Origin of the sequence: Brachyspira pilosicoli P43/6/78 (assembly GCF_000325665.1) — a bacterium.
In the GTDB taxonomy this organism is placed as follows: Bacteria; Spirochaetota; Brachyspiria; order Brachyspirales; family Brachyspiraceae; genus Brachyspira; species Brachyspira pilosicoli.
Genome location: NC_019908.1, coordinates 1,730,145 through 1,845,487, shown reverse-complemented (window position 1 = coordinate 1,845,487; position 115,343 = coordinate 1,730,145). Strand labels below are relative to the sequence as shown.

Here is a 115,343-nt window from a genome sequence, read left to right as displayed (position 1 = left end):
GAAACGCCAGCAAAAGCAGCAGCAAGTCCAGCAACAGGGTGTCTTCCAAAACTCATAAATATTATAGCTCCAAGCGGAACTAAAACTACATATCCTGTAGAAGAAGCTATATTTGACATTATTCCTAAAAATACTACTGAAGCTGTAACTAATTGTTTAGGAGTTACTTTTACAAGCTTTCTTAGTACTGCAGACATAAATCCTGTACCATCTGCCACTCCAACACCAAGCATTATAGCAAATACTACTCCTAGAGGAAAGAAGCTAGTAAAATTGCTTATAGCAGAAGTGTAAATATGTCTTATTCCTTCAGGTGTTAAAAGGCTTACTGCTTTAACTGTTTTTGTGATATATGAACTAGTTGCAGAATCAAAAACTTCATATTCAACAAAAATACCTAACTTAAAACATATATGAGATATAAATAGCATTAATAATGCAAATACTACAAATAATGTAGTGGGGTCTGGAAGAGAATTACCAACCTTCTCTATTTTGTCCAAGATTTTTAAAATTTTTCCTTCTTTTTTAATTTTTTCTGTTTCCATAAGAAAATCCTTTTTTATTAATATTTTTTAATTTTATTGTATTTGATTATTTTTTTAGTTAAAAAATTATTGAAGATTTATGTTTTTCTGGGGAAAATGATATTTGTATAAAAATATCATTAAGTGAAAAGAAGATACATTTTTTAAGCTATACATAATTATTATAACCTTATTGATATATAAAAATACTAACATTAAAGATTAATAAAGTCAATTAATAAATAATAAATTATTTAAAAAATAAAAAGGCTTAAGCATTAAAACTCAAGCCTTTCATATTATTTTATCAATTATTTACCAGGAGTACTCAAAGCATCATCAACATTTGGATTAGTTTCAATACTAGCCAAATCTTTAGCATCATAATCTTTAAGCGGTATTCTGTTTCTAATAGCAGCATAAACAGTAGGAACTATAACCAGTGTAAACAAAGTAGAAACACTTAATCCTCCAAGCACTGCCAAAGATAAAGGCTGATACATCTCATTACCTTCACCATTTGATAAAGCCATAGGAAGAAGTCCAAGTATTGTAGTAAGTGAAGTCATAAGTACAGGTCTTAATCTTCTAGGACCAGCTATTAAAGCAGCAGCATCTCCATTAATTTTTTTCTCATGCATAAGCTGATTCATATAGTCAATAAGTACAATACCATTATTAACTACAATACCAATAAGTACTATAACCCCAATTCCGCTGTATACACTTAAAGTCTGTCCTGTAATGAGAAGTAATAAAAGTGAACCAGCAAAACCAAATGGTATAGCAAGAGCAATAACGAAAGGAGCTATATAAGATTCAAATTGGCTAGCCATAATAGCATAAACTAATACTAAAGCTAGTATTAAAGCTTGTAATAATTGTCCGAATGCCTCTTGCATATCCTCATAATCACCAGAATAAACAATACTAAAACCAGCAGGCATAAATACTTTTTCATTAATAGCTTTTTGCACATCATTCATTATTTGGTTCATAGGTCTTCCATAACCTGCTGCGGTAATTGAAGTTATTCTGCTGTCATTTTTTCTTTCTATTTCTGTAGGTGCAAAATCTTTATTAACATTAGCAATTGCAGATACAGGAACCATTCCAGAAGCTGTAGGTATAAGCATTCTATTAACATCGTCTATATTTATTCTGTCTCTTTCATTAAGCTGTACTATAACATCAATATCAGTAACTTCAGAGTTTTCTGGAGTCATTCTTGTAGCAGTAGTACCGCCGAAGCTTGTTTTTATAGAGTTAGCAACAGTGTTAATATTAAGTCCCATTTTTGAAGCTAAGTCTCTGTTTATAGTTACATTAAGCTCAGGGCTAGAATCGCTTTTTTTCAAACGAACATCTCTAAGACCAGGTACATCTTGTAAAGCTGCTATTATATTATTAGCTAATTCTCTAGCTCTTGTTAAATCTTCACCAACTATATCAATATCTATACCGCTTGAACTACTGCTTCCGCCTCCACGCATACTGCTTACACTATCAACGTTAATTGTAGCAGGATATCCAGCTAATTTCTTTCTAACCATTTCAACATATTCTTCTGTTTCTACAGTTCTTCCATCAGATTTGTCTATTAATTTAGCTCTTATTTGTCCTTTATTTGCATCAGAACCAGACCTTGCTCTTGACTGTATTCTGCTTAAATCTTTTCCAATAACTTCTTCAACATCTTTTCTCATTCTGTCTATAAATGAGCCAGTTTGTTCTTTTCTTGTACCAATAGGCATTTGTATAGTTGCCATTAACTGACCTTCATCAGATTGAGGGAAACCTTCTTTACCTATAAATATTAACCCTACTATTATAACAGCAAATACTACGCTTATTACAGGTATTAATACTCTGTTTTTATGATTAACAGAATAAGTTAATATTTTTTCATATACATAATTAACTTTAGAGTGGAAATGTTTATCAAAAAATACTTCAAAACGATTGAAGAATTTAGACTTTTTAGTAGTTACTAATCTTGCACCAAGCATAGGTACTATAGTTAAAGCAACAGCCAAAGAAGCTATCATAGAAACTGTAACTGTAATACATAAGTCTCTAAACATCTGACCAGTTTGACCTTCTACAAATAAGAAAGGCAAGAATACTGCTATTGTTGTAAGAGTAGAAGCAGATATTGCAAGTGCCACAGTAGAGGTACCGTCTATTGCAGAAGAGTATTTACCATAACCATTGTTTCGGTAGTAGAATATATTTTCAAGTACAACAATGGAGTTATCTACCATCATACCAATACCAAGTACAAGTCCTGAAAGAGAGATAATATTTAATGTTGTACCAAAGAAATACATCAAAGTAAATGTTACTATTATAGACATAGGAATTGATATTGCTATTATAAGTACAGTTCTAACATTCCATAAATATATCATAAGAATAATAACAGCAAATAAACCGCCCTGCCAAGCAGTATCAAGTACGCCTTTTATAGCATTATTAACGTTATCAGCACTGTTGAATAATACTTCATATTTTATGTCGCCTGGTAAGTTTAAGCTGTCTAATCTTTTTTTAATAGCATCAGAAACCGCAACTGTATTAGCACCAGATTCTTTGTTTATAGAAACGTTAACAGCAGGAGTACCATTAACTTTTATAACGTCTCCGTCTTCATCATAACCCTCATAAACAGTAGCCAATTCTCTAAGTCTTATAGGAGTGTTATTATCTTTTAATGCCACTACAACATTACCAATATCATCAACGGTTTTAAACTCACCAGTAGTTCTTAAAGTATATTTGTAAACACCCTCATAAGTTTCACCGCCTGATATGTTTTGGTTTTCCATAGCTAAAGTGCTTACTATAGAGTTAATATCAAGACCATAAGCCTGAAGTCTGTTCATATCAACATCAACTTTAATTTGGCTTTTTAGTCCTCCTCTAATCTCAGCCATAGCAACACCGCCAACCTGCTCTATAGAAGTAAGTATCTGATTATCAACTAAATTGTATAATGCAGATAAGTTATCAGTACCGTAGAAAGATATTTCCATAACAGGAATATTATCAGTAGAAAATTTATAAACAGCAGGGCTTTCAGCATCATCTGGCAAAGATTTTCTTATTCTGTCTATAGCCTCTCTTATGTCGGCAGTAGCAGATGCCAAGTCGCTTCCCCAGTTAAACTCTATAAATACATTTGAATCCTCTTCCTCTGAAGTAGAACTTACCTCTTTAATGTTGTTTACAGAAGAAACAGCAGATTCTATAAGTCTTGAAACAGATTTTTCTACTTCTTCCGGACCAGCATTATCATAAGTAGTTCTAATACTAATAAAAGGAAGTTCCATATCCGGCAAGAAGTCTACAGGAAGCCTAGATAAACTTACAACACCAAGTATAACAACTGCCACTATTCCCATAAAAACGGAAACAGGTCTTTTTACTATTAATTCAATAAAACTTCTCATATATAAATAAACCTCTCTTAAAAATACAAATAATAATTTTTATTTACCAACAGAGTAAATATCACTATTATTTGTTTGCTCAGTGTTTTTAACTACATCTTCATTATCGGCTGTATCTTTTTCTACTGTGTTGTTTATAACATTATTATTAGTGTTTTGAGCAGCTGTGTTAGTTTGAACTTTTGTAACAGTATTAGTTTGCGGTTTTACAGCTGTGTTTTGCTGAGTAGCAGTTTTAGCAGCATTGGTATTGTTTGCTAATAATGATGATGTTTTTGGTTTTGTTTGATTTGTAGTAGTTTGTTTTACAGTATTATTTTCTTTTGCTTGATTTACTTGAGTTCTTTGATTTGTTTGTTGTTTTATAGTATTGTTAGTATTATTTACTATTTCATTTGTATTAACATTTTGCGGTGTAATATATTCTAATATTGTAGGGTCATTTTCTATTCTATTTACTAAAGAACCGTCTTTTAAGAACTCTCTACCAAACATTACAACTTCTTCACCATCTTCAAGTCCGCCGCTTAAAGCAACTTTGTCTTTGGATCTAAATAATATGTCTATTTCTCTTATATATGCTCTGTATTTTTTATTAGTATTGTCTGTAGCTACTTTTCCTTCTAGAGGAGGATTTTGAGAATTATCTTCTTTTACAACATAAATATAATTTTTTCCTAAGTCATCAGAGAATGTAGCACTATTTGGTATTACAAAAATATTATTAGCAGAGTTTAAGAGTATTGATACATCAGAAAACATGCCGGGTAAAAATAATCTGTCTTTATTGTCAATTAAAGCTTTTACCATTAATGTACGAGTAGAAGGATTAACAGCATAATCTTTTTTTGTAATTGTAGCTTCAACTTCTTTGTTTGGAGAAGAAGGAATTCTAATTAGTACTTTTTGACCAAGTTCCACACCTGTAATAGAACGTTCTGGAACTTGTATTTCTACTTCTAGCTTACTAATATCAGCAACATTTGCTATTGGTGTAGCTGCTGCTATAGAAGCACCAACTGCCATATATGTAGTAGTTACATAACCAGAAATAGGTGTTCTTGCAGGAGCATAAGCATAATTAGCACCTATTACAAATCTGTCAATTAATGCTATAGTATCTCCTTTGTTTACAAAACTTCCTTCATATTTTAGTATATTTGCAATTTTACCAGGTACATCTGATGAAATCTCAACTTCTTTTATTGCCTTAATTTCGGCAGAAAGTTCAAGATATTCTTCTAAAGATTGTCTTACTGGTGCTGCAACAAGTACACTTATTGGATTTTCTTTTTTGTTTAGATTCACTTGTCCTTTTTTACAAGAAGTAAAAAAGATAGATAAAATAATAAATAATATTGTTGTACTTCTTAACATCATAAAACTCCTCTTAAGCTCCTAAAAGTTTTAATACTTGTAATGTACTAGAAAAATATTCGTATATTGCCTGTAAATATGCAAGCTGTGCATTCAAATATGTAAGCTCTGCATCATTTAATTCTAATGTAGATATTGTACCGCCTCTATATTGTCTTTGTGCCATTTGTAAAGCATATGCAGCTGTTTTAGCGTTTTCTGCTTGCGATTGTAATGTTAACTCTTGAGATTTTGCTGTGGATATGAGGTTTCTGCTATTGATTTCTATATTATCTCTTAATTGGTCATAGCTTATTTCCATTTGTTCAATACTTAATTTAATCTCTTCTGCTGCTTTTGCTGTAGATGAGAATGGAAGTAATGAATCAAGAGCATAATTCAATGAAAATCCAACACCCCAGCTAAACTCTCCGCTTCTGTCTTTATAAAACTCTTTATTATTATCCAATTTTAATTTATCTATTGTAGTAACTCCTACATTAGCATTTGCTGAAAAAGTTGGCCATAAATAGCTTCTTGCAACTTTTCTGTTGTATTCAAGCATTTCTATATTATTAGCCATATTGTTTAATTCTATATTATTAGCCATTATCAAATCTAATATTACATTTATATCCAAATCTGGTAATGCTATTTTTGTGGCATCTAATATATTACCTATTAATTCAACATCGTCAGATACATTTGTTAAACCTATTTGTCTTATAAATGTTAATTTCAAACTTTCATAATTATTGCTAAGTGTAACAAGCTGAGGTTTTGTACTTTCATATTGTACTTTCGCATTCAAATATTCATATTCTGAAACTTGTCCGTTTCTGTATTTTATGTATGACTCTCTCATTCTATTACTATAATTAAGCTGCTGCTGATAGTATACTTTATAATTTTCTTGAGCTACAAATGTGTTATAAAAATTTAGCTGTGTGTTTATTGCTACATTCTTTCTCTCATCAAAATATATCTCTTTCATCATTTGTAAGTTTATTTCTCTGGCTTTATCAGTATTCCAGTTTCTAAACCCAGTGAATAGTGTTTTTGATAATGTTGCTTGAGCACTCCAAGTATCAGCACTTGAATATACTCCTGTGTTTAAGTTGTTATATTGATATTCTTTCGGCTCTGATAAGTTAAGTCCGCCGCTTACTGTTAATGAAGGTAAAAATAAATCAGAAAATGATGCATCTTTTTGAGTTTGAGCTATTCGCACATCATATTCTGCTTGTTTTAGGGTTTTATCGTTTTCAATTGCTAAATCTAATGCCTGCTCTAAATTTATGCTTATCTTAGAGTTTGTGGAGTTTTCATTACTCTGTGAATATAAAGAAATATTGAATACTATAATCAATATAAAAACGAAACTATTTTTCACAATACCGCTCCTAAGAAAGTCTACATCGTAAATTTAATAAAAATTTATTTTTTTACTAATAAATTATAAACTTCAAATAAAAAATATCAAGCTAATTTTACAATATATTTAATTAGACGAATAAATCATTAAAAAGTTCCCGTTATTAAATGCTTATCATATGTAATTAAATTAATATTTATAATAGGTAAATAAAAAAACAATTATTTACATACTTCAAGAAATATAGTAAATATTTTTTACTTTATCGATATAAAAAATATAGTTTTACCTAATGAATTTACTTTAAATTTACAAATAATATGTATTTTTTGATAAAATCACGTTAAAATAGCAAAAAAACTGCAAAATATATATATTTTTTGTAAAAAAATAGTAAAAAAATTTGACAAAACTCGCACCATATACTATAATTATAATTGTAAAGATAATTTACTTACATTCATCAAGGAGATATTAAATGAAAAAATTATTAAATGTTATTTTTATTATATCAATATTTTCAAGCTTGTTATTAGCACAAAATAATAATAATTCAGCAGATACTAACACTGCAAATGATATGACAATGTATAACCCTTATATGCAAACACCAGATAGTAATGTTCAATATGGATATGGAGTGCCATTATCATCTTTGCCTAAAAACACTCAAGATTTTATAGCTAAACATTTCAAAAATGTAGAAGTAAGCTATATAGAGAGAGATTGGGAAGATATAGAAGTATATTTAGCTAATGGAACACAAATTGACTTTTTCCCTAATGGTGAATGGAAAGAAGTAAAAACTTATGGAAATATGCCTACTACAATATTGCCTGCTAATGTTTTAGCTACTGTTAATAAAACTTATCCTCAGGCTGCTATTATAAAAATAGAAAAGCAATTCACTATATATGAAGTTAAATTAAACAATATGATGGAGCTTTATATAGATAATAATGGTAATTTATTAGGTCAGCAATTTGATGATTAATAATATTATAAATTAAAATAAAAGGAGTGAAATAATGAAAAAAATAATTTGTTTATTAATAGCTTTAAGTGTAATAGGTTCTTCAGCTTTATTTGCTGATTGGTATGTACCTCTTAATCAAGTTCCTCAAGCAGTATTAGCTACAGCAAGAGCAACTTATCCTCAAGCACAAATTTGGGCAGTAGAAATGGAGCATTATAATGTTTATAAAGTAAAAATGAACAATATGATGGAACTTTATATAGATAAAGCTGGTAATTTATTAGGTCAAGAATTTGATGATTAATAATAAACCAAAATAAAAGGAGTAAAATAATGAAAAAAATAATTTGTTTATTAATAGCTTTAAGTGTAATAGGTTCTTCAGCTTTATTTGCTGATTGGTATGTACCTCTTAATCAAGTTCCTCAGGCAGTATTAGCTACAGCAAGAGCAACTTATCCTCAAGCAGAGGTTTGGGCAGTAGAAATGGAAAATTACAATGTTTATAAAGTAAAAATGAATAATATGATGGAGCTTTATATAGATAAAGCTGGTAATTTGTTGGGTCAGGAGTTTGATGACTAATAAAAAAGACAATTGATAAAAAAAATAGTTATTCCTTATTATTGTAGAAGAGGCTTAAAAATATTTTTAGGTCTCTTCTTTTTATTTATATAATATTATTAAAATATTCTATTGCAATAATAATGAAAAGTATATATATTGTTTCTTTATTAAAAATTATTATAAGGATTATTTATGGAAAAGTTTTTCAAACTAAAGGAAAATGGTACTAATGTAAAAAGCGAAATCATAGCTGGTATTACTACATTTATGACTATGGCTTATATATTGGCTGTAAACCCTAGCATACTTAGTGCTACTGGTATGGATAAAGGGGCTGTATTTACTGCTACAGTGGTATCTTCTATAGTTGCTACTTTAATTATGGGACTATTAGCTAATTTACCTTTTGCTTTAGCTCCTGGTATGGGTCTTAATGCTTTCTTTGCTTATACTGTTGTACTTGGTATGGGCTATAGCTGGCAGACTGCTTTAACTGCTGTTTTTATTGAAGGTATTATATTTTTAGTTTTAACTATTTTCAATGTAAGAGAGGCTATTGTAAACAGTATACCTCTTAATATGAAAAGAGCTATATCTGTTGGTATAGGTTTATTTATTGCATTTATTGGTCTTCAAAACTCTAAAATTATAATTAATAATGATGCAACATTAATTTCATTAGGAGATATTACTTCAGGCTCTCCGCTTCTTGCTATAATAGGTTTATTAATAACATCTTTACTTCTTGCATACAATGTAAAAGGAGCTATATTGATTGGTATATTATTAACAACATTAATAGGAATACCTATGGGAATCACTCAGCTTTCTCCTTATGCAAGTTTTGCTCCTCCTTCTTTAGAGCCTGTTGCTTTCAAATTAGATTTTGCTAATATACTTCACCCTAATATGTTTATAGTATTATTTACTTTCCTTTTTGTGGATATGTTTGATACTGTTGGTACATTGGTTGGTGTTTGTACAAAAGCTAATATGCTTACAAAAGGCGGAGAAGTTCCTCGCTGTAAACAGGCTTTATTTGCAGATGCTGTTGGAACTATATTTGGTGCTTGTATGGGTACTTCTACTGTTACTACTTATGTTGAGAGTGCTTCTGGTGTTGCTGAGGGCGGAAAAACTGGACTTACTGCTGTTGTAGTAGCTATATTATTTACTATATCATTATTCTTATCACATATATTCTTATCAATACCTAGTGCTGCTACTGCTCCTGCTCTTATAATAGTTGGTTTATTTATGATGACTCCTATATTAGAAATTGACCTTACTGATTATACAGAAGCTATACCTTCTTTTGTTTGTATTATATTTATGCCTTTTGCTTATAGTATTGCTGAGGGTATCACTTTTGGTATATTAGCTTTCACTTTATTAAAATTATTAACAGGAAGAACAAAAGAGATTACATTATTCACTTGGATATTGGCAGCTCTTTTAGTAATAAAGATTTTAATGCCTGTTATTTCTAGATTTTTAGCATAAGAATTAAAATTATTACATTAAAAAAAACAAAGGTCTTGAATTAATTTCAAGGCTTTTGTTTTTTAACTTTTGTTGTGTAATTTTTTATTGTTCTTTTCCCGAAGCTATACGGTGTGGACTTCGTCAAAGAACCAAAAAGTGCAAATACTATAGCTTTGTATATTTTTAAATATTATAAACTATAGAATAATACCAACATTTCAAGCTAAAAAATGAAGTTCTTTTGGTTCTTTTATACCAATACCGAAAGGTACCTACTCGGTAAAAGAACTGGGGGTGTGGGTGCAAAGCCACCACAAACAATTAAAATAAAAAATAGATTTTTAACAAACTTAAAAATTTTTAGTATATATTAAAACAATAATTTTATATCAATTTTTTTCTTCAACTTTTTCCCGCCTTCGCGGTGCGGACTTCGTCAAAGTTGCAAAAAATGCGAACATTTTAACTCTATATTTTGGAATATATATAAAGTAATACCTATGTCTTAGTAAAAATTAATTTTTGTTGCTTATTTTATATTATTATAATGTTTCAATCCACTTAAAAACTTCGTCCATTATATTGTTGCTGTCCATAGTCTCAAAAAATATTCCATTAACCAAATTATTATGATAAATTTCTTTGTTTTCAAATACAATACATTTAGCCAAGCCATCATTAAAACTATTAACTTTATTAGAAAAATTGATTGAGTTTTGAACATCGCAAATAGGGTCTAATCCTGAATGTATGCATAACACTTTATTTTTTTCGCTTCCATCTATATAGTTATAAGGGTTTGCTAAATCTCTGTTATAATTCCATTCAAAAAGCTGATTAAGCATTGGAGTAATAATTTCATTGGTGCATACGTTTAAATCTGTTGGTCCTCCTAATGATATATATCCTTTAAAATTATTTATATCAACATTATATTTCTTTTGCATATCTTTATTATAAACAAGCAAAGCCCCCAAATGAGCACCTGCAGATGAGCCTACAACAACTATATCAGAATAGTCTATGTTTTTTTCTTTTAATATAGAAAGTGCTTTATTAAAACCATTAAATACATCTTCTATTTGAGCAGGGTATTTAGCTTTTTTGCTTAATCTATATCCTAATAGTATTGCATTAAAACCTTCTTTTGCAAATCTCCTTCCAACGAATCTATATAAATCAGCACTTCCCTCTCTCCAACCGCCTCCATGTATATATACTATTAATTGTTTTTTTGGCTTTTCATTTTCTTTTAATTGTGCTGGGAAATATAAAATATATTGTCTTTTGTTTTTGTTATATTTAAATTTAGTTGGCTTAATTTTTTTATCTGCTTTAATAAAGTTAATAGCCATTACAGGATAGCTTAAATATTCTTTTATTAAGTTTTTATTTTTTTTTGTTTTTTTTATTTTATTTATTTTATTATTCATGAAAAACTCCTAATATTTTTATATAATATTTTTTATGCATTAAAAATTTTTTTCAAAGATAAAATAAACTCATTTCTAAATAATATAATCATAGTAAGAATAACAATTATACCAGATCCAAAAGCAGCCAAACTACTCCAATAAAGAAAATTAAATAGCGGTAAAACAATCATTAATATAGATATAAAAGCAGCAGAAATTATATAAGAAACATATTCATTAAAATATTTATGGTCTATAATGCCTATTATAAGCATTGAAACATTTAATCCAAGCGATAAAAAAGGCATCACATAATTAAAAGACCATTTATAAAATCCGCTGAATATATCTATTATTATCACCAAAGGAAGAAGTATAAAAAACTCTATTAATAATTTTTGCCTTAAATAAAATATTGAAGCTGTAAAACATATATATGTAAAATATGCAGATGCAACAGACACAGCAGATATCATAGCCCAATTATATTTTGAAGAAGTTGATATATTAACAAGCATTATAATGATGATGGCACTTACAGCAACCAAGGAAACTATCTTTTTAGCATTAACTTTTTTTATTTTTTTATAATACCAATCATAAGAAGGATATTCTTCGCAATATGTATTATTTTTATTTTCTAATTCACTAAAACATAATGGGCATTTGTTTGCTTTTATTTCTAATTTACAATTATTGCAATAAGGCATTTTTTTTACACTCCAAAATCATTAGAATAAATTTCTGTCTTTGTAACTTTTGAAATATTTTGAAAGAAGTGTTTTATAATATCTGTTTCTATAATTGTTCTATTGAATGTAATAGATAATTTATCATCAAAACTGCATAAGCCTACATTTAATGGACTATTTATTGTATTATAAACCACCGCCTCAAAATGGTTAATATATTCTTTCATATCTTCTGGAAGAATAATATTTCCAAAGTTTGATAATGTGAGAGTTTTTAATTTATCTTCAAAGAGTTCAAAATCCAAATTGACTACAAAGTTTTTTATAAATAATGGAATAAATTTTGTTAATATATTATTTTCTAATTTTGTGTTTTGATAAATAAAGTTTTCTAATTTTTCTTTTTGAAGTTTTTCTTTCATTTCATTAGAAACTATTTTTATAATGTTTTCAAAGGTTAGTTCATTGGAAGTATTTATTTGTATATTAACCACACCAAAAAAGTTTTTTAAAGATATTGAAGGAAATATTGTTCTTAAATTAACAGGAATACATACTACCATATTTTTGCCATCTAATCTATTTTTTATTTTTGCTTCATATATAGAGTACGCTAAAAGTGAAGCAATATAGGCTGTGATAGTAACATTATATTTTTTGCTTTCTTTTTTAATATTTTCTACGCTAACAATTCCATGAACAACATTGTTTCCGTATATTTTTAATTGTTTACCTTTTATTAAATAAACATTTTTAATTTTCTTTTCTTTTGTTGTTGTTTTTTTATTTTGTGTATGCATTTTAAAGCTGTCATCATAGTCGCGAGTTGTATGTATGCTGTCTTTAAATACATCTTCATTGGGGTCATTAATTTGTTTTCCAGATAATGTGAGATAATGATAAAGCAGAGATTTTAAGAAACTTATTAAAGCAGTAGCATCTGCAAGAGAGTGAAAAATTTCTACAGATATTCTATATTTATAATAAACCACTCTAACTAAATAACCATTATTAAGTTTATAATTTATGTTGTAGGAAGGATAATATTTCTCTTCTTCAACTAAGAGCCTTCTATTATTTTCTTCAAAGTAGTTCCAGAACAATCCTTTTTTTATTGACAAAGCAAAAGTTGGAAACCTTTTCATTGTGATGTCTAGGGCATTTTGCAGTGTTGCTTCATTTACTTTATCTTTTAGCAGAGCTGATACTCTAAATATAGGAATGTTTTTTTTATTTTTTATAGATACAAAAAGTTTTGCGGCATTATCTAATTTGTATAATTCTTTCATTTTTGTACTCAATTATAGAATTGATAATTTTATAATATAATATTAAATTATTTATTCTATTTTGCAATAATTAAAAATAATTAAATTCATAAAAAATGAGTTGTTTTAAGTACTATAGTTCTTTTTATTTATTTGTGTGTACTAATATACTTATATTTTGTGATAAGCTTAAGAAAATATATTTGTACTAGTTCGTCAATTTTGTTGTTCTTTTTCCCGTGTACGAGCTGTACCACCTTGCCGCACGGTAATGCCATGTTTTAATTATAACTTCTTATACGTGCGGGGGAATACCTTTTAATATACAATTAAATTATAAAATTTATAATAAAATGCAGTTCTTTTGGTTCTTTTATACCAATACCGAAGGCACTTACTACGGTCGTACCGAGTAGGTGCCTATCGGCAAAAGAACTGGGGTGCTACCCTAAGGGCATGCTTCGCAGGGGGGCAAAGCCCTGCAAATAATAAAAATAAAAAAGTTAAAAATTTTCAGTATAAATCTAAACATTTAAATAGTTATTTTTAGATTTTAAATTTACTTTTAAAATTGACAATTAAATTTTTATTTTGTATTATAAATATACTAGAATAATTTTATTGAAATTGCAGTTCTTTTGCTTCTTTTATACCAATAAAAGAAGTGGGGTGTGGGGCAAAGCCCCGCAGATATTTAAAATTAAAAAATATAAATTTTAATAAAATAAAAATTTTTAGTATATAACAATTATTAATAGGGTATAAAAATATATGAGAGAAATTGATGTTAATGTTATAACAGAAAATGTTGCTAAACTTTGCATAGATTCTAATATTTATTTAAACGATGATATAAAAAAAGCATTAGAAAAATCTTTAGCACAAGAAAAAGAGAGTCTCCCAAAAAATATACTTGATGTACTTATAAAAAATTCAGATATAGCAAAAGAAGAATTAAAGCCAATATGTCAGGATACAGGAATGGCAATTATATATGTTGATGTTGGAATGGACGTTCATTTTAAGGGCGGTAGTTTAACAGAAGCTATTAATAAAGGTGTGGCATTAGGGTATAAAGAAGGGTATTTAAGAAAGTCTGTTGTAAATGACCCATTAGAGAGAAAAAACACAAATGATAATACTCCTGCTATTATTCATTATAATATAGTTGATGGTGATAAAGTTAAGATTGTAGTAGCCCCTAAAGGATTTGGAAGTGAGAATATGGGAAAGATTGCTATGCTTCCTCCTTCTGCTGGAATAGATGGAATAAAAAAGTTTGTTTATGATACAATAAAACTTGCAGGTGCTAATGCTTGTCCTCCTATGATTGTGGGTATTGGTATTGGAGGTAATATGGAGAAATGCGTTGATATTGCTAAGAGGGCTTTGCTTAGAGAGGTGGGTTCAAAAAATAGTGATGAGCGTTTACAAAATCTTGAAGAAGAGCTTCTTGAAGGAATCAATAAAATGAATATTGGACCTTCCGGATTTGGAGGGAAAACTACTGCTTTATGCGTGCATATAAATATGTATGCCACTCATATAACATCACTTCCTGTATGTGTGTGTACAGGCTGTCATGCTACAAGACACAGAGAAATTATTTTATAAATAGTTTAAATAGTTTAATAAAAATTTTTTAAGGTAATAATTTTATGGAAATAAAAAAGATAAACACTCCTCTCACAAAAGAAATATTATCAACATTAAAATCAGGCGATATGATAAGCTTAACAGGCAATATATATACTGCAAGAGATGCCGCACATAAAAGATTAATAGACATGATAAACAATGGAGAAAAATTGCCATTAGATTTAGAAAACAAAACAATATTTTATGCAGGCCCTTCACCAAATAAACCAAATGAAGTTATAGGAAGCGTTGGACCTACAACAAGCTATAGAATGGACGCATACACTCCAAAGCTAACAGAATTAGGAGTTTTATCTACAATAGGTAAAGGTGCTAGGTCTAAAGATGTTATTGACTCTATAAAAAAATATGGCGGAGTTTATTTTTGTGCTATAGGAGGAGCTGCTGCTTATATGGCTCATTGTGTAAAAAAATGCAAAGTAATAGCTTTTGAAGATTTAGGCACTGAGGCTATTAGAGAGCTTTATGTTGAAGACATGATGCTGATTGTAGCAATAGATTCTAACGGGGATAGTGCTTTAAAAGTGTGAAATCTTATTTTATAGAAAATTAAGTAAAATAATCTAAATAATATCAAAAAAATTTTTACTGCAAATAAAAAAACACCCGCTTTTTTAAGCGAGTGCTTTATTATTTTTTTATGTTATTTTTAGTCTTTCATAATTGTTGAAGAAGGATCTTTCAAATACTCTCTTGTTAGTTTAGCTACTTTTGGAGATAAAATTAAAAGACCTATTAAGTTTGGTATAGCCATAAGACCATTTAAAGTATCTGCTATAGACCATATTAAATCTAATTGAGCAACAGCACCTATTATACCAATAATTAAAAATATAATTCTATAACCATAAGAAGCTATTTTATTTCTTTTAGTGAGATAACCTAAAGCAACAACTCCATAATGTGACCAACCAACAAAAGTTGAGAAAGCAAATAATATTAATGATACAGTAAGTATTATAGAGCCGGCATGTCCTAAGTTAGCACCAAAAGAAGCAGATATTAATTCAGCACCGTTTAATTTAGTACCTTGATTAGCCTCTAAGAATATAATAGCCATAAGTCCAGTTAAAGTACAAACAAAGAAAGTATCAATAAGTACTTCAAATATACCCCATAAACCTTGCTCTATAGGGTTTTTAGAGTTACTAGCACCATGAGCCATAGGAGCAGTACCTAAACCAGCCTCGTTTGAAAATACACCTCTAGCAAAACCAAATTTCATTGCTATCATTATTGAATATCCCATGAAACCAGCACCTACTTGTTTCAAATTGAAAGCTTCAGAGAATATTCTTTGAAAAGCATGAGGAATCTTATCTAAATTTAAAGCTAAAATAATAATACCAGCAACTAAATATATAACACACATAACAGGAACAAGTTTCTCTGTAACAGTAGCAATTCTTCTAATTCCTCCGATTATTATAATTGCAGTTAAAGCAACAACAACAACCCCAGTAATAATTTTAGGTATACCAAAATTTTGATAAACAACAGCCGCCATAGCATTAGTTTGAGTCATGTTTCCAGCACCAAAACAAGCCAAAGCAGCAAAAGCAGCAAATATACTGCCAAGCCAAGGTAAATTAGCACCTTTAGATATATAATACATAGGTCCGCCATGGTGATGACCTTGATCATCTTTAACTCTGTAATGAACAGCTAATATAACCTCAGAATATTTTGTAACCATTCCAAAAAAAGCAGCAAACCACATCCAAAATAAAGCACCAGGTCCTCCTGCTACTATTGCAGTAGTAACCCCAGCAATGTTTCCAGTACCAACAGTACTTGCTAATGCTGTGCTCACCGCTTGAAAAGGGGTAATATTATCATCAGCATCTTGTTTTTTTGCTAAAGAACCAAAAGTATGTTTTACCCATAAAGGTATTTGTGTAATTTGTAAGAAACCAGTTCTAATACTTAAAAATATACCAGTTCCAACCAATAGGGTTAGCATTACAGGTCCCCACACAAAACCGTTAATAATGCCGTTGATTTTTGCTATCATATCAACCATAATAATCTCCTTTTTTTAATTAGTTTATTTAAATTTTGATGTACTCCTTAAAATTATTTTTTATTAAAATATTTATTTATAATTAATCTTTGTAAACTCTCTTAACTCTCTCACCAATACGAACCAATACCTCATGACTTATACTCTCTATTTTTTTTGCCATAGTATTAGCATTAAGTCTCTCATCATCACCAAATATTAAAACCTCATCTTCTTCTTTTATATTATCCTCATTTCCTATATCTGCCATTATAATATCCATGCATATCTTTCCTATTATAGGATAATATTTACCGTTTATTTTTACTTCCCAATTATTAGAAAGTTTTCTTGATAGTCCGTCAGCATATCCTATAGGTATTACAGCTATATTAGTATCTTTATCAGCTTTCCAAGTCATGCCGTAAGAAACTGTTTCATTCTTTTTTATTTTTCTAGTTAAAATAACTTTAGATTTTAAATTTAGTATAGGCTTAAATCCAAAGTCATAGAGCTTCTCTGTATATCCATAAACTACTATGCCTGCTCTAACCATATCGAAATAGGCATTTTTATAATAAAGCAATGCAGCAGAATTTGCAGTATGAGCATTATTTATTTTTATGCCGTTTGTTTTTAATTCATTTAAAACATCACTAAAAATTTTTATTTGATTTTCTGTAAACTCTTTAGATATATCATCAAATCCATCAGAAGCAGCATAATGAGTATTAATTCCTTCTATCTCTAAAGTGCCGTATGATAATATCTTATTAGCCAAGCTTAATACATCTTTAGGTTTTGCTCCCATTCTGTTTAGGCCAGTATCTACTTTGATATGCAGTTTTAACTTTTTATTATGATTCTTCAAAAATCTGTCATAATCATCTAAACATTCAGCATTACTTATAATAGGAGTTAAATCATATCGGCAAACATCTTCTGCTTCATTTTTAAAATGCTGAAACAAAACAATTATTGGTATTTTTACACCAGCCTCTCTTATCTTTACTCCCTCTTCTACAGTAGCAACTCCAAGAGCATCTACATTTAGATTTTCTAATTGCTTTGACATATCTACAATACCATGACCATATGCATTTGCTTTCACTATGGTGAGTAATTTAGTGTTTCCTGTCATAGAACGAATAATTTTTATATTGTTTTGTAATGCTTTTAGATCTATTTCTGCTATATTATATAAGGACATTCTATCTCCTAAGCATACTCAAATTTTAGTATATATTTTTAATTTATTATTGTCAATACATATAATGAGTATTATTGTGAAATATAATATTATTAATAATATAATTAATTTTCAGATAAAAAGTAAAATATAATATAATAATATAATGTTTTTGTGTATTAATAAAACATATCAGGATTTTTAAAGTCTTCTTTTAATATTTCAAGAACTTTATCCTCTTTAGAAAAACCATTTTGTTCAGTATTTGATAATTCTTCTTCTAATTCTTTTATTTCCACATCTATTTTGTTTTCAGTTTCATTTATTTTATTAATATCTATATCATTAGTATCAAATTCTTCTGTATCTAAATTTAATATTATATCATCAGATTTTTCTTCCACGTTATCAACATTTGTAATAAATCCAGACATAAGAGATTGGAATTTGTTAAAACTTTCGCTTAACTTACTAGTAACCATAAAGAACTCATGATTACTTTTAGCTGTTTTTACAGATAATTCATTTAAGAAAGCCATAGTGCTTACAACTTCAGTAGCTCCAACACTATTAGCCTCAATAATCTCAGCAACCTCTTTGTTAATTTGGTCTAGTAATGTAATTTGGCTGTCTACCACATCACCGCTGTTAATCTGCTCGCGTACATTTTCTTTAACACCCATAGTAATGTTATTTAAGTGTTTAATAGTTTCAAGTATATCTCTACCGCCTATTTCAAGCTCACTGTTTGCAGTATTAATTTCTGCAACAACCCTTGAAGTATTTTCAGACATATCAAGTATATTTTCAAGTGATTTTCCACTGTTGTTTGCAAGTTCTACTGTTTCATCTATTCTTTTAGTAATAGTTTTAATGATGTTTGTAATAGTTTTTGTGTTATCTGCGGTATGTTCTGCCAAGAGTCTAATTTCATCAGCAACTACAGAGAAACCTCTACCTTGTTCGCCGGCATGTGCTGCCTCAATAGCTGCGTTCATAGCCAAAAGGTTTGTTTGTTCGGCAATACCTTGAATAACGTTAACTATCTCTTTAATTTGGTCAGAGCTTTCCTCAATACCTCTAACAGCTTCTATCACCTCATCTACCATGTCTCCGCCGTCATGAGCATCTATAAGCAATTTTTTTGAGAATGAGTGTGCTTTACTAATACTTTTAGCTACACTTGTAATATTTGATATCATCTCTTCTATTGAAGAAGATGTTTGCTCTACAGCAGATGCTTGTTTTTCCATGTTATCGCTTATTTTATAAATTGTCTGTAATAATTCTTCTACGGCAATTGAAGCTGATGAGAATGCATGTTTCTGCTGCTCTGAAGAGTTGGTAACATTCTTAATAGAATTAATAATATTATTTACACTAGCTATATTTTCTGTAATACTAGCACTTTGGTCATTTACCATCTGAGCATTTGATTCTATTGCTCTGTCTATTAATTTTATTTCATTGAATACATTATTACTTTCTGTTTTTAAATTTCCTATAATGTCATCTAAACCATTAAGGAATAAATTGAAGTTGTATACTAATACTCCAATTTCATCATTATTTTTAGAGTATATTCTTTTTCTTAAATCTCCCTTACCGCCTATAAGGCCTTTAGCAGATTCTGTAGCTGAATCTATAGGCTTAAATAATTGTCTTATAATATACAAATAAGTAGCTGAAACAACTAAGAATATTATTATAACTATAGATAATATTATAGATATTTCTCTTTCTATAGCAGAACTTTTTATTATACTAGTAAGGTCTTTATAATATACAGCAGAAATATTTAAATCTTTCATGTAATACATTATAACCATAGTTCTATTGCCGTTTATATTAAGTATTGGAGTAACATAGAAAGATTTATTATCTAATTGAGATTCAAATTCATTTAGATATTTTATTAAATCAGCAGACTTTCTTCTTAATACAGTATTGGCATTTTCTAACATATTGCCTTGTTCTGAACTTAATAATACTTCTTTTGTATTAAAGTTATAGTATATATATGATAAATCAGATATAGAAGTATTTGTAATCATATTACTGTAATAATTATTTATATTAATATCTGATATTATATATCCTGCTTGAATGTCATTTAAAGTTATTGGGTAGTGTGCTGATATATTAATATTATTTCTATCATTAGCTATTATTGATATATAAAAATCTCTTCTTGTAGTATTGTTTTCTAATATAGGGTGTGTAGTTAAGCTGTCTGCTGTTCTTAGTGTGTAAGCATTATCATTAGATGATGCATTTTTAGTTATACTAATAGAATATGCTAAGTTTGAATCTAAAAACTCTCTATCTATATTTATATAAATTGCTTTATAATTATTTTTTAATACTCTGTCTATATAAGATAATCTATTTTCTATTTCTGTTTTTAAAATATCTCTATTTTGAGTATATCTATTTGAATAAACATTATTTATAACTCTATTATAAATATTTAAATCATTTTTTATACTATTGTTTAATGAATATATATTATCATCTATTTTTATTATTTCGTTTAATGTGTTATTAATATAATTATTGATATATAAATTTTCATTTACATTGATTGAATAGATTAAAAATACCAATACAACAGAAAAGAAAAAGAAATAAATAGTATAGAGGATTTTAGTTGTAATTGGGATATAGAAAGTATTAATATTAGTTTCTAAGTCTAATTTAAGTGTAGCTATTTTGAATGAAAGCAGAGTTAAAGAAACGGCACCTCCATTTACTAATAAACAGGCAATTACAGCTATTATAGATGTATATATAAAAACATCTTTATTTATTATATTATATAATGCTATTTCTAATACTGAAGAGATTATAGATGTTGCTGTAAAGAGTCTTATAGTTTTTCTAGCTATTTGTATATTTAGACCGTTTTTCCATATATCAAAATATTTTAGTATTGATATTACAGAAAATATAGTTGCTATTATTTTAATACCGAAGAAGGGAATTTTATGACTGTATATAAAAAAGTATAGTATAATATACCATATAGGCAGATTTACTATTATATATGTAAAAATAAGCTGCATTTTTAGAGAGAAAATAATTTTGTGTTGAAATTTATCTACAGCCATACAATAATCCATTCCTTTTAATTATATAATTTTAGATACTATTATACATTATCGTACAATTTTTATCAAAATATTAATTTATACTCTTCCAACCTCATTAACTACTCTTCCTATTAGAGTATCATGTGTTGATATAGTTTTTGAGTTTAATTCATAAGCACGTTGAACTTCTATCATTCTAACCATTTCATTTATAGGGTTTACGTTGCTCATTTCCAAGAATCTTGATAATACTTTAGGTCTGTCTACGCCTTTTTGAGCTATATAAGCAGGACCGCTGATATCTGTATCTACCCAGAATGATTCTCCTTCTTTTTTGAGGTATCTTTCATTTTCAAAGCGAACAATTTTTAAAGTATCAAGTATTTCTTCATCTTCCCATTCATTATCATTAAACTGAACAAAGTCTTCGTTGTCTTGATATCTTCTGTTAATGCTAATTCTTCCTTCTTCATCTATATTGAAGTTGTTAGATTTTATTTGTATATAACCATTTTCTCCCATTACTTTATATCCATGTTTTGTAACGAGATAATTATCTTTATCAATTAAAAAGCTTCCGTTTCTAGTGTATCTTTCTCCATGAGGTGTTTCTACTGCAAAAAATCCCTTATCGCCCAAAGCTATATCAAGCTGATTGCCAGTTTCTCTTAAAGAACCTTGCTCCCACTCTGTAAAAACTTCATTTACTTCTACACCAGTACCAAGTCTTCCAACATAAGGTCTTATATCTGTAGAACCAAGAGGAAATATTACAACTCCATCATCTTCAGTTCTAGCAGCCATCATTTCTGGAAAAGCTTTGAAAGTAGCAGTATCTCTTTTAAAACCAGGTTTATCAACATTAGCCAAATTATTAGCTACAACATCAAGTCTGTATTGTTCTGCTATCATTCCGCTAGCACCTGTATAAACTCCTCTAACCATTTATATATATCCCCCTTTATTTATAATATATCATCTTTTTCTTTTGTTGTTTTTATATTAATTTTGTTTAATTTATTTACAAAGTCTTCGTATCCTCTTTCTATGTGGTATATTCTGTGAAGGTCTGTAACACCGTCTGCTACAGCACCAGCAATAACCAATGCAGCACCGGCACGCAAATCACTAGCCTGTACATCAGCACCAGAAAGTTTGTTTCCGCCGTTTACAATAATGCTAGGTTCAAATAATTCTATATCAGCACCCATACGAATTAATTCTGGTACATTGCTGAATCTGTCTGGGTAAATAGTCTCTTTTATCTTGCTTGAACCTTTTATTGTGCATGCTAAAGTTGTAAATATTGCCTGCAAATCTGTTGGAAAGCCTGGATATGGAAGAGTTTCTATTTCAAAAGGCTTTAATTCTTTATTTGAAGCATCTATTTCTATAGTTGATTTTGTAGTTTTTATATCGCAGCCTATAGAAGAAAGCAAATCTAACACATAAGTTAAATGTTCTGGATTAGTATTTTCTAATTTTAATTTTCCTCTTCCAGCAGCAGCCATCGCCAAAAAAGTACCTGTTTCTATTCTGTCTGGTATCACCTCAAACTCTACGCCTTTTAAGTTTTCAACACCTTCTATTGTGAGAGTAGAAGTTCCTATGCCTTCAATTTTTGCCCCCATAGCTTTTAATAATTCTGCTAGGTTTGTACATTCCGGTTCTCTTGCGGCATTTCTTATAATAGTTGTACCTTTAGCCAAAGTAGCAGCCATCATAACATTATCAGTACCCAAAACAGTAGGGCCATTTTTTCCAGATAAGTTTATATCTGCACCTATTAGATTATCTTTTACAGTGGCGTCTATATAGCCGGCGGTGATATCAATCTTAGCACCTAATGCTTCCATTCCTTTCAGATGCAAATCTATTGGTCTTGGACCAAAAGCACAGCCGCCGGGGTATGAAACCTTACAATGCTTACGTTTTGCAAGTAATGGTCCAAGCACTATAATAGAGCCTCTCATTTTTTTTACTAGTTTATATGGAGCTTCATCGCTTTTGCCGTTTTGGGATATTATCACAGTGGTGTTGTTTTTAAAATCAACTTTCTTTCCCAATGGTTCTAATATATTTATTAATACCTGCACATCAACTAAATCTGGTACATTATGAAGTGTTACAGGTTCATCAGTAAGTATTGAAGCTACCAAAAGAGGAAGTGATGCATTTTTAGAACCAGAAATTTTCACAGTTCCATTAATATTTTTAGAGCCTTCTATAGTGTATTTATACATTCTTCCCCCTATTGTTTTATATTATACTATCTTAATTTTTCGGTATATTATAAAAATGCTTAATCAATTTAATGTTTAAAAAATATTAATTTTATTATTTATTTTTTATAATTTTCATATATAATTTTCATATATAATTTTAGGAGTATTTTATGAGCAGAACTATAGTAGATGATATAGTATGGTGGATACCTATAAAAAAAATTAGAGATAAGGCTAGAACAAAATTATATTCAAAATTTTTTCCAGATAATAATAATATTACTTATGAGCAGTTAAAAAGAGTGACACCTCAAGATTTTTTGTATCTTGTAGAAATTAATTTAGCAGAGCATTGTAATTTGCACTGCTTTAGTTGTAATCATTTCTCTCAGCTTGCTAAAGAAAGATATGTGTCTATAGAAAGTTTTGAAAATGATATAAAGCGTCTTTATGAAATTACTAATGGAAGAATATATCAGCTTATGTTGTTGGGTGGTGAGCCATTGCTTAATAAAAATATCAATGAGTATATTAAGATAATTAGGAAATACTTTAGTAATAATGCAATATCAATATATACCAATGGGATTATGCTTTTAAAAAAAGATGAAGAATTTTGGAATGTTTGTAAAGAGAATAAAATTCAAATTATAGTAACAGTTTATGATATAAATATAGATATAGATGCTATAGAGAAAAAAGCAAAAGAATATAATATAATATTTGTAACTAGTTGAAAATAAAAGTTTTAATGAGAAAGTTAGTTGGAAATTTGTTTTAGATTTAAATAAATCTCAAGATGCTTTCTATAGTTTTATAAATTGCTTTCATGCTAATCATTGTATTCATTTAAAAGATGGTAAGCTTTATACTTGCCCTATAATACCGAATATTGAACACTTTAATAAATATTTTAATAAAAACTTAGAGGTTACAGAGTTGGATTATATCGATATATATAAAGCTAAAGATTATAATGAAATATTACAATTTCTTGCAAAGCCTGTACCTTTTTGCCGATATTGTGATGTAAAAAAATGGAAAGTAGTAGGTAATTGGAGACGTTCTAACAGAGATATTTCTGAATATATTGATGAATAGTTATATAAATTAATTTTTGTTAAAATATAAAAAAACTATTGACATTTAATTAGAGTTATGTTATATTATTTCACAAGTCTAATGCGGGAATAACTCAGTTGGTAGAGTTTCTGCTTGCCATGCAGACTGTCGCGGGTTCGAGTCCCGTTTCCCGCTCATCAGATAACCCTCAATAGAAATTATTCTTTCTGTTGAGGGTTTTTTTAATTTTTTATATAAAGGTTGTATATCAATGGAAATTAAAGATTTTAACTTCGAAACTTCTACAGATGATAAGGATTTAGTTACTCTAAAGGTTGTTGTTTCTAAAGATGCTTATAATAAAGAATTAGAAAAACAAATTGAATATTATAAACCTAAAGTTAATATTAAAGGTTTTAGAATTGGTCATGCTCCTAATAATATTATACTTTCTAGATATAGAGAAGGTTTGGAATCTGCTACTAATGAAGTGATGATTGAAAATGTTTGGAATACTTATAGCGATGAAAAAAATGCTAAATGTATCGCTACTCCTAAATTATCATATATGGAAAATAAAGATGATGGTCTTCATCTTACTTATGAATACTATCCTCTTCCTGAGATTGCTTTGCCTGAACTTTCATCTATCTCTTTAGAGAAAAATAAATATAATATAGATGATGAGGCTATAGAAAAAGCATATAAATTATCTTTACAGAGATTTTCTCCTTTTGAAGAGAGCGAATTAAAATCTGAACTCGGCGATAAAGTATATGTAAAAATTGAGTTTGATGATGAAGAAAACAAAAAATATAATAAAGAATTAACTCTTATAGCTACAGATAATGAAAATGAAACTATATTTGCTAAAAATGCTGTAGATGTTAAAAAAGGTGATAAAAAACTTTTAACTACTTTTGTTAATGGCAGAGAAGCTACTTTAATCATGGAAGTTTTAAAAGTAGAAAAACCAAATATTAAAGATGATTCAAAAGAAGAAGAAGTAAAAAAAGTAAAAGAAGGATTAAAAGATCATTTAGCTAAAAGAGCTGAAGCTAGAGCGGATTCTGAGCTTATAAATGATTCTATATTTAATAAAATGTTAGAACTTGTAAAAGTAGATATACCTAAAGGCTATTATGAAATGGAATTAAATAGAGCTTTAGAAGACTTTGAAAGACAAGTTTCTGGAAACGGAATGACTAAAACAGACTTCCTAATTTCTGTTGGTAAAAAAGAAGATGATATTAAAAAAGAATATGAAGAGAATGTAAAAAAACAAATTAGTTTTGACTTGATTATGGCTAAACTTGCTGATGTTTATAAAGATTCTCTTAACATAAATGAAGATAAAGCTAAAGAATATGCTAACAGACTTTATCAATATCAAAGCTATTTAGGATTATCAAAAAGACCTAAAGAAGAGCAGCAAGACATTATTAATCATATAATGAAAGAGGCAGAAAACAGAGCTGTATCAGAAGCTATATTAGATTATATAAAAGAGCATATTAATATTACAGAAAAAGATGCTGGAAGATTTGTTGCTAATGAAAATGATCTTTGGGCTGGTTATTAATTTTTAGATAATTTAAAAAAGGGTTTATGATGTATAAATTTGATAGAGTTGATAAAAAATATATAGAAAAAAGTTATATGACTATACCTTATGTTATAGAACAAACAAGCAGAGGCGAACGTTCTTATGACATTTACTCAAGACTTTTAAAAGATAGAATTATATTCTTGGGCGGAGAGATTAATGATGATGTTGCCAATGTTGTAATAGCTCAGTTGTTATTTTTGGAATCTGCTGACCCTGAAAAAGACATTTCTTTATATATAAATAGCCCAGGAGGAGTTGTTACTGCTGCTTTGGGTATGTATGACACTATGCAATATGTAAAGCCTGATGTTGCTACTTTATGTGTTGGTCAGGCTGCTTCTGCAGGTGCTTTGCTTCTTGCAGGCGGTGCTAGCGGCAAAAGATTTGCTACTGTAAACTCAAGAATTATGATACACCAACCTTCAGGCGGTTCCAGAGGTATGGTTACTGATATGGAAATACAATTAAGAGAAACTATCAGACTAAAAGCTATATTAAATGATATATTTGTTAAGCATACTGGTCAGGAACTTAAAAAACTTGAAGCTGATATGGATAGAGACTATTTCATGAGTGCTGAAGAAGCTAAAGAATACGGCATTATAGATAAAGTTTTCTCAAGCAGAGAGTAATTAATATTAAGTTTTTTATAATATTAGAATTTTAAAATAATAATTTAAAACCTTTTATAATTATATATTCTCCATTAGTTCTAATATGATACCATCAGGGTCTCTAAAATATAAAGCTTTACTCTTACCAAATCCGTAATTTTCAAAGTCAAAATATTGAGGCTCTGATAAACATTCTACATTGTTTTTTATTAGATGTTTATACATTTCATCTATATTCTCAACTCTAAAACAAATCTCAGAAATAGATATTTTATTTAATTGAGAAGTATCTTTTTTAGCTTCTTCATTTATAAATTGCAAAAGCTCTATTGGAGGAGCTATTATATTATCGCTTCCATTAAGGTATGCTATTTTTACTTTTACTCCTTTCATATTAAATAATAAATCTGTTTCTTTGCCTTCCATCATAGCTTCGCCTTTAAAAGTTAGCCCTAATATATCTTTGTAAAAATGTATAGATTTTTCCATATTGCTTACTGTGATGCCTATATGCATTACTTCTCTAATCATTAATAATACTCCGTTTGTTATTTTCTAATATAAATTATAACAAATTTATTTATATATTCCATAATCTAAATTTTGATGTATGTAATATTGACAATAATTAATTTTTTTGTACTATATTATAATACAATAAAATTATAAGGATAATAATATAAATAAAAAAAGATTAGACAATAAAGTAAAGTTTAAAGATTATGAAGCATATATTTCCATTTGCGGTGCAGAGGATAAAAATCTTCAAGTTTTAGAGAATAAATTTAATGTTTCAATATATCCAAAGGGAAATGAATTAACTATAGAGGGTAACTATTCAAATATAGAAGACACTCTAAAAGTAATATATATACTTAAAGACATGTATATTTCTAATACCGAAATTTCTTTAGAAAAGGTTATTAATATATCTGATAATATATTTAAAGAGCGTGAGAGTTCTTTAATTAATATGCGTATAAAGCTGCCTTATCTTGGAAGAAACATAGAGATGAAAACCATTTCTCAGGGTGAATATTTAGAGAAGATGATTTTTAATGATATAGTTTTTTCTACAGGTGCTGCTGGTACGGGTAAAACATTTTTATCTGTTGCCTATGGTATAAGTTTGCTTGCAGAAAATAAGATTGAGCGTATGATAATAACAAGACCTGTTGTTGAGGCGGGTGAGAGTTTAGGATATTTACCTGGTGATTTTAAAGAAAAGATTTCTCCGTATATGAGACCTGTATATGACGCCTTGTATAGTCTTTTGTCTAGTGATATAATATTAAAATACACAGAAGAGAACAAAATAGAAGTAGCTCCTTTAGCTTATATGAGAGGAAGAACTTTAAGCAGGGCTTTTATAATACTTGATGAGGCACAGAACACTACAGTTGCTCAGATGAAGATGTTTTTAAGTAGGATTGGTGAAAAGTCTAAGGCTGTTATTACTGGGGATATTACTCAAAGTGATTTGCCTAAGAATGTAAAATCTGGTTTGGAGCATTCTATTAAAATATTAAAAAATATAGAAGGCATAGCTTTTCATCATTTTGATAAAAAAGATGTGATAAGGCATAGGTTAGTTTCTAAAATATTAGAAGCCTATGATAATGCTGATAATACAAATGTGTAAAATTAATGGATAAAAATTATTATGAACACGAATAAAAAATTATAAAATCTATAATTAATAAAACTCTTAATATGGAGAGGATATTTCAATTATTAATAGCATTGATTTTGTATATAATAACATTATTATTAGTGTTTCCAAATTATATGCAAAAAATTACAATACCGTCTATTGGCGAAACTGTAAAAGAACCATTGATTGCAAAAAACAATATAAAATATAAAAATATAGAAGAGACTCAAAGATTAATAGCATATTTGCAAGCGAATGTAAGACCTATATTTGAAATGCCTGAGAGCATAGAAAAAGAGTCTTTATCAAAAGTTAGCAATATGTTTAATTTTATTAAAAGCTTTGATACTAATAATGTTTCTTTTGATGAGATGTATGATGCTGTAATATCTGAATATAATCTCAATATTAATAAGACTATTTTTTCTAATGCTATTATTAATAGAGATACTGTTGGATATGAGGCTAAGGTTGTAGATACGCTTAAGAGTTTATTTGATGTTGGTATAATATCTAGAAGAAATTTAACACCTGAAACTTTAAGATTAATTCTTAATAATGGAATATTTATTTATAAGTATAATGATTATGTTGTTGAAGAGAGAATAGCTGCAAAAAACAGAATATTCTTTTTAGAGAATTTAAAAAATGAAATTAGCTCTATTTTGGGAAATAGATATAATGATTTAAATGTATTTCATATCAATACAATATCTTCCATAATCAATGTATTTTTAGTAGATAATTTAATTTATAACTCTGAAAAAACTCAAGAAGAGATAAACAAAATTCCATTATCTGTAGAGCCTATATATACAACAATAAAAGCAGGATTTCCTATTTTAGAAGAAGGTGAAAGGGTTACAGAGGATAAGGTTAATCTTTTAAAATATATATTAGATAATAGCAGTTTTCTTGAGTATAATATTAAAACTCTAATAGGTCAGGCTTTATTTATATTGATGTTATTTGCTTTTGTGGGATACATTATATTTAAATATAATATAGACTTTTATACTAACTTTAAGAATTTTATTTTATTCTCGCTTGAATATTTGCTTATTATGTCTATAGCATATTTTATAAGCAACTATGTATCGGATAAACTTATCAATATACCATTTTATATATACACTTTCATACCAATGTTTTCTATGCTTAATACTTTACTTGGGGCAAGAAGAGGAATTTCTGCTATTGTAACTGTATGTATTACTCTTTTAGCTGCCAATATGGTGCAGGCTGATGTATATGAGTTTTTCTCACTATTTGTAATATCAATGATAACTTCTGTTTCTACAAAGAAAATTAATAACAGAAATGGAGTTTTATGGCTAGGCATTCAGATAGGAGTATGTTTGAGCATAGTATCATTAGTTAATGTATTTATTAAAGATAATTTTGATTTTAACCATATGATTTTTGTATTTGCTTTTGCAAGCGGTTTAATACAGGCAATACTTGTTATGATTATTCTTCCTATTTGTGAGTATTTACTTGAGACTGCTACTATATTTAGGCTTCAGGAATTGGCAGACTTGAACAATCCTCTTTTAAGACAGCTTCAAATTAATGCTCCTGGTACTTATCACCATTCTATTAATATGGCTAATTTAGTAGAAACTATAGCTGATGAGATTGGAGAAGATGGAAGATTAGCCTGCGTATCTGCATACTATCATGATATAGGTAAAATAGAAAATCCATTATACTTTATAGAAAACACAAATAAAGATGATAACAGACATAATAAATTAAAACCTACTTTATCTGCTGCCATAGTAAAATCGCATGTTCGTTTTGGTGTGGAGATAGCAAGGAAATATAGGCTTCCAAAAGAGATAATAGCTGCCATAAAAGAACATCATGGAACAAGTTTAATAAAATATTTTTATGCAGATGCTCTAAAAGAAGACCCTGATATAGATGTAAGCTTGTTTACTTATGGAGGACCAAAACCTCAATCAAAAATTACAGCTATTTTAATGATATTAGACTCAATAGAAGCAGCAAGCAGAACAATAAATAACCCTACCAAAGAAAAATTATCTTCGCTTATAGATAATATAGTAAAAAGCAAAATGGCAGAAGGCGAATTAAATGACAGCGGACTTACATTACAAGATATTGAAACTATTAAAAGAATAAGCTTACAGAAGATTTTAATATCATTGCATGAGAGAATAAAATATCCAGAGCTTCCAAAAGATATAGGCAAAGAAAATAAAGATAAAAATGAAAATACTGAAAAAAATACAAAAATAGATACTAAAAAAGTTTCAAAAACAAAAGAAAGATTTATTAAAAATATCAATTCTAAAAAAGAAGCTCTTAATAAAGATAAAGTAAAGAAATAGTATGAAAAATGTTAATGTTTTTAACAATACTGATTATGATATTAATCTCAATATTTATAGATATTTTTTAAGTCATGCTGTAAAAGCTGCTAATATTGATGGTGAAGTAAATCTGGTTTTTTCTAATGATGATTATATAAGAGGATTAAACAAACAATTTAGAAATAAAGATAAAGCAACCGATGTATTAACTTTTCCTATGGGAGAAGCCAATGAAGGTGGGGACATTGTTATTTCTTATGAGTGGGTTTTGGATAGATATAGCGAAGATAAAATAAAGATGACTGTTATAAAATTAATAGTTCATTCTATACTTCATTTGCAAGGTATACATCATAATTATACAGAAAAATCTCTTAAAAAAAATTATAAAAGAATGAGAGAATTATATAAAAAAATACTTGAACATATAAAAGGGAATTATAATAATGCCAATAAAAAAGATATTAAAAAAGATAGTTAAAAAAAATAAAGATAATTATAACGATAAAAGTCATTATATTAATTTAAGTTTATTAACAGAAGAAGAAAGAGAGATTGTAATAAATACTATTGAGCTTAAAAGCAAAAATGTAAAAGATATAATGATACCGAGAGTTGATGTAAATATGCTTCATATAGATACAAGCTATGAGAAGGTAATTAAAGCTTTTAACAGAGATAGAAACTCTAGGATACCTGTTTATAAAGATGGTATAGATGATATTGTAGGTGTGCTTTATGTTAAAGATTTGGTTGATATAGATGAAAAAACTTTTAATCTAAAAAAGATAATACACAAGCCTTTTTTTGTCCCTATATCTATTTCGCTTATGGAGCTTTTGAAGAATTTTAGAACTAAGCAGATTCATATTGCTATGGTTGTCGATGAGTATGGCGGATTTTCTGGTATTGTGAGTATGGAAGATGTACTTGAGGAGATTGTTGGAGATATTAGAGATGAGTTTGATGAAGATGATGATGAGGAAGTGAAGAGTAATGATGACGGAAGTTTTTTAGTTGATGCTAGAATGAGAATAGAAGAGATTAATAAATATGGAATAATTCCTGATATACCAGATGATGATGCTGATACTGTGGGAGGATTTTTATTTTCTTATCTTGGAAGGCTTCCAAAGAGAAATGAGGCTATTAAATATAATGGTTATTCTTTTACTGTTGTTGGAAAGAGCGGAAATATTGTTACAAAGATTAGAATAGAAAAACTAAATAATACTAATGAAGAGGCAGAAGAAGAAAATAAAGAAGATGAAGATAATATAGAAAATGATGATATATAAAACAACATTTTTTAATAAATAAAAAACTATAACAAAAATATAGTATTAGTAATTATATTATTCAGATATTATTCTTTAGGTATTGATGTAGGATATTCTCCGTTAAAACAACCTATACAATAATTAGTTCCGCCTAAAGCTTTAAACATATCTTCTATAGATAAATATTCTAAAGTATCAGCATTAATTTCTTTGCGAATCTCTTCTACAGAGAGTTTTGCTCCTATAAGTTCTTTTTTGGAAGATATATCTACACCATAATAGCAAGGGTTTTTTATAACAGGTGAAGCTGACCTAAAATGCACTTCTTTAGCACCTGCTTTTCTCACTATATCAATAAGTATTTTACTTGTAGTACCTCTTACGAGTGAATCATCTATTAATATAACTTTTTTACCGTCTATTAAATGCTTTAGAGGATTGAATTTTAATTTAACAGTTTCTTCTCTGCTTGACTGCTCCGGCATAATAAATGTTCTTCCAATATATCTGTTTTTAACCAAACCAATGCTATAAGGAATACCGCTTTCTTTTGCAAATCCCAATGCGGCAATAGTTCCAGAGTCTTGTACACCTATTACAATATCAGCATCTACTGTATTTTTTTTGGCAAGTAAAACACCTGTTTGAAATCTTACATTATATACGTTAATTCCATCTATATTGCTTTCAGGTCTTGCAAAATATATATGCTCAAATGCACAAGGATAGTTTTTTAATTTAGTATTTTTATATTTTATAGATTGAATACCATTATCATCTATAATCACCATTTCGCCTGCTTCTATATCGCGTACAAATTTAGCTCCCACAGCATCTAAAGCACAAGATTCAGAAGCTAAAAAATAATCTCCATTAGAATTAGTTCCTAATGATAAAGGACGTATTCCATGAGGGTCTCTAACTCCAATTAACTTTCCGTCTACCACTATAACCAAAGCAAAAGCTCCCTCAATTATATTGATAGTCTCTTTTATTCCGTCTATAAAATTATTTACAGTTTTTCTTGCTATTAATTTTATTATAACTTCGCTGTCTGAAGTAGCATTAAATGTAGCACCTTCTTGTTCTAATTTATCTCTCAATTGATATGCATTAGTAAGGTTGCCGTTATGTGCTATAGCTATTTGACCTAATCTAAATAAGTTTTCAAGAGGCTGAGCATTTTCTATTTTGCTTGCTCCTGTAGTAGAATATCTTACATGACCTATAGCAATATTTCCTTCTGTTTCTTTAGGTATGTTACTAGAAAATAAATCTGAAACAAGTCCCATAGATTTATAAGTAAATAAATGTTTATAATTTGATACAGTTATTCCAGCACTTTCCTGACCTCTATGCTGAAGAGCGTATAGTGCATAGTTAAGAGTTTTTAATATGTCTTTTTTTATTTCTTTTGAGTATATTCCAAATACTCCGCATTCTTCTTTAGGTTTGTCGCATTTAAAAAATTCATTCATATATTTTAACCAATTTTTTATTTTTTTGATTTGTATATATTATAATTAATTAGTGTTTTACACAATAGAGTTATTGAAGAATTTTATTGTTATTTAATTAGTTTCAGTTTGTTTATTTATGGTGGTTTGAGGAACTTTTACTCTTTCTTCTCTTTCATTTAATGTTGTTATAGTTGTTCCTTCTATAGTAGCTTTGGTATTATCTTCAAATATAATCATATAATTAAATACTGTACTAGAGTTTTCTTGATAAGATGTGATGTATGATATTGTATAGTAGTGTACGTTGTTTTTTATATCTTTATATATATTTGATGCCGGTATTGAATCACTATCTATAGATATTGAGCCGTCTTCATTAATAGTTACGATTATATCTCTTTCGTTAGTGTTATCTTCTGTAGTTCCTTCTCCGCCAGGAGGAGGCTGTATTGGTATGTCTGGTATATTTGTATTATTATCTTCTTCTATAATTTTTCCAGTCCAAGTGCCTGCAAATCTATTATCTACACCAGTGCCGGTAATATTTTCTAATTTACAGCTAATTAGTATTGATGTAAGAATAATAAGTTTTAATATGTTTTTCATAATTTATATTAATATCGACTTTTTTATTTAATTTTTTATATTTACATAATTTTAATTGGTTCTTAATAATTAAAATATATAAAAAAATTGTTTAATATGTTAGATAATATTTTTAAAAGATGAAAAAAAATATTTCAAGCAATATCAGTTAGTATGAATTTATCTAAAAGTTATTGACATTTTTATGTTTTTGTCGTAAAATAGCTATGCATAAATTATTGATTTATTGGTATTTTTAAATGTTTGATAATTTAACAAAATCTATATCTAACGTGTTCTCCAAATTACGCGATAAAAAAGTATTATCTGAGAAAGATATAGAAGATACCCTCATAGGCATTAAAGAAGCTCTATTATCAGCAGACGTATCTCTAGAAGCAGCTGATAAATTTTTGGAAGAAGCAAAAAAAAGAGCTATAGGTAAAGAAAGATTAGAAAATGTAGACCCCGCTAATCAATTCGTAGCCGATGTACATGATACATTAGTTTCTATGATAGGCGAAGGTGAAAGCGGTCTTAAATTAGAACCAGTAGAAAAAACAACAGTTACACTTCTATTCGGTTTGCAAGGTTCTGGTAAAACAACAACTTCTGCTAAATTAGCAAAATACTATAAAGATAAAAGAAGAGTCTTTCTTGTTGGTCTTGACGTACACAGACCTGCAGCTATGGAGCAATTAGCAGTATTAGCTAAAGAGGTTGGTGTTCCTTGTCATATAGATACAAAAGAGAAAAAGCCTTATAAGATATTAAAAAGAGCTATGTCTATTGCTAAAAAAGAGCAGTACAATATGATTATTGTAGATACTGCAGGACGTTTAGAGATAGATGAAGAGATGATGCTTGAGCTTAGAAGAGTTGTTAATTCTGTTGATGTTACAGAAAAATTACTCGTTGTTGACTCTACAGCAGGTCAAAGTGTATTTGATGTTGCTAAAAGTTTTCAAAGCAATATTGGCATAAATGGTGTAATACTTACTAAATTCGATTCTGGTGTTAGAGGCGGTGCTGCTTTATCACTTCGTTATGCAACAGGTTCTTCAGTTAAATTTATAGGTACTGGTGAACATTTAGAAGATATAGATGTATTTGATGCCAAAAGAGTTGCAGGTCAAATACTTGGCATGGGTGATATAGTAAAACTTGTTGAGAAGGCTCGTGCTGCTATAAGTGAAAAAGAAGCTCAGGAAATGCTTCAAAAAGTTATAGAAAATAATTTCGATTATAATGACTTTTTGAAACAAATTGATGCTACAACTAAAATGGGCGGTATATCTAAAATGACTTCTATGATACCAGGAATGGCTAATGTAGATAATGAATTAATAAGCAGAGAAGAGCAGAAGTTTGTAAAATATAAAGCTATTATACAATCGATGACTAAAAAAGAGCGTTTGGCATTATTTCCTTTGAACAATTCAAGAAAGATGCGTATAGCTAATGGTAGTGGTCAGAGTATTTATGATGTAAATCAGTTGATAAAACAATTTACAATGATGAAAAATATGATGGGCAGTACTAAAAAAATGAATAAATTGGCAAAATCCCTAGAGGGCATAGGTATGTCTATAGAAGATTTAAATAAATTAATGTAATAATTTGGAGGAAAGAAAGGTGGTAAAATTAAGATTAAAACGTATAGGTCGCAAACATGAACCTCATTATCGTGTAGTGGCAACAGATTCTCGTTTTCCACGCGATGGTCGTTTTATAGAGGAGTTGGGTTGGTTTAATCCTAAGGCTAAAGATGTTTTATACAAATTAGATTTAGAGAACATAAAGAAATGGCTCTCTAATGGTGCACAGCCTACTTATGCAGTTAAAAGCATTCTTATAAAAGAAGGTCTAATGGAAAAAGATAAAGGCGCACCGCTTGACAGAAAGCAAAGAAGAGCATTAAAAAATCCTGAGAAAAGACGTAAGAATCGTACACAAGCTAAGCCGGAAGTAACAACAGAAGAAAGTAACACTGAGGCTTAATTATATATTATAATAAAAGGAGTGTGCTATGACGGAAGAAAAAGAGCTTATTGAGTACCTAGCTAAAAAGCTAGTTGATGAGCCTGATGGGGTTAGTGTTAAAGTAATCGAAGGTGAAAAAAGTACTATTCTCGAACTAAAGGTTAATCAAAGCGACATAGGTAAAATAATAGGTAAGAGAGGTCGTATAGCTCATGCTTTACGAACTATTCTTTTTGCTGCTTCTATGAAAAGCGGTAAACGTGTTATGCTTGAGATTATTGACAATTGAAGATTTTTTATTCAACTATCACTAGTGTGCATGGCTTAAATGGAGAGGTGGAGTGTACTTTTATTGATAAAAGTTATTTTGCCTCTCTTCCTATTTTAAATAATAATACTAATATATATATTGATAATCAAGAATATAAAATAATAAACATCAAGAAAAAAAATAAATCTTTTGTTTTCAAATTAGAAAAAATAGACAGTATCGATGATGCCAAAGCTCTAATAGGAAAAGATATTTATATTGACTATGAGAATCTTCCTTCTTTAGATGATAATAGTTTTTATGAGGCTGAAATTATAGGCTATAATGTAATAGATTCTAATGGTAAGCTTTATGGAAAGGTAGTAGATTTATATTCTTTGCCTTCTAATTATGTTTTTGTTATTTCTTTAGAAGATAGTAAAGAGGAAGTTTCTATACCGTTTGTTGGGGCTTATTTTGGTAAAATAGATAAGACTAATAGAGTTTTAGAGATTATAGAGAAACCTATAGTTGATGAAGAGTGAATTTTTAACTTTTTTATTTTTATTATTGCATGGCTTTGCCCCCTGCGAAGCGTTCCCGAAGGGTACACGACCCCAGTTCTTTTGCCGACGCTCTGCGTGCCGTAGGCAAGGCACCTACTCGGTATTGGTATAAAAGAACCTTATATCCTTCGGATACGCTTCGCGAAGAACTGCATTTTTATTATAAATTTTATAATTTAATTGTACGTTAAAATGCACTCCCCCGCACGACTAAGAAGTTATAATTAAAGCATAGCATTACCGTGCGGCAAGGTGGTACAGCTCGTACGTGGGAAAAAGTTGAATAAAAATTTATATAAAAATATAATTGTTTATCATACGCTAAAAAACTCACACATTTAGAAAAATACATAAATTGACAAAACTATTTCTTTGAGTATATTTATAATATAAGATTAATTATTGTTAGATTATTAAAAAAATTTGCATTAGAATAGAATATATATTAAAATATATAGTAATACTTTGTTTAAAGAGGATAGTATATGTTTAAAGGCACTACTATATGTGCGGTATGCAGAGATGGTGTTACTGCTATAGCTGGAGACGGACAGGTTACTTTAGGTGAGACTGTGATGAAGCCTAATGCTGTTAAATTAAGAAAATTATACGGTGGTAAGGTAATATCAGGTTTTGCTGGTTCTACTGCCGATGCTTTTACATTGTTTGAAAAGTTTGAAAAGAAGCTTCAGGAGTTTTCGGGTGATTTGACTCGTGCTGCTGTTGAGCTTGCCCGTGAGTGGAGAACTGATAAGATGCTTAGAAATTTACAGGCACTTATTATAGTGGCTAGCAAAGAGAAAATGCTTCTTTTGTCTGGTAATGGTGATGTGATAGAGAGTGAGAATAATATACTTGCTATTGGAAGCGGAGGTCAGTATGCTAAGGCTGCTGCTATGGCTTTGAGTGAAAACACTAATCTTTCTGCTAAAGAGATAGCTAGAAAGTCTTTGGAAATTGCTTCACAAATATGTATATATACCAATAGTAATATTTCTTTGGAGGTAATAGAATAAATTATGTCATTTGATGCGAAATTAGAAAGTGAGCTTACACCTAGAAGAATTGTTGAAGCTTTAGACCAATATATAATAGGTCAAACTGAGGCTAAACGTTCTGTGGCTATAGCTTTAAGAAATAGATATAGAAGACGTCATTTACCTGAGGAGTTAAAAGATGAAGTTGCTCCTAAAAATATTATATTAATAGGACCTACTGGGGTTGGTAAGACTGAGATTGCTAGGAGACTTGCTAAATTAGTTAATGCTCCTTTTATCAAAGTTGAGGCTACTAAATATACTGAAGTTGGATATGTGGGAAGAGATGTTGAGAGCATGGTTAGAGATTTAGTTAATGCGGCTATATTTGAGCTTAAAACTTCTATGATGAAAGAGGTTGAAAAAGAGGCTACTGATATTGCTTTGGATAAACTTGCTAAACTTTTACTTCCATCTGTAAAAAAAGAAGATAATGAAATAATATCTGATGAAGAGGCTGAAAAGAAAAAGAATGCCAAAGAACAAATAAAAAAACGCATAGCCAATGGGGACTTTGATGAGAGCTATGTTGAAATAAAAATATCATCTAATCAGGGCAGAATGTTTGGTATCATACCTGGAATGGGATTTGAAGAAAATGATATGATTCAGTCTATGGTTGGAAGCATTATGCCTCAAAAATAAAAAAAATAAAAAATTAAGAGTAAAAGAGGCTAAGAAATATCTTATAAATGAGGCATCTGAAAGTTTAATAGATATGGAGAAAGTTACTTCTGATGCTTTATCTTTAGCTGAAAATATGGGTATAATATTTTTAGATGAGATAGACAAAATTGCTAGCGGAAATAAAACAGACAGTGCAGATGTAGCACGTCATGGTGTACAGAGAGATTTGCTTCCTATAGTTGAAGGTACAACAGTTAATACTAAATATGGTCCTATAAAAACTGACCATATACTTTTTATAGCGGCTGGTGCTTTTCATGTTAATAAGCCTTCTGATTTGATACCGGAATTGCAGGGAAGATTTCCTATTAGAGTTGAATTAAAAGCTTTATCAAAAGAAGATTTTAAAGATATACTTATTAATCCTAAGAATGCTATTACTAAACAGTATCAGGAATTACTTAAAACTGAGGGTGTTACTATAGAGTTTGAAGATGAGGCTTTAGAGAAAATAGCTGATTTGGCTTATAATATTAATACTAATGTTGAAAATATTGGAGCTAGAAGACTTTATACTATTATGGAAAAAGTTTTTGAAGAGATTTCTTTTAGTGCAGATGAACATAGCGGAGAATTTATAAAAATAACTTCCGATAATGTTAAGGAGGCTGTAAAAGATATAGAAGAAAATAGGGATATTAGCAGATATATATTATAATAATTGTTGATTATATATATTATAATTAGGAGGGAATGAGATTTATGAACGATACTGAAAAAAATATTGATGTTGTAGAAGAAGAGAATGATTCTGAGTTGTTTATAAAATGGCGTCCTATATATGAGACTAAGCATAAAATCATAGATAGCCAGCATAAAGAACTTGTAAACATCATTAATGAACTTTATTTAAGTACTATTAATAATAGCAATGATACTAATGGTGCTTTTATTAAGGCAGTTAAGAAGTGTATTGATTATACGCAATATCATTTTAAGACAGAAGAAAAGATTATGGATTTAATCAATTATTCTGATGCTGAAAATCATAAAGCTATGCATAAAAACTTTTGTATGGAATTGGTTAATCAAATTAGAAAATACGAAGAGGGTCAGCCTTTTGTTGCTAATAAATTTTTAAAATATTTAAAAGATTGGCTGTTGGAGCATATTGCTTTTAGAGATAAGATTTTTGTAGATGAAGTAATAACTTATTTGAAAAAAAATAATATATAAAATACTTAATAATATTAAACTATTTAATTTAAAAATAGTTTAATATTTGAATTATTAGTTTAGATTAAATCTATACTGCAAAGCTTCTGTTATATGCGAGGTTTCTATTACTTCTTTATTTTCTATATCAGCTATAGTTCTTGAAACTTTAAGTATTTTGTTGTAGCTTCTTGCACTCATTGAAAACTTTTGCATGGCCATATTTAATATATTTTTAGCTTTGCTGTCTAATATACAAAACTTCTCAATGTCTTTTATTCCCATAGACGAGTTTGAAAATATTTTAAGTCCATTTTCTCTAAAGCGTTTTTCCTGTATTTTTCTTGCATCAGTAACTATTTTACGCATAGAAGAAGATGTCTCTCCGTCAGCTTTTGAAATCATTTTATCATAATCTATACCGCGTACTTCTATTGATATATCTATTCTATCTAGTATAGGACCTGATAATTTTGCAATATATTTTTTTCTTGCCATTTCAGAGCATCGGCATGTGTGTTTTTCATCTCCATAATAACCGCAAGGGCAAGGGTTCATAGCAGCAACCAAAGTAAAATTAGCAGGAAAAGAAATACTTCCGTTAGCCCTGCTTATTGTAATAGTTTTCTCTTCCATAGGTTCTCTTAATGTTTGAAGTGCTGAGCTTTGAAACTCCACAAACTCATCAAGAAACAATACTCCATTATGAGCCAAAGTAATCTCACCTGCTTTTATATTTCTGCCTCCTCCAACTAAACTTACATGAGAGGAAGTATGATGAGGTATTCTAAATGGGCGTTTTTTTACTATTGGCATATTTTTTGAAAGCAGTCCGTATGATGAATATATTTTTGTTACCTCAATAGCCTCTTCAAAAGTAAGCGGAGGTAGTATTGTGGGTATTCTTTTTGCTATCAAAGTTTTTCCGCAGCCGGGGGATCCTATCATTATAAAGTTGTGCCCGCCAGCAGCAGCTATCATTGCAGCACGTTTTGCATATTCCTGTCCCTTTACTTCAGAAAAATCCACAGCTTCATTATTGTCTGATGTAAAATTAAAATTACCTTTAGATATTATAGCTTCTTTTTTGCCTTCAGAAACTTCCATTGCTTCTTTAAGTGTTTTTACAGGGTATAAATTAAGTCCTTCAATAATATTAGCTTCTTCCATATTGTTAAAAGGTATAATGGCATTTTTTATTCCCAATTCTTTGGCATTTAAAAGCATAGAGAATATTCCTTTTACCTCTCTCACACTTCCGTCTAATGCTAATTCACCAAGTATTATAGTGTTATTCATAAAATCAGAAAAAAACAACTGAGCACTAGATGATAATATCCCCAAAGCAAAAGCTAAATCATACATGCTTCCTGATTTTTTTATATCTGCTGGTGCTAAATTTATGGTTATTCTCTTTGGCGGGAAAAATCTATCGCTGTTATTTATTGCAGCAATTACTCTCTCTTTTGCCTCATTAACTGCCTGGTCTGGAAGCCCCACAACATCAAACTTAGGCAAGCCTTCAGATATATTTACTTCTATGGTTATTGGTATGCCTTCTATACCGTAAAGAGCTTCTGAATATATTTTGGTATGCATAAAACATTACTCCAAATTAATATTTTATGCATATAGTTAAACAAAGTTTTTATAATTTTAAGCCTTAATTTTATATTATTTTTTTATTAATTTATTTCTTTGTCATAGTGCCTCTATAATATACAGGTGTTTGATTGTTATCATCTGTAAAACTAACCTCAACAACAACATTTGCAGTAAAATTATCAGCATTAAATGTAGATATTGTTTTATAAGAGATATAATCATCAATTACAGTGAACTCTAAAGTGTTTTCGTTTTGTATAATTATTTTGTCAAAAGATAAGCTAGGTTCAGGATAGCTAGAGCCTGATATATATACATCTATAGAAGCATCATTTTTTATTACAAATTTCCAAGGCAAGTATTCAATAGTGTTATCTGATTTTAGTTCTCCGCTCCAAGTGCCTTCATGTTTTATAATATCTTCTTTATTATTATTTATTTCTGTATTAGTTTCGTTATTATTTGTTTCATTAGATGATGAGGCAGAGCTGTATTCTACTCCTGTTGTTTTTTTATTGCTGCAGCTTAATAACAGTACTGATGCTGTCATAATAATTAACAGTAGTTTTTTGTTCATTTATATTATCCTTATTATGTATTTTACTAAAACAATATTATATATGTAAATATCTAATATAATATAAAAAAAATATATAAATAGTGTTGCAAAATTATTAGCTATAATAATTAAATAATATGTTAAACTATTTTTAATTTATTTCGTATATTATAGTATACTTTAATTTTTGGGATAAAAAATTATGACAAGAAATATTACATTAATTATATTATTTTTATTTGCTTTAAATCTCTATCCTATTGCTACATCAAAGCAATATGATAATTGGAAAGTAAAAACAATTGTATATGACGGAACAGATAAAAAAACTGTTACAATGTCTCTAAATCTTGATGAAAAGCTAGAAGTATATATAGCATCAAGACAAGAACAATTAAACATCACAATTACTTGGTATAAAGATAAAATTAATAATGATGATGCTGTAATATCATATTATTTTGACAATAAACAAACAACAGAAATAGAACCAATAGTTCGTTCAGAAAAAAATAATTTTGATATACTTTATACTATTTCTCCGTCATTTGGAATAGTACAGGAAGATGAAATAATTAACTTTTTTAGAGATTTAATTAATCATACTACTATGACAATAAAACCTTATAGAGAATCAAAAAATGTATATAATATAGATTTAAAAGGCATAAAAGAGGCAATAGAATATACAGATTTCTCTAACACTCTTTTTGATAAATATAAAACTAGTATTTTAAAATAACTTGACTTTTTTGTTTGCTGTATTATAATTGATTCTAAATTACGGAGTTATTTTATGATTAATTGTTTTTCTAATATAAAAATACTCTCTTTCTTTCAAGTATTAATCAGGCGTTAAGCCTACCTGTCTATTATAATCAAAAAAACACATTTTATTAATAAAAAAATATGTTAATATTATATATTTTATACATGTAAAAAAAATTTAGGAGATAAAAAATGTTTAAAAAAATAATAATTACTACATCAATACTTTTAATATCTTTAGTTGCTTTTATGAGCTGTTCTGCAAAAGAAAATAAACTTTATGTGGGCACTAATGCTGAATTTGAACCTTTTGAATATAGAGACGGCGAAAATATTGTTGGTTTTGATATAGATTTAATCAACGAAATAGCTAAAATAATGAAGCAAGATATTGAAGTTGTAGACATGGCTTTTGACGGACTTCTTCCTGCTTTACAATCTAAAAAGATAGATATAATTATTGCTGGTATGACTGCAGATGAAGAGAGAAAGAAGTTTGTTAATTTTACAGACCCTTATTATAGCACTCAGCAATCTATACTAGTTCATAAAGATAATAAAGATATTTATAGCTTTGATAATTTAGAAGGCAAAAATGTTGGTGTTGTATTAGGTTTTACAGGTGACTTAATTGTAAGTGCAATGTCTAATGTAAATGCTCAGAAATATGGTGCTACATCAGAGGCTATATTAGCTTTAAAAAGTAAAAAAGTAGATGCTGTAGTTTTAGATTATGAACCTGCTAGCAAATATTTTGACCAAAATAATGATTTAAAATTAATTATAACAGATTCTAAAAGTGAAGAATATGCTATTGCTATGAGAAAAGAAGATACAGAATTACTTAAAAAAGTTAATGATGCTTTAAATACTATAAAAGAAAATGGCACTTACGATATGCTTATAGCAAAATATTTTGAAAAGTAAATATATAATTATTAGTTGGAGATAAAAATTATGAAAAATATATTAAAGATTCTTTTGTTGGTTTCTTTGCTTGTGGTATTATCTTGTTCTAAGAAAGAGGAGAAAGATGTTTTGTATGTAGGCACTAATGCTGAATATCCTCCTTTTGAATATTTAGATGAGAACGGCAATGTGGTTGGTTTTGATGTTGAGCTTATAAATGAGATATCAAAAATAATAGGAAAGAAAATAGAAATAAAAGATATGACTTTTGACGGACTTATACCTGCTTTAGAGGCTAAAACTATAGACATACTTATAGCTGGTATTACTGCTACAGAGTCAAGAAAGAAAGTTATTAATTTTTCTAAGCCTTATTTTGAATCTCAGCAGGCTATTATAGTAAAAGAAGATAATAACACTATTACTAACTTTGACAGCTTAAACAATACTTATACAGTTGGTGTTGTTTTAGGATATGTTGGAGATGTTGCTTTAACAGAGAGTAAAAAAGTTGATAAAATAGAGAGATTTAATAGAACAGCAGATACTGTTGTTGCTTTACAGAATGGCAAAATAGATGCTGCTATAATGGATTATCCTATAGCTGTTGGTTATATAAAGAACAATGAAGGTCTTAAAGCTATTAAAACAGATTTATCTATACAAGAGCTTTGTATTGGTTTTAGAAAAGAAGATACTAAACTTTTGGAAGATGTAAACAAAGCTTTAGATACTTTGAAAGAAAACGGCAAATATGATGAGCTTGTAAAAAAATATTTTTAATATTTGAATGATAAAACACAGAGATAATTTAAGGAAAGCAGATGACAGAATATTTAGAGTTGCTTAAAGAAGTATTTATAGCTAACCATAGATATATGTATATGGTTAAGGGGCTTTTATTTTCTATAGGAACTACTTTATTTGCTACACTTATTGGTATAGTTCTTGGTATATTTATTGCTCTGATGCAATTATCGCATATTTATCCTTTAAAAAATATTAAAGGGTTTGAGACATTTAATCCTATATCAAAATTAGCATTTGGATATGTTAATTTGATAAGGGGTACACCTGCGGTTGTGCAGCTTATGATTTGGGCAAATGTTGTATTTGTGGGGGCTTTAAGAAATACGCCTATACTAATTATCTCTGCTATAGCTTTTGGTATTAACTCTGCTGCTTATGTTGCTGAGATTATAAGAGCCGGTATTGAAGGTCTTGATAAAGGTCAGATGGAGGCTTCTAGAGCTTTGGGGCTTAATTATGGTCTTTCTATGAAAGAGATTATTATACCGCAGGCTATTAAAAAGATACTTCCTGCTTTGGTGAGCGAGTTTATTACACTTATTAAAGAGACTTCTATTGTTGGTTTTATAGGGGGAGTTGATTTGCTTCGTTCGGCTAACATCATTACTAGTCAAACTTATAGGGGGGTTGAGCCTCTTATTGCTGTGGGTATAATATATTTGATATTAACTTCTATCTTTGCTATGTTTATGAGAAAGGTAGAGAAGGGGCTTAAAGAAAGTGATTAAAGTAGAAAATTTACATAAAAAGTTTAATCAATTAGAAGTATTAAAGGGAATAGATGTTAATGTTGAGAAGGGTGAGATTATTGCAATTATTGGTCCTTCTGGAAGCGGTAAATCTACTTTTTTAAGATGCATAAACAGACTTGAAGAGCCTACCTACGGAAAGATATTTATAGACGGTGAAAACATATTGGACAAAAAAACTGATATAAATAAGATAAGAGAAAAGGTTGGCATGGTATTTCAGCATTTTAACTTATTTCCTCATAAAACAGTAATGGAAAATATTATCTTAGCACCGATGAAATTAAAAGGCTACACTAAAGAACAAGCAGAAACTAAAGCACTTGAGTTATTACAAAAAGTTGGACTTGTTGAGAAAAAAGACACCTATCCTAATAAACTTTCAGGCGGGCAGAAACAGAGAATTGCTATTGCTAGGGCTTTAGCTATGGAGCCTGAGGTTATGCTTTTTGATGAGCCTACTTCTGCATTAGACCCAGAGATGATTAAAGAAGTTTTGGACGTTATGATAGATTTGGCTAAAGAGGGCATGACTATGCTTATAGTTACTCATGAGATGGGTTTTGCTAAAAATGTTGCAAGCAGAATACTATTTATGAATGACGGCATTATACTTGAAGATGAAACACCTGAAGAGTTCTTTAATAATCCTAAACATTCTAGAACTAAAGAGTTCTTATATAAGGTTTTAAATAAATAATTTTATAATAAATCATTTGAAAAAACATATTAATTTTATCTGTATTAAAAGTTTATGCTAAATCATTTTGAATATTATTTAGTGTATAAAAATTATTGATTTTGACAAATACTAAAAATACTAGTATAATACTAAATAACTTATTAAAGGGAATATATGAGTACACTAAAAATAATTTCTTGGAATGTTAATGGTATAAGAGCGGCATACAAAAAAGGCTTATTAGATTTTATTAAAAAAGAAGATGCTGATATAATATGTCTGCAAGAGACTAAGGCTTTTGAAGAACAGCTTCCTGAAGATTTAAGAAACATAGAAGGCTATCAATTATTTATTAATCCTGCTGACCCTGAAATAAGAAAAGGCTACAGCGGAGTTGCAATATATACTAAGTTAAAGCCAAACAAAGAAATAAAAAATAAATTCGGTTCTAAGTTTACAGATAGAGAAGGAAGAATACTTGCTTTAGAGTTTGATGATTTTACTATATTTAATGTTTATTTTCCTAATGGCGGCAAATCTGAAGAGCATTTTAATTATAAGCTTTCTTTTTATGATGAAATGACTAAACATATGATAAAATTAAAAGATAAAACTAATGTAATATTATGCGGAGATATGAATATTGCTCATGAGGCTATAGATTTGGCTAGACCTAAAGAAAATGAGAAGAGTATTGGTTTTTTGCCTATAGAACGCGAACGCATAACAAAATTTTTAAATAGCGGTTTTACTGATACTTTTAGAATGTTTGTAAAAGAAGGCGGACATTATAGCTGGTGGGATATGAAGACTCGTTCTAGAGAGAAGAATGTGGGCTGGAGAATAGATTATTTCTTTGTTAATAATGAAATATCAAACAATATTAAAAGGGCTGATATTTTAACTGATGTTCTTGGAAGCGACCATTGTCCTATATTAATTGAATGGGATAAAAAATAATTTTATTTTTATCAAAATTACATAAAACTATAATATTGATTTTTTCATTATATATAATAAAATTAAAAGATGTATATAAGGAGTAAAAAGAATGGTTAGTACTGTTATAGAGGGGAAAACTGCTATTATTAATATAGAGAAGAATATTATATCTGAAAATGTTGATATATTGGAAGAGAAACTTAATTATATAAAAGATGCTGGTATTTTAAATTTTGTATTTGATTTTCATAATATAGAATATATATGTTCTTCTGCTTTAGGATTAATAGCTTCTGCTTTAAGAGTGTCTGGTGAAAAAGGCGGAAAGGTTTATTTTTGTTCTTTAAGCACTAAATTAACAAGTTTATTTGAAGCTACAAGATTTCTCACTATAGTAAATACTGCCAAAGATGTTAATGAGGCTTTAAGCAATATTAAGTAATAATGAGGGTTTATGTTAATACAAATTATTAATTTTATATATGTTCTTATAATGCAGGCTTTAAGGCTATATTCATTTATATGGTTTATATGGATTATTATCAGCTGGCTTACTGCTTTTGGTGCTATACATTTAGATTATTACAATCCTATAGTTAATTTCTTTTATAGAATTACTGACGGAGTGATAGATAAAATTTTTGGAAACTTCAGAGATAAGCTTATAATAGGAGTAATAGATTTATCTCCTTTAGTATTTTTGCTTATACTTCAAATGGTAGTACCTCCTCTAATCACTATGCTTTATAGATTTATAATTCGTTTAATATTATAATTTTATATTATAAAAAATTGGAACTATTCTCATGGATTCTTTGGAAGATATTAATAGATATATTAATGATGGTGATTATAAAAGAGCTATAGAAGAATTAAATCTATTAATATATAATGAGCCTGATAATGCCAAAGCTTTTTATATGAGAGGTAAGTTTAGATTTATAGATTTACAAAAAAACAAATATGATTATTCTAGTGCAAATCTTTCTTTAATATATTCAAATATAGAGTATGACCTTATTCATTCTATAGAGATAGACCCTAATATAATTGATGCTTATAGGGGATTAATGTATTTAAATAGAGATATAGCTAATGTAGATAAAGAGAGAGAATATGCACAGATTTTATTTGAAAAAGATAATAAGGCTTATGATGCTTTGCTTATGCTTGCTAATAGCTATTTAAATAATGGTGAGAACGCTTCTGATTTTCATCAGGCTATTGGGTATTATGATGATTTTATTGAGAGAGTTGATATTGAAGAGTCCAAAATAGCGAGGTTTGAGAGAGGTCTTTGTTATTATAATTTAAATATACTGATTAAGGCAGATTATGAGGCTAATGAGCTTATAAAAGATTTCCCTTTTTATGATGAAGCTTATTTTTTAAAGGCTATTGCATTGGCTAAAAAGGGTGTTGATAGCGAGTTTTATTATGATGCTTTGCTTTTTTTAAATAGGGCTATAGAGCTTAATGACAAAAATTATAATGCAATTTATGAAAGAGCTGAATGGTATTTTAGTAAAGAGGATTATTTGAATGCTATAAAAAACTATGACATATTGCTTGAAACAGACAATAAATATAAATTAGCTGCTTTGCTTGGTAAATCTGAGGCTTTGCATGATTATATTGTAAGCGGCGAATATCATAGCGATACCAATTATATTAAAGAGGCATTTTCTTTATTAGATAAAATAATAAAAAACTTTTCTCTAGATAAAAAATATATGAGGTATAAATATTATAGAGGTAATTTATATGCTTATATTGGAGAAGCTGAAAGAGCTAAAGCTGAATTTGATGATATATTAAAAAATAATGATGATTTTAATGAATGGTTTTATAATGATATATTAGAGTTTTATTATTATAATGCCAAAACAGATGAAGACTATAAACATCTTATTAAATATTTAGATAAAATAAAAAATATTAGAGCTTTAATATATAAAACATTTTCTTATTATAAATTAAAAAACTATAAAGAATCAGCATTATCAGCAAAAGAAGTATTAGGTAGTTTAGATAATAGTTATGCCAATGAAGAGATGTATCATTTAAGATATGTATATGCTTTCTCTCTAATAGAAACAAGATCTCATGATTATGAAACTATAATAGAAAACTTAAAAATATCATTAAACAGTACTGAATTAAATAAAGCAATAATATATAGAAAAATAGCAAAAGTGATGATATACAATATACCTCAAAAGTATTATTATGAAGGCATTAAATATTTAGAATTGGCAATAAATATGAATGACTTTTTTGCTTATTATATATATTCAAAAGAGTTATTTTATGGAAATATTCTCACACCCTCACCAGAACTCGCAATAGGAATGGCTAATACTTCTATTGATTTACACAGTACATTTGAACCTTCTCATATTATATTGGGAAGAGCCTACGAATTAGGAAGAGGAATAGAAAAAAACGAAGATAAAGCTTTTGAAATATATTATAAATCTAATGAAATAGCAAAAATGAATAATTATCATTCGTCATGTTCTAAAGCGGCATTAGCTCATTGCTATTATAATGGTATAGGCGTAACTAAAAATGAAGCTTTGGCATTAGAATTAATAAAAGATGCTGTGGATAATTATAGCGAAAATTGTCATGATTATGTATTATTATTGTATGCTTATTTTGCACTTACTAATAAAGATGGTTTTAGTTTAGAGAAGGCTGCTTCTGTTTTTGATGAGGATATTACATATCATAATAGTTTATCTTTTATTATGACTTTTAAGCGTGTTTATAAAAAGCTTGGCAATAGTTCTATGGTAAAAAAGCTTTCTAGTATTGAAAAAGAAACTCTAAAAAATACAGGTGAGTTTAATTTAAATTATTTAAGAAAATATATAAAAAACTATAATGAATATTATCCAATAGTATTTAATAGATAATTATCATTTTACTTTTTGACAAAAAATTATATTATATATATTATATAGGAATTAAAAAATTATAAGAGAGGATAAATTATGATAAATAAAACTATGAGTATAGGGGAAATTATACAGATATTTCCAGATTCAGTAGAGATTATGATGAGCTATGGTCTTCATTGTGTAGGCTGTCATGTTGCTAGTTGGGAGAGTCTTGAAGAAGGCTGTAGAGGCCATGGAATGGACGATGAAAAAATAGATAATTTAGTTAAAGAAATAAATGAGAGATGTTCTAAAAACTAATATATTTTTTAATTAAAGTATTTAAATAAATATTTATGTTAAAACAAAAAAGCTTCGTTTTATATACGAAGCTTTTTATATATACTATATTATATTTTTCACACTTGTTTATTAATTAATACAGATAATCTTTTATTAAGCAAATGTTCTTTTCCTTTGTTGTTGTAGCCTACTTTTTTACTTTCTATTTAATACTTCTTTCATATCTGTAAAAAAATCTAATGCTTCATCAAACAATTTTGGTGCTAATTTGTTTAGATGTTTTAATCTAGCCATTAAAGTTACAAGCTCCAAACGAAGTGATGAAATTTTAGCTGTTTTGTTTAGAGGTATTTTTCTTATTATATCAGATAAAGTAGCTGTTTGAGAAAGATGAGGGAATTTATTTAATATTATCAAATCTGTAATATTTTCTCTTAACTTTCTTAATTCATTAGCTTCTTTCATTTTTTCACTTTGATGATCGCAATACATATGCACATCTTGAAGTCTTGTATCTATGATAGAGTTTACTTTTCTCTCTTCATCTTCTAATATAATCTTATAAACTTCTATTTCTTTGCTAAGAATTATTTCAATTTTTGTAAGTTCTTCGTATAAATTAAACATAAATATCACCCCTTAATTTATATAATAATTATCGATATTAAAGAAAATTACTTTACATAATTTTTTTAAATAAATGTAATAACTAAGCATTATTAGTTTTATTTTTTTGTAAATGTATTATAATTATATCTAATTATTTTAAGGAATTTTATTTTATGGAAGATATTAAAAAAGAAGAAGAGAAAATTGAGTTATTATCTTGTGCTTTAGAGGGCGGCTGTTCTGCCAAAATTCCGCCTGATTTGCTTGAAAAGACATTATCGCCTATATTAAAAACAAAAGTAGATTCTAATCTATTATCTGATGTTGATATAGGAGATGATGCTGGAGTTTATAAGATTTCAGAGGATAATGCTATTATATTTACAGTAGATTTTTTTCCTCCTGTTGTTGCAGACCCTTATTTATTTGGAGAGATTGCTGCTTGTAACTCTATAAGCGATATATATGCTATGGGAGGAGAGCCAAAATTAGCTTTAAATATTACAATGTATCCAAAAGAAAACTCTCTTAATACTCTTGCTACAATATTAAAAGGCGGACAAGACAAAGCTACAGAAGCAGGCGTATTGGTTGTAGGAGGGCATACTATCACAGATACAGCAATTAAATATGGTATGGCTGTTATTGGTTTTGCTAATCCTAATAATATTACTACAAACTCTGCTGCTAAAGACGGAGATATTATAATACTTACAAAGCCTCTTGGTACAGGTGCTTGTTTAGCTGCTATGAGGCAGGGATTAATAAAAGAAAGTGCTATTACAGATGTATTTAATGCTATGAGTACTTTAAATAAAAAAGCTTGTGCTGTAATGAATAAATATAATGCAAAATGTGCTACAGATGTAACAGGTTTCGGACTTGCTGGTCATGCTTACAAGATGGCTAAGGCTAGTGATGTAACTATAGAGATAAATACATCAGCATTGCCTATGTTTGAGAAGAGTTATGAGGTATTGGATATTGGCTGTATACCTGGGGCTGCTTTTACAAATATGCGTTATGTTGGTGAGAATATTTTAGTTGATGAGAATGTGGATTATAGCTTAAAGATGCTTACTTTTGACCCTCAGACTGCTGGCGGATTATTTATATGTGTAGATAAGGCTAATGCTGAGAATATGCTTGCTGATTTATGGCGTGAGGGCATTGATTGTGCGGCTATTGTTGGAAGGGTAACTAAAAAGAATAGAGAATATATACACCTTACTAAATAATAAATTAATATTGATAAGTTTTTAGCTTTATGATACGTTTGCGAAGAACTGCATTTTGATTATAAATTTTATAATTTAATTGTACATAAAAATGTACTCCCCCGCACGACTAAGAAGTTATAATAAAAGCATAGCATTACCGTGCGGCAAGGTGGTACAGCTCGTACGCGGGAAAAAGAACAATAAAATTTTCATCTTTTTTATTATTTGCGGGGACTAGCCCCCGCACCACCACTTCTTTTGCTGCCGCAAAGAAGCAAAAAGGCTGTATTGTTTAGTCTAAAATATAAATATTATTTTATACCTAGTACATATTTCAAATGTATAAAGTAAAAATACTTATACTTTCGTGAAGCGTGCCTGAAAGGTAAAAATTTTTTTGACGAAGTACTCATCATATAGTTACTGTAAAAATAACAATAAAAAAGAACAAATAAAAAACTTACTATATAAAAAACAAGGGGCTTTAAAAGCCCCTTATTTGTTTAGTTATTAATTAATTATATTAACCCAAAAGGAATCATAGTTTCAGCAACTTTTACAAATCCTGCAATATTTGCTCCTTTTAAATAATTACCCTTAAAGCCGTATTCTTCTGCTGTTGTATAGCAAGTGTTATGAATATTAGTCATAATGTTTTTTAGTTTACCATCTGTATATTCAAAATCCCAGCTGTCTCTGCTTGCATTTTGCTGCATTTCTAAAGCAGAAGTAGCAACTCCTCCAGCATTAGTAGCCTTTCCAGGAGCATATAATATATTAGCATTCAAAAATACATCTATAGCCTCTGGTGTAGCAGGCATATTAGCTCCCTCAGCCACACATTTACAGCCGTTTTTTACAAGTGTTTTAGCATTGTCAGCATTAATCTCATTTTGTGTAGCACAAGGTAAAGCAACATCGCAAGCAATATCCCATATACAGCCATTTTCTTGATATTTAGCACTTTTATGTATATCAGCATATTCTTTTATTCTTTTTCTCTCTACTTCTTTCAAACGTTTTACAGTGTCTAAATTTATTCCATTTTCATCATACAACACACCGTTAGAATCTGAACAAGCTATAACTTTAGCTCCTAACTGTGAAGCTTTTTCCATAGCATATATAGCAACATTACCAGAACCAGATACAATTACCTTTTTACCCTCAAAAGATTCATTTCTTGTTTTAAGCATAAGTTCTGTGAAATATACTAGTCCATAACCAGTAGCCTCTTTTCTCACAAGCGAACCGCCGTAATCTAAACCTTTTCCTGTAAGTACTCCAGCCTCATATCTTCCGCTTAATCTTTTGTATTGACCGAATAAATATCCAATCTCTCTAGCACCAACTCCTATATCTCCTGCAGGTACATCAATATCAGCACCAATATGTCTGTGAAGCTCTGTCATAAAGCTCTGGCAAAAACGCATTACTTCATTATCGCTTTTTCCTTTAGGGTCAAAATCAGAACCGCCTTTACCGCCTCCTATTGATAAGCCAGTAAGTGCATTTTTAAATATTTGTTCAAAACTTAAAAACTTGATAATGCCTAAATATACAGAAGGGTGAAAACGAAGACCTCCTTTGTATGGTCCCATTACACTTGAGAATTGTACTCTAAAGCCTCTGTTTATATGTATTTCTCCTTTGTCGTCCATCCAAGGCACTCTAAATATTATCTGTCTTTCTGGTTCGCATATTCGTTCAATTACTTTCTTTTCTATATATTCTGGGTGCTTCTCTAATACTACTTCTAATGTGCTTAACATCTCTTTTACTGCTTGGTGAAACTCTTTTTCTCCAGCATTCTTTTGAACTATTGAACTGTAAATAGATTCAATACTCTCTTTTACTCTTGAAGACATAACACAATCTCCTTTTTTATTATTAAATTTTGAGTAAAATTATATAGCTAAATAATATTATTATCAATAGTAATTTGATAGTGATAGTATAAAATTATCATAAGAAGTAATATTTTTTTTAAAAAAGTGCGTATTTTTGTAAAATTACATAGTTATTTAAGACATCTAACAATCTTGCCTTCAGACATTTCGTATACATTTTTGGCATGTGCTGCTATATTGTGAGCATGCGTAACCATAATGATTGTAGTTCCTTGATTGTTGAGAGTTGTTAATATTTCCATAAGTAAAGTAGTTGTTTCTGGGTCTAAATCGCTTGTAGGCTCATCTGCTATTAGGCATTTACAGCCATAGGCTAAAGCTCTTAGTATAGCTACTTTTTTCATTTCACCGCCTGATAAATGAGCTGCTTTTAGGTGCATTTTATCTTTTAGACCGAATAGTTCTATATTTTCTTTTGTTTGATTTATTTTTTCATCTGTAATTTTATGTTTAAAAGCTAAAGGTATTAAAATATTATCTAATACATTAATTGTTGGTATAATAACTGGGTATTGAAATATATATGAAAAATATTCTCTTCTAAAGCTTGATAATACTTCTTCTGAAGGGTTATCAATTTTGTATGAGTCATAATATATAGAACCGCTTGTAGGTTTTAGTATTCCTCCTATAATGCTTAAGAGAGTACTTTTACCGCTTCCAGTATGACCTACAAAGCTTATATAATCTCCTTGATTAATATCTAAACTAATATCCTGACATGCATCTAATTTATTTACACCTAAAGAAAAAGTTTTAGAAATGTTAATAATTTTTATATTCATAGTGTTCCTCTCAAATCTTCATAAGGGTCTCTGTTTAGAAGTACGGTATTAGTAATAAAAGCACCGAACATAAATATTAAAAATAATATTACATTAGCACAAAATATAGTAAAAGCGTTATTCAATACTTCGCTTGTGTTTATAATAGTTAATATATAAGAGCGGTATCTGATATAAATTATAATAATTTCCAAGCTTGAAATAATGTATGAGATAAGAGGGTATAAAAAGCTCAAAGCTAAAGAAAGCCTTTTTAAAGATAATTTAGTAGCCCCAAAAATTCTCAAAGTAGAAAACATACGGCTATTTTTTGAGAAAATATATATAATAGTAACAATAGCAATTAAAAGCACTACTATAAATAGCACAATAAGAAGCGAATATATAGAGAAAGCCCTAAAGAAAGGAATATTTTCGTTTAGGAGTATTTCATATTTCCACATAAGAGCAAAAATAGAAGTAATAGTCATTAATTGCGACATTGCTATAAAGATGATAATAGAAAATAAGATATTACCTTTAATAATTTTAAGAGCATAGCCTACTATAGAATTATACACAAGAACACCTCTACAAGATAATAATTATAAAACTATTAATATATATTTATAGTAAAACTTATCGATATAATAATAGATTACTTTAGTAAATTTGTATCTTATATATATTGTATATAAATTGACAATTATAAAGTTTTGATTTAATATTATTTATAAGTTATGTAAAGTTTAGGTTTTATATGATTGATAAAGATTTAATAAATAAGAAAAAAAAGAAATTCAAAATTAGATATTTAACTCTCAAAGATTTAGATGATTTCAATAATTTATTAAGATACGCTTTTCAAGTGAGCAATAATGAACTTATTACTTTAGGTTATGAGGTTGATGAAATAAAGCAGGCAAAATCTGCAGTATTAAGCAAGGCAAAAGTTTTAGGCTGGTTTGACGGACAAAAACTCGCTTCTCAAATAGCAGTATACCCTATGAAAATGAATATACACGGCGTTATTTACAAAATGGCAGGCGTTACAGGAGTAGCTACATATCCGGAATATTCTAATCTTGGACTTATGAATGATTTGATGATAAAAAGTATTGAAAACATGAAAAAAGAGGGGCAGACTATATCTGTATTATATCCCTACTCTATTCCTTTCTACAGAAGAAAAGGGTGGGAGATAATATCCGACAAAATGAGTTTTACTATAAAAGATACTCAGCTTCCTAAAACTATGACTAGTAAAGGGAGAGTGGAGAGAGTTTCTACAGACAGCGATGATTTGAAAGAGCTTTATAATAAATTTTCTTATGCTAGGCATGGTGCTTTAATTCGCGGCGATTTGGAGTGGGAAGAGTATTGGAGATGGGAAGTTGATGACACTATAGTTGCTCTATATTATAATGACAAAAATGAAGCTGAAGGATATTTGGTTTATGTTATTGAAAATGATGTGTTTCATATAAAAGAGATGGTTTATATTAATTTTGAGGCTAGGCTTGGACTTTGGAATTATATATCTGCACATTTCTCTATGGTTGATGAAGTTAAAGGATACAATTATACAAATGAGCCTATAGCTTTCCTTCTTGAAGACAGCGAAATAAAAGAGACTATAAGACCATATATTATGGCGAGGATTACTGATGTTAAAGGGTTTATTAATAATTATCCTTTCTTGAGAAAACCAAAAAATAAAAAAATTAATTTAATAATAAAAGATGATATGGCTAAGTGGAATAATGCGAGCTTTATGATTTATTGGAATGAAGATAAACAAACTGTATGCAAAAGAATTTCAAAAGAATATAAAAGAAACTCTAAAGATAGATATATTATAAAAATGGATATTAAAACTTTAACTACTATGCTTATGAGTTATAAAAGTCCTTCATATCTTTACAAAATTGGAAGAATAGAAGCAACAGCTAATGCTATTAAATTATTAGAAAGCATCATACCTAAAGAACAAGTTTATTTCTCTGATTATTTTTAATAACTATAATTTAAAAAAGCGAAAGGACTGAGTTATGCTCAATCCTCTCTATAATGGTATTTTTTATATATATTGTGTTTTTATATATATACTTAATTTAACAAAAAAAACAATTAATAAATACTTATTTTTAATAAACAATATTACATAAAGTAATATTATAATACAATATTTAATATAAAAAAGCAACTTAAAAGAGGTATTTACATGATAGTTTTATAAAAAATTATAAAAAAATTAATAAAACCACTATATAGTTATACAGTTTATAATATTTGGTTTGATAAAACTAAATAAATATAATATACTATTTTTCAATAAAAATATGATAATGGATTTTATAAAGATATGCAAGAAACTTTTTTTTCACTAGAAGAATCATCAGAGAACTCACCTAAAGAAGAAAAGCTCACACCGATGATGAGGCAATATAAAGAGATTAAAGATAAATATAGCGACAGTATACTTTTGTTTAGAATGGGAGATTTTTACGAGGTATTTTTTGAAGATGCTAAAATAGTTTCAGAGCTTTTGGGGCTTACTCTTACAAAAAGGGCAAATGTTCCAATGGCAGGTGTACCTTACCATGCTATAGATAATTATTTGTCAAAACTTGTAAAATCTGGAAAAAAGATAGCAATATGCGACCAAATGGAAGACCCTAAAACAGCAAAAGGTATAGTAAAAAGAGATGTTACTCAAGTAATTACTCCAGGCACTATTGCAGAAAATAAATATTTAGAATCAAAGAGTAATAATTATTTAGCTTCTATAATAGTTTCTAAAAGTGAAAATAATGTTGCTATTGCTATATGCGATATATCTACTGGTGAATTGTATGTTACAGAGTTTGAGAATAATAATACAAAAGACTTTTTAGATGAGATATGCGAAGAGATTATAAGGTTCTCTCCGAAAGAGATAATGACTGTAGAATCTGTAAAAGAAAGTAAGATAATAAAAGAAATACAAAACAGATTTTCAAATATATTTTTCAGCACCACCCCAAATTATACAGCTGAATATTCTTATGCATATAAACTATTAACTAATCATTTTAAGACAATATCATTAAAAAGCTTCGGCATAGAAGATAAGCATTTAATAGTTTCACTTCTTGGTTCTTTAATATATTATTTACAAGAATTATCAAAAACATCATTAGAGCATATATCAAACATAAAACTCTACAACAGAAAAGACTCTATGACATTAGACTATGCCACAATATCTAGTTTAGAGATTTTGGAAACTATAAGAAACGACAATAATAAAATGACATTGTTTGACACTATAGACAAAACAAAAACATCTATGGGAGCAAGATATTTAAAGCGAATAATAGTAGAGCCTTTGCTTGATATTGATGAGATAAATAAAAGACTTAATAATGTTGAATATTTTTATAAGAATCAGAAGTTCATGTATAGAATAATGGACATGCTTTCTGATGTTGGAGATATAGAGAGGCTTGCTTCAAAGTTAGCACTTGGAAGGATTAATCCAAAAGAGTTGGTATCTTTAAAAAGGTTTTTATTTTCATCTTTGCAAATAATTACAGAGCTTGTGCTTAATAATTTTAATGATGTAAACTTTGAAGAGATAGGCGATATAAAAATTATTACAGATTTAATTGAAAGAGCAATACTAGAAGACCCTAAAATTGTATTAAATGAAGGCGACATTATAAAAGATGATTATGATGAAAAGCTAAAAAAATATAATGAGGCAAGAAGAGAAGGAAGAACTTGGATAAGCGAATTAGAAAATGAATATAAATCAATCACTTCAATTAATAATTTAAAAATAAGATACAATAATGTTATAGGCTATTATATAGAGATAACAAAATCTAATATATCATTAGTTCCGAAAGATTTTATAAAAAGGCAAACATTAGTAGGAAGCGAGAGATACACCACAAGCAAACTTATGGAATATGAGAAGACTATAAACGAAGCTAATGAAAAAAGTTATGCTTTGGAATATGATATATTTATAGAAGTTCGTAATAAGGTTAATGAATATTTAACATCTATATTAAAAATGGCAAAGATAATATCAGTAATAGATGTTTATGCTTCTTTGGCTTGTTTGGCTGCAGAAGAAAATTACACAAAGCCTATTATAACAGATGACGGCATAATAGACATAAAAGAAGGAAGACACCCTGTAGTTGAAGCGAATTTAAAAAACGAAAGCTTTATAGCAAATGACACATATTTAGACAATAAAAATGAGCATTTGCTAATAATTACAGGACCAAACATGAGCGGTAAAAGTACATATTTAAGACAAACTGCTTTAATAGTTCTTCTTGCACAGATTGGTTCATTTGTACCTGCTAAGAGTGCCAAGATATCTATAGTTGATAGAATATTTACAAGGGTTGGTGCGAGCGATAATATAGCAAAGGGCGAGAGTACATTTTTGGTAGAGATGAACGAAACTGCTTATATACTTAATCACTGTACTGATAGAAGTCTTGTTATAATGGACGAGATAGGTAGAGGTACTTCTACTTATGATGGGCTTTCTATTGCTTGGGCTATAGTTGAATATTTAGTAAACGAAGAGAATAAAAAATCAAAAACATTATTTGCTACGCATTATCATGAACTTACTATGCTTGAAGATTTGGAAGGTGTAAAAAATTATAAGGTATTGGTTGAAGAGTATAAAGATGAAATAATATTTATGAAAAAAGTTATTGAGGGAGCTGCTGAGTCTAGCTATGGTATATATGCAGCAAAAATTGCAGGTGCTCCGCATAAAGTTATACAGAGAGCTTCAGAGATATTAAAAAAGCTTGAAAATGAGGCTGGCATACAGGTTGAGAATATAGAGATAAATAATAAAAAATCTCCTGATATTCTTCCTTTTAATTCTAAAGCAGATTCTAATGTTAATTTAGTAGATGAAAAAGAAAAAATAGAAAGCGAAATAGAAAAAGAAATTAAAGATTTAAATATTAATGACATCACTCCAATAGAGGCACTTAATTTAATTAACAAATGGAAGAGAGATTTAAATAATTAATAATGAATAAGAGACAGATTTTAGAGATAGTATTAGCATCTTTGCTTGCTTTATTTTTGGCAGGCTTTATTAGGGTATTTTTCTTTGATACCTATATAGTAAGCAATAAATCAATGGAGCCTACTTTTTATGAGGGCGACCAGATATTGCTTTTAAAAAACAATTTTATTTTTAATAATATTAAAAACTTTGATGTTATTGTTTTTAGAATGGGGACTAATAATTTAGTTAAGAGAGTTGTTGGAAAAGAGGGAGATAAAGTAGAGATTTTTGATGGAGGACTCTATTTAAACGACGAGCTTATAAGGCATAAATATTATATTTTTAGCGAAGAGGATAATGCTGTATATAATATAGGCAAAGATGAATATTTTGTTTTGGGTGATAATATATCTTTAAGTGAAGACAGCAGACATTTCGGCCTTATAAACAAAAAAGATATAATAGGGCATATTATATTAATATTTAGTCCAAAAAGAAGATTTAAATTATTTAATAATTTTTAATCTTTCCAATTATCAATATTATCCAATCTCGGACTATAAACTTTATTATATAATGTTGTGATTATATTATTATATTCGTCTTTTGATTTTATTTCTCTGTTTGTCATAATTTTCATTTTCATCGTGTCTTTTTTGCCGTCTTTTATACAAGGCATATCATAATCATAATCTGATAATATAAGCCCAAATCTTTTATACCAATCAATTCTTCTTTTAGCTATATCATTCAAATCATAAGGCTCTACCTCTATAACGATTAATTTGTCATTATGCATATCAAATATTTTAGTTAATACTTCTGAGCCGTAATTTTTTCCTCTTAAGTTTTTATCTATAGCAAGATACTCTCCATAATAAAACTCTTCGAAGCTCCAAATCATAGTTAAGCCTATTGGTTTATCATCATCTAAAATAGAATAAAATTTATAGCTGGATTCATTTTTATTTTGAAGTATCATATCAAAGTTCCATCTCTCTTCGATAGGAAAATGCGTCATTAAAAATTTGATGATATGTGTTTTTATTGTTTAAATCATTTTTCATTTCTATTAATTTGATAATCATATAGCTTAATCCTTATATAGAATTAGTACGATTATATACTATTTTTTGAAATTAGCAAATTCATAAATTAATAAATAAATTATAAAGTTAATAAATAAATGCAAAAAAAAAGAGCTTCTTAAAAATATTAAAAAGCCCTACAAATAACTAAAATAAAAAAAGTTAAAAATTTTTAGTATAATAAAAAATTATATCCCAAATCTCTTCATTATCACATCAATATTTCTCAAATAATAAGCATAGTCAAAACAATCATCAATTTCTTTAGAGCTTAAATATTTTGTTATATCTTCATCTTTGTGAACATTCTCTCTAAAGTCTTCATTGTTTAGCCATTTTTTCATTGCATTTCTCTGTACCCATCTGTATGCATTATCTCTGTCTATGCCTTTATTAACTAAGCTTATCAATATTCTTTGGCTGAAAATCAAACCGCCTGTTTTTTCAATATTAGCTTTCATAGCATCAGGGTAAATTAAAAGTTTGTCTACTATATCAATAAACTTATTAAGAGCATAGTCTACTGCTATTGTAGAATCTGGAAGTATAACTCTCTCTACTGATGAATGGCTTATATCTCTCTCATGCCAAAGAGTAATATCTTCCAAAGAAGCTAATGCATTGCCTCTTACAAGTCTAGCTAAACCAGATATTCTCTCACAAGTGATAGGGTTTCTCTTATGCGGCATAGCTGATGAGCCTTTTTGCTTTTCACTGAAATACTCTTCTGCTTCTCTAATATCTGTTCTTTGAAGGTTTCTAATTTCTGTAGCAAATTTCTCTAATGAACTAGCAACTATTGCTAAAGTTGTGAGATACTGTGCGTGCCTATCTCTTTGTATTATTTGAGTAGAAACTCTGTCAGCTTCTATACCTAATTTTTTACATACAATTTCTTCTATGCGTGGGTCAATGTTACTGTATGTTCCAACTGCACCAGAAAGCTTACCAACAGAAACCTGTTTTTTGGCTTCTTCTACACGTTTAATATTTCTTTCGTTTTCATCATACCATAAAATGAATTTAAGTCCTAATGTCATAGGCTCGGCATGTATACCATGAGTACGTCCTATGCAAGGAGTATATTTATGCTCTTTAGCTCTTCTTAATAATACTTCAGATAATCTTTTTAAATCTTCTAATATAATTTCAGCTGATTTTTTCATCATTACAGCTAATGCAGTATCTTTTACATCGCTTGAAGTTAAGCCTTTATGTATATACTGTCCGCCTTCTCCAACATTCTCTTGAACAGCTGTTACAAATGATATAATATCATGATTAGTTTCTTTTTCTATTTCAGCAATTCTTTCAACTGTGAAAGTAGCTTTTTCTTTAATTCTTTTTACAGCTTCCTGAGGTATCTCTCCAATTTCAGCCATAGCCTCGCAAGCTGCAATCTCTACATCAAGCATAACCTGAAACTCATTTTGTAAGCTCCAAAGTTCACCCATCTCTTTTCTAGTGTATCTTTTAATCATATTTATATCCTATAAAAATAATAATTAAAGCAATTATATAAATTTTTAATTATAATTTCAATATTATTTATATTATCACTAATATATAAAAAAATAGTATTATAATTGACTTTTTTTAAAAATAAATTATCCTATACCAAATTAATTTATTTAGGAGATATTTTATGAAAAACGAAAATATTAAATCAATCCCAATGCTAGTAATATTAAGTGTTGTAACATGCGGTATATATTATTTATACTGGTTATATAAAACAACAGATTCTATAAAAAACTTTATGAATAATGCAGAAATAAATCCAACATTAGAATTAATACTATGTTTATTTATACCATTCTATCAATTATACTGGTTCTATAAATATTCTAGAATAATATATAAAGATATGACTTCAAAAGTAGGTATTGACAATACAGAAGATGCTTCTGTTTTACTTCTTGTACTTTCATTTGTTGGTTTAGGTATAGTTTCAGCTGCTATTATACAAGATAAATTAAATAGCATATACTCAAAGATGGGTACTGATAATATAACTTCTCAAGCTAATTAATATAAATTTAGTAAAATAGTTAAGTTTTCATACTCTAACTTTGACAATTGCTATTATATTTATATACTATAAATTAGGTATAATTTAAATATAAAGGAGAGGAATATGAAAGGTTATGCTATGTTAAAAATAGGTCAATCAGGTTGGATTGAAAAAGAAAGACCTGCTTGCGGACCTACAGACGCACTTGTAAAACCTTTAGCTGTAGCTATATGTACTTCTGATGTTCACACATTATGGGAAGGAGCTATAGGTGAAAGACATAACATGATATTAGGTCATGAAGCTTGCGGTGAAGTTGTAGAAGTTGGAAGTTTAGTAAAAGACTTTAAACCTGGTGATAAAGTATTAATTCCTGCTATTACTCCTGATTGGAATAGCGTAGAAGCTCAAGCTGGTTATTCTATGCATTCAGGCGGTATGCTTGCTGGTTGGAAATTCTCTAACTTTAAAGACGGTGTATTCGGAGAAGTATTCCATGTTAATGATGCTGACGGTAACTTAGCTATTTTACCTAGCAATATTGACCCTGTAGATGCTTGTATGCTTTCTGACATGGTTCCTACTGGTTTTCATGGTGCAGAATTAGCTGATGTACAATATGGTGACAGTGTACTTGTTATAGGTATTGGACCTGTTGGACTTATGGGTGTAGCTGGTGCTGCTTTAAGAGGAGCTTCAAGGATTATTGCTGTTGGTACTAGACCTAACTGTGTTGAGGCTGCTAAGAAATATGGTGCTGAAGAGTTCATTAGTTATAAAAATGGTCCTATAGATGAACAAGTTCTTAAAATGACTAATGGTAAAGGTGTTGATAAAGTTATCATTGCTGGCGGCGGTGTTGAAACTTTTGCTGAAGCTGTTCGTTCACTAAAAGCTGGCGGTAAAATTGGTAACGTTAACTATTTAGGTAAAGGTGATTATATACAAATACCTAGAGTTGAATGGGGTGTTGGTATGGGTCATAAAGCTATACTTGGCGGACTTATGCCTGGCGGAAGACTTAGAATGGAAAAACTCGGTTCTTTAGTTTCTTCTGGAAAATTAAATGTACATCATCTTGTTTCTCATGTATTTGATGGTTGGGACAATCTTGAAAAAGCTTTATTTATGATGAGAGATAAACCTGCAGATTTAATTAAACCTGTAGTAAGAATTGAAAAATAAATAATAGTTTAATAATAAGAGCTGGCATATATTTTTTAATATTTGTCAGCTTTTTTTGTAATTAGTATAATAATTTAGTATAATGTTTTTATATAATTTATATATAATGTAAGGAAGTAAAATGAAAATACTCATAGTGTCTGGATTTTTAGGTGCTGGTAAAACTACTCTCATTAAAGAAATGGCTAAAAAAACTAAAAGAGATTTTGTGATAATGGAAAATGAGTATGGTGATGTGGATATTGATTCTAATGTACTTAAAGATGAGGGTATGAATATATGGGAGCTTACTGAGGGTTGTGTATGCTGTACTATGAAAAAAGATTTTGCTTCTTCTATTCTCACTATTGCTAATTCTTTAGACCCTGAATATTTAATAGTTGAGCCTACTGGGGTTGCAAAGCTTAGTAATATTATAAAAAATATAAAACAAATTGAATATGACAGAATTACATTGTTAAAGCCAATCACTATAATAGACGGAAATGCTTTTGATTCTTTTATTTCTTCTTATGATGATATTTACATTGACCAGCTTATAAACACTTCAAAGATTATTATATCAAAAATGGAGAGTAAGGATAAAGAGGATAATGAAGAGCTTGTAAAGAAGATTAAAAATATATTGAAAAAAAATGATAGAGATATTGATATAATTTCTGAGCATTATTCTAATAAGGATAAAGATTTTTGGGAGGCTATATTAAAAAACTTTTTAGATGAGAAGTATGCTCTAAAAGAATCTTTAAACAAAAATACAGAAGAGTATATGCCTGATTCTATAAGCATGAAAGGCTGCAGTGTAGGAAGTGAGGGAGAGTTTATAGTTCTTATTGAAGACATTATACATGGAAGGTTTGGTTATGTTGCTCGCTCTAAGGGGTTTATAAAGTGCGGTGAGTCGGTTTTGAGGTATGATGTTGTTGGAGACAGATATGCTATTACGGGTGCTAGCGAAGATGATGAACTTGAAATAGTGTTTATAGGAAAAGATTTAAATAGAAGTTTACTTAGAGAAATATTTCAGCCTATTTATAGAGAGAACATCAAAAGAAAAGAAGACGATAATCATGAAGAGCATAATCATAGCGAAGATTGTCATCATCATGATGAAGAGTGCTGCCATGACGGAGAATGTCATCACCATGATGAGAAAAATCATCATCATTAATAATCGAATGCATCTTCATCTATTTCTATATAATAGCTATTAGCCTTTTCTTTTATATATAATAAAGATTTTGGTATCTCCATTAAAAATGATGAAGGAGCTTGTTCCATAGTGCCTGAGCTTATTCTTCTTCTTTTTGCGTATGTGAGGTATAGTTTTTGTTTAGCTCTTGTAATTGCTACATAAAAAAGTCTTCTCTCTTCTTCTATGCCGTTTTCTTCTTCTAGTGAAAAGTAATGAGGAAAAACTCCATGTTCAAGCCCTGTAATAAATACAACTTCAAACTCTAAGCCTTTGGCATTGTGTACTGTCATAAGAGTAATTGCATCTTCTTTATCTTCGTTGCTGTTGTCTTTGTATAGTGTTGTCTCTTCTAAAAATCCTCTTATATTTAAACTGCTTTCTGGGTTTTCATAATTGTAATTTAAATAACTGTAGTATGCATTAAAAAGCTCTTTTATATTATCTTCTGCTGTTGCTATTCTTATATTGCCTTCGCTTTTAAATATTGAAAAATAATCTATTTCCTTTAGAAACTCAAAAAATACTCCTTCTATATGCTTAGGGTCTTCTTCTATTTTTTTTGAATATTTCTCTAATATGTTTTTATATTCTTTAATATTGTTAAGAGCTTTTTTTGAAATATTAGATTCTTCTATAATATCTATTGCATCATAGAGTGTGAGATTTTTTTTATCTGCAAATGCTTCAAATTGGGCAAAAGTTTTTTCTCCTATTCCTCTTGTTGGTGTATTGATAGTTCTTCTTATGCTAAAGTTATCATTAAAACCTGTAAGAAGTCTCAAAAAAGAAATGCTGTCTTTAATTTCTGCTCTCTCATAAAATCCAACGCCTCCTACTATTTTATAATTAATAGAATGAGCCATAAGTTCTTTTTCGTATGCTCTTGATTGGCTGTTGGTTCTAAACAAAATAACTATATCTTTTGCTTCAAAACCTTCATCAAACAATAATTCAATTTCATTAGCAACCGATTTTGCCTCTTCATAATCTGTATAGCATATCCAATTTTCTATTTTATAATCGCTTTTTTTGTTTGAAAAAACATTTTTTGTGTGTCTATGGCTATTATTTTTTATTACATTCAAAGCCACTTCAACTACATTCTTAGGGCATCTGTAATTTTCTTCAAGGCGAATTATTTTAGTGTTCTCAAAATCATTTTCAAAGTTTAATATATTAGATACATTTGCTCCCCTAAAGGCATATATACTCTGGTCATCATCGCCTACAACAGTTAATTGATTATCTGTTTCTTTGTTATTATTTTTTTGAGTAAGCATTTTTATTAATTTGTATTGCTGCAAATTTGTATCTTGAAACTCATCAACTAAAATATATTTAAATCTCTTTTGATAAAACTCAAGTATATTTTTTTCTTTTTCAAATAGTTTTATTGTGTTGAGTATTAAATCATCAAAGTCCATTACATTTTCTTTAACTTCATACTCTTTGTATTTATCATATACTTTTTTGTAATACTCTTCTTCAAAACCAATATCATATCTCATTTCATTTTTTTTGGCAGATATATATCTTGAAACATCTTTCGGCTTTATAGATTTTGGAGTGTTTTCTTCTTTCATTATTTTTTTTATAACGCTTAATCTATCGCCCTCGTCCAAAATAAGAAAGTCTTCTCTATAATTTAAATATTGAGCATTATCTTTTAATATTCTCAAACATGCAGAGTGAAATGTTCTTATAAAAAGCCTAAATGGTTTTATTTCTGGAAGCATAGAGCATACTCTTTCTTTCATTTCATTAGCTGCTTTATTTGTAAAAGTTACAGCCATTATATTTTCTGGCCTTATGTGTTTTTCTGTTATAAGGTATGCTATCTTTTTTGTGATAACTAAAGTCTTACCGCTTCCAGCACCTGCCAAGAGAAGAAGAGGACTATCTATATGAAGCACACCTTCTTTTTGATTTTCGTTTAAACCATTAAGTAAATCATTTTGTTTATTATTATCCATAAATATAAAACTCTAATTTTTTTAATATATTAAATTTTTTATTTGTGGTGGCTTTGCCCCCTGCGAAGCGTGCCCATAGGGTACACACCCCCACTTCTTTTATTGGTATAAAAGAAGCAAAATAACTGCATTTAATGAAGTCTAGCTTTTTATGCATAGACGAAAATATATATATTATTTTTAATTTATATATTCCAAAGCCATAAAACTAAAACACTTGCACTTTCGCGAAGCGTGCCCGAAGGGCAAAAACTTTGACGAAGTCCACACCGTGTAAGACGGAAAAAAGTTGAATAAAACAAACTTATAAAATATAGTTGTTTATCTATATAATAAAGCTCTAATCTTTTTTGTAATATCTCTGCATTATATCGTCAAATATTTTTGCCGCTTCAAATATAATATAATCGCAGCCGTCTATAGGGTCTCTATACTCTTCTTTCAAAGGAGTGCAATCTGTATGAGAAGTTAATTCTTTAAATCTACTAACAAACTCAAATTCCAACTCTTTTAAAAAAGTGCTTTCATGCCCCCTCTCTATAATAAAAGCCTTAGAAAAAGCCATTATAGCTCCTGTTAATATTCCGCAAGTAAGTCCTAACCCCATACCGCCTCCAAAACCAGCAGCAAGCTTTAAATCACTTCTATCTATTCCCAAATTATAAACAGTATTAGCACCATAAAGCATTTTTTCTGCACAATTTAAATCTTCTTCTTTTCCAAATCCATTATGTAAATATTCGTATAAAGTCATAATAACAATTCACTTTTTAAAATTTTATTAAAGTAGAGCCCCAAGTAAGTCCGGCACCAAAAGCAGTAAGTAAAACATAATCGCCTTTTTTAATAGCATTCTTTTCAAAGGCTTCTGTAAATGCTATACCAACGCTCGCAGCAGATGTGTTGCCGTATTTTTGTATATTGACATAAAACTTACTATCATCTAAGCCTAATTTTTTAGCAACAGCATTCATTATTCTAGTATTAGCCTGATGTGTAATTATTAAATTTAAATCACTTAATTCTAAATTTGCACTTTTTACAGTTTTTCTTATAGTTTCATCAAATGTAGTAACAGCCTTCTTAAAAACTTCAGTTCCTTCCATACTTATACTATTAAGTTTATCTTCAACATTTTTTTCTGTGATAGGTTCAGCACTTCCGCCGCCTTTAACAATCAATATCTCATCATTAGGCTCGCTTCCTATATCTGTAGCTATTATTACTCCGCTTTCATCATATTCTCTAGCCTCAATTAAAGCAGCACTAACTCCGTCACCAAAAAGTATTGCAGTAGACCTGTCTTCCCAATTTATTATATCGCTGCATTTCTCTGTTGCCACAATTAAAACCTTTTTACATTCTCCGCTCTCTACAAGTGAAGCTGCAGTATTAAGTGCATATATATATCCAGAACAAGCAGCTGATATATCAAATGCAAGGCATGAGTTTTTTATATTAAATTCTTTTTGTATAAGTCCAGCCGTAGAAGGAAAAGTATAAGATTTTGTTGAAGTAGCTACTATTACAGCATCTGCATCACTTATATTTTCATTTTTTTCTATTAATTTTTTTACAGCTTTTATTGCCATATTGGCAGAACTTTCATTTTTATTCTGCTATTCTTCTTTCTTCTATTCCTGTTCTAGTTACTATCCAATCATTATTTGTATCTAATTTCTTCTCTAAATCATAATTTGTTAATATGTTTTCCGGCAGATATGAAGATAAATTTTTTATACAAGCTTTCATTAATAATTTAACCCTCTTATTATAAATAAATTCAAAAATAGATTAAAAGATTATATATTAAAATAAAAATTAAAGATAGTTTTTTTACTATAATATTTTATTGACAATAGTATTTATTGTAGTATAATATCGTAAAAATTAGCTAGAAATATGCAAAATAAATATTTTAGAAGTTTTATTTCATAATATATATAATTTTTATATCAACATTAGAAATATTGCATTTAATGAATTATATATTTCTTCAAGGACTAATACATGAAAAATAAAAAACTTTTTATTACTATATATTCAATATTAATTATAATAGTATTTATATCAGTAGTTTTATTAAATATTTTAGGTAAAAAAGAAAGAATTGGGTATTTATCAGAGTTTAAATTAAATATAGATAAAACTCTACAAATTAATGGATTAGATATAGAAGAAACTAAAAAGTTATTCGATCTAAATGATAAGTTAGATGTATCTAGTATTACTAATTATATTTTTACTAATAACTCTATAACAAATTATAGCTATGATTTTAGAATAAAATATTATAGCAAAGTATTTAGAAATAGTGATATATACGGAGTCTATCCTAATATAGATAATATATTAAGTAATAATGGTTTTATTAAAGAAATAAATATTGGTGAATCTGGAAGTCCTTTTGGTAATTTTATTTCTACTAAAATTATAGATACAGAAAAAATTGATAGTATAAATTATAAGTTAAAATTAAAAGTATATATTTGGATAATATTTATTATTGTGTCTTTAATAGGTATTTTTTTAGTATATAAAAAACTAATAAATAAATTCAATATAAATAAAAAATTAATATTAAGAATATATACGATAGTCTCTGTTTTAATTGTTTGTGTATTTGTATTGTTCTTTATATTAACTAAATTAAACTATAAATCAAATTTGCAGGATTTACAATTAGTAGCTGAAACTAAGATAGGATATCTATATCAGGCTAAAATTGTTAGTAGTGGATTATTTTCAGATAATTTTATATATGATTATGCAAAGAAATTGAGTTTTGATAAGAAGCCAGATTATATAAAATATGGCTATAATTTAGAATTAACTACAGCTCCTGACTATGATAATAGAATAGGTTCTGTTTTTAATAATGATAATGGTACATTTACTGTTTCAAATTCCACTAGTTGGATTGGATATGGTTATAATTTGGAGTTGTCTAAAGGTGAGAGATATATTGTAACATTAGAAGCTAAAAAAATTAGTGGAAATTTAAACTATGCTATCAAATATGATTTAAACTATTGGGATGATTTTACTTATATACCAAATACAGATAAAATGACAGATGACTATAAAATATATATAAGTGAGTTAGAAATAAAAAAAGATAAAATTTCAAAACATCCAAGTATACAATTAAGATTTCCTTTAGGTGTTTTCAATGTAAAATATCTAAAAATAGAGCAAGAATTAGATAATCTATATTTAAAATCTGGTAATACTATAGTATTTACATCTTCTAAAGAAATTAATGATATTAATGATTTAGGTAGTATTAATTATAAATTAAATATTAGTTTATATTTTATTATATTAGTTTTTATGATCATTATATCACTATCTATTCTGTATTTTAGTACTAATATTATAAACATACTAAATAAATTTACAAATAATTTAAAAAATTACATAGACTTTGATAATAAAGATGATTTAATAATATTTTTAGATAATTATCAAAAATATAAAATATCAAATATTTTATTTATTATATATATAATAATATTAGCTTTTATAATATTTTCTATTAATTTTGTTAATGGACCAAACAATGATGTTTTTTGGTGTGCTACAAATTATGATATTTTTTATAATATTTATGATTTTAAAGGTTATTTTTGGCAAAGAGGAAGACATTTTGCAGATATGTTAATAGTTTTAAGCATGCGTCCTTTTGGTACAATATTAATTAATATATTTAATATTGATCCTTTTAAATCACTTATGTTATCTAAAGCATTATTTTCAGTATTCTATACTTTTCTAACTACTTTCTCAGTGTCATTATTTGTATGGACTATAAATAATAAAAAAAAATATAAATTAATATTTTTATTAGTTTCTTTATATATTTGTAATTATACTAATATTGCTTATTATGTAACATTGGCTTGTTATGTTGGCGGATTTGGTTTTTCTATGCTTGTATTTTATCCTATGATATATTATTTTGTTTATGGCAAAGAAATATTGCTTTTTAAAAATAAAAATATGCATTATATGTTATATTTTTTGTTTCTATATTTTTCAACTTTTAGTATGGAACCTACATCTACAACTTTAGCAGGTTTTTCTTTTTTTATAATATTATATTTATTTATTAGAAATACAAATTTATTTTTTGATAATAATAATAGAAAGCCTAATTTTTATATATTATTTATTCTGTTATCAACAATAGTTTTAACATTAATTTCATTTTCATTGACTGCATTTTTTAGCGGAAGAGGTAAGTGGCAATCTCAGAGAATATCAAATACAACTATAATGGATAGTATAATTAATAAATTTAGTAGTTTATCAATATTTAATAAAATATTAATATTACTTGGTATATTGTATTTAGTATATTTATTATTTATTTTATTAAAAAGTAAGAAAATAATTAAAGAAAATTATATATACTTTTCTATTTCTTTTACAGCTTTATTTTTAATATTATTTTTCTACTCTATAGATGCTCCTACTATATATGCTCAGTTAATATTATTATTCACTTTACTTATTATAATACTTTTAAAAAATACTAATAATAAGAATATAATATTTTCTTTACTTTCAAATTTTATACTTTTCTTTTTAATATTTACTATGTCATTGAATTTATTGAAATATCATGATAATATTATGGAAAATTCAAAAACTACTTTTAGAGATTGGAGTATAGTATTACAAATATATAAAGATGCATACAATAATAATCTTGATGAAATAGTTATTAATAAAGATGATATAGAACGATTAAAACTTGGAACAATATTTTATAAGCCACCAAAAAAAGGATATGGATATGATGATGATCCAAATACACATTATAATATTATGTTATCAGAATTTATGCAAAGATATTATATAAATAAATATATACCAATAATAGTATTTTATGATTGATTGGAGATTTTATGCAAGAAAAAGCTTATGAACTTATAGAAAATTTTGAGGACTGGTTTTGGTGGAATAGAGCTAGAAAAAATATAATAATAGATACTATAATTAATAATGTAGATGATTTAGAATATAAAAAATTATTAGATATAGGTTGTGGAAGCGGAGATTTTTTATCAAGTATTTTACAATATGTTCCTAATTGTATTGGTATAGAAGGATATGAATATAGTCACAAAAAGTATAATAATATAAGAATATGTAATATATTTGATAATGGTTTTGAAGATCATTCATTTGATATAATAACAGCATTGGATGTTATGGAGCATATTGAAAATGAAAATGATTTCCTTAATGAAATAAAGAGATTATCAAATGGTAAATATATATTATTAACTGTACCAGCATATCAATTTTTATTTACATATCATGATGAAATAAATCATCATTATAGAAGATATAATAAAAATAGATTGAAAAAATTATTATTGGAGAATAATTTTGAAATAGTAAAAATAAGTTATTTTAATTTTTTTTTATTTCCTCCATTTTTTATTGTTAGAATTGTTGATAAAATTTTTAACTTAAAAAGAATAGAAAAAGAAAAAAAGAGTATTTTTAATGAATTACTTTATAAAATATTTAATTTTGAAAAATATTTACTTAGAAGAATTAATTTACCTTTTGGGTCTAGTTTAATAGCTTTATGTAAATTAAAGGAAAAATAATGAAAAAGCTTAGTTTTATTATACCTTGTTACAATGAAGAAGAATCTTTGCCTGTACTATATGATAGATTAAATAATGTATCAAAGGAAATAAAAGATTATGATACAGAATTTATATTTATTAATGATGGAAGTAAAGATAAAACCGAAGAAATAATAATTCAACTTAATAACAATGATAAAAGAGTAAAATTATTTTCTTTTTCAAGAAACTTTGGTCATCAAGCTGCTGTAAGTTGCGGTATACATAATTGTAATTCTGATTTGGCTGTAATTATAGATGCTGATTTACAAGACCCTCCTGAAATTATACCAGATATGATAAAGATGTACGAAAAGACTAAAACACCTATTATATATGGTAAAAGAATATCAAGAGAAGGTGAGACTTTTTTTAAAAAAATAACAGCGGCAATGTTTTATAGATTTATTAATTTACTTTCTGAAGTTAAATTTCCTGTAGATACTGGTGATTTTAGATTGATAGATAAAAAAGTTATAAATATATATAAACAATTTTATGAAAATCCTAAGTATATTAGAGGTTTAATTAGCTGGACTGGATTTGCTCAAAAACCTTTTGAATATAGAAGAGATGCTAGAATTGCTGGAGAAACTAAATATACATTAAAAAAAATGTTAAGATTAGCTACTACAGGTATACTATCATTTTCTACAAGACCATTAAGAATATCTTTGTGTTTAGGTTTAATATCTATATTTATTGCTATAGTATTTTCTTTGAGGGTCTTTTATTTGTATTTATTTAATCCTAGTGTTTTGGTTAGAGGTTGGGCTTCTACAATAATAGTTCTTCTTTTTATGGGTGGAGCTCAGTTAATTTCTTTATCTGTTATAAGCGAATATTTAGCTAATCTTTTTAATGAATCTAAGAAAAGACCTGAGTATATATTAAATACAGTTCTAACAGAACAGAACAGAACAGAACAGAACAGAACAGAACAGAACAGAACAGAACAGAACAGAACAGAACAGAATAAATCATCTTTATTATATATTAAATATATTAAATTTCAAGCCTACAGCTATAATTTATAGTTGTGGGCTTTTATTTTAAATTTATTATTAGGAATAATTTTATGAAAGTACTTATATTAGCAGGTGGATTAGGAACAAGATTAGGCGAAGAAACTACTATAAGACCCAAACCTTTAGTTGAAATAGGTGGAAAACCTATTATATGGCATATAATGAAACATTATTCTCATTATGGAATAAATGATTTTGTAATACTTCTTGGATATAAAGGATATATGATTAAAGAGTTCTTTGATAATTATAGACGCCATTTATATGATATGAAGATAGATTTTAAACATAATAAATCTGAAGTTTTAAAATCTGGTTTGAATATAGAAGAAGAAAACTGGACTATAGAGCTTATTGATACAGGCGAACATAGTATGACAGGCGGGCGTCTAAAAAGAGCTTATGAATATTTAAAAGATGAAGAAAGTTTCTGTTTGACTTATGGAGATGGAGTTTCAGATGTAAATATAGAAGAAGAGATTAAATTCCATAAAATACATGGAAAAATAGCAACTATGACAGCTGTATTTCCTCCAGCAAGATGGGGGGCTATAAGTATAAATGAAAATAATATAATCACAGATTTTATAGAAAAACCTAAAGGTGATAATGCTTATATAAATGGCGGTTTTTTTATATTAAATAGACAAATCTTTGATTATTTAAAAGATGATTCAACTATATTTGAACAAGAACCATTAAGAAATTTAGCTAAAGATAAAGAGCTTATGGCATTTAAACATGATGGTTTTTGGCAATGTATGGATACACAAAGAGATAAATCTTTACTTGAGGATATGTGGAACAAAGGAAATGCCCCATGGAAAACTTGGAAATAAAAAATATATTTAATTATTTCAAAAATAAGAAGGTATTGATAACAGGTCATACAGGATTTAAAGGAGCCTGGTTTTCAAAACTGCTTTTAACTCTTGGTGCTGAAGTTTATGGTATATCTTTAGAAGCAGATAATTTATCATTATGTAATTTAATTAAGCTAAATAATGAATTAAAATCATATATACAGGATATTAGAGATTTAGAAAAAATAAAAAATATAGTAAAAGAAATTAATCCTGATATTATATTTCATTTAGCAGCACAGCCTCTTGTTATATATAGTTATAATAGACCAGTGTATACATTTGAAACTAATGTAATTGGCACCATTAATCTAATGGAATCTATGAGAGAATTAAGTAATTTAGAATGTGCTGTAATGATTACAACAGATAAAGTTTATGATAATAAAGAGTGGGTATGGGGGTATAGAGAAAATGATGCTTTAGGAGGTCATGACCCTTATTCTGCTTCTAAGGCATGTGCTGAAATAGCCATAAAAAGTTATAAGAAGTCATTTTTTAAAGATGTTAATATAGCTAGTGTGAGAGCAGGAAATGTTATAGGCGGAGGAGATTTTGCTGACAATAGAATAATACCTGATATAGTAAGAGCTATAGAAAAAAATATTCCAGTTGAACTTAGAAATCCAAATAGTGTAAGACCTTGGCAGCATGTACTTGATGTGCTTTATGGATATTTATTAGTATGCTATAATTTAGCTAATAAAAAATCAATTTCAGAAAGCTATAATTTTGCTCCAATAGATGAAGGCAACAAATTTACAGTTGAATATATTACTAAAGCTTTTATTGATAATATAGGTAAAGGAAGTTATATAATAAACTCTCCTGAAACATCTAAAAAAGAAATGAATATGTTGAGATTAGATTCATCTCTAGCAAGAAAAGAATTAGGGTGGAAAGAAAAATTTAATACTGAAGAAGCTATAAAACAAACAGCTATTTGGTATAGCGAATATTTAAATAAAAATGATATTAATAATATCACAGAAAAACAAATTAATTATTATATAGAAGGTTAATATGGATAGAAATAAAATATTAGAATTAGTAAAAGAATATGCTAAAGAAGAATATTCTCAAAAAAAGTTTATAGAAGGAAAAAGTTCTGTACCTGTTTCAGGAAGGGTATTTGATGAAGATGATATTGCTACTTTAGTTGATAGTGCATTAGATTTTCATCTTACTACTTATAGATATAATGATGAATTTGAAAAAGGATTGAAAGATTTTTTTGGATTAAAATATGCTTTAAGTTGTAATTCAGGTTCTTCAGCAAATTTAATTGCTGTAAGTTCTTTAAAAAGTCATTTGCTAAAAGATAGAGCTTTAAAAGATGGAGATGAAGTTATAACAGTTGCTGCTGGTTTTCCAACAACTGTAAACCCAATATTACAAAATAATTTAGTACCTGTATTTATAGATGTTGAATTAGAAACTTACAATGTAAATGTAGATTTGATAGAAAAGGCAATAACTGATAAAACTAAAGCTATAATTTTAGCTCATACATTAGGAAATCCTTTTAACTTAAGAAAAGTAAAAGAAATTTGTGAAAAACATAATTTATGGTTAATTGAAGATTGTTGTGATGCTTTTGGAAGTATTTATGATAATAAAAAAGTTGGTACTTTTGGTGATATTGCCACATTAAGCTTTTACCCTGCTCATCATATAACTATGGGAGAAGGAGGAGCAGTACTTACTAATAATCCTGTACTAAAAAAAGCTATGGAAAGTATCAGAGATTGGGGACGTGATTGTTGGTGTCCTCCTGGTTGTGATAATACTTGTAATCAAAGATTTAGTCAAAAATTGGGTGATTTGCCTGAGGGATATGATCATAAATATACTTATTCTCATTTAGGATACAATTTAAAAATTACTGATATGCAGGCTGCTTGCGGATTTGCTCAATTAAAGAAAGTGAATAATTTTATAGAAAAAAGAAAATCTAATTTTCAAAAATTAAAAGATAAATTACAAAAATTTGGTAAATATCTTATATTGCCAAATGCTCAGGAAAATAGTGAACCTTCTTGGTTTGGTTTTCTTATTAGTGTTAAAGAAGATGCTCCATTTACAAGAAATGATATTGTGAAATATTTAAATGATAAAAAAATAGGAACAAGACTTTTATTTGCTGGTAATATTACAAAACAGCCCTATATGATAGGAAGAAATTATAGAGTTGTAGGAGAATTAAAAAATTCTGATTTTATTATGAATAATACTTTTTGGATTGGTGTTTATCCTGGTATTAATGATGAAATGATAGACTATATAGAAAGAATTGTTTTTAGTTTTTTGAATAGTAATTAAAAAAGGATATATATGAATATAAAAGTATCAGATTATATAGCAAATTTTTTAATTTCTAAAGGTATAGAATATGTTTATGAAATGGTTGGAGGTATGAGTTTACATTTAAGTAATTCATTTTATAAAAATGGAAAAATTAAAGTTATACCTATGAAACATGAACAATCTGCCTCTTTTGCTTGTGTAGGATATTCTAGTGTTACTAATAAGCCAGCTGTTGCTATGGGAATATCTGGTCCTGGAGCTATTAATATGATTGGTGGTATAGCAAGTAGTTACTATGATAGTATACCATCATTATTTATTTCTGGTCAGGTTAATCAATCTGAATTGAAAAATAATAAAAACATAAGACAGTTGGGATTTCAAGAACATAATATTGTAGATATGGTTAAAGGAATTTGCAAGAAAGCTGTAATTGTTAATTGTAAAGAAGAACTTCCTAGTTTATTAAATGAGCTTTATGATTTAACAATATCAGGTAGGTATGGACCTGTTTTAATGGATATTCCTATGAATATACAAAGAGAATTTATAGATACTGATTTAATATTCAATAATAATATAATAAAAACAAATAATTTTTATATAGAAGATAATGTATTAGATAATATAGTAGAATTAATAAATAAATCTAAAAGACCTCTCATATTAGCTGGAGGAGGTATTAGAAAATCTGGTGCAATAGAAATTTTTAGAAAACTTGTTCATAAATTACAAATACCTGTTGTTACATCATTAGTTGGTATTGACTCTCTTCCTACAAATAATTCTTTTATGTTTGGTTTAATTGGAACTTATGGACATAGAGAAGCAAATGATGCTTTATTTAATTCTGATTTATTAATAGTATTAGGAAGTAGATTAGATATAAGACAAACAGGTAAAAATATTGATGCATTAATAGGTAATAAAAAAATTATTAGAGTAGATATAGATAAATATGAATTAAATAATAATATAAAATCCTATTACAATATAGAAGCTAATTTAAAAGATTTTTTGCACGCTTTTTATAATAAAATACAAAACATAAAATTTAATGATTTTAATGATTGGATTTCTTATATAAAAAAAAATAGAGATAATAATCCGATAGAATTAGAACAAAGTTTAGATGGAATACATCCTAATATATTTTTGAGTAAAATTTCTAATATTTGTAGTTATGATAAAAGTTATGTTGTAGATATAGGTCAAAATCAGATATGGGCAGCTCAATCTTTAATTTTGAATGATAATGATTTATTTATAACTTCAGGCGGATATGCTTCGATGGGGTTTGCTTTACCTGCTGCTATAGGTGTATATCATGCTACTAAAGAAAATGTTATAGTTATAACTGGTGATGGTGGTATGCAGTGTAATATACAAGAATTGGAAACTATTTCTAAATTATCAATTCCTATAAAGATATTTGTTATAAATAATTCTTCTTTAGGATTAATTAGACAGTCTCAAGATGAAAATTTTAATTCATACTATGGTTCATCTGTAATAGGATATAGTGCTCCAGATTTTTGTTCTATTGCTAATGCTTATAAAATAGAATCTATTAATGTTGATTCGTATTCATTATTAGATAATGCTATATTTTCTTGCTTAAATGATACTACAAAACCATATCTTATAAATGTATTAATTGATAAAAATGCTGATTTATTGCCAAAGGTAGTATTTGGTAATAATATTAACAATATGTATCCTTATAAAACTAAATAGGTTTGATAAAAAATGAATAAAGTACTAGTTGAAGATTTAAATTTTATATTAGAAAAACTTAAATATAATATAGATTTTAATGAATTAAAAGACAAACATATTTTTATCACAGGAGGCACAGGACTTTTTGGGAAACTTCTTTTAGAAACATTTTTATTTTTTAATTATACATTAGATACAAATATAAAAATAACTGTACTAACTAGAAATTATGAGAAGTTTATATCTAACTATCCTCAATTTCTTAATGAAAACATCAAATTTATAAATGGAGATATAAGGAATTTTAACATAGATTTTGATAATATAGATTATGTAATACATGCTGCTGCTTCAGTTGATCCTATTTTAGAAAAAGAAAATCCAGATGAAATGTTTTCTATTATTGTTGATGGAATAAAATATTTACTAAAAAAAATAAAACCTTATAATGTAAAAAGGATATTATTTACTAGTTCAGGAGCAGTATATGGCAAGCAGCCATATAATTTAAAGTATATATCAGAAGATTTTAAATGTAGTCCTGATTCTATATATGGTAAGGCTAAACATATATCAGAAAATATTTTATTAGATAGTAATATAGATACAATTATAGCAAGATGTTATGCTTTTACGGGGACTTATTTAAATTTACAAATACATTATGCTATAGGTAATTTTATTCTTAATTGTTTTGAAAAAAAAGATATAATCATAAAAGGTGATGGAAGTCCAATACGTTCATATCTATATACAGCAGATTTAATTATTTGGATTATTGCTGCATTATTTAAATCTAATAGTAATGAAATATATAACGTAGGTTCTATGAATGAAATATCAATATTAGACTTAGCCAAATTAGTTACGAAACAATTTTCCTATAGTACGAATATTAATATTTTAGGAAAAACGAATGTTGGTATAGCACCATCTGTATATTTACCTGATAATAATAAAATAGTTTCTAAACTAAATGTGTCTGAAAATTATACTTTAGAAAATATGATTAAAAGAACTATAGATTGGAATATATTAAATAATGATGGAGTTATAAAATGAAAATAATTAGTATAGTTATACCTACTTATAATGAAGAGAGTAATGTTATACCCTTAAGTGAAAAACTAATATCTATATTTAATGATAAATTATCTAATTACAATTATGAAATAATTTTTATAGATAATTATTCTAAAGATAGTACAAGAAATAAATTATTAGAATTGTGCTCAAATAATAAAAATATAAAAGCTATTTTTAATGCCAAAAATTTTGGACAATTAAATTCACCTTTTTATGGACTTTTACAATCTTCAGGTGATTGTACAATTTTACTATGTGCAGATTTCCAAGATCCTCCTGATTTGATAGTAGATTTTGTTAAAGAATGGGAAAATGGATATAAAATAGTTATAGGTAGAAAAAATAAAAGCAAGGAAAATCCTATAATGTATTTAATAAGAACCCTATATTATAATCTTATAAAAAAAATATCATCTACTGAACATATATCCCATTTTACAGGATTTGGACTATACGATAGAGATTTTATAAATGTACTTAAGAATCTAGGTGATTCAGAACCTTATTTAAGAGGTATAGTATCTGAGCTTGGATATACTAGAAAAGAGATATTTTATGAACAACAAAAAAGAAAATCAGGAAAAACTAAAAATAATTTTTATTCTTTATATGATGTAGCTATGCTCGGTATAACTAGTTATTCAAAGGTTGTGTTAAGACTTGCTACAATGTTTGGTTTTTTATTTTCTATTATAACATTTATTATAGGATTGATAACATTTGTTGTTAAATTACTTAATTGGAATAATTATCCAATAGGTATGGCAGCATTAATGGTTGGAGTTTTCTTTATAGGTTCTGTGCAAATATTTTTTATAGGTCTTTTAGGCGAATATATTTTAAATATTAATTTAAGAGTAATGCATAGACCTCTAGTTGTAGAAGAAAAAAGAATTAATTTTGATAAATAGTATTATCTATATATTTTACTAGTTTTTATTATAAAAATATTTTAAATTTCACAAACAGGACTTTGTCTTACTCTAATTTTCATTGCAGAGCCTTTGCCAAATATATTGTCCATAAAGTCATTGTATTCTTTTACTCTGTTTAACGGTATTAAAGCCTGAATAGTACCAGCAAAACCTCCTCCATGTACTCTAACAGCACCATCATTTTGTAGGAAATCTTTTGTCATAGCAATAGCCAATGCAACTCCCATATTTTTAGTGCTTGTGATGGAATAACAGTTTTGAAGATACATGAAACTAGAAAGTCCAGATTCATTCATAAGATTTATATATTTTTTTATGTTGTTTTCTTTGAGTGAGTTTATCTGCTCTACTACTCTTTCATTTTCTGTGATGAAGTGATAAGCTCTTAAAAATGCTCTGTCTCCAATATCTTTTCTTATATTTGAAGCGTTTTCTAATAATTGCTGCTTTGTAATATCACGGCATACTTCTTTAGAGAAATATCTTGCAACTAAATTCATCTCTTCTCTTATAGCAGCATACTCATTAGTAAGCGAACTATGGTCTCCCTTAGCATCAACTATCATAAGAGCATATCCAGCCTTTTCAAAATCATATTCTACTTTATCTAATTTAGGATTATTGTTATCTTTAAAATCTATAGCCATAATACCGCCAATAGAACAGCCCATCTGATCCATAAGTCCGCAAGGTTTTCCAAAATATTTGTTTTCGGCAAACTGACCTATTTTGGCGATGTCTACTTTTGATATTTTATCTTCATTATAAAGAGCATTAATTATCTCTCCAACCAAAGACTCAAAACTAGCAGAAGAACTAAGTCCGCTTCCTATTAAAACTTTATTCGTAATAGAAGCAGTAAAGCCTCCTAGTTTATATCCCTTTTCTTTTATACCAGCACATACACCTCTAATTAAAGCACTAGATTTACCATATTCATTTTTATTTATATTTAATTCATTTATATTTATGTAGTTTGGATTATCAGAATAGTCTGTATAAATAACTATTTTTTCATCGTTTCTCTTTGATACCACAGCTAGCTTGTCTAAATTAATAGAAGCAGTTAATACACAACCATTATTATGGTCTGTATGATTTCCAGATAATTCAGTTCTTCCTGAAGCACTAAATACATGAATATCTTGACTGTTATCTATATTTTTAAAATGGTTTAATACTGAAGTTAATCTTATATAAGCCTCTTTAATGGTGTTATCATCAGCACCGTATATATTAGAAAATTGCTCATCAAGTTTATTGTTTTTTAGTAGTTCTTCTAATTGTGATATCTTATACATAAAAATTAATCCTAAAAAAAGTTTATACATATATAATAATATTTTTTTTATCAAAAATCAAATTGATATTTAATAAAAAAAAGTTCATTATCTTGTTTATTAATAAAATTATTATATAATAATAGAGGAGTAAATTATGAATAGAGATGAAGTTATTATATGCAAAAATGAAAGCGATATAGTTGATGCTATTATGCAAGATAATGATATTATATATATAGAGTCTTCTTTAGGAAAGAAAATATCTAATATCAAAAATACAGGTAAAATAGCTTGGGGATTACTTATTGGAGGAGTTGTAGTAGCTGTAACAGCAATTATATCTTCCAAAACTTTAAGCAAAGGAAAAAGCGTATTGGTTTTATCATTAGCTACAATTCCTTCTTTGGGTGTTGCAATAGCATATATTGGTTTTCCTTCAACAATTTCTCTTTTACAGATTATGATAGATTCTTATAAAAAAAATAACGGAATTAATGGGGCTAAAGATATAGTATTAGCTTTAAGAAATAATTATTATATTGCTGAGTTTGATAGAGAAAAAATGACTACTAAAAAAAGTTTCTAATACTGAAGAAGTAAAAGAAGTAAAAATATCAGAAATAAAAAGTTAATTGTTTATAGGTAATTTATCTATACTTTCTATTTTCCATTTAGAAGATTCATATATTAGTTTGATATAGTAATAAGTAGGGCTTAATTTTGTATTTCTTATAATATAGCTTCCTCTGTCATTTTGATTAGCTTCGGCTGTTATATAATTTATTGTAGCAGAATATTCTCCGTCATTTAATGATAGCATATTTTTAATAGAGTCATTATTTTTTAGTATTATATTTTCAATTTTGTTTATATCTTCTATATTAGAGTTTTTTTCTAACCATTTTATGTTTTCATTTATTATTTCATTTTTCATTTCTGTATAAAAAGAAAATAAACTCTCTTTTTTTATAGTATTAACATCATCAAGACAAGATACAGTAAATAAGCTTATTATTATTAAAATGATTTTTTTCATTTGTTATCCTTTGTTATCCTTAAAAATATATTATTTTTTAATTAAAAAAGTTTATAGTTAAAATATTCCATTTATCATTTAAATATATTCCAACAATTTCAATAGAGTTTTTAGAGATTTTATTAAAAGAAGGATATTCTATCTGTGCTATTTTTATATCATTATATTCTCTGTATGTTATAGCCACATCATAATACCCACCATCTTTAGGCAAATAATTACAAAGAGCCTCTTCATCATCTGAAAATATTCTCTGATATATAGAAGCTCTGTTTTTTATAGATTCTATAATATCTGCAGTTGTAAGCTCATATAACACATACATCTCATTTATTTTTTTTACAGTGTTTTCATCTAAATTAGTAACAATGTTTGATGTAAACTCTAAAGTATCTTTGGCAGATATTAATGTTGATATATACTTTTCAAACATATAAGCACCATATTCTGAATCTGCTTTATACTCTTTTTTACAAGATGCTAGTATAAAAATAGTCATTATAATAAGTAAAAATTTTTTATTCATTTTAATATAGTCCTTTTAATTTTATTGTTGTATATTGCACTAAAAACTCTGCCATATCATAAAGCGATATTATAAAATGAACAGCATTATTTTCTATAGCACTTTTAGGCATACCGAATATAGTACTTGTAGTTTTATTTTGTGCTATAGTTAGATTTTTATTGTTGTATAAATTAATCATTCCTTCAGTACCGTCATTGCCCATACCTGTCATTATTACTGCTATTGCTTGGTCTTTTAGGTTATCGTTAATTGTATTAAATAAATGATTAACTGACGGCATATATGGCAAGTCTAGTTTCAAATCTGGTCTTAATTTTATTTTTATATTATCATTATCTAAATATATACCCATATTATTTTCACCTGGGCAAATATATGCAAAGCCTGCTTTTACTTCCTCATTATCTTCTGCTTCTTTAACTGTAATTTGTGATACATCATTTAAGCCTTTTGCTAGAGAATATGAAAAATCTTTTGGTATATGCTGTGCTATTAGTATTGGAATTGGGAAGTTTTTTGGTATAGATGGAATTAAACTCCTTAATGCTTTAGGACCTCCTGTGGATATTCCTATTGCTATAAGTTTTGGATTTTTAAAATCAGAATAGTTTATTTTTTTTATTACATCACTTACTCTGCTTATATTGTGCGGAAAAGTGTTTATTGTGTTTTTTTGTATTGTAGTATTTCTAAATAAATTATTTTTTATACTTTCATCTATTTTTATTTCTCTTATATTTTCTTCTTTTTTAATATTTTTATTTATTATAATACTTGATATTTCATTTTCTATATATTCTATTTTAGCATTCTTATTTATAATCTTAAATGCTCCCAAATTAAGTATTCTAGTATTCAAATCATCATTTTTATCTGTAGTTGATAATACTATTACTTTGGTATTAATGCTCTCTTTTTTTAATTGCTTAAGGAGTTCAGAAGCACTCATCATCGGCAGGTTAAATTCTACGAATGCAAAATCTATTTTTTTATTTATTATAGTTTTGTATGCATCTATACCATTATTTACAATATTTACTATTTTTACAGCAGGATTTTTCAAAAGTATTTTTTTTATATTATCAGATACTTCCTTAGAATCTTCTGCTATTAATATATTGATAAATAATCCCATAATACACCAAAATTATTTATTATTTTTTTCATCTTCCTCTATAATTTCATTTAAAGTATTAAATATTTCTGAGGTACTTTGGTCGAATATGCTTTGATTGTTTTCTTCTTTTTTCTTTATATCATAAATATGTTTTTCATTGTCTGTATGTTTGAAATCTTTTTTATCAGTTTTTGTTTTAGTCTTTTTTATTTTTGTATATACTTTATCTTTTATTTTTATATAAATATTTTTAATTGTATTGCTTAATTTTATTATAAATAAAGCAACTATTCCAATAAAGCATAATACTACAAACCATTCGCCAAATCTAGTGTATATTGTAATCTTATCATTCAAAGCTACATTAGCAATCATATAATCAGGTTTCCAGAAAGGAAGAGTAGATATCACCTTACCGCTGCTTGATATATGCCCAGTTACACCAGAGTTTCCATTATGTACTATGTCTCTTCTGTTTTCTATTGCTCTAAATACAGACATATAAAAATGCTGAAGCAAAGAGTTATCGCTGTAAGACCAAGCATCTTCAGTTATAACGGCTATAGTTTGAGCTCCGTCATATGCAAACTGTCTTACAAAATCTCCAAAAGCACTTTCATAGCATATTATACCAGAGAACTTATAACCATTTGGGTGTTCAAATACTGATATTTTATCGCCTATCTCCCATCTGCTTGCTCCTGCTTTATCAAATTGTTCGTATATAAGAGCTATAATATTTTTAAATGGGAAAGTATTAAGAAGAAACTTATTATTTTGAAAAGGATAAGCTTCTCCTCCTGGAACAAGTTTTATTTTTTTGTAGCTGTCAATAATATTTCCTTGCTCATTTATAAACTCTATTCCATTATAATATTTATAAGGGTTATATGCATTTTCATTTGTATTTTCTTCTATAATTGTTGTACCGAGCAAATGATGAGTTTGAGTATTTTTTATTGTGTTGTATAAAATATATGTATTAAAAATTGCAGGGTATGTTGAATTAGAAGCCATTCCATATTGGAACATTTCTCCATAACGAGATAGATAATAATTGTATGAATCCATTGTTACAGATTCTGGATATACTATTAGAGAAGGCTTTGATAATGCTGCATCTGTTGCCAATTTGCATATTCTTTTTACTGAGATAGTGCTGTTTTGAGTGTATCCGTCTGGTTTTTCTTCGCTTTGAAATTTTTCTGATTTTAACAAAAACCTTTCAGCAAGTCCTTGTATGCCTGGTGAGTTTCTTTTATAAGGCTCTCCTGTGTATATGCTGTTCCAAGGAATGTTAGGGTCAAAAGATTTTTGTATAAGAGCCATTTTTGTTTTAGGCATAGAAACTCTTTTAGCTTCTATATAATTTACTTTTATTAAACCATATACTAAAACAATAAAAAATACTGCTGCAGTTGCTATAGCGGGTAAAAAAACTTTTTTGTTTGATATTTTTTTGTTATTTTTTATACTTTCAGATTTTTCTACGTATAATATTAAATAATGAGTGATAACAGCATTAGATAAATAAATCAAAAAACTTATGCCAAGCACACCTATTGTATCAGCTATTTGTATAAATGGAATAAAGTTCCATTGAGAATAACCTATAATTCCCCAAGGAAAACCCAAATATCCAACATTTCTCATATATTCCATAACAGTAAATACTGCAGGTACTATTAAAAATCTTATATTAGGAAAAGTTTTTGAAAGATATCCGCTTATTATCATTGCCGGAAAATAAAAAAGTAAAGTAAGCAAAAATAATATTGTAAATAAAGCTAAAAAAGAAACAGCAGCTTCTGTCTCTTTAAGCATAAATGCCGCCACCCATACAAGCAAATAACCGAAGAATACTATTACAAATAAAAAAGATGATAATACATAATATCTAATCTTATCAGCTTTGTATATAATAATATTCAAAGGAAATAAAGCTATAAACGCTATTGGAAAGAAATTAAGAGGCGGAAAAGCCAAAGTTAAAAGCATAGCAGCAGAAATGCTTAATATAATTATTCCATAAGTATACGAATTACCTTTAGTTACTTTCATAATTTTCCTAATTTTTTTGTATATATTATAGTTTATAATGTTAAAAATATCAAAATATTTATTAGATTAATATTTACCATTTCAAAACAAATTCAGTATAAAGCTCTCCATCTTTAATAGATTTGGTTATCTCTAAAGAAGATTTAACGTGCGTAATAGAACCCAATAGTAAAGAAGACCAAGCCATTAAAGATAACTCCAATATTTCAGGGTTTCCTGTAAAGTTTTTCATATGAGCTACCAATAATCTTTTTCTGCTTTTAATAACTTCAATTCTAACAGGGTCATGTATCTCTTTAAATATTACTTCAGCTACATAACGTAAGATGTAATATCTAGGTACGAATAACAATATTATATTAAAGTATTTAGGTATAAGTCTGTTGTAGTGGTATTCAGCAATATCTCTTATACCAGCATTATCTCCATCATAAAACAAATCACATACAAGTTTATGAGGGTTGTGGAAACCAGCCATAAAAGGATACCATTCTTTTATTGATATATCATTTTTAAATATTAGCGAAGAAGCAGGCTCCATAGCAGTAAGCCATTTTTGATAACCGTCCTCTCCAAATTTCTCTCTTACAAAATCTTTCAATATTATTAAAGATATTCCTCTTACCCTTTGTGTTGTAGTTGCTGAAGATGATTTTGTATTTATAGTATATCTTGATATTTCATCATTTAAATCTGTTAATATTTTATTATTATCATTTGCAAATCTAGTCATTGTGTTTGCATAAGTAGAAAGCTCATTAGAGTTAGAATATATTTTATCAATGTTTTCATATATGGCATTTGATGTAGTTCTAAGCTTAGCCATAGATTTAGAAGCACTAACAGATAAAGTATTTAAAGTATTAATATTATTTTTTATATCTCCTAATTTGCTTGCCACATTGATATATTGTTTTTTAATATTATCACTTGAAGTAGATATTGTAGTAATCGAATTAACTATTTCATTAATAGCTTTTAATTGTTCAACAGAAGAGTTGTGCACGCTTCCCATTATCTCTGTAACTTCTTGTACGTCTCTAGCCAATATATCAAATTGTGTAGTAGACTCTGTTAAATCATTACTTGTTACTATGATTTTTTCTTCTATTGATTGTAATATTTTATTTGCATTATCAGCCTGTTCGTTTGAAACTTCTGATAATTTTCTTATCTCTTCAGCAACTACAGCAAAACCAGAACTATATTTACCAGCATGAGCAGCCTCAATAGCAGCATTCATAGCAAGCAAGTTTGTTTGATGTGCTATGTTTCTTATTGAACTTACGAAATTCGATATAAAACCTAAAGCATTTCTTAAGTCGCTTGTAGCTGTTGATGTAGCTTGCATTTTTTCTTTACTCTTCATAGATGCTATATGCAAGTCTTTTGCTTTATTGGAAGCATTAAATATAATATTATCTATGCCTTCTATAGTTTTAGACATTTGTTCAACAGATACAGATATTTGCTCTATGCTGTCGCCTTCTTTTATTATTTTTTCTTGAAGTTCTTTTGTGTCTCTGTCTATTTCATCTATGCTGTTAGAGTTAATATCTATGTATTCCAAAATATTTTTATTGCTGTTTTCTACTATCTCTAAGTTATTTAATTCTTCATTAATGTTAGTTTTAATATTTTCTATTGATTCATTTATATTATTTATTATATCAGAATTTGAAGATATTTGATTTGTAAATCTATCACTTTGCTTTTTAGATATAGATATAATTTTTTTGATGTTTGCTATAGTAGCTTGGAAATTACCGCTTAATATACCCATCCATCTTGTAATTTCAGAAACTTCATCTCCTCCAGATAATTCTGGTATATCAACAGATAAATCTTTATTATCAATAGAATCTCCAACTATATCAGATATTCTAGTTAATGATGAGAATATTAATTTTATGAAGAATCCTATTATAATTGCAGATATAACAAATACCATAATAATAGTATAAACAATAGCTCTATTCATATAGCTTATTTGAGATTTATAATAACTATTTGGTATAAGCATAGCTACATTTAAAACATCGGATATACTTTTTATATATACTCTATAATCCTTACCATATATGTTTACATTTTCTGTTACAATTTCATCTTTAGCTAGGTTTGAATTAAGTAATTGATAGTAAACAGGATATATAATATCAAGTTTACTTTTGTTTAATCTATTATCTTTAGAATTGATAATAGTTAAATCATTTTTATTAATAAGTAATAATTCAGATGAATCTATATCAAATATATTTTTTATTTCGCTGGTATTAGTATAGTCAAAGAATAAAGCGATATTCGCAACACCAATAATAGTATTATTTTCAACTATAGTTTTAGATATATTAAACAATGTTCTATTAAACATAGAAGATAAGAAAGTTTTATAATATACATCTGTAGGAGAATAAGTATTTAAATTGCTCCATACACCATTTACATCATTAGTAATAATTGTAAAATTAGTTGTTTTTGTATCTATATTATATGATTTAGGAAGCTCATTAAAACCTAAAGTATAATTCGGTATAAAGAGAATACTTAATACTCTATTAATATATGGATTTGATTCATTAATATTTTCCATTAGGAAGTTAGAGGCATTATCGGTTAAATATGTATCAGTTCTTCTGTCTATTGTATTAAATGTTAGAGCTGATTTATAGGATAATTTATTGACTTCTTCTAATGATGAGTAGAACTTATTCTCAAAACTATTAGCTATAATTTTGAAATTATTATTCATATTATCATCAATAACTTTATAAAAAGTTTCTATATTAAGGTTGCTGCTTAAGAAATTAGAACTAATAGCAACAAAAGCCATTACAGCAAATATCATTAAAGTGATACGAAGTCTTATACTCATTTTTTAAAATGCTCCTACTATATTACTACTAATCTCGGAATAACTAGGCATATTGTTTAGTATTATACTAATATTTAATTATACAATACTTAAATTAAAAAAGCGATATCTATAAATATAGATACCGCTTTATTTATTATATTTTTAAAGATGTATTATACACCCATTCTGTTTATTACCACATCAAGAAGCTGGTCCATAACACTAACAACTCTCGCAGAAGCATTATATCCATGCTGATACATTGCCATTTGCGCTACTTCTTCATCTAAATTAACTCCAGAAACAGACTGTCTTAATTTTTCAAGATATTCCATAACAATAGTTTGTTTTTCACTTTCAGAATTTGCTGTTTCTGTTCTTGAAGCTATTTGAGAAATACTTCCAGTGTAGAAATCATTAAATGTAGATTTGCTGTCTACCATTATTTCTTTATTTTTCAAATTAGCTATAGCCAAAGCATTAGAACCATCACCAACACCATTCCATTTATCATTAAAGCCATTACCAGTAGTGTCTATACCTTTTGAAGCTGCTATGTAGTTAATATCATTTCTTATAATATCGTTTACACTAATTGCAGCAGCAGGGTGTTTTTCTGGTGTTACAGTAAAGTTTCTAAAATCTCCAGCCAATTGATTAACCTGATTTGTAGTCTGCCAATTGTAAGCACCATTAGCTCCAGATTGATTCAACAAACCAGATATTCCAACCAAAAAGTCTCCGGAATCTTCTATATGCTTAATGAAGTATGAAGGCTTAATATAATCATCAAAACCTTTAGCCTTTAATACAAGTCTATTATTATCATCTAAATAAGCTGATACATTAGCATCACTTGAGTTTATTTTATCTATTAACTCACCAACTTTCATTTGTGCAGTATAATCTATGGCAACATCAGCACCCTCTCTAGTTTTGCTTCCAAATACCAATGTTCCAGAGCTTCCTATACTAGCATTAATATCAACACTATTTACACCGCTTACCTTAAACATTATAGTAGAATCTTCAGTGCCGTCGTTGTTTAAATCATAGTTTCCTATTACAGAAGGAGTTTGTTTATTCATAGTGAAGAAATCAACTCCTGTTTCTTGATTTAAACCAAAACCGCTTCTATGTATTTCATTTACGCTGTCAGCCAAATTCATAGCTAAAGTATCTAAATCATTTATAGCATCAACAGTATCTACGTCTCTAAGTTCTAATAAAGCCTTTAATTCTCCGCCATCTAAATTAAGCTGTACATGGTCATTTTCCCAATAAACATCAAACATGCCTTCATTAATAGCACTTCTCTCTAAACTTAATTTATTTACAACATTTCCCTGTATTAATGAACGGCTTCCTATATAAATCATTGTCTCATCAGGGTCAATAGATTTTATATCAACATTAGCCAAAGATGATAACTCGTCTAATAATAAATCTCTTTTGTCTAATAAATCATTAGGACTCTGACCCAATGCTTCTTGTTTTACTATAGCAGTATTTAAACTTCTAATAGAGTTAGCTATATCATTAATTCTATTAACTTTATTTTCTACAAGAGAGTTTAAATTATTTCTCATTGAATCCATTTGATTATACATTTGATTGAATGAGTTATTTATTCTATCAGCTCTCTCTACTAATGTCATTCTTGTGCCTCTTTCAGCAGGGTTAACACTCATTTCCTGCCAAGCGTCCCAGAATGCATCCAAATCATTTCTCAAGTTATAATCACCAGGCTCATTATATATAGCCTCTAATTGCTGTAAATAATTGTTTTTTGTTTTCCAATATCCATCGCTTCCAAGTTCTACCATTATTTTTGAATCTATAAATTTATCTCTTAATCTTTCTATTGTAGTTATTTCAGCACCTTGACCTATTTGTCCGGCACGTTCTGCTCTGTTCAAACTAGGCTCTTCTAGAGGTTTGTCGAATGTACGCATTACTACTCTTTGTCTGCTGTATCCTTTAGTGGCTACGTTATTTATATTATGTCCTGTTACTTCTAATGCTGTTTTGAAGTTTTGAAGGGATCTTTTACCTAATTCTATGCCAAAAAATGAGCTTGTTGACATTATTATGCTCCTTAAAAAATAGTTTACTACTAATACTTTACTTATCGTAAGTTTTTAATTTTTAATTAGTTTTTTTTATCATTATTGTAGCTTAAGGTAACATAATAACTATATATTATGTTAAATAGATATGCTTAAAATGTTTCAAATATGATATTTAGCGATTTATAAATGCTGTTTCTTATAAAATATAATAAAAAACAAAGATAAAATTATATTTTAATATATTTAATTCTTGTAGCATTCTATATGTATGGTAGATTCCATATTCATTTTATCTCTTATAGATTTCTCTAAAACGCTTACTTTATCATGAGCCTCTTCTACTGTCATATCTTTTGGAAAACGCATATGGAATGTTATTTCTGTATGGTCTCCGTATGTATGTATATGAAAATGATGAAGATTTGAATTATCATTATTTATATTAAGTTCATTAGCAATGCTGTTAATATCTTTAATAATATCTTCTGAAGGGTATTCTCCTATTAAAGGTTCTATACTTGATTTTATAACATCGAAAGCGGCATAAAAAATTACAAGTGAAACTAATATACTTAAAACACTATCCATCCACCATAAGTTTTTTCCTACCAATATACCAACCAATATAATTATAGAAGTAATGCTATCGCTTCTATGGTGCCAAGCATCGGCATACAATGACTTTGAGCCAGATTTTCTATACCCCCAAAGTGAATACTGTGCTAATAGCTCTTTAACTACAATAGAAACTATCATTGCAACAATAGCTATAATTGTAAAAGAAGCAGTTTTTTTATTTAGTATATTTTTTATAGCCTCAGAAAAGAAACTATATCCTATAAATACAAGCATAATACCAACAATAAAACTAGTTATAAGCTCTATTCTGCCATGACCGAAAGGGTGTTCTTTGTCTGCCGGTTTTTTAGAAAATACTCCGCCTATAATAACTATAATACTGCTTATGCAATCGCTTAATGAATGCCATGCATCTGCCATTATAGAAAGTGAACCTGTAAGCATTCCTACTATATATTTAAATGCAAATAATAATACATTTATAATTACAGATACTATTCCTTCTATTATCATATATTTAGATTTTTTTTCATTGCTTATATTCATTATTTTACCTTCATTTATTTGTTCATTAATTTTTTAAACTATTTTAAATATAATGAATTTAAATAAAAATATCAATAAAAATTATATATCAAGACTTTTTATGTGCGAAAAAATATATATTATGCCCTATAGCCCTCATTTTTTCTTCATAGAGTGTAACGCCGTATCCTTCTAAACTATGAACATAATCTTCATTTAGAATATTTTTGAAATTACTATCTTCCTTGTATATAGGGTTCATTATTTCAAGTGCATAATTATCATCATCTGTAACAGAATAAAATATACCATCATCTTTTAAAAGCGGATGCATTTTACTTAAAAATTCTTTATTAAATATTCTTCTATGTGCATGTTTTTTCTTTGGCCAAGGGTCTGGAAAGTTTAAGTATATTTTATCAAAATAGTATTTATTTTTAATATAATTATCTATTACATTATTAGCTTCGCCGAATATAATAGTAAGGTTTTTTATATCTCTTTTATAAGCTTTAGATATTGCTTTTTTGGCTGCTTTAAAAGAATATTCTATTCCTACAAAATATTTATCTTTATTATTCATAGCAAGCTCTACTATAAATTTACCGTTTCCGCTTCCTATTTCAAGCTCCAAGTTTTTGATGTTTGATAATCTGTTTTCTAATTCTTTTACTATAATATTTTTATCTTCTGTATTAAAATCATCTATCAAATAAAAATTAAGTATTTCTTGATTTAGGTTTAAACTTCTCAAACTATAAACTCCTAGTAATTTTATTTGAATGATATATTAATTAATCTTTATGTCAATATATATAAAGAATTAAATAAGCATTATAACGCACGGTAAGCGGATTTTGTTTTTTAATTAAATTTGAATTGCTAATTAATTTACGGACAAAATTTTATTTACCGTGCGGTAAGCTCTTTTGTAAATTTAGAAACTAAAATAAAGCCTTCATAGCAATATAGTATCTTCCATCTGTTGAGCCTTGAAAACCAAAGTAAACAGGGTCAAATTTTACATAAGCACTATATTCTAAACAAAATAAATCTTTACTTTTATCAAATCTATTTATATTATCATTATGTTCAATAGGTATATAAAATAAAGGACGTATAGCAATATTAAGCATTTTCCACTCAAGCCCTAATTCAAATCTTAAATAATGAGCATCATTGTCTCTCCAAGTATATTCTCCAAGCATATTAAGCCAAAGCTGATTATCCAAGAAAGGTACTCTTCCCATAGCATAAAGCTGTATTATATGATGAGTATAATCATTAGAATAATTAATATTGTTTTTATCAAAAGCTTCCGGAGAGAGAGAAGATTTTTTATTGTACTGATACAAAAATTGTACTTTGAAATAGTCTCCATTAATTTTAAAAACAGCAGCCAAAGGAGAAGAGTTTTCAGTAAATCCTTGCGAATAAGAAAGCTCATAATAATGCCCAATAAGTCCTGTTCTAAACCCAAGAGCATTATTTATTCTTGGCAAATACCAATGAGGAACATCTTCAAAGTTTTCAGTAGAGCTATCAACTACAGAAGGTAAAAGCATAAAAGTAGATTCATTAATATCATTAACAGCCTTCATTCTAAAAGATAATAAAAGCCTTGTTAATGTTACTGTTTCTATACCAGCATCATAAACTTCTATATTTCCGCTTGCTTTTACTTTTCCATTTTCACTAAATACATTTAATTTGCTTGAAAGTGTTACAAAAGGAGTTGCAGAAAATATCCAATCATAATGAAAACTTTTACCCACAGAAAAATACATGTTAGGCATAGAAAAGTTTCCGTTTTTTAAATCCACTCCTATAACAGTATTCATATGAAGCTCAATGGTTGATAATTCATACAATAATCTTGAAGAGAAAATTCTAGGATCAGGATTATCTCTCTTATAGCTTTCATGTATGTAGTCATAAGGTATATATGATGTAGTAGGTCTAATAGGCTCTAAACCTATATACGGCCAAACATCTATTACACCTTTCAATAATCTCTGTTCTTTCTCAGAATATGGTGATTGTGCGAAGAGTGCTAAACAATTAAGAATAAGAATAAATATTAGTTTTTTCATTATATACGTTTTTTAATTTTTATTTTATTTGTTCAATTCTATCATATAAATAAAAAATTGACAATTGCATTATATGTGATATAATTTTTTATACTATGGTTTTGGGGGAAAAAATTGAAAGAGTTTAGTGTATTAGAAAATAAAGTAAAAGAATTATTAGAAGAATGGAAAATTCTTTCCTCAGAAAAAAATGTTTTACGTAAAAATATCAATGACCTTATATTAGAAAAAGAAAATCTTCAAAATAGCATAAATGAATTACAATCTCAATTGCAGTCAATAAAAGAAGATAAAACTATATTAGAAACAGATAAAAGAAATATTAATGATAATTATAATTCTCTAAAAGAGGAAAGAGATAATATTTTAAGAGAAAAAGAAAATTTATTAAAAGAATTAGAAGCTGCAAAAATAGAAAGAGACACCCTTAAAACAAATGTAGAAAGATTTGAAAAAGATTGTTTGTCTCTTATGGAAGAAAATGATAACCTTAAAAAAGAGATTCAAACAATAAGCAGTAATATAGATAACATCAAAAAAGAAAATGAAGAAGTTCAAAGCAGTGTATTTAGTTTAATTAGTAAAATAGATAAGGCTATGATAGATGATAATATTTCTGATAAGTTAATAAATGCAGATAACAATATTACTAATTTAGATATTAAGAAAATTAAAGAAAACATAGAAAATATTGAAAATAACTATAATACAGAAAATGCTATAGATAAAGAGTCAGAGTTAGAAGAATTAAAATCAAATATTATTGAAGAAAGTATTATTAGCGAAGTGTCAGATAATACTAATATTCAGGCAGATACTACTAAAAAAGAAGAATATAATAATAATAATAAAAGTTATAATAGTGTTGCTAATGTGAAAGTTAATGAAGATGAAGACCCTTTTTCTAGTGCTTATGATACAAGTTGGGATTCTGATATAGAAGATAATAATAATGATAATATAGAAAGTATTGAAGAAGAGTATAAAGAAGTAAGTCACCAGCAAGATGATAATAATAATTCTTATGATTTTGATGTTAATGAAGAAGATCAGTATATGTTTGGCGATGATGATGAGGAAGATTTCTTCTTTGATGATGACTCTAAATAATAATAATTAGGAAATATTATGGGAAGTAATTTAGAAGTTAATATATTTGGAAGAAATTTAAGCATTAAATATGATGAAGAGAATGTTGAATATTTAAAAGAGTTGGCAGCATTTGTTAATGAAAGTATGAAAGAGATTTCAGAGATTTATGGAGATAAGCAGCCAAGAGATGTTATAGCTATACTTGCTTGCCTTAATATTGCTGATGCTTTTAAAAGAGAATTAAAAAATACAAAAGCTGGAGAGGATACTTTATCTGCTTTTAAAGAGAGCATAGTGTCAAGGTCTAATGAACTTATTAAGCTTATAGATGAAGTAACCTTAAAAGAATAATAAAAAATATATAAAAAATTCACAATTAAAAAAATTTTTATCTTCTAAAATTTTATGAAAAATATATAATAAAGTTCATTTTATTATAATAAAAAGGGAAAAAAATTTTATGGAAAAAAACTACGAATACAAACTTTCATTTATTAGTATCATTATTATAGGTTCTTACATAGCTTGCCAGATGATATCAAATATAGCTAGTGTAAAGATAGCAAATGTATTAAGTTTAGCAGTAGACGGAGGTACATTTCTTTATCCATTAGCTTTTACAATAAGAGACATGGCTCATAAAACAATAGGTAAAAAAAATACACAAAAATTGATAATAGTATCAGCTATAATAAATATATTTAGTCCTGTTTATTTTTATATAGTGTCAAATATACCAGCAGACAGCAGTTGGCAATTTAATGAAGCTTTTCAATTAACATTAAGCCCAGTACTTAGAATAGCAATAGCTTCTATAGTAGGCTCTACAGTAGCAGAATTGGTTGATACAGAGATATATCATTTCTTTGTAACAAAAATTACTAAAAGATATCAATGGCTTAGAGTATTAATTAGCAATGCTTTTAGTATACCGGTTGATAATTTATTGTTTGTAGTGATAGCTTTTTATGGTGCTTTGCCTTTTGATGCACTTTTAGGTATATTTATTTTTAACTTCTTTGTAAAATATGCAGTAACTATTGTAAGCGTACCTATGATATATTTGGTAAAAGAAAATAAAGAGTAAATAAAAAATTATAAAAAACATATATATTAATAAAAAAGCTGCTCTCATTTTGAAAGCAGCTTTTTTTTAACTTTTCAATCAATCAATAAAAATCATCACTGAACTAAGCGTAATACACCTTGAGTCATAGTGTTAGCTTGAGCAAGCATAGCTAAGTTAGTTTGACTAAGTATTTGGTCTTTAGCAAATTTAACAGAAGCTTCAGCCATATCAGTATCTCTTATTCTGCTTTCAGAAGCCATAGTGTTTTCATAACCTATCATTAAACCTTGAGCAGTAAGCTCTAATCTGTTTTGATAAGCACCAAGATTAGATCTTTGTTTAGAAACTTTCATTAAAGCTTCATCAACTAAACCTATAGCACTGTTAGCTTTGTCTATAGAAGAAATAGAAAGAGTAGTACCATCAGCAGTGTTTTGTAAACCTAAAGCAGCAGCAGTCATAGTTCCTATATAAACTCTTCTTCTTTCGTCCATGTTTGCACCCATGTGAAACCACATACTTGCAGCAGGAGCACCGCCGGCATTAGGGTCAGCAAATCTACCAGTAAGCATGTTAAGAGTATTGAATTGAGCTTGGCTAGCAATACGGTTAACTTCATCTACTAATTGAGAAACTTCAACTTGAATAAGCATTCTGTCATCATCAGTATATATACCGTTAGCAGATTGTACAGCTAATTCACGAATTCTTTGTAAGATGTCTTGGCTCTCTTGAAGGTATCCTTCAGTAGTTTGAATGAAAGATATACCATCTTGAGTGTTTCTTTCAGCTTGACGTAAACCGCGGATTTGTGTACGCATTTTTTCAGATACTGCTAATCCAGAAGCATCGTCTCCAGCTCTGTTGATTCTCATACCAGAAGCTAAAGAAGCCATATCTTTAGAAAGGTCTACATTTCTAAATTTTAAAGTACGTTGTGCATTTACTGCACTGATATTATTATTGATGATCATTGTCATCCTCCCTGATAATTTATTCAAAAAGGCATCCGTGCCTAATTGGCAAAAAATATTAAAGAGAATTTATGACTTTCCGAGATTTTAAACAAATTGAGGTTTTGGTAAGTCATAAATTCTCAAGGCATTTTTATCTGCAAATAAAAATACCTAAATATGGTTTATCAATTAATAATAAAAACGAAAGGTTCGAGACCGCCAAATCTTTGGACCTTCGTTTTTCTATGTATTAATTCTCGGCACTATCGGCATAAACTTAAATTTAGTTTAGTATTTTTTTTATTTTTTTAAAAAATTTTTTTATTAAACAAAATAATTTACCGCACGTTTAACAAAACAAGGTATATTAATAATATTAGAATAAAAATTTTATTATATTTTTTAGTTTTTTTTACGTGCGGTTAAAGAGGTTTAAAATTTAAAAAAATCTTGGGTGGGCGTTTATAATTTCTAATTGAGTAATTAAGTATAATATAACTTTTATATTTTATTTATGCAATAATTATAAAGGGCGGGGGAATGTAAAAAAGTGCTGGCTATTTTTATAATAATAATGTATAATCTCGGCACAATATGTAACTATATTGTAAATATAATTTACCTAAAAGGAAACAAAATAATGAAAAACTTACAATATTTGCTGGTTTGTATTCTTATTTTTACTATTGTAGCTTGTAGTTCAAAGAATAATGATATAACAAATCCTATTAGTAATGCTAATTTAAATGATAATAATGGTAATAATGCAAAAATTATTACAACATCTTATACAATTCATGGTATAGATGAAAAATATAACGGAAGTTGGAAATTTTTTAATGCTGATGATAAAGGCAATATACCTGTTGATATTACCATAAAAGATGGGGGAGTAAGCGGTTTAGTAATATCAAATGGTCAATCACAAAATGCAGTAAGTTTTACAAAAGAGCATATTTACAGCACACCAACACCTGAAGAAAATCAATATTATGATAGATATTTTGGTTATATAATAAGCGATGGTACTTGGGTTGGAGAGATACATTTTCCTACTTATGATGATGAGACAGTAGGTTATGTTTATGTAACTAATAAAAACACTTCAGAAATAATAATTGGAATGATAGATAAAGCACCTGGACCTAAAGATATTTTTGAAACTTCTTTTCAAGGTGAATATAAATCTGGTAATAGAACTCTAAAAATAGAAAGAGTATTTATGACATATTATGAAGATAGTCAAGTGAAAGTAAAAATTCCAGCATCTTTTTTTGAACTTTCAAGAGATGATAAAAATTATTTAGGTTATACTGTATTTTATGGTCCATTATATAGCGGAGTATTTATTAATACTCATAATACTAAAATTTCTGATCCTGTAAATGAATTAATTTTTATTTATGTAGATTATAATAATAAATTGGAAATACAATTAAAAGAAGACGGAACTCCTATCTCTGCTAAATACAATAAAAAAACAACTACTATATCACCTGATAATTTAACATACACTAGACAATAATCACTAAAATATCATATATAAAACAATGCTTTAAATAAAAACTTTTTATTTAAAGCATTTTTATTTTTAAACGACAATAAAAAAGATAGAGTAAATTAAAAATTGGCGTAAAATAAATGAAAAAAATAATCATAATACTTTTTATTACTATTAATTCACTATTTGCTAATAATTTTAAGGTGATATCAAGACAGGGAGAAGCTTCTGTTATTGTCAATAAGGAGCATTCTGATATAGATATAAAAAAAAGTTTTCCTGATGATTATTTTTCAATATCTACAAAAGAATCTTCATATATGGTAATAGATAATGGCGAAAAATCTATAATATTAATGCCGCAGTCTAAATTAACATTTCAAGACAATCAATTTACCCTTCATTCTGGATATATATACATAAAAAGCAAACATAATGATGAGGTAAAAATAACATTAACCAAAGATGATAAAGCATACAGTTTCAAAGGAAAATCATTTGCTATAATTTCTTATGATAATGATATGACAATATTAAGCCATAATAATGCTGTAAAAATAGAGCCTGTTCAGTCTCTAGGCATATCATATTATTTAGAGCCTTTTAATAAAACATTGATAAACTCTTCTATGAATGGTCCATATAACATTAATGAAAATGAGAAAACTTTATTAGAAAATGTATCTAGACAATTAGAAATAGAGATGAATGACCATTTAAACGAGGGAATAGAGAGATATAACTTTACTATATTAGAAGGCAGTAAAAATGAAACTACAATATACAGAATAGTTCACCCAAAAAAAGGACCTAATGTATTTTTAATTGTTCCGCATGGAAGCGAGAGAGTGGGTACAGATGTGGCAATAGAGAGACTCAATATGCCTATAAAACAAGGAAGTTTAACTATAATACCTATAGCAGTTCCTGAGGCTTATAGATTAAATACTCGTGCTATAGAAGGACAAGATATTAATAACAGATTCTTTGATAAAAAGATTAATAGAACAGATACAGATAAATTAGCACAAAAATATATGGAAATGCTTGATGAGTATGATATAGATGTTGTACTTACACTTCATGAGGGTAATGGATTTAAGGAGTTTTTTGGGGACTCTATTATATATGACACTAGAAAGTTAGATGATAATGTTAAAAAAGTACTTGATAATATCAATTCAAGAATAGAGCCTATGAAGTTTAAATTTAAGCAAATGTATTATCCAATGCCAACAACAATAACATATTATGCCACAGAAAAAGGAATAGATGCATATGGAATAGAGCTTACCCGTAATTTGGATTATGATAAAAAAAGAATAATAATGCATACCATATTAAATGAGTTTTTAAAAATATATGGCTTAGAATAAAAATTGTATTTAATTTTTTATAATATATAATGTAGTATATTTTATTTAAGGATTATTATGCTGTCATTAAGAAAAGCATTAGAGAAAAAAGATTTTGAAGTAGTAGATTTGTTTACTTTATCGTTTTCAATTTTTAGACATAATTTTGTTAATTTTTTATTAGTTGGATTTTTATGTGCAATGCCAACAATAATTACAACTATATATTTTCCGCCTTCTATGTTTGACCTTACAAAAATACAGACTGTTCAAGATGTTGTAAATTGGTTTCAAAATGAAGTTAATGAAGGTTTTTATATTAATTTATTTTTATCTTGGTTTTTGGATATTATTGCTACAGTATCAATTGCATTATTAGTAGAAGGATTAATTTACGATAAGATTAGAACTGCATCATATGCAATAATTAAAACTTTTCAAATGATAATTCCAATATTAGTAACTTCTATCATCACAATAATTATATATTTCTTTGGACTTTCTTTCTTTGTATTTCCAGGCATAATACTTATGATTTTATTTATGTTCACTACGAATATATGTGCTTTAAGACATACTTGGGGTATAGATGCTATTAAATATTCTTTTTCTTTGGTGAAGCCTAAGTTTTTTAAGTCATTATCAATACTTGCTTTTATAGCATTATTTCAAAATGCATTTATAATTACTTTCCCATCTGCACCAATGGATACAAGAGAGGGAGTATTATATTATTTTTTATCTATGATAATACTATATTTCTTTGATACTTATTTTAAAGTATTAATCTCATTATATTTCTTAAATAGAGATTTTGTTACTAGTGCTTCATTAGATGAGGATATTTAATTTTTTATTATATCATTTATTTTTTCTTCTAAGTTTTGAAAACTAGATTCTAATAAATAGTATCTATTATTATCATTTACTAATTCTATTTCATAATTATCTGTTTTAGAATATATATTATAACTTACAGTTTTATTATCTGAAGTATATATTTCTACTTTGTATAATAAATTAGATTTTGTTTGAGTATTATCTTTTATAAGACCATCTGCTTCAAGGTTAGCAATAGAATATAAAGAACTATATATATCATTTTGGTCAATATTTTTATTATTCCAAGTTTTAGTCCAATTAGTAGAGTCAGTTTTTTCTATAGTGTATGAATTATTATTATATGATATAGCTATTTTGTTTATATCATCAATTTTTACAGATGATATAGTTTTATTTATTAAGTCATCTTCAGTTTTATCAAAAATATCTTTAGGGTTAATTGGTGTATTTCCAATCAAATAAACATTTTTATCATTATTAATTTGTGCATATACCAAATTACCAAAATTAGCTTTCATACCAAATTTTATATTTCTCACTTCTTTAGATGAAGAATCTTTTGCTTTTACAATTAAAGCTTCATTATCTGTAAGGCTGTATTTATCTAATATTTCATCGCTTCCTCTGGATAATAATTCTACCGGCTGTATATTATTAAATGCATTTGTTATTGACTCTACTGCATTAGCATCAGCATTATATTTATCATTTACTGTCCATTTATTATCATTAAATTTTATTGTAATTGTTTCGTTTCCATTTCTTGTGATAGTGATTTCGCTTAATTGAGTGTTAATAGTTTTAAATTGAGGCAGAGAGTATCCCTTATTTTTTAATGTAACTGTGAGTATTAAAATTACTGCTAGAACTACAACTATAGAAGAGAGTATTATATATTTCTTTTGAATGTTTGCCATCAAATTATTCTCCATTTTTTAAATTTAAAATTTATTATACAAAAATAAACAAAATTGTAAAGCATTTATAAATAAAACATATATTTGAATAAATACTAAACATTTTAAGTTATCAATTTTTTGTTGTTCTTTTCCCGCGTACGAGCTGTACCACCTTGCCGCACGGTAATGCTATGCTTTAATTATAACTTCTTAGTTGTGCGGTGGAGTGCCTTTTAATGTACAATTAAATTATAAAATTTATAATAAAAATGCAGTTTTTTTGCTTCTTTTATACCAATAAAAGAAGTAGGGGTGTGTACCCCAAGGGCACGCTTCGCAGGGGGCAAAGCCACAACAAATAAAAAACTTAAAAATATTTTTTACAAACTTAAAAATTTTCAGTATATATTAAAACAATAATTTTCTATCAATTTTTTGTTGTTCTTTTTCCCGCCGCTACACGGTGTGGACTTCGTCAAAGAACCAAAAAGTGCAAATAAAAAAACGATACCAAACCATAGTAATTATGATTTATATATATACATTACAAATTTAAGATAAAATATAAATGGCTCTATTAATAAAAACTCACTTGATAAAACTCTAATTTATTGTTAATATCTTGAATATAATTTATTTCTGAATATATAAACTTTAAATAAATTTATAAAAAAGGAGAATAATACTTATGTCAATAGCATTTTTATTTCCAGGACAAGGTTCTCAAACTGTTGGAATGGGTAAATCTTTATACGACAATGTAGCAGAGTCTAAGGCGATATTTGATAAAGCTGCTAATATATTAGATGATGTAGATATCAAGGCATTATGTTTTGAAGGAACTGAAGAAGATTTAAAGAAAACAGAAAACACTCAGCCTGCTTTGGTTACTGTTGGTATGGCTGTTTATGAGGCTTTAAAAGCTAAAGGAATAAAGGGAGACTATTTTGCAGGTCACAGTTTAGGAGAGATTACTGCTCTTTCTGCTGCTGGATATATTTCTTTTGAAGATGCCGTAAAGATTGCTAGAACTAGGGGACTTCTTATGGCAAAAGCTGGTGCCGATGCTCCTTATGGTATGGCTGCTGTACTTGGTTTGGATTATGATACTGTTTCTAAATGCATGCCTGAAAGCAAAGAAGTAGTTGCTGCTAATTATAACTTAAAAGACCAAATTGTTATATCTGGATTGCTTAGTGCTATAGAAGCTGTTACTCCTAAACTTCAAGAGGCTGGTGCTAAGAGGGTTATGCCTTTGAAAGTTTCCGGTGCTTTCCACTCACCATTTATGAAGCCTGCCGCTGATGAACTTAAAAAATTCTTAGATAATGTTCAATTTAATAATAGCGGTAATAAAGTATTATCAAATGTTACGGCAGATGTACATAGCTTCGATAATATAAAAGATAACCTTTACAAACAAATGTTCTCTACTGTAAGATGGTATGACAGCATGATTAATCTTCAAAGTAAAGGCGTTAATAAAATATATGAATGCGGACCTGGTAAGGTTTTAGTTGGTATGTCTAAAAAGATAGCTCCAGAAATAGAGGCTGTTTGCGTATTTGATAATGACTCTCTAAACTCAGTACAATAAAAAATAATTTTTTAATTTTTATAAATAAAAAGGAGGCTTAAAAAAGCCCCCTTTTTTACTATATTTTAAAGGTTTAAATAATTAGATTTTTCCAACCAAATCAATTCCTGGTTTCAAAGTTTTAGCACCTGGTTTCCATTTAGCAGGACAAACTTCGCCGCCATGTTCAGCAACATATTGAGCAGCTTGTACTTTACGTACTAATTCATTAGCATCTCTACCAATGCCCATATCATGTACTTCATAAGCTTTAATTAAACCTTCAGGGTTTACAATAAAGCTTCCGCGTAAATCTTGTCCAACTTCTTCTACAAATACTTCAAAGAATCTTCCTAGTATTCCTGTTGGGTCTCCAAGCATAGTATATTTTAAGTTTTTAATAGTTGCTGAAGCGTCTGCCCAAGCTTTATGTACGAAATGTGTATCTGCAGATACTGAATATACTTCACAATTAATTTTTTTAAGTTCATCATAAACAGTACCTAAATCTTCTAATTCTGTAGGACATACAAAAGTAAAGTCTGCAGGATAGAAGAAGAATACACTCCATTTACCTAATACATCTTTTGTACTAACCTCTTTAAACTCTCCGTTTTGATAAGCATCAACCTTGAAATCTATAAGTTTTTTATTGATTAAACTCATTATAAAACTCCTTTTATTTATGTTTGTATACTCTAACAATACAGTAAATAATAAATTTTGTCAAGTAAAAAACTGTACAAATTAGTAAAAATTACTAAAAAATATATATATTTTTTAATGTTTAAAATGCCTTATTCCAGTAAATACCATAGCAATGCCATGTTCATTACAAGCATCAATTGACTCTTGGTCTCTTATAGAGCCTCCTGGCTGAATTATAGCTTTAATATTGTATTTAGCACAAGCATCAACTACATCTCTAAATGGGAAGAAAGCATCAGATGCCATCACAACTCCGTCACCAGCACGCTCCAAAGCATCTTCACAAGCCCATATTCTATTAGTTTGTCCGCTTCCTATACCCTTAGCCATAAAGTCTTTTATTACTACTATAGCATTTGATTTAGCATATTTTACAACCTTCATTCCAAATATTAAGTTTTTCATCTCTTCTTCTGTAGGCTTTTTCTCTGTTACAACTTTATAATCTTCTATTAAAGTAGTATCTTCATCTTGTACAAGTAATCCGCCGTCAACTTTAACAACATTTATTTTATCATTAGTGTTAGTTTTATATTTTATAACTCTCAAATTATTTTTAGTTTTTAATACTGCCAAAGCTTCAGGAGTAAAGTCTTTAGCAATAACAATCTCTAAAAATATTTTAATAAGTTCTTTTGCTGTATTCTCATCTACAGTGCTATTAAATGCCACAATTCCTCCAAATATAGAAGTAGGGTCGCAGTTATAAGTTCTATTATAAGCCTCAAATACATTGCTTCCCAAAGCTGCACCGCAAGGAGTAGAGTGTTTTATAGCAGAGCATGCATATTCTTTTTTAGATTCATCAAACTCCAACACTATTTTTAAAGCTATATCCATATCTCTAATATTATTAAATGAAAGCTCTTTTCCGTTTAACTGTTCAAAATCTTTCATAGAGCCTTTATCTGTAGTTGATACATAATAGCTTGCACCTTGATGAGGATTTTCTCCGTATCTTAATTTCTCTTGTAATGCATAAGACATATTCAAATAATTAAGTTTTTTATCTTCCTTGTTTTCTAATGAGTTAAACATAAACTCAGACACTGCAGCATCATAAGCAGAAGTTAAATTGAACACTTTAGAAGCTAAATATTTTTTTGTCTCAAAACTCACTTCGCCTTTTTCCATTTCGCTTTTTACCAAATCATAATCTTTAACATCGCTTATAACAACAACATCTTTAAAAGATTTAGCAGCAGAACGAAGCATAGTAGGTCCGCCTATATCAATAAACTCTATTTTCTCTTCAAATTTCAAATTATCATCTTGCACCTTTTCAAAGAAAGGATAAAGATTAACTATTACCATATCAATAGGAGTGATTCCCCTCTCTTTAATAGTTTCCATATGAGTAGGGTTATCTCTTATAGCAAGTATTGCACCATGTATTTTAGGGTCTAAAGTTTTTACTCTTCCGTCAAGCATTTCTTTAGCTCCTGTAACTTCAGCAACCTCTATTACAGGTATATTATTTTCTTTTAAATATTTATAGGTTCCGCCTGTAGAAACAATTTCCACATTTTTAGAAGTTAGAAATTTAGCAAAGTCTAATATTCCGTCTTTGTAAAATACAGATATCAATGCCCTTTTAATCATAAACAATCTCCATAAAATATAGTTTTTAATGAAAACATTATAATATAAAAGGCACTATTGTAAAGAGTAATAATTATTTTTAGTTGATTTTTCTTAATTTTATGATAAAATGTCATAAAAATTAAAAAATAAAGGTTAAAATAGAATGTTTACTTATGTAAAACTTAAAAATTATAAATCATTAGTTGATTTTGAAGTAGATTTAACATCATCAAAGAATAATCCCAAAAAAATGATTATAATTTATGGTGAAAATGGAGCTGGTAAGACAAATTTTATAAATGCCTTTTTTACATTATTTGATACATTAAGTACTAAAATATATAAAAAAGCTTTAGATAAATTTATATTAGAGAAAATTAAAAATAAAGAAGATGAAGAAGAATTAGAATTATTAGTTAATAAAATGGTCAAAGAAGATTTAAAAATATTGGATAATATAAGTGATATAATAGAAGAAACCAAAACAATTGGTTCTAAAGATAATATGGTTTTAGAATTTGGTTTTAAAGTAAATGGTAAAAATGGAGTATATTATCTTGAAACTGATAGTGAAAGTATTGTAAAAGAAAAATTAGAATATGTTTTAGATAAAAATAAAACAAAATATTTTGAATTATCTACTAATAATAAAAATAATTATATAAATCCTTCATTATTTAAATCTGATAAATATTTAAATGAAATAAAAGATTTAGCAGATAAATTTTGGGGTAAGCATTCTTTTTTATCTATCCTATTATTTGAACAGCAAGATAAAAATAAACAATATATATCAAAAAATATAAATAATAATATATTTGATGTCATTAAATATTTTTTATCAATGTCTATTTATATAAAAAATAGTAGCAATACAGAAAAAGGAAAAGTAAGTGTTGATAAAAAATTTATTCCTAAAATGTATAATGGATCTATTAAAATAAATGAAGAAGAAAAGTTAAATTACACAGAAAAAATATTAAATAATTTTTTCACATCTATCTATAGTGATATAAAACAGGTTTATTATAAAAAAGAAAGAAAGGATGATAAACTCAATTACACTCTATTTATAAAAAAACAAATATATGAAAAAATTATAGATTTAGATTTTCAATTAGAATCAACAGGCACACAAAAATTACTTAGATTATTCCCATTAATGTTATCATCTTTTAAAAAAAATAATGTAGTTGCAATAGACGAATTAGATAGCGGAATACATGATATTTTAACAGCATCAATATTGGAATCATTATTTAATAACATTAAAGGACAATTTATATTGACTACTCACAATACTACTATTTTAGAATCTGATATAAAAAAAGAATGTATATATATATTTAATATAGATAGTAACGGAAAAAAAATACTAGTTCCTATAACAGATTATGAAAAAGAACATCCAAATATTAATTTTAGAAAAAGATATTTGAAAGGTATTTACTATGGAATTCCAATCGTTTCAAGTTTAGATTTTACAGATATATTAGAGGAATAATAACTATGTTTTATAAAGGAAATTATCTAAAAGCAATAGTTATTGTTCATGGTAAATCTGAGTTTCAAATGTGTGATTTTATAAAAAGAAAGTTAAAACTAAAAATTGAGATAGTATCAAAAAACAAAGGTGCAAATTCTATACAAATATCAAGTATAATGAAAAGATTAAAGGGTAAAGATATTGATACATTAGATAATTTTAAGAATACATATAAAGATGATTTAGAAATTAAAGATAATAAAATAATAATAGATAAAGATTTTAGAATTTTTATAATAATGGATACAGATGACTGTAAAGAAGAAGAAAAAAATAATTTTATCAATAAGAATATGTTTAAAAATTATTGGGCTCATAAGTATATAGTACCAATATATAACATTACAAATTTAGAAGATGTATTAGTTAAGTCTGAAGTTATTAATAAAAATACTATAAAAAATAAAAGAGATAAAAAGGATTATATAAAGATATTTCCTACAGATGATAAATATACTAAAAGTGATACTATTCAAATAGAAGAATTCTATCAAAAACTTTTAAAAGTCAAAAATATTTCAAATATGCATGAATTTATTAAATTCTGTTTAGATAATAAATTAATAATTCATAAATAATATTATTTCTTCTTGCTTTCAACTAATGCTAAAAGTGTTGTGTTATAATCTTTAGCAGATATTGCTTTATTTTGATATATAATATTTTTGTATTTATCATTTCTGTTAAAGTGTTTAGCTCTAAAACCGCCTGTCATTTTTAGTTTATATAAAATATCTCCAATAGTTATATGTTCTGGAGGGCATGCTAATGTATATGAAGTTGTAGAGCCATTTACTATTTTTACTATATATTGAGCTTCTTCTAAAGAATCTGCTATATCGTTTAATACAGAAGGGGCAACTCTTAAATCTCTTGCCAAATCATACATAGACATGCATTTTTTATTATTTATAAATCTGTAGGCTATTGTATGCATAAACTCTAAAGCTATCATTTCTTTTTCTGCAAAAGATAATTTTATGTTTGTTACATCTACTCCATAAGACCTGAAATATTGAAGCGAATAAGTTAACTCTGCACCAAATAATATAATTATCCATACAATATAAAGCAATAGTAAAAGCACTGGTATTTGAGCAAATGCACTTGCTGATGATAACTCTGCAGGTTCTATGCTTGTTAGAAGAGAGTTTTCGCTTGTGATAGTTACTATATCATCTAATTGGAAATTATATTTTCTCACCTGTTCATATATATTAGGAGCAAAGTTTGTAAAAAATAAAGCATTGCTGGATATTACTTCTCTTTCATATGTAGCAGCAGATATTCCAGTTCCTTCATCTTCTATTATCCTATAACTTATTCTATCTAATTTTATGTCTGCTAATTCATTTTTATTATTTAAAAGATTTACTTCTCTTACAATATATTCAGTTTTATATTTATCGCTGTCAAATATTTGTTTATAATTTTTTACGTTTATATTTAATTTAAAATATACACTAAATAAAGTGATAATAGCAATAGCCACAAGCACAGAAGATATTAAAGCATTAGACCAATTAACTTTAGTTTGCGGTACTAATACATAAGAAAATAATACAAGCAAACTCATAGCAATAACAGGTGTAACCCAAGATATTAATATTCTTACAATAGCAGGCAAATAATATAAAGCTATAGAAGAATAAGTTATTAAAGTAAAAGATATACCAATAGAAACAGGAATTAATATTAAAAGAGCAATATAGTTTACAGCTACCCTTGGTATAGAAGTTCTTATTTTTACACGCCAAATTTTAATGAGTGATTTTTGAATATTATGAAGTATTAAACTAGCACTTATTAAAGTAGATATTACACCTATAATACCGAAGCTTGCTAAATCTGTATTATCAGCAATATTTAAAATTTGCCTTACCATAGGTTCATAGAAAGGAGCGTTTTTTTCCATCCAATCAAATATTAAAATAAATATATTTTGATAAATATTAAATATTCTAAGTACAAACAAACCAACTATTAATGCTGGTATAAAAGAAAGTGTAACAAGATATGTTAATGATGCTGCTCTTATAGTACAGTCATCTTTAAAAAAGTCTGTTATTGCAAAAGTTATAACTCTATATAAATTTATAAAGAATCTATATGCAGGGTTTACATTTGCTGTATCTATAGAATAAATTTCCTTTTGAAAAAAAGTTTTGATTTTGTTAGTAAAAATTTTGATTTTAGCCATAAAACACTTCTTGCAAAAAATATTTTTTAATGTATAATTAATGATACAAAAGCGAGGGTGGCGGAACTGGCAGACGCACTAGACTTAGGATCTAGCGCCCTAGGCATGAGGGTTCGATTCCCTCCCCTCGCAAATATCTCTATTTTTTCTCTTCGTCTTTATCTTCAACTTCTATAGAAAATTTACATTTATTACATACCTTTTTATATCCATTATAAGTCTTTATTATTCTCATAGAATTCTTAGTATTGCAAAAAGGACAATCTTCATGATTTCTAAACACTATAGAAGATATAACATCAACTATTTTACCAATACCTGATACAAAAAATAGTATTCCAAACATAGAAATAAATATAATAAATACAATAATAATAAATATAATAAATATAATATTCACAATAGTCCCTTTTATAAAATTATAACCTAAAACACTTTTTTTTGAAAGGATAATTTTTATTTTATGCCGTCTTCTGGAAATATCATATAAATCTCAGATAATTTTTGTAATACCTTTTGAACTTCTGTTGGGCTATAAACAGCAAATACAGGAATATCCCCATTTATTAAATCAGATATAGCTAAAAAAGAAGAAGTAAAAAATATTCTATAATCTCTTCTTGCAGACCCAGGACCGCTTCCTATATTATGGTCGTTTAATATGTAGGCTTTATATCCAACATCTGTTTTATAATATCCTACCCTCACAGTTCTTGGTATATACTCACCGTAATTTGGAAAATAAGCCCTATACTCATTTAATAATACTCTATAATATTCACCATTTTGCGGTATTAAAGGGTCATATATGTATAATGCATAGTCTTCCTCTTTGAAAGAAGTTGGAGGATTATAAGTGCCGTTTGTATAATCTTTGTAGTCTTTATAATCTATAGTGTCAGATATTTTGTTTGCTTCAAAAGTTTCTTTTATATTTCCATTTTGATATACATTTACAATAATTTTATCTTCGCTTATATCAAAGTTTATTGCTGCATTATATATTTGTGCTTCAGTTGATGCAGTATTTACTCCAAGTTCATAGCATAATATATTTCCATTTTCTAAATATATATTTCCATACTTGCTTGAATATGTTCCTTTATAATAATTTGGATTATTTGGAGATGAGCAAGATATTATTAAACAAAATATTAATGTGTATATTATTTTTCTCATAACTTATTTTTTTTTTGCAGCCTTATAATTTTTATAACTAAAAAAATAATAATAATATAATTATAATAAAATATCGATATTTTTTAATTTAAAAGTTTACATTATTTAATTTATATATATAATAATATAGTAAAAATAATTATGTTTTGGGTAAATCTATGAAAACTTTGAACAATAAATCTACTATCAAAGTAAATAAGACAAAGAAAATATTAGAAGATGCTCTAGGTGCCTTGCTCGAAGAAAAACCGTTTGAAGAAATTAGAGTTATAGATATATGTTCAAAAGCTAATATGCATAGAAGTACTTTTTATACTTATTTTAATGATAAATATGAACTTTTAAAATCAAAATTAGATGAGTATGAAGCAAAGTTTTTGGAAGATTTACAAAGATACAAAATAGAAGATAAATTAAAAGATTTCCATATAGATATAATGATAAAGATTTTGCAGTATTTTTATTTTAACAGAAAATATTTAAAGATTATTTTTCAAAACAATAAAGATAACAGCATTACAAAGATATTACAAAAGTATTTAGAAGCTTATGTTATAGAGGGTGTAAAGGATATGAAGCTTGCTAAACCTGATAAACCTTATTTCTTTAATGTGATGGGTGCTTTTTATTCTGGAGCTTTTATTACTGTAATTAGTGAATGGATTTTAAATGATTGTACTATAAAACCTCAGGAACTTGCTGAGTGTATATCTGATATTATTATGCAAAGAATTTTTGTGTATGAATAAATATCATATTCTTTAATAAATAAGCAAATAATTTACGATAATATTTACATAATGTTTTTACTTTTGCTAATTTTATTTATTTTAATTAGTATGAGTATATTATGGAGTATGTATTATGAGAAAAGTATTATTTTGTTTATTAATTTCTATTGGTTTATTTAATTTCTTAAATGCCCAAAATATTACTAAAGGAAGTCAATATTCACAGAATTGGGCTAGCTTTATTAACAGAAAAACAATAGATATGCAAGGGGCTTTATATGAAGGAATACCGGGAGGAAATTTAGTATTAATTTCTGGTAATTCTCCTTTTTCATTAATAAAAGAATATCATTTTTTGGGTGCTAGGTCAGATACTCAAGTTTATTATACTCACCAAGTACCTTTAAGTTATTTTTATGAATCTGCTCCTGCTCTTGGAGTGGTATTGGTTGAGGGATATTCTCTAGAGGGTTCTAAATTAACTAGATATATAAATTATGTGGATAGTTATCAATCAAAATTAAAAAAATGGGAAGATAATAATATTATATCAAGCAATAATACAAAAGTTGCAAAACCAGATGCTAAATGGACAGAATATCCTATACCGCAGCCTGAAGATGTTAACTGGGCAGATGGTTCTTATGCGGGAGAATTGTATTAAGGTTTTAGCAGAGTGCAATATATATTTATTATAGCTGTAATATTTATTGTCATTGCTGTTTTATTTTTTATCACTAATAGCAGAGTTATATCTTATGATAAAGATTGGATTAAAGCAGTTAAAAGAAAAGTTGTAAATGCTGATAAAAAATATGTGTTTGAAGAGAATGGCGATATTATTATAGATAATAAAAAAAAACTTACTTTAATAAAAGACTAAAAATAATAAGATGGCTGTTTATAGCAACAGTGATTTTATTAATAAGTTTATGCTTGTATTTTCTGCTTATACTTCTGTTAAAGTTACTTTTATGGAAGGATATATTATAGACAATAATAAGCTTTATTATACTTATGCTTATAAAGCATCGTATTATAAAAAGCTAAATGATTGGATGAATAATAATGGTGTTTTTGAGTCTAAGGAAGTATGGGTAGCAAATAAGAAAGTTAATTGGAAAACATTTCCTTCTCCAAGAGAAAATGATATAAATTGGGAGAAAAAGGTTTTGATAGGAGATATTGTAAAAATATAAAAAATTTTATAGTATAGCTATAGCATTATTGTTAATAGTATTGTATAATACAGAAAATTTTATTTATGGATATATTTATGAAATTAAGATTATCTAAAAGAGCATTACAAGAAGATTTTCAGGGCGATTTTGTTAAGATGATGCTAGAGGTTGCTGCGAAGGGTAATTTAATATCATTTGCAGGCGGACTTCCTAATCCTTCATCATTTCCTGTGGAGGCTGTAAAAGAGGCTTGTATTAAAGTGCTGTCAAATAATGGTGCTGGTGCTTTACAGTATAACAGTGTTGATGGTTATTTGCCTTTAAGAGAGTTTATTGCCAACAGGTACAAAAAAAGCGGTATTAATTTAGAGGCTAAAGATATAGTCATTACAAATGGTTCTCAGCAGGCATTGGATATTATATCTTCTGTATTAGTGGATGCAGGTGATAATATTATGCTTGAAGACCCTTCATATTTGGCTGCTTTACAAACTTTTCACCTATATAATGCTAATATTCAAACAGTAAATCTTAAAGAAGATGGTGCTGATGTTGAAGAGGTAAAAAATGTAATAGAAAAATATAATCCTAAGTTCTTCTATTCTATTCCTACTTTTCAAAACCCAACTGGTATAACATATACTAATGAAGTTAGAGAAAAGATAGCTAATATAGTAAAGAAGAGCGATACTTTCTTTGTAGAAGATAACCCTTATGGAGAATTAAGATTTAAAGGCGAGCATCAAAATTCTTTTGGTAAATTGTTAGGAGAGCAAGCTATACTTCTTGGTACTTTCTCAAAAACAGTTGCCCCTGGTTTAAGATTAGGCTGGATTGCTTCACCTGTAAAAGAGCTTGTTACAAAAATGAAAGAGTATAAACAGCTTGTAGATATGCATACTAATATATTCTCTCAAATGGTTGTTGCTGAATATTTAAAAAATAATGATTATGATGAGCATATAAAAACTATTATAGATTTATATGGCAAGCAGTGTAACTGTATGCTTGAATGTTTAGATAAATACATGCCTAAAGATATGCATTGGACACACCCTGAAGGCGGTATGTTTATATGGGCTACATTGCCTAAAGGTTTAGATGCTATAGAATTAGGTAAGAAAGCAGCAGAGGCAGGAGTTGCAGTTACAGCAGGAGAGCCTTTCTATGAGAGAAAAAGAGGAGAGGGTACTTTTAGATTGAATTATACTAACTCTTCTTTTGAGAATATAGATAAAGGTATATCAATACTTGCAAAAGTAATAGAAGACATGAAAAAATCTCAATAATTTTCCTTATTATTATAATATATTTAAAGGGCGGCGATGAAGCCGCCTGTTTTATTTTAAAATAGAAATAATTAAAAATTTGAAAATTAAATGTGTGCTTTTGCAACTTTGACGAAGTCCACACCGTGTGCTGCGGGAAAAAGTTAAATAAAATAAAAACTTACATGATAAAATATAATTCTTTGCTGTATACTAAAAATTTTAAAGTTTTTTGCTTGTGGGGACTAGCCCCCTGCGAAGCGTGCCCTCAGGGTACACGCCCCCAGTTCTTTTTGTGGCCAAAAGAACCAAAAAGACTGCATTTGTTAAAAGGAATAGTTAAATATATTCAAAAAATATAATGTATTATTATATATTTTTTAGATATAAAAATTAAATATTTGCACTTTCGTGAAGCGTGCCCGAATGGCTAAAACTTTGACAAAGTCTACACCTCGAGCCATTGGAAAAGTTGAACAAAATTAAAAATATTTTTAATTAAAATAATGCTAAAAAATTACTAAAGCCTTTTTTTATTAAACCGAAACTTAACATAAGTATTATTTTATTAGGATATATAATTATGAGTATGTTTGCAGATACAACATATGCAAAAACTATGACTATTGCTAAAAAGCTATTAAATGTTTATGGGCTTAGAGCAGAAGTGATAGCAGACAATATAGCCAATGTTTCTACACCAAATTTCAAAAGAAGCGATGTTACTTTTGAATATCAATTAGCAAGAGCTTTAGACAGTGAGAAATATGACGGTATTGAGGCAAAAAGAACTGACCCAAGACATTTTCCTTTTAATATGCCTATGGATTATAGTGAAGTATCTCCTACAATTACAGTAGATTATGATACCAACTACAGAAACGATAAAAACAATGTTGATATAGATAAAGAAATGGCTGAAGAAGCTAAAAACACTTTACGCTATCAAATGTTTTCTCAAATAGTGAATGCTCAATATAGAGACATTAGAAGAATGATAGGCAATGCTTAAATATTGTTAGTCATTTTAAGGAGTGAGTAAATGGGAATATTTTCAATAATTAATACATCTGGAAGCGGTTTAACTGCACAAAGAACAAGACTTGATGTAATAGCAGACAACATAGCTAATGTTAATACAACACGCA

At 27.7% G+C, this 115,343-nt stretch carries 105 protein-coding genes, 2 tRNA genes and 3 pseudogenes (2 of these 110 cut by a window edge); 67 read left to right on the top strand and 43 right to left on the bottom strand.

Annotated features, from left to right (window positions below; genetic code table 11):
• The 4 genes from BPP43_RS08225 to BPP43_RS08210 all read right to left on the bottom strand — a co-directional run.
• Positions 1 to 548 carry the start of an AbgT family transporter gene (locus BPP43_RS08225; RefSeq protein WP_013244201.1) on the bottom strand. Its footprint begins 1,006 nt before the window's first position, so only the first 548 of its 1,554 coding nucleotides appear in the window; its start codon is at positions 546 to 548; the stop codon falls past the left edge of the window.
• Between the two features lie 290 nt (positions 549 to 838).
• Positions 839 to 3,979 (bottom strand): efflux RND transporter permease subunit, encoded by a 3,141-nt coding sequence (locus tag BPP43_RS08220; RefSeq protein ID WP_013244202.1) that lies wholly within the window; start codon positions 3,977 to 3,979, stop codon positions 839 to 841.
• Positions 3,980 to 4,018: 39 nt separating this feature from the next.
• Positions 4,019 to 5,356 (bottom strand): efflux RND transporter periplasmic adaptor subunit, encoded by a 1,338-nt coding sequence (locus BPP43_RS08215; RefSeq protein ID WP_015274682.1) that lies wholly within the window; start codon positions 5,354 to 5,356, stop codon positions 4,019 to 4,021.
• Positions 5,357 to 5,369: 13 nt separating this feature from the next.
• Positions 5,370 to 6,728, bottom strand: a complete 1,359-nt coding sequence (locus BPP43_RS08210) for a TolC family protein (RefSeq protein WP_015274681.1) — start codon at positions 6,726 to 6,728, stop codon at positions 5,370 to 5,372.
• Positions 6,729 to 7,188: 460 nt separating this feature from the next.
• Here BPP43_RS08210 and BPP43_RS08205 point away from each other — a divergent pair, with 460 nt between their 5' ends.
• From BPP43_RS08205 to BPP43_RS08190, 4 genes are all read left to right on the top strand, one after another.
• On the top strand, positions 7,189 to 7,704 hold the full coding sequence (locus BPP43_RS08205) for a PepSY-like domain-containing protein (RefSeq protein WP_013244205.1): 516 nt from the start codon (positions 7,189 to 7,191) through the stop codon (positions 7,702 to 7,704).
• Between the two features lie 34 nt (positions 7,705 to 7,738).
• On the top strand, positions 7,739 to 7,990 hold the full coding sequence (locus BPP43_RS08200; protein ID WP_013244206.1) for a PepSY-like domain-containing protein: 252 nt from the start codon (positions 7,739 to 7,741) through the stop codon (positions 7,988 to 7,990).
• A 29-nt stretch (positions 7,991 to 8,019) separates the two neighbouring features.
• Positions 8,020 to 8,271 carry a PepSY-like domain-containing protein gene (locus BPP43_RS08195; protein ID WP_013244207.1) on the top strand — a complete coding sequence of 84 codons (252 nt, stop codon included), beginning with the start codon at positions 8,020 to 8,022 and terminating at the stop codon, positions 8,269 to 8,271.
• A gap of 174 nt (positions 8,272 to 8,445) precedes the next feature.
• On the top strand, positions 8,446 to 9,756 hold the full coding sequence (locus BPP43_RS08190; protein WP_014932071.1) for an NCS2 family permease: 1,311 nt from the start codon (positions 8,446 to 8,448) through the stop codon (positions 9,754 to 9,756).
• Between the two features lie 524 nt (positions 9,757 to 10,280).
• Here BPP43_RS08190 and BPP43_RS08185 read toward each other — a convergent pair.
• Genes BPP43_RS08185 through BPP43_RS08175 form a run of 3 tightly spaced genes read right to left on the bottom strand, consistent with a single transcriptional unit; the run spans position 10,281 to position 13,134 of the window.
• Complete coding sequence (locus tag BPP43_RS08185; protein WP_015274680.1) at positions 10,281 to 11,171, bottom strand: alpha/beta hydrolase; 891 nt, start codon at positions 11,169 to 11,171, stop codon at positions 10,281 to 10,283.
• A gap of 32 nt (positions 11,172 to 11,203) precedes the next feature.
• Complete coding sequence (locus tag BPP43_RS08180; RefSeq protein WP_015274679.1) at positions 11,204 to 11,863, bottom strand: DUF6320 domain-containing protein; 660 nt, start codon at positions 11,861 to 11,863, stop codon at positions 11,204 to 11,206.
• Positions 11,864 to 11,868: 5 nt separating this feature from the next.
• Complete coding sequence (locus BPP43_RS08175) at positions 11,869 to 13,134, bottom strand: hypothetical protein (RefSeq protein ID WP_015274678.1); 1,266 nt, start codon at positions 13,132 to 13,134, stop codon at positions 11,869 to 11,871.
• Between the two features lie 750 nt (positions 13,135 to 13,884).
• Here BPP43_RS08175 and BPP43_RS08170 point away from each other — a divergent pair.
• Positions 13,885 to 14,727: a fumarate hydratase gene (locus tag BPP43_RS08170; protein ID WP_015274677.1), complete on the top strand. Its 843-nt coding sequence runs from the start codon at positions 13,885 to 13,887 to the stop codon at positions 14,725 to 14,727.
• Positions 14,728 to 14,771: 44 nt separating this feature from the next.
• Positions 14,772 to 15,302, top strand: coding sequence for a Fe-S-containing hydro-lyase (locus BPP43_RS08165; RefSeq protein WP_015274676.1), 531 nt, complete (start codon positions 14,772 to 14,774; stop codon positions 15,300 to 15,302).
• Between the two features lie 119 nt (positions 15,303 to 15,421).
• Here the strand turns inward: BPP43_RS08165 and BPP43_RS08160 are convergent, their stop codons facing one another.
• The 5 genes from BPP43_RS08160 to murA all read right to left on the bottom strand — a co-directional run bounded on the left by BPP43_RS08160 (position 15,422) and on the right by murA (position 23,298).
• Positions 15,422 to 16,795 (bottom strand): alanine/glycine:cation symporter family protein, encoded by a 1,374-nt coding sequence (locus BPP43_RS08160; RefSeq protein ID WP_015274675.1) that lies wholly within the window; start codon positions 16,793 to 16,795, stop codon positions 15,422 to 15,424.
• Between the two features lie 82 nt (positions 16,796 to 16,877).
• The gene (gene alr / locus BPP43_RS08155; RefSeq protein WP_015274674.1) at positions 16,878 to 17,984 is read right to left on the bottom strand and encodes an alanine racemase; all 1,107 of its coding nucleotides are present in this window, start codon (positions 17,982 to 17,984) and stop codon (positions 16,878 to 16,880) included.
• Between the two features lie 158 nt (positions 17,985 to 18,142).
• Positions 18,143 to 21,073 (bottom strand): methyl-accepting chemotaxis protein, encoded by a 2,931-nt coding sequence (locus tag BPP43_RS08150; RefSeq protein ID WP_015274673.1) that lies wholly within the window; start codon positions 21,071 to 21,073, stop codon positions 18,143 to 18,145.
• Between the two features lie 78 nt (positions 21,074 to 21,151).
• Positions 21,152 to 22,000, bottom strand: coding sequence for a flagellar basal-body rod protein FlgF (gene flgF, locus BPP43_RS08145; protein WP_013244218.1), 849 nt, complete (start codon positions 21,998 to 22,000; stop codon positions 21,152 to 21,154).
• A 20-nt stretch (positions 22,001 to 22,020) separates the two neighbouring features.
• The gene (gene murA / locus BPP43_RS08140) at positions 22,021 to 23,298 is read right to left on the bottom strand and encodes a UDP-N-acetylglucosamine 1-carboxyvinyltransferase (protein ID WP_013244219.1); all 1,278 of its coding nucleotides are present in this window, start codon (positions 23,296 to 23,298) and stop codon (positions 22,021 to 22,023) included.
• A gap of 152 nt (positions 23,299 to 23,450) precedes the next feature.
• On the opposite strand from murA, the gene BPP43_RS12320 reads away from it, so the two are divergent.
• The 5 genes from BPP43_RS12320 (at position 23,451) to clpP (ending at position 26,583) form a co-directional block, all read left to right on the top strand.
• On the top strand, positions 23,451 to 24,017 hold the full coding sequence (locus BPP43_RS12320) for a radical SAM protein (RefSeq protein ID WP_252832300.1): 567 nt from the start codon (positions 23,451 to 23,453) through the stop codon (positions 24,015 to 24,017).
• 202 nt (positions 24,018 to 24,219) lie between these two features.
• Positions 24,220 to 24,381 carry a hypothetical protein gene (locus BPP43_RS12315; protein WP_252832299.1) on the top strand — a complete coding sequence of 54 codons (162 nt, stop codon included), beginning with the start codon at positions 24,220 to 24,222 and terminating at the stop codon, positions 24,379 to 24,381.
• 83 nt (positions 24,382 to 24,464) lie between these two features.
• Positions 24,465 to 24,537: transfer RNA gene (locus BPP43_RS08130), tRNA-Gly, on the top strand.
• A gap of 76 nt (positions 24,538 to 24,613) precedes the next feature.
• Positions 24,614 to 25,924: a trigger factor gene (locus tag BPP43_RS08125; RefSeq protein WP_015274672.1), complete on the top strand. Its 1,311-nt coding sequence runs from the start codon at positions 24,614 to 24,616 to the stop codon at positions 25,922 to 25,924.
• Between the two features lie 29 nt (positions 25,925 to 25,953).
• Positions 25,954 to 26,583, top strand: a complete 630-nt coding sequence (gene clpP, locus BPP43_RS08120; protein ID WP_013244222.1) for an ATP-dependent Clp endopeptidase proteolytic subunit ClpP — start codon at positions 25,954 to 25,956, stop codon at positions 26,581 to 26,583.
• A 60-nt stretch (positions 26,584 to 26,643) separates the two neighbouring features.
• Here the strand turns inward: clpP and BPP43_RS08115 are convergent, their stop codons facing one another.
• Entirely contained in the window at positions 26,644 to 27,096 is a 453-nt protein-coding gene (locus BPP43_RS08115; protein WP_015274671.1) for a VOC family protein, read from the bottom strand.
• 352 nt (positions 27,097 to 27,448) lie between these two features.
• On the opposite strand from BPP43_RS08115, the gene BPP43_RS08110 reads away from it, so the two are divergent.
• The 4 genes and pseudogenes from BPP43_RS08110 to tlyC all read left to right on the top strand — a co-directional run bounded on the left by BPP43_RS08110 (position 27,449) and on the right by tlyC (position 31,856).
• Positions 27,449 to 28,207, top strand: a complete 759-nt coding sequence (locus tag BPP43_RS08110; RefSeq protein WP_013244224.1) for a PhoH family protein — start codon at positions 27,449 to 27,451, stop codon at positions 28,205 to 28,207.
• A gap of 21 nt (positions 28,208 to 28,228) precedes the next feature.
• Positions 28,229 to 30,576: pseudogene (locus tag BPP43_RS08105) on the top strand (HD family phosphohydrolase).
• 1 nt (position 30,577) lies between these two features.
• Positions 30,578 to 31,039: an rRNA maturation RNase YbeY gene (ybeY, locus tag BPP43_RS08100; protein WP_013244226.1), complete on the top strand. Its 462-nt coding sequence runs from the start codon at positions 30,578 to 30,580 to the stop codon at positions 31,037 to 31,039.
• A complete protein-coding gene (gene tlyC, locus BPP43_RS08095) occupies positions 31,005 to 31,856 on the top strand; it encodes a hemolysin C (protein ID WP_015274669.1) in 852 nt (283 codons plus the stop codon). Before ybeY ends, tlyC begins: the two co-directional genes overlap by 35 nt.
• 68 nt (positions 31,857 to 31,924) lie before the next feature.
• Here tlyC and purF read toward each other — a convergent pair whose 3' ends face one another.
• Both purF and BPP43_RS08085 read right to left on the bottom strand, forming a co-directional pair.
• Complete coding sequence (gene purF / locus BPP43_RS08090; protein WP_015274668.1) at positions 31,925 to 33,316, bottom strand: amidophosphoribosyltransferase; 1,392 nt, start codon at positions 33,314 to 33,316, stop codon at positions 31,925 to 31,927.
• 93 nt (positions 33,317 to 33,409) lie between these two features.
• Positions 33,410 to 33,904, bottom strand: coding sequence for a hypothetical protein (locus BPP43_RS08085; RefSeq protein ID WP_015274667.1), 495 nt, complete (start codon positions 33,902 to 33,904; stop codon positions 33,410 to 33,412).
• 239 nt (positions 33,905 to 34,143) lie between these two features.
• Between BPP43_RS08085 and BPP43_RS08080 the strand changes: the two genes are divergently transcribed.
• The 8 genes from BPP43_RS08080 (at position 34,144) to BPP43_RS08050 (ending at position 39,582) form a co-directional block, all read left to right on the top strand.
• Positions 34,144 to 35,499 carry a signal recognition particle protein gene (locus BPP43_RS08080; protein WP_013244230.1) on the top strand — a complete coding sequence of 452 codons (1,356 nt, stop codon included), beginning with the start codon at positions 34,144 to 34,146 and terminating at the stop codon, positions 35,497 to 35,499.
• A 19-nt stretch (positions 35,500 to 35,518) separates the two neighbouring features.
• Complete coding sequence (gene rpsP / locus BPP43_RS08075; RefSeq protein WP_014932088.1) at positions 35,519 to 35,884, top strand: 30S ribosomal protein S16; 366 nt, start codon at positions 35,519 to 35,521, stop codon at positions 35,882 to 35,884.
• A 28-nt stretch (positions 35,885 to 35,912) separates the two neighbouring features.
• Positions 35,913 to 36,155 carry a KH domain-containing protein gene (locus BPP43_RS08070; protein WP_014489041.1) on the top strand — a complete coding sequence of 81 codons (243 nt, stop codon included), beginning with the start codon at positions 35,913 to 35,915 and terminating at the stop codon, positions 36,153 to 36,155.
• Positions 36,152 to 36,661 carry a ribosome maturation factor RimM gene (gene rimM, locus BPP43_RS08065; protein WP_014932089.1) on the top strand — a complete coding sequence of 170 codons (510 nt, stop codon included), beginning with the start codon at positions 36,152 to 36,154 and terminating at the stop codon, positions 36,659 to 36,661. Before BPP43_RS08070 ends, rimM begins: the two co-directional genes overlap by 4 nt.
• Positions 36,662 to 37,167: 506 nt before the next feature.
• On the top strand, positions 37,168 to 37,698 hold the full coding sequence (gene hslV, locus BPP43_RS08060) for an ATP-dependent protease subunit HslV (protein ID WP_013244233.1): 531 nt from the start codon (positions 37,168 to 37,170) through the stop codon (positions 37,696 to 37,698).
• Positions 37,699 to 37,701: 3 nt separating this feature from the next.
• Positions 37,702 to 38,364: an AAA family ATPase gene (locus BPP43_RS12580; protein WP_289844191.1), complete on the top strand. Its 663-nt coding sequence runs from the start codon at positions 37,702 to 37,704 to the stop codon at positions 38,362 to 38,364.
• Entirely contained in the window at positions 38,339 to 39,064 is a 726-nt protein-coding gene (locus BPP43_RS12575; RefSeq protein WP_289844190.1) for an AAA family ATPase, read from the top strand. Before BPP43_RS12580 ends, BPP43_RS12575 begins: the two co-directional genes overlap by 26 nt.
• Positions 39,065 to 39,108: 44 nt before the next feature.
• On the top strand, positions 39,109 to 39,582 hold the full coding sequence (locus tag BPP43_RS08050; RefSeq protein ID WP_013244235.1) for a bacteriohemerythrin: 474 nt from the start codon (positions 39,109 to 39,111) through the stop codon (positions 39,580 to 39,582).
• 54 nt (positions 39,583 to 39,636) lie between these two features.
• Here the strand turns inward: BPP43_RS08050 and BPP43_RS08045 are convergent, their stop codons facing one another.
• Together BPP43_RS08045 and BPP43_RS08040 are read right to left on the bottom strand one after the other, a co-directional pair.
• Positions 39,637 to 41,160, bottom strand: a complete 1,524-nt coding sequence (locus BPP43_RS08045) for a YifB family Mg chelatase-like AAA ATPase (protein WP_015274665.1) — start codon at positions 41,158 to 41,160, stop codon at positions 39,637 to 39,639.
• 91 nt (positions 41,161 to 41,251) lie between these two features.
• Positions 41,252 to 41,743, bottom strand: coding sequence for a hypothetical protein (locus tag BPP43_RS08040; RefSeq protein WP_015274664.1), 492 nt, complete (start codon positions 41,741 to 41,743; stop codon positions 41,252 to 41,254).
• A 184-nt stretch (positions 41,744 to 41,927) separates the two neighbouring features.
• Here BPP43_RS08040 and BPP43_RS08035 point away from each other — a divergent pair, with 184 nt between their 5' ends.
• The 10 genes from BPP43_RS08035 to BPP43_RS07990 all read left to right on the top strand — a co-directional run bounded on the left by BPP43_RS08035 (position 41,928) and on the right by BPP43_RS07990 (position 49,791).
• Positions 41,928 to 42,467 (top strand): hypothetical protein, encoded by a 540-nt coding sequence (locus BPP43_RS08035; protein WP_013244238.1) that lies wholly within the window; start codon positions 41,928 to 41,930, stop codon positions 42,465 to 42,467.
• A 218-nt stretch (positions 42,468 to 42,685) separates the two neighbouring features.
• Entirely contained in the window at positions 42,686 to 43,420 is a 735-nt protein-coding gene (locus BPP43_RS08030) for a basic amino acid ABC transporter substrate-binding protein (RefSeq protein WP_013244239.1), read from the top strand.
• Positions 43,421 to 43,450: 30 nt separating this feature from the next.
• On the top strand, positions 43,451 to 44,185 hold the full coding sequence (locus BPP43_RS08025) for a basic amino acid ABC transporter substrate-binding protein (RefSeq protein WP_013244240.1): 735 nt from the start codon (positions 43,451 to 43,453) through the stop codon (positions 44,183 to 44,185).
• A gap of 41 nt (positions 44,186 to 44,226) precedes the next feature.
• The gene (locus BPP43_RS08020; RefSeq protein ID WP_013244241.1) at positions 44,227 to 44,940 is read left to right on the top strand and encodes an amino acid ABC transporter permease; all 714 of its coding nucleotides are present in this window, start codon (positions 44,227 to 44,229) and stop codon (positions 44,938 to 44,940) included.
• Complete coding sequence (locus tag BPP43_RS08015) at positions 44,933 to 45,661, top strand: amino acid ABC transporter ATP-binding protein (protein ID WP_013244242.1); 729 nt, start codon at positions 44,933 to 44,935, stop codon at positions 45,659 to 45,661. Before BPP43_RS08020 ends, BPP43_RS08015 begins: the two co-directional genes overlap by 8 nt.
• Before the next feature lie 156 nt (positions 45,662 to 45,817).
• Positions 45,818 to 46,603, top strand: a complete 786-nt coding sequence (xth, locus tag BPP43_RS08010) for an exodeoxyribonuclease III (RefSeq protein ID WP_013244243.1) — start codon at positions 45,818 to 45,820, stop codon at positions 46,601 to 46,603.
• 91 nt (positions 46,604 to 46,694) lie between these two features.
• Positions 46,695 to 47,027, top strand: a complete 333-nt coding sequence (locus BPP43_RS08005; RefSeq protein ID WP_013244244.1) for an STAS domain-containing protein — start codon at positions 46,695 to 46,697, stop codon at positions 47,025 to 47,027.
• Positions 47,028 to 47,039: 12 nt separating this feature from the next.
• Entirely contained in the window at positions 47,040 to 47,360 is a 321-nt protein-coding gene (locus tag BPP43_RS08000; RefSeq protein ID WP_014932100.1) for a YggT family protein, read from the top strand.
• A 31-nt stretch (positions 47,361 to 47,391) separates the two neighbouring features.
• Positions 47,392 to 49,506, top strand: coding sequence for a tetratricopeptide repeat protein (locus tag BPP43_RS07995; protein WP_015274663.1), 2,115 nt, complete (start codon positions 47,392 to 47,394; stop codon positions 49,504 to 49,506).
• A 78-nt stretch (positions 49,507 to 49,584) separates the two neighbouring features.
• Positions 49,585 to 49,791 (top strand): DUF1858 domain-containing protein, encoded by a 207-nt coding sequence (locus BPP43_RS07990; protein WP_013244247.1) that lies wholly within the window; start codon positions 49,585 to 49,587, stop codon positions 49,789 to 49,791.
• Between the two features lie 177 nt (positions 49,792 to 49,968).
• Here the strand turns inward: BPP43_RS07990 and BPP43_RS07985 are convergent, their stop codons facing one another.
• Positions 49,969 to 50,400, bottom strand: coding sequence for a hypothetical protein (locus BPP43_RS07985; protein WP_015274662.1), 432 nt, complete (start codon positions 50,398 to 50,400; stop codon positions 49,969 to 49,971).
• A 155-nt stretch (positions 50,401 to 50,555) separates the two neighbouring features.
• Here BPP43_RS07985 and selD point away from each other — a divergent pair, with 155 nt between their 5' ends.
• Positions 50,556 to 51,620: a selenide, water dikinase SelD gene (gene selD, locus BPP43_RS07980; protein ID WP_015274661.1), complete on the top strand. Its 1,065-nt coding sequence runs from the start codon at positions 50,556 to 50,558 to the stop codon at positions 51,618 to 51,620.
• A gap of 500 nt (positions 51,621 to 52,120) precedes the next feature.
• Here the strand turns inward: selD and gdhA are convergent, their stop codons facing one another.
• From gdhA to BPP43_RS07965, 3 genes are all read right to left on the bottom strand, one after another.
• The gene (gene gdhA, locus BPP43_RS07975) at positions 52,121 to 53,470 is read right to left on the bottom strand and encodes an NADP-specific glutamate dehydrogenase (RefSeq protein WP_013244251.1); all 1,350 of its coding nucleotides are present in this window, start codon (positions 53,468 to 53,470) and stop codon (positions 52,121 to 52,123) included.
• A gap of 152 nt (positions 53,471 to 53,622) precedes the next feature.
• Positions 53,623 to 54,297, bottom strand: coding sequence for an ABC transporter ATP-binding protein (locus tag BPP43_RS07970; RefSeq protein ID WP_013244252.1), 675 nt, complete (start codon positions 54,295 to 54,297; stop codon positions 53,623 to 53,625).
• Positions 54,294 to 54,857, bottom strand: coding sequence for a hypothetical protein (locus tag BPP43_RS07965; RefSeq protein ID WP_015274660.1), 564 nt, complete (start codon positions 54,855 to 54,857; stop codon positions 54,294 to 54,296). Before BPP43_RS07965 ends, BPP43_RS07970 begins: the two co-directional genes overlap by 4 nt.
• A gap of 179 nt (positions 54,858 to 55,036) precedes the next feature.
• Between BPP43_RS07965 and BPP43_RS07960 the strand changes: the two genes are divergently transcribed.
• The 3 genes from BPP43_RS07960 (at position 55,037) to lepB (ending at position 59,838) form a co-directional block, all read left to right on the top strand.
• Entirely contained in the window at positions 55,037 to 56,293 is a 1,257-nt protein-coding gene (locus tag BPP43_RS07960) for a GNAT family N-acetyltransferase (protein ID WP_013244254.1), read from the top strand.
• Positions 56,294 to 56,641: 348 nt separating this feature from the next.
• Complete coding sequence (gene mutS, locus BPP43_RS07955) at positions 56,642 to 59,332, top strand: DNA mismatch repair protein MutS (RefSeq protein WP_015274659.1); 2,691 nt, start codon at positions 56,642 to 56,644, stop codon at positions 59,330 to 59,332.
• Between the two features lie 2 nt (positions 59,333 to 59,334).
• Positions 59,335 to 59,838, top strand: coding sequence for a signal peptidase I (gene lepB, locus BPP43_RS07950; protein ID WP_014935097.1), 504 nt, complete (start codon positions 59,335 to 59,337; stop codon positions 59,836 to 59,838).
• On the opposite strand, the gene BPP43_RS07945 is transcribed toward lepB, so the two are convergent.
• A complete protein-coding gene (locus BPP43_RS07945; RefSeq protein ID WP_252832298.1) occupies positions 59,835 to 60,335 on the bottom strand; it encodes a GNAT family N-acetyltransferase in 501 nt (166 codons plus the stop codon). The genes lepB and BPP43_RS07945 overlap by 4 nt on opposite strands.
• A gap of 255 nt (positions 60,336 to 60,590) precedes the next feature.
• Positions 60,591 to 61,883, bottom strand: coding sequence for an adenylosuccinate lyase (gene purB / locus BPP43_RS07940; protein WP_013244258.1), 1,293 nt, complete (start codon positions 61,881 to 61,883; stop codon positions 60,591 to 60,593).
• Between the two features lie 164 nt (positions 61,884 to 62,047).
• Between purB and BPP43_RS07935 the strand changes: the two genes are divergently transcribed.
• The 3 genes from BPP43_RS07935 (at position 62,048) to BPP43_RS07925 (ending at position 64,772) form a co-directional block, all read left to right on the top strand.
• Positions 62,048 to 62,434 carry a DUF4234 domain-containing protein gene (locus BPP43_RS07935; protein ID WP_015274656.1) on the top strand — a complete coding sequence of 129 codons (387 nt, stop codon included), beginning with the start codon at positions 62,048 to 62,050 and terminating at the stop codon, positions 62,432 to 62,434.
• Positions 62,435 to 62,539: 105 nt separating this feature from the next.
• On the top strand, positions 62,540 to 63,601 hold the full coding sequence (locus BPP43_RS07930; RefSeq protein ID WP_013244260.1) for an NAD(P)-dependent alcohol dehydrogenase: 1,062 nt from the start codon (positions 62,540 to 62,542) through the stop codon (positions 63,599 to 63,601).
• 121 nt (positions 63,602 to 63,722) lie between these two features.
• Positions 63,723 to 64,772 (top strand): GTP-binding protein, encoded by a 1,050-nt coding sequence (locus BPP43_RS07925; protein ID WP_015274655.1) that lies wholly within the window; start codon positions 63,723 to 63,725, stop codon positions 64,770 to 64,772.
• Here BPP43_RS07925 and BPP43_RS07920 read toward each other — a convergent pair.
• The 3 genes and pseudogenes from BPP43_RS07920 to BPP43_RS07910 form a co-directional block, all read right to left on the bottom strand.
• Positions 64,769 to 66,769, bottom strand: a complete 2,001-nt coding sequence (locus BPP43_RS07920; RefSeq protein ID WP_015274654.1) for an ATP-dependent helicase — start codon at positions 66,767 to 66,769, stop codon at positions 64,769 to 64,771. The two genes, BPP43_RS07925 and BPP43_RS07920, sit on opposite strands and share 4 nt — an antisense overlap.
• Positions 66,770 to 67,109: 340 nt before the next feature.
• Positions 67,110 to 67,523, bottom strand: coding sequence for a C-GCAxxG-C-C family protein (locus tag BPP43_RS07915; RefSeq protein WP_015274653.1), 414 nt, complete (start codon positions 67,521 to 67,523; stop codon positions 67,110 to 67,112).
• Positions 67,524 to 67,539: 16 nt separating this feature from the next.
• A pseudogene (locus BPP43_RS07910) lies at positions 67,540 to 68,521 on the bottom strand (beta-ketoacyl-ACP synthase III).
• A 258-nt stretch (positions 68,522 to 68,779) separates the two neighbouring features.
• Between BPP43_RS07910 and BPP43_RS07905 the strand changes: the two are divergent.
• The 9 genes from BPP43_RS07905 to BPP43_RS07865 are packed head-to-tail and all read left to right on the top strand — an operon-like array spanning position 68,780 to position 80,331.
• Positions 68,780 to 71,671, top strand: a complete 2,892-nt coding sequence (locus tag BPP43_RS07905; protein WP_015274652.1) for a hypothetical protein — start codon at positions 68,780 to 68,782, stop codon at positions 71,669 to 71,671.
• A gap of 11 nt (positions 71,672 to 71,682) precedes the next feature.
• Positions 71,683 to 72,396 carry a class I SAM-dependent methyltransferase gene (locus BPP43_RS11495; RefSeq protein WP_051013560.1) on the top strand — a complete coding sequence of 238 codons (714 nt, stop codon included), beginning with the start codon at positions 71,683 to 71,685 and terminating at the stop codon, positions 72,394 to 72,396.
• The gene (locus BPP43_RS07895; RefSeq protein WP_015274650.1) at positions 72,396 to 73,454 is read left to right on the top strand and encodes a glycosyltransferase family 2 protein; all 1,059 of its coding nucleotides are present in this window, start codon (positions 72,396 to 72,398) and stop codon (positions 73,452 to 73,454) included. Before BPP43_RS11495 ends, BPP43_RS07895 begins: the two co-directional genes overlap by 1 nt.
• A gap of 41 nt (positions 73,455 to 73,495) precedes the next feature.
• On the top strand, positions 73,496 to 74,284 hold the full coding sequence (gene rfbF, locus BPP43_RS07890) for a glucose-1-phosphate cytidylyltransferase (protein WP_015274649.1): 789 nt from the start codon (positions 73,496 to 73,498) through the stop codon (positions 74,282 to 74,284).
• A complete protein-coding gene (gene rfbG, locus BPP43_RS07885) occupies positions 74,266 to 75,330 on the top strand; it encodes a CDP-glucose 4,6-dehydratase (protein ID WP_015274648.1) in 1,065 nt (354 codons plus the stop codon). The genes rfbF and rfbG overlap by 19 nt, the downstream gene beginning before the upstream one ends.
• Position 75,331: 1 nt before the next feature.
• A complete protein-coding gene (gene rfbH / locus BPP43_RS07880; RefSeq protein ID WP_015274647.1) occupies positions 75,332 to 76,630 on the top strand; it encodes a lipopolysaccharide biosynthesis protein RfbH in 1,299 nt (432 codons plus the stop codon).
• A gap of 12 nt (positions 76,631 to 76,642) precedes the next feature.
• On the top strand, positions 76,643 to 78,352 hold the full coding sequence (locus BPP43_RS07875; protein ID WP_015274646.1) for a thiamine pyrophosphate-binding protein: 1,710 nt from the start codon (positions 76,643 to 76,645) through the stop codon (positions 78,350 to 78,352).
• Between the two features lie 12 nt (positions 78,353 to 78,364).
• The gene (locus BPP43_RS07870) at positions 78,365 to 79,396 is read left to right on the top strand and encodes an NAD-dependent epimerase/dehydratase family protein (protein WP_015274645.1); all 1,032 of its coding nucleotides are present in this window, start codon (positions 78,365 to 78,367) and stop codon (positions 79,394 to 79,396) included.
• Positions 79,393 to 80,331 carry a glycosyltransferase family 2 protein gene (locus BPP43_RS07865; RefSeq protein WP_015274644.1) on the top strand — a complete coding sequence of 313 codons (939 nt, stop codon included), beginning with the start codon at positions 79,393 to 79,395 and terminating at the stop codon, positions 80,329 to 80,331. Before BPP43_RS07870 ends, BPP43_RS07865 begins: the two co-directional genes overlap by 4 nt.
• A gap of 41 nt (positions 80,332 to 80,372) precedes the next feature.
• Here BPP43_RS07865 and BPP43_RS07860 read toward each other — a convergent pair whose 3' ends face one another.
• Positions 80,373 to 81,656, bottom strand: coding sequence for a galactokinase (locus BPP43_RS07860; RefSeq protein ID WP_015274643.1), 1,284 nt, complete (start codon positions 81,654 to 81,656; stop codon positions 80,373 to 80,375).
• Between the two features lie 136 nt (positions 81,657 to 81,792).
• Here BPP43_RS07860 and BPP43_RS07855 point away from each other — a divergent pair.
• Positions 81,793 to 82,270 (top strand): annotated as a pseudogene (locus BPP43_RS07855) (hypothetical protein).
• On the opposite strand, the gene BPP43_RS07850 reads toward BPP43_RS07855, so the two are convergent.
• The 9 genes from BPP43_RS07850 to BPP43_RS07810 all read right to left on the bottom strand — a co-directional run bounded on the left by BPP43_RS07850 (position 82,267) and on the right by BPP43_RS07810 (position 94,507).
• Positions 82,267 to 82,674 (bottom strand): hypothetical protein, encoded by a 408-nt coding sequence (locus BPP43_RS07850; protein WP_015274641.1) that lies wholly within the window; start codon positions 82,672 to 82,674, stop codon positions 82,267 to 82,269. The pseudogene BPP43_RS07855 and the gene BPP43_RS07850 sit on opposite strands and share 4 nt — an antisense overlap.
• A gap of 37 nt (positions 82,675 to 82,711) precedes the next feature.
• The gene (locus BPP43_RS07845) at positions 82,712 to 83,200 is read right to left on the bottom strand and encodes a hypothetical protein (RefSeq protein ID WP_013244270.1); all 489 of its coding nucleotides are present in this window, start codon (positions 83,198 to 83,200) and stop codon (positions 82,712 to 82,714) included.
• Position 83,201: 1 nt separating this feature from the next.
• A complete protein-coding gene (locus tag BPP43_RS07840; protein WP_015274640.1) occupies positions 83,202 to 84,338 on the bottom strand; it encodes a chemotaxis protein CheB in 1,137 nt (378 codons plus the stop codon).
• Positions 84,339 to 84,350: 12 nt separating this feature from the next.
• Positions 84,351 to 86,381: an apolipoprotein N-acyltransferase gene (gene lnt, locus BPP43_RS07835; protein WP_014932138.1), complete on the bottom strand. Its 2,031-nt coding sequence runs from the start codon at positions 86,379 to 86,381 to the stop codon at positions 84,351 to 84,353.
• A gap of 73 nt (positions 86,382 to 86,454) precedes the next feature.
• A complete protein-coding gene (locus BPP43_RS07830; RefSeq protein ID WP_015274639.1) occupies positions 86,455 to 89,256 on the bottom strand; it encodes a methyl-accepting chemotaxis protein in 2,802 nt (933 codons plus the stop codon).
• A 155-nt stretch (positions 89,257 to 89,411) separates the two neighbouring features.
• Complete coding sequence (gene flgK, locus BPP43_RS07825) at positions 89,412 to 91,325, bottom strand: flagellar hook-associated protein FlgK (RefSeq protein ID WP_015274638.1); 1,914 nt, start codon at positions 91,323 to 91,325, stop codon at positions 89,412 to 89,414.
• A 228-nt stretch (positions 91,326 to 91,553) separates the two neighbouring features.
• On the bottom strand, positions 91,554 to 92,435 hold the full coding sequence (locus BPP43_RS07820; RefSeq protein ID WP_013244275.1) for a cation diffusion facilitator family transporter: 882 nt from the start codon (positions 92,433 to 92,435) through the stop codon (positions 91,554 to 91,556).
• Positions 92,436 to 92,523: 88 nt separating this feature from the next.
• A complete protein-coding gene (trmB, locus tag BPP43_RS07815; protein WP_014935126.1) occupies positions 92,524 to 93,168 on the bottom strand; it encodes a tRNA (guanosine(46)-N7)-methyltransferase TrmB in 645 nt (214 codons plus the stop codon).
• 190 nt (positions 93,169 to 93,358) lie between these two features.
• Positions 93,359 to 94,507: a hypothetical protein gene (locus tag BPP43_RS07810; RefSeq protein ID WP_014936874.1), complete on the bottom strand. Its 1,149-nt coding sequence runs from the start codon at positions 94,505 to 94,507 to the stop codon at positions 93,359 to 93,361.
• Positions 94,508 to 94,621: 114 nt separating this feature from the next.
• Between BPP43_RS07810 and BPP43_RS07805 the strand changes: the two genes are divergently transcribed.
• The 3 genes from BPP43_RS07805 (at position 94,622) to BPP43_RS07795 (ending at position 96,686) form a co-directional block, all read left to right on the top strand.
• Positions 94,622 to 95,617: a hypothetical protein gene (locus BPP43_RS07805; protein WP_015274637.1), complete on the top strand. Its 996-nt coding sequence runs from the start codon at positions 94,622 to 94,624 to the stop codon at positions 95,615 to 95,617.
• A gap of 18 nt (positions 95,618 to 95,635) precedes the next feature.
• Positions 95,636 to 95,950 (top strand): cell division protein ZapA, encoded by a 315-nt coding sequence (locus BPP43_RS07800; protein ID WP_013244280.1) that lies wholly within the window; start codon positions 95,636 to 95,638, stop codon positions 95,948 to 95,950.
• 109 nt (positions 95,951 to 96,059) lie between these two features.
• Positions 96,060 to 96,686: a queuosine precursor transporter gene (locus BPP43_RS07795; RefSeq protein ID WP_015274636.1), complete on the top strand. Its 627-nt coding sequence runs from the start codon at positions 96,060 to 96,062 to the stop codon at positions 96,684 to 96,686.
• Positions 96,687 to 96,781: 95 nt separating this feature from the next.
• Here BPP43_RS07795 and BPP43_RS07790 read toward each other — a convergent pair whose 3' ends face one another.
• Entirely contained in the window at positions 96,782 to 97,642 is an 861-nt protein-coding gene (locus BPP43_RS07790; RefSeq protein ID WP_014932149.1) for a flagellin N-terminal helical domain-containing protein, read from the bottom strand.
• A 622-nt stretch (positions 97,643 to 98,264) separates the two neighbouring features.
• Between BPP43_RS07790 and BPP43_RS07785 the strand changes: the two genes are divergently transcribed.
• The 3 genes from BPP43_RS07785 (at position 98,265) to BPP43_RS07775 (ending at position 101,329) form a co-directional block, all read left to right on the top strand.
• Entirely contained in the window at positions 98,265 to 99,149 is an 885-nt protein-coding gene (locus BPP43_RS07785) for a hypothetical protein (RefSeq protein ID WP_015274635.1), read from the top strand.
• Between the two features lie 116 nt (positions 99,150 to 99,265).
• Complete coding sequence (locus BPP43_RS07780; protein ID WP_014936878.1) at positions 99,266 to 100,501, top strand: M14 family metallopeptidase; 1,236 nt, start codon at positions 99,266 to 99,268, stop codon at positions 100,499 to 100,501.
• 57 nt (positions 100,502 to 100,558) lie between these two features.
• The gene (locus BPP43_RS07775) at positions 100,559 to 101,329 is read left to right on the top strand and encodes a hypothetical protein (protein ID WP_013244285.1); all 771 of its coding nucleotides are present in this window, start codon (positions 100,559 to 100,561) and stop codon (positions 101,327 to 101,329) included.
• Here BPP43_RS07775 and BPP43_RS07770 read toward each other — a convergent pair.
• Complete coding sequence (locus BPP43_RS07770) at positions 101,326 to 102,240, bottom strand: DUF4340 domain-containing protein (RefSeq protein ID WP_015274634.1); 915 nt, start codon at positions 102,238 to 102,240, stop codon at positions 101,326 to 101,328. The genes BPP43_RS07775 and BPP43_RS07770 overlap by 4 nt on opposite strands.
• Positions 102,241 to 102,910: 670 nt before the next feature.
• Here BPP43_RS07770 and fabD point away from each other — a divergent pair.
• Positions 102,911 to 103,819 carry an ACP S-malonyltransferase gene (fabD, locus tag BPP43_RS07765; protein ID WP_014936880.1) on the top strand — a complete coding sequence of 303 codons (909 nt, stop codon included), beginning with the start codon at positions 102,911 to 102,913 and terminating at the stop codon, positions 103,817 to 103,819.
• 81 nt (positions 103,820 to 103,900) lie between these two features.
• On the opposite strand, the gene ahpC is transcribed toward fabD, so the two are convergent.
• Complete coding sequence (gene ahpC / locus BPP43_RS07760) at positions 103,901 to 104,464, bottom strand: alkyl hydroperoxide reductase subunit C (protein ID WP_014932156.1); 564 nt, start codon at positions 104,462 to 104,464, stop codon at positions 103,901 to 103,903.
• Positions 104,465 to 104,578: 114 nt separating this feature from the next.
• Positions 104,579 to 106,108 carry a bifunctional phosphoribosylaminoimidazolecarboxamide formyltransferase/IMP cyclohydrolase gene (purH, locus tag BPP43_RS07755; protein WP_013244289.1) on the bottom strand — a complete coding sequence of 510 codons (1,530 nt, stop codon included), beginning with the start codon at positions 106,106 to 106,108 and terminating at the stop codon, positions 104,579 to 104,581.
• 145 nt (positions 106,109 to 106,253) lie between these two features.
• Here purH and BPP43_RS07750 point away from each other — a divergent pair, with 145 nt between their 5' ends.
• Both BPP43_RS07750 and BPP43_RS07745 read left to right on the top strand, forming a co-directional pair.
• Positions 106,254 to 107,594 (top strand): AAA family ATPase, encoded by a 1,341-nt coding sequence (locus BPP43_RS07750; RefSeq protein ID WP_015274633.1) that lies wholly within the window; start codon positions 106,254 to 106,256, stop codon positions 107,592 to 107,594.
• Between the two features lie 5 nt (positions 107,595 to 107,599).
• Entirely contained in the window at positions 107,600 to 108,214 is a 615-nt protein-coding gene (locus BPP43_RS07745; RefSeq protein ID WP_015274632.1) for a hypothetical protein, read from the top strand.
• A 2-nt stretch (positions 108,215 to 108,216) separates the two neighbouring features.
• Here the strand turns inward: BPP43_RS07745 and BPP43_RS07740 are convergent, their stop codons facing one another.
• Positions 108,217 to 109,836, bottom strand: a complete 1,620-nt coding sequence (locus BPP43_RS07740; protein ID WP_015274631.1) for a YhjD/YihY/BrkB family envelope integrity protein — start codon at positions 109,834 to 109,836, stop codon at positions 108,217 to 108,219.
• Between the two features lie 51 nt (positions 109,837 to 109,887).
• On the opposite strand from BPP43_RS07740, the gene BPP43_RS07735 reads away from it, so the two are divergent.
• Positions 109,888 to 109,968, top strand: a tRNA-Leu gene (locus tag BPP43_RS07735).
• Positions 109,969 to 109,975: 7 nt separating this feature from the next.
• Here BPP43_RS07735 and BPP43_RS07730 read toward each other — a convergent pair.
• Both BPP43_RS07730 and BPP43_RS07725 read right to left on the bottom strand, forming a co-directional pair.
• Positions 109,976 to 110,236, bottom strand: a complete 261-nt coding sequence (locus BPP43_RS07730; RefSeq protein WP_014932161.1) for a hypothetical protein — start codon at positions 110,234 to 110,236, stop codon at positions 109,976 to 109,978.
• 56 nt (positions 110,237 to 110,292) lie between these two features.
• Positions 110,293 to 111,015, bottom strand: coding sequence for a hypothetical protein (locus BPP43_RS07725; protein ID WP_015274630.1), 723 nt, complete (start codon positions 111,013 to 111,015; stop codon positions 110,293 to 110,295).
• A gap of 158 nt (positions 111,016 to 111,173) precedes the next feature.
• Between BPP43_RS07725 and BPP43_RS07720 the strand changes: the two genes are divergently transcribed.
• The 7 genes from BPP43_RS07720 to flgC form a co-directional block, all read left to right on the top strand.
• Positions 111,174 to 111,764 (top strand): TetR/AcrR family transcriptional regulator C-terminal domain-containing protein, encoded by a 591-nt coding sequence (locus BPP43_RS07720; RefSeq protein ID WP_013244295.1) that lies wholly within the window; start codon positions 111,174 to 111,176, stop codon positions 111,762 to 111,764.
• Positions 111,765 to 111,879: 115 nt separating this feature from the next.
• Positions 111,880 to 112,410 carry a hypothetical protein gene (locus BPP43_RS07715; RefSeq protein WP_013244296.1) on the top strand — a complete coding sequence of 177 codons (531 nt, stop codon included), beginning with the start codon at positions 111,880 to 111,882 and terminating at the stop codon, positions 112,408 to 112,410.
• A 12-nt stretch (positions 112,411 to 112,422) separates the two neighbouring features.
• The gene (locus BPP43_RS12310) at positions 112,423 to 112,629 is read left to right on the top strand and encodes a hypothetical protein (RefSeq protein WP_015274629.1); all 207 of its coding nucleotides are present in this window, start codon (positions 112,423 to 112,425) and stop codon (positions 112,627 to 112,629) included.
• 10 nt (positions 112,630 to 112,639) lie between these two features.
• Positions 112,640 to 112,945 (top strand): hypothetical protein, encoded by a 306-nt coding sequence (locus BPP43_RS12305; RefSeq protein ID WP_015274628.1) that lies wholly within the window; start codon positions 112,640 to 112,642, stop codon positions 112,943 to 112,945.
• Between the two features lie 77 nt (positions 112,946 to 113,022).
• Entirely contained in the window at positions 113,023 to 114,216 is a 1,194-nt protein-coding gene (locus BPP43_RS07705) for an aminotransferase-like domain-containing protein (RefSeq protein ID WP_015274627.1), read from the top strand.
• Between the two features lie 562 nt (positions 114,217 to 114,778).
• Complete coding sequence (gene flgB, locus BPP43_RS07700; RefSeq protein WP_013244299.1) at positions 114,779 to 115,207, top strand: flagellar basal body rod protein FlgB; 429 nt, start codon at positions 114,779 to 114,781, stop codon at positions 115,205 to 115,207.
• Positions 115,208 to 115,237: 30 nt separating this feature from the next.
• Positions 115,238 to 115,343: the 5' portion of a flagellar basal body rod protein FlgC gene (gene flgC, locus BPP43_RS07695; protein ID WP_013244300.1), read on the top strand. Its footprint extends 356 nt past the window's final position; only the first 106 of its 462 coding nucleotides appear in the window; its start codon is at positions 115,238 to 115,240; its stop codon lies off the right edge, out of view.

Excerpts from the sequence above, each read along its gene's own strand:
- BPP43_RS08220 (WP_013244202.1), bottom strand. The coding sequence starts at position 3,979 with ATGAGAAGTTTTATTGAATTAATAGTAAAAAGACCTGTTTCCGTTTTT.
- BPP43_RS08215 (WP_015274682.1), bottom strand. The coding sequence starts at position 5,356 with ATGTTAAGAAGTACAACAATATTATTTATTATTTTATCTATCTTTTTT.
- BPP43_RS08205 (WP_013244205.1), top strand. The coding sequence starts at position 7,189 with ATGAAAAAATTATTAAATGTTATTTTTATTATATCAATATTTTCAAGC.
- BPP43_RS08200 (WP_013244206.1), top strand. The coding sequence starts at position 7,739 with ATGAAAAAAATAATTTGTTTATTAATAGCTTTAAGTGTAATAGGTTCT.
- BPP43_RS08195 (WP_013244207.1), top strand. The coding sequence starts at position 8,020 with ATGAAAAAAATAATTTGTTTATTAATAGCTTTAAGTGTAATAGGTTCT.
- BPP43_RS08190 (WP_014932071.1), top strand. The coding sequence starts at position 8,446 with ATGGAAAAGTTTTTCAAACTAAAGGAAAATGGTACTAATGTAAAAAGC.
- BPP43_RS08185 (WP_015274680.1), bottom strand. The coding sequence starts at position 11,171 with ATGAATAATAAAATAAATAAAATAAAAAAAACAAAAAAAAATAAAAAC.
- BPP43_RS08180 (WP_015274679.1), bottom strand. The coding sequence starts at position 11,863 with ATGCCTTATTGCAATAATTGTAAATTAGAAATAAAAGCAAACAAATGC.
- BPP43_RS08175 (WP_015274678.1), bottom strand. The coding sequence starts at position 13,134 with ATGAAAGAATTATACAAATTAGATAATGCCGCAAAACTTTTTGTATCT.
- BPP43_RS08170 (WP_015274677.1), top strand. The coding sequence starts at position 13,885 with ATGAGAGAAATTGATGTTAATGTTATAACAGAAAATGTTGCTAAACTT.
- BPP43_RS08165 (WP_015274676.1), top strand. The coding sequence starts at position 14,772 with ATGGAAATAAAAAAGATAAACACTCCTCTCACAAAAGAAATATTATCA.
- BPP43_RS08160 (WP_015274675.1), bottom strand. The coding sequence starts at position 16,795 with ATGGTTGATATGATAGCAAAAATCAACGGCATTATTAACGGTTTTGTG.
- alr (WP_015274674.1), bottom strand. The coding sequence starts at position 17,984 with ATGTCCTTATATAATATAGCAGAAATAGATCTAAAAGCATTACAAAAC.
- BPP43_RS08150 (WP_015274673.1), bottom strand. The coding sequence starts at position 21,073 with ATGGCTGTAGATAAATTTCAACACAAAATTATTTTCTCTCTAAAAATG.
- flgF (WP_013244218.1), bottom strand. The coding sequence starts at position 22,000 with ATGGTTAGAGGAGTTTATACAGGTGCTAGCGGAATGATAGCAGAACAA.
- murA (WP_013244219.1), bottom strand. The coding sequence starts at position 23,298 with ATGTATAAATACACTATAGAAGGCTCTAAAAATATTAATGGAACTGTG.
- BPP43_RS12320 (WP_252832300.1), top strand. The coding sequence starts at position 23,451 with ATGAGCAGAACTATAGTAGATGATATAGTATGGTGGATACCTATAAAA.
- BPP43_RS08125 (WP_015274672.1), top strand. The coding sequence starts at position 24,614 with ATGGAAATTAAAGATTTTAACTTCGAAACTTCTACAGATGATAAGGAT.
- clpP (WP_013244222.1), top strand. The coding sequence starts at position 25,954 with ATGTATAAATTTGATAGAGTTGATAAAAAATATATAGAAAAAAGTTAT.
- BPP43_RS08115 (WP_015274671.1), bottom strand. The coding sequence starts at position 27,096 with ATGATTAGAGAAGTAATGCATATAGGCATCACAGTAAGCAATATGGAA.
- BPP43_RS08110 (WP_013244224.1), top strand. The coding sequence starts at position 27,449 with ATGTATATTTCTAATACCGAAATTTCTTTAGAAAAGGTTATTAATATA.
- ybeY (WP_013244226.1), top strand. The coding sequence starts at position 30,578 with ATGAAAAATGTTAATGTTTTTAACAATACTGATTATGATATTAATCTC.
- tlyC (WP_015274669.1), top strand. The coding sequence starts at position 31,005 with ATGCCAATAAAAAAGATATTAAAAAAGATAGTTAAAAAAAATAAAGAT.
- purF (WP_015274668.1), bottom strand. The coding sequence starts at position 33,316 with ATGAATGAATTTTTTAAATGCGACAAACCTAAAGAAGAATGCGGAGTA.
- BPP43_RS08085 (WP_015274667.1), bottom strand. The coding sequence starts at position 33,904 with ATGAAAAACATATTAAAACTTATTATTCTTACATCAATACTAATTAGC.
- BPP43_RS08080 (WP_013244230.1), top strand. The coding sequence starts at position 34,144 with ATGTTTGATAATTTAACAAAATCTATATCTAACGTGTTCTCCAAATTA.
- BPP43_RS08070 (WP_014489041.1), top strand. The coding sequence starts at position 35,913 with ATGACGGAAGAAAAAGAGCTTATTGAGTACCTAGCTAAAAAGCTAGTT.
- hslV (WP_013244233.1), top strand. The coding sequence starts at position 37,168 with ATGTTTAAAGGCACTACTATATGTGCGGTATGCAGAGATGGTGTTACT.
- BPP43_RS12580 (WP_289844191.1), top strand. The coding sequence starts at position 37,702 with ATGTCATTTGATGCGAAATTAGAAAGTGAGCTTACACCTAGAAGAATT.
- BPP43_RS08050 (WP_013244235.1), top strand. The coding sequence starts at position 39,109 with ATGAACGATACTGAAAAAAATATTGATGTTGTAGAAGAAGAGAATGAT.
- BPP43_RS08045 (WP_015274665.1), bottom strand. The coding sequence starts at position 41,160 with ATGCATACCAAAATATATTCAGAAGCTCTTTACGGTATAGAAGGCATA.
- BPP43_RS08040 (WP_015274664.1), bottom strand. The coding sequence starts at position 41,743 with ATGAACAAAAAACTACTGTTAATTATTATGACAGCATCAGTACTGTTA.
- BPP43_RS08035 (WP_013244238.1), top strand. The coding sequence starts at position 41,928 with ATGACAAGAAATATTACATTAATTATATTATTTTTATTTGCTTTAAAT.
- BPP43_RS08030 (WP_013244239.1), top strand. The coding sequence starts at position 42,686 with ATGTTTAAAAAAATAATAATTACTACATCAATACTTTTAATATCTTTA.
- BPP43_RS08025 (WP_013244240.1), top strand. The coding sequence starts at position 43,451 with ATGAAAAATATATTAAAGATTCTTTTGTTGGTTTCTTTGCTTGTGGTA.
- BPP43_RS08020 (WP_013244241.1), top strand. The coding sequence starts at position 44,227 with ATGACAGAATATTTAGAGTTGCTTAAAGAAGTATTTATAGCTAACCAT.
- xth (WP_013244243.1), top strand. The coding sequence starts at position 45,818 with ATGAGTACACTAAAAATAATTTCTTGGAATGTTAATGGTATAAGAGCG.
- BPP43_RS08005 (WP_013244244.1), top strand. The coding sequence starts at position 46,695 with ATGGTTAGTACTGTTATAGAGGGGAAAACTGCTATTATTAATATAGAG.
- BPP43_RS08000 (WP_014932100.1), top strand. The coding sequence starts at position 47,040 with ATGTTAATACAAATTATTAATTTTATATATGTTCTTATAATGCAGGCT.
- BPP43_RS07995 (WP_015274663.1), top strand. The coding sequence starts at position 47,392 with ATGGATTCTTTGGAAGATATTAATAGATATATTAATGATGGTGATTAT.
- BPP43_RS07990 (WP_013244247.1), top strand. The coding sequence starts at position 49,585 with ATGATAAATAAAACTATGAGTATAGGGGAAATTATACAGATATTTCCA.
- BPP43_RS07985 (WP_015274662.1), bottom strand. The coding sequence starts at position 50,400 with ATGTTTAATTTATACGAAGAACTTACAAAAATTGAAATAATTCTTAGC.
- selD (WP_015274661.1), top strand. The coding sequence starts at position 50,556 with ATGGAAGATATTAAAAAAGAAGAAGAGAAAATTGAGTTATTATCTTGT.
- gdhA (WP_013244251.1), bottom strand. The coding sequence starts at position 53,470 with ATGTCTTCAAGAGTAAAAGAGAGTATTGAATCTATTTACAGTTCAATA.
- BPP43_RS07970 (WP_013244252.1), bottom strand. The coding sequence starts at position 54,297 with ATGAATATAAAAATTATTAACATTTCTAAAACTTTTTCTTTAGGTGTA.
- BPP43_RS07960 (WP_013244254.1), top strand. The coding sequence starts at position 55,037 with ATGATTGATAAAGATTTAATAAATAAGAAAAAAAAGAAATTCAAAATT.
- mutS (WP_015274659.1), top strand. The coding sequence starts at position 56,642 with ATGCAAGAAACTTTTTTTTCACTAGAAGAATCATCAGAGAACTCACCT.
- lepB (WP_014935097.1), top strand. The coding sequence starts at position 59,335 with ATGAATAAGAGACAGATTTTAGAGATAGTATTAGCATCTTTGCTTGCT.
- BPP43_RS07945 (WP_252832298.1), bottom strand. The coding sequence starts at position 60,335 with ATGACGCATTTTCCTATCGAAGAGAGATGGAACTTTGATATGATACTT.
- purB (WP_013244258.1), bottom strand. The coding sequence starts at position 61,883 with ATGATTAAAAGATACACTAGAAAAGAGATGGGTGAACTTTGGAGCTTA.
- BPP43_RS07935 (WP_015274656.1), top strand. The coding sequence starts at position 62,048 with ATGAAAAACGAAAATATTAAATCAATCCCAATGCTAGTAATATTAAGT.
- BPP43_RS07930 (WP_013244260.1), top strand. The coding sequence starts at position 62,540 with ATGAAAGGTTATGCTATGTTAAAAATAGGTCAATCAGGTTGGATTGAA.
- BPP43_RS07925 (WP_015274655.1), top strand. The coding sequence starts at position 63,723 with ATGAAAATACTCATAGTGTCTGGATTTTTAGGTGCTGGTAAAACTACT.
- BPP43_RS07920 (WP_015274654.1), bottom strand. The coding sequence starts at position 66,769 with ATGGATAATAATAAACAAAATGATTTACTTAATGGTTTAAACGAAAAT.
- BPP43_RS07915 (WP_015274653.1), bottom strand. The coding sequence starts at position 67,523 with ATGACTTTATACGAATATTTACATAATGGATTTGGAAAAGAAGAAGAT.
- BPP43_RS07905 (WP_015274652.1), top strand. The coding sequence starts at position 68,780 with ATGAAAAATAAAAAACTTTTTATTACTATATATTCAATATTAATTATA.
- BPP43_RS11495 (WP_051013560.1), top strand. The coding sequence starts at position 71,683 with ATGCAAGAAAAAGCTTATGAACTTATAGAAAATTTTGAGGACTGGTTT.
- BPP43_RS07895 (WP_015274650.1), top strand. The coding sequence starts at position 72,396 with ATGAAAAAGCTTAGTTTTATTATACCTTGTTACAATGAAGAAGAATCT.
- rfbF (WP_015274649.1), top strand. The coding sequence starts at position 73,496 with ATGAAAGTACTTATATTAGCAGGTGGATTAGGAACAAGATTAGGCGAA.
- rfbG (WP_015274648.1), top strand. The coding sequence starts at position 74,266 with ATGGAAAACTTGGAAATAAAAAATATATTTAATTATTTCAAAAATAAG.
- rfbH (WP_015274647.1), top strand. The coding sequence starts at position 75,332 with ATGGATAGAAATAAAATATTAGAATTAGTAAAAGAATATGCTAAAGAA.
- BPP43_RS07875 (WP_015274646.1), top strand. The coding sequence starts at position 76,643 with ATGAATATAAAAGTATCAGATTATATAGCAAATTTTTTAATTTCTAAA.
- BPP43_RS07870 (WP_015274645.1), top strand. The coding sequence starts at position 78,365 with ATGAATAAAGTACTAGTTGAAGATTTAAATTTTATATTAGAAAAACTT.
- BPP43_RS07865 (WP_015274644.1), top strand. The coding sequence starts at position 79,393 with ATGAAAATAATTAGTATAGTTATACCTACTTATAATGAAGAGAGTAAT.
- BPP43_RS07860 (WP_015274643.1), bottom strand. The coding sequence starts at position 81,656 with ATGTATAAGATATCACAATTAGAAGAACTACTAAAAAACAATAAACTT.
- BPP43_RS07850 (WP_015274641.1), bottom strand. The coding sequence starts at position 82,674 with ATGAAAAAAATCATTTTAATAATAATAAGCTTATTTACTGTATCTTGT.
- BPP43_RS07845 (WP_013244270.1), bottom strand. The coding sequence starts at position 83,200 with ATGAATAAAAAATTTTTACTTATTATAATGACTATTTTTATACTAGCA.
- BPP43_RS07840 (WP_015274640.1), bottom strand. The coding sequence starts at position 84,338 with ATGGGATTATTTATCAATATATTAATAGCAGAAGATTCTAAGGAAGTA.
- lnt (WP_014932138.1), bottom strand. The coding sequence starts at position 86,381 with ATGAAAGTAACTAAAGGTAATTCGTATACTTATGGAATAATTATATTA.
- BPP43_RS07830 (WP_015274639.1), bottom strand. The coding sequence starts at position 89,256 with ATGAGTATAAGACTTCGTATCACTTTAATGATATTTGCTGTAATGGCT.
- flgK (WP_015274638.1), bottom strand. The coding sequence starts at position 91,325 with ATGTCAACAAGCTCATTTTTTGGCATAGAATTAGGTAAAAGATCCCTT.
- BPP43_RS07820 (WP_013244275.1), bottom strand. The coding sequence starts at position 92,435 with ATGAATATAAGCAATGAAAAAAAATCTAAATATATGATAATAGAAGGA.
- BPP43_RS07810 (WP_014936874.1), bottom strand. The coding sequence starts at position 94,507 with ATGAAAAAACTAATATTTATTCTTATTCTTAATTGTTTAGCACTCTTC.
- BPP43_RS07800 (WP_013244280.1), top strand. The coding sequence starts at position 95,636 with ATGGGAAGTAATTTAGAAGTTAATATATTTGGAAGAAATTTAAGCATT.
- BPP43_RS07795 (WP_015274636.1), top strand. The coding sequence starts at position 96,060 with ATGGAAAAAAACTACGAATACAAACTTTCATTTATTAGTATCATTATT.
- BPP43_RS07790 (WP_014932149.1), bottom strand. The coding sequence starts at position 97,642 with ATGATCATCAATAATAATATCAGTGCAGTAAATGCACAACGTACTTTA.
- BPP43_RS07785 (WP_015274635.1), top strand. The coding sequence starts at position 98,265 with ATGAAAAACTTACAATATTTGCTGGTTTGTATTCTTATTTTTACTATT.
- BPP43_RS07780 (WP_014936878.1), top strand. The coding sequence starts at position 99,266 with ATGAAAAAAATAATCATAATACTTTTTATTACTATTAATTCACTATTT.
- BPP43_RS07775 (WP_013244285.1), top strand. The coding sequence starts at position 100,559 with ATGCTGTCATTAAGAAAAGCATTAGAGAAAAAAGATTTTGAAGTAGTA.
- BPP43_RS07770 (WP_015274634.1), bottom strand. The coding sequence starts at position 102,240 with ATGGCAAACATTCAAAAGAAATATATAATACTCTCTTCTATAGTTGTA.
- fabD (WP_014936880.1), top strand. The coding sequence starts at position 102,911 with ATGTCAATAGCATTTTTATTTCCAGGACAAGGTTCTCAAACTGTTGGA.
- ahpC (WP_014932156.1), bottom strand. The coding sequence starts at position 104,464 with ATGAGTTTAATCAATAAAAAACTTATAGATTTCAAGGTTGATGCTTAT.
- purH (WP_013244289.1), bottom strand. The coding sequence starts at position 106,108 with ATGATTAAAAGGGCATTGATATCTGTATTTTACAAAGACGGAATATTA.
- BPP43_RS07750 (WP_015274633.1), top strand. The coding sequence starts at position 106,254 with ATGTTTACTTATGTAAAACTTAAAAATTATAAATCATTAGTTGATTTT.
- BPP43_RS07745 (WP_015274632.1), top strand. The coding sequence starts at position 107,600 with ATGTTTTATAAAGGAAATTATCTAAAAGCAATAGTTATTGTTCATGGT.
- BPP43_RS07740 (WP_015274631.1), bottom strand. The coding sequence starts at position 109,836 with ATGGCTAAAATCAAAATTTTTACTAACAAAATCAAAACTTTTTTTCAA.
- BPP43_RS07725 (WP_015274630.1), bottom strand. The coding sequence starts at position 111,015 with ATGAGAAAAATAATATACACATTAATATTTTGTTTAATAATATCTTGC.
- BPP43_RS07720 (WP_013244295.1), top strand. The coding sequence starts at position 111,174 with ATGAAAACTTTGAACAATAAATCTACTATCAAAGTAAATAAGACAAAG.
- BPP43_RS07715 (WP_013244296.1), top strand. The coding sequence starts at position 111,880 with ATGAGAAAAGTATTATTTTGTTTATTAATTTCTATTGGTTTATTTAAT.
- BPP43_RS12305 (WP_015274628.1), top strand. The coding sequence starts at position 112,640 with ATGGCTGTTTATAGCAACAGTGATTTTATTAATAAGTTTATGCTTGTA.
- BPP43_RS07705 (WP_015274627.1), top strand. The coding sequence starts at position 113,023 with ATGAAATTAAGATTATCTAAAAGAGCATTACAAGAAGATTTTCAGGGC.
- flgB (WP_013244299.1), top strand. The coding sequence starts at position 114,779 with ATGAGTATGTTTGCAGATACAACATATGCAAAAACTATGACTATTGCT.